The organism is Romboutsia sp. 1001713B170131_170501_G6 (assembly GCF_015668195.1).
In the GTDB taxonomy this organism is placed as follows: domain Bacteria; phylum Bacillota; class Clostridia; order Peptostreptococcales; family Peptostreptococcaceae; genus Romboutsia_C.
The window spans coordinates 166,974-267,689 of sequence record NZ_JADPFC010000002.1 but is presented as its reverse complement, the minus strand read 5'-3'; the positions used below and the strand labels follow the sequence as shown (position 1 = coordinate 267,689).

At 26.8% G+C, this 100,716-nt stretch carries 109 protein-coding genes and 2 pseudogenes (1 of these 111 cut by a window edge); 85 read left to right on the top strand and 26 right to left on the bottom strand.

Annotated elements, in window-relative coordinates; genetic code table 11:
- From I4U89_RS07050 to I4U89_RS07035, 4 genes and pseudogenes are all read left to right on the top strand, one after another.
- Window positions 1-184 (top strand): annotated as a pseudogene (locus tag I4U89_RS07050) (FAD-dependent oxidoreductase); the annotation flags it as partial.
- A gap of 154 nt (window positions 185-338) precedes the next feature.
- Window positions 339-512, top strand: coding sequence for a hypothetical protein (locus I4U89_RS07045; protein WP_195939687.1), 174 nt, complete (start codon window positions 339-341; stop codon window positions 510-512).
- Between the two features lie 33 nt (window positions 513-545).
- The gene (locus tag I4U89_RS07040) at window positions 546-761 is read left to right on the top strand and encodes a DUF4177 domain-containing protein (RefSeq protein WP_195939686.1); all 216 of its coding nucleotides are present in this window, start codon (window positions 546-548) and stop codon (window positions 759-761) included.
- Window positions 762-877: 116 nt separating this feature from the next.
- Complete coding sequence (locus I4U89_RS07035) at window positions 878-1,492, top strand: VanZ family protein (RefSeq protein WP_195939685.1); 615 nt, start codon at window positions 878-880, stop codon at window positions 1,490-1,492.
- Window positions 1,493-1,617: 125 nt separating this feature from the next.
- Here I4U89_RS07035 and I4U89_RS07030 read toward each other — a convergent pair whose 3' ends face one another.
- Entirely contained in the window at window positions 1,618-2,130 is a 513-nt protein-coding gene (locus I4U89_RS07030; protein ID WP_195939684.1) for an ImmA/IrrE family metallo-endopeptidase, read from the bottom strand.
- A gap of 110 nt (window positions 2,131-2,240) precedes the next feature.
- On the bottom strand, window positions 2,241-2,642 hold the full coding sequence (locus I4U89_RS07025; protein ID WP_195939683.1) for a helix-turn-helix domain-containing protein: 402 nt from the start codon (window positions 2,640-2,642) through the stop codon (window positions 2,241-2,243).
- Between the two features lie 263 nt (window positions 2,643-2,905).
- Here I4U89_RS07025 and I4U89_RS07020 point away from each other — a divergent pair, with 263 nt between their 5' ends.
- The 8 genes from I4U89_RS07020 to I4U89_RS06985 all read left to right on the top strand — a co-directional run bounded on the left by I4U89_RS07020 (window position 2,906) and on the right by I4U89_RS06985 (window position 10,292).
- The gene (locus tag I4U89_RS07020) at window positions 2,906-3,121 is read left to right on the top strand and encodes a helix-turn-helix transcriptional regulator (protein ID WP_195939682.1); all 216 of its coding nucleotides are present in this window, start codon (window positions 2,906-2,908) and stop codon (window positions 3,119-3,121) included.
- 177 nt (window positions 3,122-3,298) lie between these two features.
- Window positions 3,299-4,105 (top strand): phage antirepressor KilAC domain-containing protein, encoded by an 807-nt coding sequence (locus I4U89_RS07015; RefSeq protein ID WP_195939681.1) that lies wholly within the window; start codon window positions 3,299-3,301, stop codon window positions 4,103-4,105.
- Window positions 4,106-4,155: 50 nt separating this feature from the next.
- The gene (locus I4U89_RS07010; protein WP_195939680.1) at window positions 4,156-5,160 is read left to right on the top strand and encodes a YqaJ viral recombinase family nuclease; all 1,005 of its coding nucleotides are present in this window, start codon (window positions 4,156-4,158) and stop codon (window positions 5,158-5,160) included.
- Window positions 5,161-5,267: 107 nt separating this feature from the next.
- Window positions 5,268-5,954: a replication protein gene (locus I4U89_RS07005; protein ID WP_195939679.1), complete on the top strand. Its 687-nt coding sequence runs from the start codon at window positions 5,268-5,270 to the stop codon at window positions 5,952-5,954.
- Window positions 5,839-6,618, top strand: a complete 780-nt coding sequence (locus I4U89_RS07000) for an ATP-binding protein (protein WP_243279180.1) — start codon at window positions 5,839-5,841, stop codon at window positions 6,616-6,618. The genes I4U89_RS07005 and I4U89_RS07000 overlap by 116 nt, the downstream gene beginning before the upstream one ends.
- A gap of 195 nt (window positions 6,619-6,813) precedes the next feature.
- Window positions 6,814-7,242 carry a DUF4829 domain-containing protein gene (locus I4U89_RS06995; protein WP_195939678.1) on the top strand — a complete coding sequence of 143 codons (429 nt, stop codon included), beginning with the start codon at window positions 6,814-6,816 and terminating at the stop codon, window positions 7,240-7,242.
- 340 nt (window positions 7,243-7,582) lie between these two features.
- Window positions 7,583-8,641, top strand: coding sequence for a hypothetical protein (locus I4U89_RS06990; protein ID WP_195939677.1), 1,059 nt, complete (start codon window positions 7,583-7,585; stop codon window positions 8,639-8,641).
- A gap of 535 nt (window positions 8,642-9,176) precedes the next feature.
- Window positions 9,177-10,292 (top strand): hypothetical protein, encoded by a 1,116-nt coding sequence (locus I4U89_RS06985; protein WP_195939676.1) that lies wholly within the window; start codon window positions 9,177-9,179, stop codon window positions 10,290-10,292.
- Between the two features lie 73 nt (window positions 10,293-10,365).
- On the opposite strand, the gene I4U89_RS06980 is transcribed toward I4U89_RS06985, so the two are convergent.
- Genes I4U89_RS06980 through I4U89_RS06970 form a run of 3 tightly spaced genes read right to left on the bottom strand, consistent with a single transcriptional unit; the run spans window position 10,366 to window position 11,049 of the window.
- Window positions 10,366-10,512: a YvrJ family protein gene (locus I4U89_RS06980; RefSeq protein ID WP_092924691.1), complete on the bottom strand. Its 147-nt coding sequence runs from the start codon at window positions 10,510-10,512 to the stop codon at window positions 10,366-10,368.
- A 58-nt stretch (window positions 10,513-10,570) separates the two neighbouring features.
- Window positions 10,571-10,798: a DUF2922 domain-containing protein gene (locus I4U89_RS06975; protein WP_195939675.1), complete on the bottom strand. Its 228-nt coding sequence runs from the start codon at window positions 10,796-10,798 to the stop codon at window positions 10,571-10,573.
- Window positions 10,799-10,824: 26 nt separating this feature from the next.
- A complete protein-coding gene (locus I4U89_RS06970; RefSeq protein WP_195939674.1) occupies window positions 10,825-11,049 on the bottom strand; it encodes a DUF1659 domain-containing protein in 225 nt (74 codons plus the stop codon).
- A gap of 193 nt (window positions 11,050-11,242) precedes the next feature.
- On the opposite strand from I4U89_RS06970, the gene I4U89_RS06965 reads away from it, so the two are divergent.
- The 10 genes from I4U89_RS06965 (at window position 11,243) to I4U89_RS06925 (ending at window position 19,171) form a co-directional block, all read left to right on the top strand.
- Window positions 11,243-11,509 carry a Mor transcription activator family protein gene (locus I4U89_RS06965; protein ID WP_195939673.1) on the top strand — a complete coding sequence of 89 codons (267 nt, stop codon included), beginning with the start codon at window positions 11,243-11,245 and terminating at the stop codon, window positions 11,507-11,509.
- Window positions 11,510-11,963: 454 nt separating this feature from the next.
- Entirely contained in the window at window positions 11,964-12,686 is a 723-nt protein-coding gene (dltD, locus tag I4U89_RS15830; RefSeq protein WP_279311316.1) for a D-alanyl-lipoteichoic acid biosynthesis protein DltD, read from the top strand.
- Window positions 12,687-12,699: 13 nt separating this feature from the next.
- Window positions 12,700-13,155 (top strand): D-alanyl-lipoteichoic acid biosynthesis protein DltD, encoded by a 456-nt coding sequence (gene dltD, locus I4U89_RS15825; RefSeq protein WP_330615544.1) that lies wholly within the window; start codon window positions 12,700-12,702, stop codon window positions 13,153-13,155.
- Window positions 13,121-13,261, top strand: a complete 141-nt coding sequence (locus I4U89_RS06955; RefSeq protein ID WP_195939672.1) for a hypothetical protein — start codon at window positions 13,121-13,123, stop codon at window positions 13,259-13,261. The genes dltD (I4U89_RS15825) and I4U89_RS06955 overlap by 35 nt, the downstream gene beginning before the upstream one ends.
- Before the next feature lie 15 nt (window positions 13,262-13,276).
- Window positions 13,277-14,785: a D-alanine--poly(phosphoribitol) ligase subunit DltA gene (gene dltA / locus I4U89_RS06950; protein WP_195939671.1), complete on the top strand. Its 1,509-nt coding sequence runs from the start codon at window positions 13,277-13,279 to the stop codon at window positions 14,783-14,785.
- Complete coding sequence (gene dltB, locus I4U89_RS06945; RefSeq protein ID WP_195939670.1) at window positions 14,785-15,933, top strand: D-alanyl-lipoteichoic acid biosynthesis protein DltB; 1,149 nt, start codon at window positions 14,785-14,787, stop codon at window positions 15,931-15,933. Before dltA ends, dltB begins: the two co-directional genes overlap by 1 nt.
- Before the next feature lie 17 nt (window positions 15,934-15,950).
- On the top strand, window positions 15,951-16,181 hold the full coding sequence (gene dltC, locus I4U89_RS06940) for a D-alanine--poly(phosphoribitol) ligase subunit DltC (RefSeq protein WP_092924705.1): 231 nt from the start codon (window positions 15,951-15,953) through the stop codon (window positions 16,179-16,181).
- A gap of 293 nt (window positions 16,182-16,474) precedes the next feature.
- On the top strand, window positions 16,475-17,326 hold the full coding sequence (locus tag I4U89_RS06935) for a DUF3100 domain-containing protein (protein ID WP_195939669.1): 852 nt from the start codon (window positions 16,475-16,477) through the stop codon (window positions 17,324-17,326).
- 18 nt (window positions 17,327-17,344) lie between these two features.
- Window positions 17,345-17,815, top strand: coding sequence for a hypothetical protein (locus I4U89_RS06930; RefSeq protein ID WP_195939668.1), 471 nt, complete (start codon window positions 17,345-17,347; stop codon window positions 17,813-17,815).
- 42 nt (window positions 17,816-17,857) lie between these two features.
- Entirely contained in the window at window positions 17,858-19,171 is a 1,314-nt protein-coding gene (locus I4U89_RS06925) for a M20 family metallopeptidase (protein ID WP_195939667.1), read from the top strand.
- A gap of 49 nt (window positions 19,172-19,220) precedes the next feature.
- Here the strand turns inward: I4U89_RS06925 and I4U89_RS06920 are convergent, their stop codons facing one another.
- A complete protein-coding gene (locus tag I4U89_RS06920; RefSeq protein ID WP_195939666.1) occupies window positions 19,221-20,507 on the bottom strand; it encodes a transcriptional regulator in 1,287 nt (428 codons plus the stop codon).
- A 180-nt stretch (window positions 20,508-20,687) separates the two neighbouring features.
- Here I4U89_RS06920 and I4U89_RS06915 point away from each other — a divergent pair, with 180 nt between their 5' ends.
- The 4 genes from I4U89_RS06915 (at window position 20,688) to I4U89_RS06900 (ending at window position 25,022) form a co-directional block, all read left to right on the top strand.
- A complete protein-coding gene (locus I4U89_RS06915; protein WP_195939665.1) occupies window positions 20,688-21,158 on the top strand; it encodes a hypothetical protein in 471 nt (156 codons plus the stop codon).
- Between the two features lie 161 nt (window positions 21,159-21,319).
- Entirely contained in the window at window positions 21,320-23,524 is a 2,205-nt protein-coding gene (locus tag I4U89_RS06910) for an SH3 domain-containing protein (RefSeq protein WP_195939664.1), read from the top strand.
- 125 nt (window positions 23,525-23,649) lie between these two features.
- Window positions 23,650-24,162, top strand: coding sequence for an RNA polymerase sigma factor (locus I4U89_RS06905; RefSeq protein ID WP_195939663.1), 513 nt, complete (start codon window positions 23,650-23,652; stop codon window positions 24,160-24,162).
- 2 nt (window positions 24,163-24,164) lie between these two features.
- The gene (locus I4U89_RS06900; protein WP_195939662.1) at window positions 24,165-25,022 is read left to right on the top strand and encodes a DUF3298 and DUF4163 domain-containing protein; all 858 of its coding nucleotides are present in this window, start codon (window positions 24,165-24,167) and stop codon (window positions 25,020-25,022) included.
- 187 nt (window positions 25,023-25,209) lie between these two features.
- Here I4U89_RS06900 and I4U89_RS06895 read toward each other — a convergent pair whose 3' ends face one another.
- Window positions 25,210-25,881 (bottom strand): hypothetical protein, encoded by a 672-nt coding sequence (locus I4U89_RS06895; RefSeq protein ID WP_195939661.1) that lies wholly within the window; start codon window positions 25,879-25,881, stop codon window positions 25,210-25,212.
- Between the two features lie 161 nt (window positions 25,882-26,042).
- Here I4U89_RS06895 and I4U89_RS06890 point away from each other — a divergent pair, with 161 nt between their 5' ends.
- From I4U89_RS06890 to I4U89_RS06880, 3 genes are all read left to right on the top strand, one after another.
- Window positions 26,043-30,341 carry a PolC-type DNA polymerase III gene (locus I4U89_RS06890; RefSeq protein ID WP_195939660.1) on the top strand — a complete coding sequence of 1,433 codons (4,299 nt, stop codon included), beginning with the start codon at window positions 26,043-26,045 and terminating at the stop codon, window positions 30,339-30,341.
- 194 nt (window positions 30,342-30,535) lie between these two features.
- Complete coding sequence (locus I4U89_RS06885; RefSeq protein WP_195939659.1) at window positions 30,536-31,249, top strand: DUF975 family protein; 714 nt, start codon at window positions 30,536-30,538, stop codon at window positions 31,247-31,249.
- Window positions 31,250-31,565: 316 nt separating this feature from the next.
- Window positions 31,566-31,766: a cold-shock protein gene (locus I4U89_RS06880; protein ID WP_195939658.1), complete on the top strand. Its 201-nt coding sequence runs from the start codon at window positions 31,566-31,568 to the stop codon at window positions 31,764-31,766.
- A gap of 219 nt (window positions 31,767-31,985) precedes the next feature.
- Here the strand turns inward: I4U89_RS06880 and I4U89_RS06875 are convergent, their stop codons facing one another.
- Window positions 31,986-32,153 carry a hypothetical protein gene (locus I4U89_RS06875; RefSeq protein WP_195939657.1) on the bottom strand — a complete coding sequence of 56 codons (168 nt, stop codon included), beginning with the start codon at window positions 32,151-32,153 and terminating at the stop codon, window positions 31,986-31,988.
- Between the two features lie 200 nt (window positions 32,154-32,353).
- Between I4U89_RS06875 and I4U89_RS06870 the strand changes: the two genes are divergently transcribed.
- The 4 genes from I4U89_RS06870 to I4U89_RS06855 all read left to right on the top strand — a co-directional run bounded on the left by I4U89_RS06870 (window position 32,354) and on the right by I4U89_RS06855 (window position 35,760).
- Complete coding sequence (locus I4U89_RS06870) at window positions 32,354-32,857, top strand: VanZ family protein (RefSeq protein ID WP_195939656.1); 504 nt, start codon at window positions 32,354-32,356, stop codon at window positions 32,855-32,857.
- A 171-nt stretch (window positions 32,858-33,028) separates the two neighbouring features.
- Window positions 33,029-33,745: a DUF975 family protein gene (locus I4U89_RS06865; RefSeq protein ID WP_195939655.1), complete on the top strand. Its 717-nt coding sequence runs from the start codon at window positions 33,029-33,031 to the stop codon at window positions 33,743-33,745.
- Between the two features lie 289 nt (window positions 33,746-34,034).
- Window positions 34,035-34,571 (top strand): hypothetical protein, encoded by a 537-nt coding sequence (locus I4U89_RS06860; protein ID WP_195939654.1) that lies wholly within the window; start codon window positions 34,035-34,037, stop codon window positions 34,569-34,571.
- A 7-nt stretch (window positions 34,572-34,578) separates the two neighbouring features.
- Window positions 34,579-35,760: a WD40/YVTN/BNR-like repeat-containing protein gene (locus tag I4U89_RS06855; RefSeq protein ID WP_195939653.1), complete on the top strand. Its 1,182-nt coding sequence runs from the start codon at window positions 34,579-34,581 to the stop codon at window positions 35,758-35,760.
- 104 nt (window positions 35,761-35,864) lie between these two features.
- Here I4U89_RS06855 and I4U89_RS06850 read toward each other — a convergent pair whose 3' ends face one another.
- Window positions 35,865-36,437, bottom strand: a complete 573-nt coding sequence (locus tag I4U89_RS06850) for a hypothetical protein (RefSeq protein WP_195939652.1) — start codon at window positions 36,435-36,437, stop codon at window positions 35,865-35,867.
- Window positions 36,438-36,574: 137 nt separating this feature from the next.
- Window positions 36,575-36,801 (bottom strand): annotated as a pseudogene (locus I4U89_RS06845) (IS1595 family transposase); the annotation flags it as partial.
- A gap of 217 nt (window positions 36,802-37,018) precedes the next feature.
- Between I4U89_RS06845 and I4U89_RS06840 the strand changes: the two are divergent.
- The 14 genes from I4U89_RS06840 (at window position 37,019) to rpsO (ending at window position 48,012) form a co-directional block, all read left to right on the top strand.
- On the top strand, window positions 37,019-38,236 hold the full coding sequence (locus I4U89_RS06840) for a hypothetical protein (RefSeq protein ID WP_195939651.1): 1,218 nt from the start codon (window positions 37,019-37,021) through the stop codon (window positions 38,234-38,236).
- A gap of 53 nt (window positions 38,237-38,289) precedes the next feature.
- Window positions 38,290-38,844 (top strand): DUF3885 domain-containing protein, encoded by a 555-nt coding sequence (locus tag I4U89_RS06835; RefSeq protein WP_195939650.1) that lies wholly within the window; start codon window positions 38,290-38,292, stop codon window positions 38,842-38,844.
- Between the two features lie 268 nt (window positions 38,845-39,112).
- Window positions 39,113-39,319 carry a 4Fe-4S binding protein gene (locus tag I4U89_RS06830; protein ID WP_195939649.1) on the top strand — a complete coding sequence of 69 codons (207 nt, stop codon included), beginning with the start codon at window positions 39,113-39,115 and terminating at the stop codon, window positions 39,317-39,319.
- On the top strand, window positions 39,319-39,903 hold the full coding sequence (locus I4U89_RS06825) for a 4Fe-4S binding protein (protein ID WP_195939648.1): 585 nt from the start codon (window positions 39,319-39,321) through the stop codon (window positions 39,901-39,903). Before I4U89_RS06830 ends, I4U89_RS06825 begins: the two co-directional genes overlap by 1 nt.
- A 185-nt stretch (window positions 39,904-40,088) precedes the next feature.
- Window positions 40,089-40,550, top strand: coding sequence for a ribosome maturation factor RimP (rimP, locus tag I4U89_RS06820; RefSeq protein ID WP_166505777.1), 462 nt, complete (start codon window positions 40,089-40,091; stop codon window positions 40,548-40,550).
- 25 nt (window positions 40,551-40,575) lie between these two features.
- Window positions 40,576-41,649 carry a transcription termination factor NusA gene (gene nusA, locus I4U89_RS06815; RefSeq protein WP_166505776.1) on the top strand — a complete coding sequence of 358 codons (1,074 nt, stop codon included), beginning with the start codon at window positions 40,576-40,578 and terminating at the stop codon, window positions 41,647-41,649.
- A 17-nt stretch (window positions 41,650-41,666) separates the two neighbouring features.
- Window positions 41,667-41,942: an RNase P modulator RnpM gene (rnpM, locus tag I4U89_RS06810; protein ID WP_092924758.1), complete on the top strand. Its 276-nt coding sequence runs from the start codon at window positions 41,667-41,669 to the stop codon at window positions 41,940-41,942.
- Window positions 41,932-42,249 (top strand): L7Ae/L30e/S12e/Gadd45 family ribosomal protein, encoded by a 318-nt coding sequence (locus I4U89_RS06805; RefSeq protein ID WP_195928725.1) that lies wholly within the window; start codon window positions 41,932-41,934, stop codon window positions 42,247-42,249. The genes rnpM and I4U89_RS06805 overlap by 11 nt, the downstream gene beginning before the upstream one ends.
- Before the next feature lie 14 nt (window positions 42,250-42,263).
- A complete protein-coding gene (infB, locus tag I4U89_RS06800; protein WP_166505774.1) occupies window positions 42,264-44,204 on the top strand; it encodes a translation initiation factor IF-2 in 1,941 nt (646 codons plus the stop codon).
- Between the two features lie 217 nt (window positions 44,205-44,421).
- Window positions 44,422-44,808, top strand: coding sequence for a 30S ribosome-binding factor RbfA (gene rbfA, locus I4U89_RS06795; protein WP_092924764.1), 387 nt, complete (start codon window positions 44,422-44,424; stop codon window positions 44,806-44,808).
- Window positions 44,798-45,772 (top strand): DHH family phosphoesterase, encoded by a 975-nt coding sequence (locus I4U89_RS06790; protein WP_195939647.1) that lies wholly within the window; start codon window positions 44,798-44,800, stop codon window positions 45,770-45,772. Before rbfA ends, I4U89_RS06790 begins: the two co-directional genes overlap by 11 nt.
- A 12-nt stretch (window positions 45,773-45,784) precedes the next feature.
- Complete coding sequence (gene truB / locus I4U89_RS06785; protein ID WP_195939646.1) at window positions 45,785-46,693, top strand: tRNA pseudouridine(55) synthase TruB; 909 nt, start codon at window positions 45,785-45,787, stop codon at window positions 46,691-46,693.
- A 35-nt stretch (window positions 46,694-46,728) separates the two neighbouring features.
- Window positions 46,729-47,673 (top strand): bifunctional riboflavin kinase/FAD synthetase, encoded by a 945-nt coding sequence (locus I4U89_RS06780; RefSeq protein ID WP_195939645.1) that lies wholly within the window; start codon window positions 46,729-46,731, stop codon window positions 47,671-47,673.
- An 84-nt stretch (window positions 47,674-47,757) separates the two neighbouring features.
- On the top strand, window positions 47,758-48,012 hold the full coding sequence (gene rpsO / locus I4U89_RS06775; protein WP_195939644.1) for a 30S ribosomal protein S15: 255 nt from the start codon (window positions 47,758-47,760) through the stop codon (window positions 48,010-48,012).
- A 76-nt stretch (window positions 48,013-48,088) separates the two neighbouring features.
- On the opposite strand, the gene I4U89_RS06770 is transcribed toward rpsO, so the two are convergent.
- Both I4U89_RS06770 and I4U89_RS06765 read right to left on the bottom strand, forming a co-directional pair.
- Window positions 48,089-48,460: a NifB/NifX family molybdenum-iron cluster-binding protein gene (locus tag I4U89_RS06770; RefSeq protein WP_166505770.1), complete on the bottom strand. Its 372-nt coding sequence runs from the start codon at window positions 48,458-48,460 to the stop codon at window positions 48,089-48,091.
- Window positions 48,461-48,462: 2 nt separating this feature from the next.
- Window positions 48,463-48,828 carry an ArsR/SmtB family transcription factor gene (locus I4U89_RS06765; RefSeq protein WP_195939643.1) on the bottom strand — a complete coding sequence of 122 codons (366 nt, stop codon included), beginning with the start codon at window positions 48,826-48,828 and terminating at the stop codon, window positions 48,463-48,465.
- 187 nt (window positions 48,829-49,015) lie between these two features.
- Between I4U89_RS06765 and I4U89_RS06760 the strand changes: the two genes are divergently transcribed.
- Together I4U89_RS06760 and pnp are read left to right on the top strand one after the other, a co-directional pair.
- Window positions 49,016-49,756: a tyrosine-protein phosphatase gene (locus I4U89_RS06760; RefSeq protein WP_195939642.1), complete on the top strand. Its 741-nt coding sequence runs from the start codon at window positions 49,016-49,018 to the stop codon at window positions 49,754-49,756.
- Between the two features lie 252 nt (window positions 49,757-50,008).
- On the top strand, window positions 50,009-52,114 hold the full coding sequence (gene pnp / locus I4U89_RS06755; RefSeq protein WP_195939641.1) for a polyribonucleotide nucleotidyltransferase: 2,106 nt from the start codon (window positions 50,009-50,011) through the stop codon (window positions 52,112-52,114).
- Window positions 52,115-52,180: 66 nt separating this feature from the next.
- On the opposite strand, the gene I4U89_RS06750 is transcribed toward pnp, so the two are convergent.
- Window positions 52,181-52,798, bottom strand: coding sequence for a hypothetical protein (locus I4U89_RS06750; RefSeq protein WP_195939640.1), 618 nt, complete (start codon window positions 52,796-52,798; stop codon window positions 52,181-52,183).
- A 221-nt stretch (window positions 52,799-53,019) separates the two neighbouring features.
- On the opposite strand from I4U89_RS06750, the gene I4U89_RS06745 reads away from it, so the two are divergent.
- The 15 genes from I4U89_RS06745 to I4U89_RS06675 all read left to right on the top strand — a co-directional run bounded on the left by I4U89_RS06745 (window position 53,020) and on the right by I4U89_RS06675 (window position 70,729).
- The gene (locus I4U89_RS06745; RefSeq protein ID WP_207744141.1) at window positions 53,020-53,751 is read left to right on the top strand and encodes a polysaccharide deacetylase family protein; all 732 of its coding nucleotides are present in this window, start codon (window positions 53,020-53,022) and stop codon (window positions 53,749-53,751) included.
- Between the two features lie 194 nt (window positions 53,752-53,945).
- Entirely contained in the window at window positions 53,946-55,187 is a 1,242-nt protein-coding gene (locus I4U89_RS06740; protein ID WP_195939639.1) for a M16 family metallopeptidase, read from the top strand.
- 186 nt (window positions 55,188-55,373) lie between these two features.
- Window positions 55,374-55,619, top strand: coding sequence for a YlmC/YmxH family sporulation protein (locus I4U89_RS06735; protein WP_195939638.1), 246 nt, complete (start codon window positions 55,374-55,376; stop codon window positions 55,617-55,619).
- Window positions 55,620-55,628: 9 nt separating this feature from the next.
- Complete coding sequence (gene dapG, locus I4U89_RS06730) at window positions 55,629-56,843, top strand: aspartate kinase (protein WP_195939637.1); 1,215 nt, start codon at window positions 55,629-55,631, stop codon at window positions 56,841-56,843.
- A gap of 176 nt (window positions 56,844-57,019) precedes the next feature.
- Window positions 57,020-57,808, top strand: coding sequence for a ClpP family protease (locus tag I4U89_RS06725; RefSeq protein ID WP_195939636.1), 789 nt, complete (start codon window positions 57,020-57,022; stop codon window positions 57,806-57,808).
- 117 nt (window positions 57,809-57,925) lie between these two features.
- Window positions 57,926-60,319 (top strand): DNA translocase FtsK, encoded by a 2,394-nt coding sequence (locus I4U89_RS06720; RefSeq protein ID WP_195939635.1) that lies wholly within the window; start codon window positions 57,926-57,928, stop codon window positions 60,317-60,319.
- Window positions 60,320-60,321: 2 nt separating this feature from the next.
- Window positions 60,322-61,377 (top strand): tRNA 2-selenouridine(34) synthase MnmH, encoded by a 1,056-nt coding sequence (mnmH, locus tag I4U89_RS06715; protein ID WP_195939634.1) that lies wholly within the window; start codon window positions 60,322-60,324, stop codon window positions 61,375-61,377.
- 2 nt (window positions 61,378-61,379) lie between these two features.
- Window positions 61,380-62,702 carry a 30S ribosomal protein S12 methylthiotransferase RimO gene (gene rimO / locus I4U89_RS06710; protein ID WP_195939633.1) on the top strand — a complete coding sequence of 441 codons (1,323 nt, stop codon included), beginning with the start codon at window positions 61,380-61,382 and terminating at the stop codon, window positions 62,700-62,702.
- Entirely contained in the window at window positions 62,703-63,245 is a 543-nt protein-coding gene (gene pgsA / locus I4U89_RS06705; protein ID WP_092924794.1) for a CDP-diacylglycerol--glycerol-3-phosphate 3-phosphatidyltransferase, read from the top strand.
- Between the two features lie 307 nt (window positions 63,246-63,552).
- Entirely contained in the window at window positions 63,553-64,593 is a 1,041-nt protein-coding gene (gene recA, locus I4U89_RS06700; RefSeq protein WP_195939632.1) for a recombinase RecA, read from the top strand.
- A 249-nt stretch (window positions 64,594-64,842) separates the two neighbouring features.
- Window positions 64,843-66,384: a ribonuclease Y gene (rny, locus tag I4U89_RS06695; RefSeq protein WP_195939631.1), complete on the top strand. Its 1,542-nt coding sequence runs from the start codon at window positions 64,843-64,845 to the stop codon at window positions 66,382-66,384.
- 192 nt (window positions 66,385-66,576) lie between these two features.
- Entirely contained in the window at window positions 66,577-67,146 is a 570-nt protein-coding gene (locus I4U89_RS06690; protein WP_195939630.1) for a sigma-70 family RNA polymerase sigma factor, read from the top strand.
- Entirely contained in the window at window positions 67,139-68,188 is a 1,050-nt protein-coding gene (locus tag I4U89_RS06685) for a DUF4179 domain-containing protein (protein ID WP_195939629.1), read from the top strand. The genes I4U89_RS06690 and I4U89_RS06685 overlap by 8 nt, the downstream gene beginning before the upstream one ends.
- Window positions 68,189-68,495: 307 nt before the next feature.
- The gene (locus I4U89_RS06680) at window positions 68,496-68,777 is read left to right on the top strand and encodes a hypothetical protein (RefSeq protein WP_195939628.1); all 282 of its coding nucleotides are present in this window, start codon (window positions 68,496-68,498) and stop codon (window positions 68,775-68,777) included.
- A 170-nt stretch (window positions 68,778-68,947) separates the two neighbouring features.
- Window positions 68,948-70,729 (top strand): UvrD-helicase domain-containing protein, encoded by a 1,782-nt coding sequence (locus I4U89_RS06675; RefSeq protein WP_195939627.1) that lies wholly within the window; start codon window positions 68,948-68,950, stop codon window positions 70,727-70,729.
- Window positions 70,730-70,871: 142 nt separating this feature from the next.
- Here I4U89_RS06675 and I4U89_RS06670 read toward each other — a convergent pair whose 3' ends face one another.
- Window positions 70,872-71,693 (bottom strand): undecaprenyl-diphosphate phosphatase, encoded by an 822-nt coding sequence (locus I4U89_RS06670; protein WP_195939626.1) that lies wholly within the window; start codon window positions 71,691-71,693, stop codon window positions 70,872-70,874.
- A 116-nt stretch (window positions 71,694-71,809) separates the two neighbouring features.
- Here I4U89_RS06670 and I4U89_RS06665 point away from each other — a divergent pair, with 116 nt between their 5' ends.
- From I4U89_RS06665 to I4U89_RS06655, 3 genes are all read left to right on the top strand, one after another.
- The gene (locus tag I4U89_RS06665; protein ID WP_195939625.1) at window positions 71,810-72,718 is read left to right on the top strand and encodes a tyrosine-type recombinase/integrase; all 909 of its coding nucleotides are present in this window, start codon (window positions 71,810-71,812) and stop codon (window positions 72,716-72,718) included.
- Between the two features lie 87 nt (window positions 72,719-72,805).
- A complete protein-coding gene (purB, locus tag I4U89_RS06660; RefSeq protein ID WP_195939624.1) occupies window positions 72,806-74,248 on the top strand; it encodes an adenylosuccinate lyase in 1,443 nt (480 codons plus the stop codon).
- A 170-nt stretch (window positions 74,249-74,418) separates the two neighbouring features.
- The gene (locus I4U89_RS06655; protein WP_195939623.1) at window positions 74,419-74,871 is read left to right on the top strand and encodes a MarR family winged helix-turn-helix transcriptional regulator; all 453 of its coding nucleotides are present in this window, start codon (window positions 74,419-74,421) and stop codon (window positions 74,869-74,871) included.
- A gap of 85 nt (window positions 74,872-74,956) precedes the next feature.
- On the opposite strand, the gene I4U89_RS06650 is transcribed toward I4U89_RS06655, so the two are convergent.
- Window positions 74,957-76,180, bottom strand: coding sequence for a pyridoxal phosphate-dependent aminotransferase (locus I4U89_RS06650; RefSeq protein WP_195939622.1), 1,224 nt, complete (start codon window positions 76,178-76,180; stop codon window positions 74,957-74,959).
- A 293-nt stretch (window positions 76,181-76,473) separates the two neighbouring features.
- On the opposite strand from I4U89_RS06650, the gene I4U89_RS06645 reads away from it, so the two are divergent.
- The 3 genes from I4U89_RS06645 to I4U89_RS06635 all read left to right on the top strand — a co-directional run bounded on the left by I4U89_RS06645 (window position 76,474) and on the right by I4U89_RS06635 (window position 78,656).
- Entirely contained in the window at window positions 76,474-77,433 is a 960-nt protein-coding gene (locus I4U89_RS06645; protein ID WP_195939621.1) for a galactose-1-phosphate uridylyltransferase, read from the top strand.
- A gap of 54 nt (window positions 77,434-77,487) precedes the next feature.
- Window positions 77,488-78,240: an exodeoxyribonuclease III gene (locus tag I4U89_RS06640; RefSeq protein WP_195939620.1), complete on the top strand. Its 753-nt coding sequence runs from the start codon at window positions 77,488-77,490 to the stop codon at window positions 78,238-78,240.
- An 89-nt stretch (window positions 78,241-78,329) separates the two neighbouring features.
- Window positions 78,330-78,656: a hypothetical protein gene (locus I4U89_RS06635; RefSeq protein WP_195939618.1), complete on the top strand. Its 327-nt coding sequence runs from the start codon at window positions 78,330-78,332 to the stop codon at window positions 78,654-78,656.
- A 24-nt stretch (window positions 78,657-78,680) separates the two neighbouring features.
- On the opposite strand, the gene I4U89_RS06630 is transcribed toward I4U89_RS06635, so the two are convergent.
- Window positions 78,681-79,457 carry a 3'-5' exonuclease gene (locus tag I4U89_RS06630; RefSeq protein ID WP_195939617.1) on the bottom strand — a complete coding sequence of 259 codons (777 nt, stop codon included), beginning with the start codon at window positions 79,455-79,457 and terminating at the stop codon, window positions 78,681-78,683.
- A 332-nt stretch (window positions 79,458-79,789) separates the two neighbouring features.
- Between I4U89_RS06630 and I4U89_RS06625 the strand changes: the two genes are divergently transcribed.
- The 3 genes from I4U89_RS06625 (at window position 79,790) to I4U89_RS06615 (ending at window position 83,623) form a co-directional block, all read left to right on the top strand.
- On the top strand, window positions 79,790-81,688 hold the full coding sequence (locus tag I4U89_RS06625) for a glutamine synthetase (RefSeq protein ID WP_195939615.1): 1,899 nt from the start codon (window positions 79,790-79,792) through the stop codon (window positions 81,686-81,688).
- Window positions 81,689-82,038: 350 nt separating this feature from the next.
- Window positions 82,039-82,803, top strand: a complete 765-nt coding sequence (locus I4U89_RS06620; RefSeq protein WP_195939613.1) for a M23 family metallopeptidase — start codon at window positions 82,039-82,041, stop codon at window positions 82,801-82,803.
- A gap of 139 nt (window positions 82,804-82,942) precedes the next feature.
- Window positions 82,943-83,623, top strand: a complete 681-nt coding sequence (locus I4U89_RS06615) for a hypothetical protein (RefSeq protein ID WP_195939611.1) — start codon at window positions 82,943-82,945, stop codon at window positions 83,621-83,623.
- An 8-nt stretch (window positions 83,624-83,631) separates the two neighbouring features.
- On the opposite strand, the gene I4U89_RS06610 is transcribed toward I4U89_RS06615, so the two are convergent.
- Window positions 83,632-84,753 (bottom strand): MGDG synthase family glycosyltransferase, encoded by a 1,122-nt coding sequence (locus tag I4U89_RS06610; RefSeq protein ID WP_195939609.1) that lies wholly within the window; start codon window positions 84,751-84,753, stop codon window positions 83,632-83,634.
- Window positions 84,754-84,931: 178 nt separating this feature from the next.
- On the opposite strand from I4U89_RS06610, the gene I4U89_RS06605 reads away from it, so the two are divergent.
- The 5 genes from I4U89_RS06605 to I4U89_RS06585 all read left to right on the top strand — a co-directional run bounded on the left by I4U89_RS06605 (window position 84,932) and on the right by I4U89_RS06585 (window position 89,157).
- The gene (locus tag I4U89_RS06605; protein ID WP_195939607.1) at window positions 84,932-86,260 is read left to right on the top strand and encodes a hypothetical protein; all 1,329 of its coding nucleotides are present in this window, start codon (window positions 84,932-84,934) and stop codon (window positions 86,258-86,260) included.
- 190 nt (window positions 86,261-86,450) lie between these two features.
- A complete protein-coding gene (locus tag I4U89_RS06600) occupies window positions 86,451-86,756 on the top strand; it encodes a PadR family transcriptional regulator (RefSeq protein ID WP_195939605.1) in 306 nt (101 codons plus the stop codon).
- 14 nt (window positions 86,757-86,770) lie between these two features.
- Entirely contained in the window at window positions 86,771-87,490 is a 720-nt protein-coding gene (locus I4U89_RS06595; RefSeq protein ID WP_195939603.1) for a DUF1700 domain-containing protein, read from the top strand.
- Window positions 87,480-88,487 carry a hypothetical protein gene (locus I4U89_RS06590; protein WP_195939601.1) on the top strand — a complete coding sequence of 336 codons (1,008 nt, stop codon included), beginning with the start codon at window positions 87,480-87,482 and terminating at the stop codon, window positions 88,485-88,487. Before I4U89_RS06595 ends, I4U89_RS06590 begins: the two co-directional genes overlap by 11 nt.
- A gap of 118 nt (window positions 88,488-88,605) precedes the next feature.
- Window positions 88,606-89,157, top strand: coding sequence for a hypothetical protein (locus I4U89_RS06585; protein WP_195939599.1), 552 nt, complete (start codon window positions 88,606-88,608; stop codon window positions 89,155-89,157).
- Between the two features lie 127 nt (window positions 89,158-89,284).
- Here the strand turns inward: I4U89_RS06585 and I4U89_RS06580 are convergent, their stop codons facing one another.
- Entirely contained in the window at window positions 89,285-89,503 is a 219-nt protein-coding gene (locus I4U89_RS06580; protein ID WP_195939597.1) for a hypothetical protein, read from the bottom strand.
- Window positions 89,504-89,761: 258 nt separating this feature from the next.
- Between I4U89_RS06580 and I4U89_RS06575 the strand changes: the two genes are divergently transcribed.
- The gene (locus I4U89_RS06575; RefSeq protein ID WP_195939594.1) at window positions 89,762-90,841 is read left to right on the top strand and encodes a hypothetical protein; all 1,080 of its coding nucleotides are present in this window, start codon (window positions 89,762-89,764) and stop codon (window positions 90,839-90,841) included.
- 66 nt (window positions 90,842-90,907) lie between these two features.
- Here the strand turns inward: I4U89_RS06575 and I4U89_RS06570 are convergent, their stop codons facing one another.
- Both I4U89_RS06570 and I4U89_RS06565 read right to left on the bottom strand, forming a co-directional pair.
- Entirely contained in the window at window positions 90,908-91,228 is a 321-nt protein-coding gene (locus I4U89_RS06570; RefSeq protein ID WP_195939593.1) for a YlbF family regulator, read from the bottom strand.
- Window positions 91,229-91,318: 90 nt separating this feature from the next.
- Complete coding sequence (locus I4U89_RS06565; protein ID WP_207744139.1) at window positions 91,319-92,140, bottom strand: pyridoxamine kinase; 822 nt, start codon at window positions 92,138-92,140, stop codon at window positions 91,319-91,321.
- Between the two features lie 228 nt (window positions 92,141-92,368).
- On the opposite strand from I4U89_RS06565, the gene I4U89_RS06560 reads away from it, so the two are divergent.
- Window positions 92,369-93,514: an amidase domain-containing protein gene (locus I4U89_RS06560; RefSeq protein ID WP_243279171.1), complete on the top strand. Its 1,146-nt coding sequence runs from the start codon at window positions 92,369-92,371 to the stop codon at window positions 93,512-93,514.
- Between the two features lie 128 nt (window positions 93,515-93,642).
- Window positions 93,643-93,843, top strand: a complete 201-nt coding sequence (locus I4U89_RS06555; RefSeq protein WP_092924850.1) for a cold-shock protein — start codon at window positions 93,643-93,645, stop codon at window positions 93,841-93,843.
- A gap of 83 nt (window positions 93,844-93,926) precedes the next feature.
- Here I4U89_RS06555 and I4U89_RS06550 read toward each other — a convergent pair whose 3' ends face one another.
- Complete coding sequence (locus tag I4U89_RS06550; RefSeq protein WP_195939589.1) at window positions 93,927-94,694, bottom strand: hypothetical protein; 768 nt, start codon at window positions 94,692-94,694, stop codon at window positions 93,927-93,929.
- A 201-nt stretch (window positions 94,695-94,895) separates the two neighbouring features.
- On the opposite strand from I4U89_RS06550, the gene I4U89_RS06545 reads away from it, so the two are divergent.
- Window positions 94,896-95,300: a CBS domain-containing protein gene (locus I4U89_RS06545; protein WP_195939587.1), complete on the top strand. Its 405-nt coding sequence runs from the start codon at window positions 94,896-94,898 to the stop codon at window positions 95,298-95,300.
- 31 nt (window positions 95,301-95,331) lie between these two features.
- Here I4U89_RS06545 and I4U89_RS06540 read toward each other — a convergent pair whose 3' ends face one another.
- On the bottom strand, window positions 95,332-96,087 hold the full coding sequence (locus I4U89_RS06540; RefSeq protein ID WP_195939585.1) for a peptidylprolyl isomerase: 756 nt from the start codon (window positions 96,085-96,087) through the stop codon (window positions 95,332-95,334).
- A gap of 108 nt (window positions 96,088-96,195) precedes the next feature.
- Window positions 96,196-96,609 (bottom strand): hypothetical protein, encoded by a 414-nt coding sequence (locus I4U89_RS06535; protein ID WP_195939583.1) that lies wholly within the window; start codon window positions 96,607-96,609, stop codon window positions 96,196-96,198.
- Window positions 96,610-96,769: 160 nt separating this feature from the next.
- Between I4U89_RS06535 and I4U89_RS06530 the strand changes: the two genes are divergently transcribed.
- A complete protein-coding gene (locus I4U89_RS06530; protein ID WP_195939581.1) occupies window positions 96,770-97,027 on the top strand; it encodes a TIGR03905 family TSCPD domain-containing protein in 258 nt (85 codons plus the stop codon).
- Between the two features lie 27 nt (window positions 97,028-97,054).
- On the opposite strand, the gene I4U89_RS06525 is transcribed toward I4U89_RS06530, so the two are convergent.
- On the bottom strand, window positions 97,055-97,507 hold the full coding sequence (locus tag I4U89_RS06525) for a hypothetical protein (RefSeq protein ID WP_195939578.1): 453 nt from the start codon (window positions 97,505-97,507) through the stop codon (window positions 97,055-97,057).
- A 302-nt stretch (window positions 97,508-97,809) separates the two neighbouring features.
- Between I4U89_RS06525 and glpK the strand changes: the two genes are divergently transcribed.
- Complete coding sequence (gene glpK / locus I4U89_RS06520) at window positions 97,810-99,315, top strand: glycerol kinase GlpK (protein WP_195939576.1); 1,506 nt, start codon at window positions 97,810-97,812, stop codon at window positions 99,313-99,315.
- Window positions 99,316-99,353: 38 nt separating this feature from the next.
- On the opposite strand, the gene I4U89_RS06515 is transcribed toward glpK, so the two are convergent.
- Window positions 99,354-99,701: a RidA family protein gene (locus I4U89_RS06515; RefSeq protein WP_195939574.1), complete on the bottom strand. Its 348-nt coding sequence runs from the start codon at window positions 99,699-99,701 to the stop codon at window positions 99,354-99,356.
- A 266-nt stretch (window positions 99,702-99,967) separates the two neighbouring features.
- Between I4U89_RS06515 and I4U89_RS06510 the strand changes: the two genes are divergently transcribed.
- Window positions 99,968-100,543, top strand: coding sequence for a DUF3867 domain-containing protein (locus I4U89_RS06510; protein ID WP_195939572.1), 576 nt, complete (start codon window positions 99,968-99,970; stop codon window positions 100,541-100,543).
- A 44-nt stretch (window positions 100,544-100,587) separates the two neighbouring features.
- Here I4U89_RS06510 and I4U89_RS06505 read toward each other — a convergent pair whose 3' ends face one another.
- Window positions 100,588-100,716: the 3' portion of an isochorismatase family cysteine hydrolase gene (locus tag I4U89_RS06505; RefSeq protein ID WP_195939570.1), read on the bottom strand. It continues 507 nt past the right edge of the window; the window shows 129 of its 636 coding nt (coding positions 508-636); the start codon falls outside the window, past its right edge; the stop codon is at window positions 100,588-100,590.

Genomic DNA, 100,716 nt, shown 5'->3' with positions numbered 1-100,716 from the left:
TTTACTTCAACTTCCAACTAATTTATTAATAGGTGACTTTATAGCTTATTCTAATAATGAAATGCATAAAGAAGGTGGAAATAAGTTAAGATTTACATTTGCAGGAAGTGTTTATTTTAATAGGATGAAAGAGTTAGGTTTTTATACGATGGATAAAGATGTTATAAGGGATTATATTTACTGAAAATATACTTTATTGTTATATATTACCTGTAGCAATTGCTATAATTAAATAAAGGGGGGAAGTTATGGGATATATATATTAATTTAATAGTAGGTTTACTAGGGATAATTTTAGGATTTATTACTGTGAAATCAAATGAAAAGGGGAATGTTATATGATCTCAAACAAACTAAGATTAATATTAAGTGGGATAGCAATAATATTATTTTTTTATGTGTTTATATTAAATGGTAAAAATTCATTTAATTCTGTTAATATAGGATTGTTTATAATATTTATAGCATATTTTATTACTTCATTGGTTAGACAAATAAAGGATAAAAAATAAAAGAAAGTATTTATTTAATTGGGGGAAAGCCATATGTATGAGTATAAATTTATAAAAGTGTCATTAAAAAAAGGATGGAATGTTAAAACTGGTGATACTTTTGAGGAGTGTAAAAATATTATTCAAGAAGAAGCAAAAAATGGATGGAGATTAAAGCAAGTTATTGTTCCAGTAAATGAAAATACTGGCATAGCTCCATATGCAGCATCGTATTGTTATCAAATTATTTTTGAAAAAGAAATAAAATAATTATTTGAAACGATAAAAGTAAAGTGGATATTTTTTATGACTTAATTGATATAAATTTACAATCATGGTATATTAAGTATTGTAAATTTAGACAAGATTCAGAGGGGAAGTAAGGTATGTATTCATTAGAACTACATGGATTATTTATTTTTGGATTACCAATATGGATAATTGCAAGAATAATAATATTAATAAACAGAAGAAAAAAGGGTATTAAATTTAATATTGGAGATGAAATTTTAACTAATCTATTTGCAATATATTTATTTTTACTTATAGGAATAACTATTTTACCTATAAATATAGGCGAAACATTGCCATATTTACAAGAATTAAGCTTTATAGAAAGATGTAATATAAGTATAGTTCCATTTTTAGATTATTTTAAATATGGAGTTTATCTTAGAAATATAATGAGAAATGTAATTGGAAATTTAGTTTTATTAATGCCATTTATACTGTATATATGTGCAAAAAGTGAAAAATCAAGAGATTTAAAGTCTTCTACTAAGATAGCTTTTTTCATATCATTATCAATAGAGTTGACTCAGTTATTTATGAATATATTTGGACTTACGTATATAAGAGTTGTTCATGTTGAAGATTTAATATTAAATACATTAGGTGGAGTTATAGCGTGGGGCATATTTAAACTTATGTATAAAGGTAAAATAAAAAGCATGATAGACAATATACATCCACAGTTAATTGAAGAAAATCAAATTAATTAATTTTAATATACTAAAACTAAGAGAGCATTAGAAATATTGCTCTTTTTATATGTTAAAAAATATATATTTTTATAAATATTTAAAATTAGGCATAAAAAATTGGTAAAATTTATTACCAATATTATTTAATAGGAAATATAGTGAGGATTCATAGCAAAAAATTGCTCATAGTCTTTTCTAACGGACTTATCTAAATTATTTACCTTCATATTAACATATCTAACAGGTACTTTTTCATGACTTGCTATTTTATAATTACAACTAGTAAAATATTTCATAAAAACATCATCATCTAATAAAAACTCAGCTGCAAAAGTTTCAGCTTCTTTTTCAAGTTTTTCATAAAGAACAGGATCATATTTTTCAACTTCTAAAGTATTTATATCTGGATGAAGTAGAACATGTCCAAGTTCGTGAGCATAAACTCTTTTTCTATCTTCATCAGAAAGATTGGCATCTATAAATACAAATTTTATACCATCAATTTTAAAATAACACCCCTCAGGCAATTCAGATTCTAAGCTATCATCAAAAAAATAAGTAACAACTTTAAAATGATGAAGTAAATCTAATGCACTAGACCCTGGATAATTTTCTTTTAGAGTCTTCACTTTTTCTTTTATATATTTTAAATTCAAAATCAATCTCCCCTTCATAAAAATCGCTTTGCTCATTCGACAACACGTTGCTCAAAAATCACTTCGCTCATATCGCAAAGTAAAATTGCCAATAAAATTAAAAGTTATTACTATTTATTTTTCTCTTTATCTATAGCTAAAAGCATCCCCATTTTAATAGCTTGTAAAACTCCATCTATAGCTTCTTTAGAAGCTGGTTTACCACAAAACATTAACCCATCTTGTTTTAACATTTCTTCAGCATTTTCTAATATATTTTTAATATCTTTTTCACTTTTTTTAGTTATATCACATTCATCATAAGTTCTTTCATAAGTAAGACCTAGTAAGTAGTCAGTAGACACTTCTAGTGCATCGGCAAGTCTTGAAAGTACAGCAGACTTTGGCTCTCTTAATCCATTTTCATATCTAGATAAACTAGCTTCTGTTATATTTGCTCTTTTTGCTAATTCTTTTTGGTTTAAATTTAAATAACGTCTAGCTCTAGAAATTCTTTGTGCAATAGTCTCCAAATTATTCACTCTCCTTTGGTTAAAATTAACAAATACTACTCTATAAGTTAATAATATCACAGTGTTACAAAAAAGGAAATAAAAATGTACATATGGTAATAAAAATATACAAAAATTAAAAAACACTAAAAAAAATGATAATTTGTATAATAAAATTATCAAAAATTGATTGACACTTACAAAATATGGATGTACTATTTAGTTACAAAGGAGCAAGAAAATATTTATAATAAAAAATAAAATAGAGATAGGGGAGTAAAATAATGGGACTTAGAATACTTAAATCAAAAAGAGCATTACTTGGATTAACACAAGTTAAAGTAGCAAATATGATGGGGATGAATGCAAAATCTTATAATCAAAAAGAAAATGGAAAATTGGATTTTTCATTAGAAGAAATAATAAAAATAAGTAAGGTATTAAATCTTAATATTAAAGATGTAAATGATATATTTTTAAACTTAGATGTTGAGAATTAGTTATACAAAAATTTTTACTTATTATATTACCAAAAGGTAATAAATAGAGGAAAGTTATTAAAAAATGATAATAAAAATATACAAAATATGATATTAAGTATTATCACAACTTTTATATAGGGAAATAATTATATTGTTTGTGAAGATTTAATACATAAAAATAATAGGGGGCATAGTATGAGAGATTTAAAAGTATTTTCTAATAAAGAGTTTGGGGATATAAATGTGATAGTAGTAAATAACAAAGAATATATAGAAGCTATAGGACTTGCTAAGATACTAGGATATATAAATCCTAGAGATACAATAATAAGACATTGTAAAAAAGATGGGGTAATTTTTTCCGACGTGGGGGTAGTTACTGGTTTTAGAAATGATGGTAGTGAAGTAATACAATATGTAAGAAAGAAATTTATAGATGAAGGTAATGTGTATAGATTAATTTTAAGGTCAAAACTACCTAGTGCTAAAAAGTTTGAAAAGTGGATAATGGAAGAAGTAATACCTTCTATTAGAAAACATGGAGCTTATATGAATGAAGATGTTATAGAAAAGGCATTAGAAGATCCAGATTTTATAATACAAATGGTAAATAAATTAAAAGAAGAAAAAAATAAAAGAATGTTAATAGAGAAAAAAGCTAGAAAGCTTGAAGAAAATATAGAACTAAATAAACCACTTGTTAATTTTGCAAAAACTATAGCTACAAGTGAAGATGCAATAACAATAGGACAGTTTGCTAAAATACTAAACAACAATAACATAAAAATAGGAAGAAATAGACTATTTACTATGTTAAGAGATAATGGATATCTTATAAAAAATGGAAAAGAAAAGAATATGCCAAAACAAGTGTATATAGAAAGGGGGCTTTTTAAAGTATCTGAAAGTATTGTAAATACAAGTGAAGGTGAAATAATATCAACAACAACACTTATAACTGGAAAAGGTCAGAAATACTTTTTAGAAATGATTGATAAATAGATTATAAAAAAATAATAAAATTAACAAATAAATATAAAGGGGAGTAACTAATGAGAAAATTTTTAGAGGCTAATGTAATTTATGATACTAAAAAAATGAGTAAATATGAATGGCTAAAAGAAAGGGGAAAAGGCATTGGGGGAAGTGATGCAGCTAGTGTAGTGGGGCTTAATCCTTATAAAAGTTCTGTAAGTGTTTATTTAGAAAAGCTTAGATATATGAAAAATAATGTAAATAATATAGATGATAAAACTATAAATAGTATATTAAATAAAAATACACAACATATTGAAGATACTATTTATACAAATTATAAAATGGAACTAGGTAATAAGTTAAAAGATTTTGTTGCTAGAGAATTTGCCCTAAAAACTAATAAAAAAGTTAGAAATATAAATGGGATACTTAAAAATGATAAATATCCATTTGCATTAGCAAATATTGATAGAGCTATTGTTGGAGAAAAAGCATTTTTAGAGTGTAAGGTAAGTGGAAGCTACTTAAAAAGAGAGTGGAAAGAAGGAGTGCCAATATATATTAAAGTTCAATGCCATCATTATATGGCAGTAAGTGGAGCTACTCATTGTTATGTAGCAGCACTTATAGGTAATGAGGATTTAGTTATTCATAAAATAGATAGAGATGAAGAAATTATAGAAGAAATTATGAAGTTAGAGAAAATGTTTTGGGAAAAGTGTGTACTAGGAGAAAATATTCCTGTACCAGATGGAAGTGATGATTATTCAAAAATACTTAAAAATATTTATAAAGAAAGTAAGGAAGAAGAGATAATACTATTTGAAAAGGAAAACTACCTAAATAGATATGATGATGTAGTAGGGCTAATAAAGGAGCTTGATACTGAGAAAAAGGCTATAGAACAATATATACAAAGTCAAATGAAGGAATATGAAATAGCTTATATTGGAGATAGAAAGATTAGTTGGAAAAGTCAAAGTAAAAATATATTAGATTCTAAAAGATTAAAAAAAGAACACCCAGAACTAGCAGAAAAATACATGAAAACTACTACATCAAGGGTGTTTAGAATTTAAGAAAAGCATTGAGAGTGATATTAATGAAAGTATGGAATTAGTTAACTAAGTTTTTATAGTAGAAATAATGATTTTATAAAATAGTAAATTTAAATAGGGGGATAGATATGGCAGTTTATAGGCATATACACATAGATTATTGGCAAGATGGTTTTGTACTTGATTTAACACCAGAAGAGAAATATTTTTATATTTACCTTATGACAAATAGCAAGACTAGTCAATGTGGAATATATGAATTACCTAAAAGGATTATAGAAACAGAAACAGGATACAATAGAGAAACAGTAGAAAAGCTTCTTAAAAGATTTGAGGAATATGGAAAAATTATTTATAGTGAGGAAAGTAAAGAAATTTTTATTAAAAATTGGCTTAAGCACAATAAGGTGGTAAGTCCAAAGGTTAAAAAATGTGTTGAAAAGGAACTTTTAGATATTAAAAACATTGACCTTATAAATTTATTTTTAAAAGAATGTGATAGGTATGGATATTCTATAGACAGGGGAAATATAAATACCACTATGGATAGTGTATCTATACCCATAGCTAAAGTAGAAAACAACTTTGAGTATGGGTATGGGGAAAAAGAAAAACAAAAAGAAAAACAAAAAGAAAAAGAAAAAGAAAAATACGAAGCTGGTGAGAAAAATAGGGGTGGTAGTTATGGAAAGTATAAAAATGAGTCTAGAAAATTTAAATATGCCACAGAACATGAAAAAGAGGATGGAGTACTTTATCAAAAGCCAAGTGAAGAACAACTTAGAAAGTTTAGAGAAGAACTCAAAAGAATATAGATGTTATAAGTGTAGAGATATGACTTTTATTATAGATGATGATATAGCAGTTCCTTGTAGTTGTAAAAAGGTTAGAGAAGCTGAAGATATTTTAAAAAAGAGTGGAATTAGTAAAGAGTTTAGAAATAAGAGATTTGATAACTTTGACTACTCAGTAGATATTATGCTAATGGATACTTATAAAAAGGCTAATGACTATGTTAAGTTTTTTGATGAAATTGAAGAAGGTAGGGGAAACTCTATTATGTTTTTAGGACAGGTGGGCTCTGGCAAGACCCACCTAAGTCTTGCTATTGCTAATTATTTTATGGATAGTGGTGTAGGTGTAGTGTATATGGGTTATAGGGATGTTATAACGAAACTTAAGCAAAATATTATGGATGAGGTTTATTATAATAGGGTTATGAATAGGTATAAAAATGCTAGAGTGCTTTTAATTGATGATTTGTTTAAGGGTAGGATAAGTGATAGTGATGTTAATATTATTTTTGAGATTGTAAATCATAGATATTTTAATAATTTGCCTGTTATTGTAAGCTGTGAAAAGAGAGTTAGTGAGCTTATGGACATTGATGAGGCTATTTGTAGTAGGCTTATTGAGATGTGTGGTGATTATATTTGTGAGATTAGAGGAAAGAAGCTTAATTATAGGATGAGGGGATAGATATTATAAAAATTAAAAATATACTTATTCATAGTAAAATTTATTTTTTATACAAAAATTTAAGGATGTAAAATAGAGAAATTAAGTTTATATAATATAAAAATTGAGATATATTACCATATTATGTAAAATAATAGTAATAATAAATTATTGTAATATTTATTATTACCAAATTATAAAATAAAGGGGAGTTATATGAAAAAACTTATTATATGTTTTTGTTGTATATTATCAATATTTTCATTAGTTGGATGTAATAAAGGAAAAGTATCTAATGATATTAAAATTGAAGTTAGTGAATCTACTAAATTTTCTAAAGAGGAAATAGATAATGCAATTAAATGTGTTAAAGATAATTTTGGTTTTGAAGGATGTACTTTAACAAAGATATGGTATGATGAAGAGAAATCTAATCACTTAGTTGATGCTTATTTAGAATATGGACGTGGTTTGGAAAATGGAGCTAAGGCAGAAAATGTTATTGTTTTACTATCAAATTTTGATGTTGATAGATTTAGTAATAATCCTGTTTTAGAACCAAATACAACATATACAGACTATCAATGGGTATTGATAAGGGATAATGAAACAAGCAATTGGAAAATTGATGATGCGGGTTATTAGAAATTGAATTTTTTATAAATAGTAAAAATAAGGTTGTCTTGTTGGACAACCTTATTTTGTGAAAAAAATCAACCATTTAATCTTATAGAGCAAACAATAAAAATGAGTAAAATAAATTTTATAAAGCCAAGTTGTACTTATTAGTTATAGTTTCAACAATTTCTTTGAAATCTACATAGTACACATTTATATATTTTAGATTTTAATTAGATATAGTTTTTACTATGATAGTACTAAAACTTTAAAAATTTTAAATTTACTTTTAGCTATTTGTAAGACTATACTTTAAATATATTTATATTAAAATTATTAAATTATAAATATATTTAAGGGGGATTAAATGAAAAAGAAATTAATAGTATTGTTTTTATCACTATCACTATTAATATGTATAGGTTGTAGTAATAGTGAGATAAATATTAGTGACAATAATATTGAAGTTAAGGGGTTAACTTTAAAGATTTCTTTAATTACAGTTGCATATGATGTATACAGAACTAACATTGGAAACTCTACTACATTTAACAAAGAATTTTATAGTAGTACAGGTAATTATGGATTAGAGTATTATAAGTGGTTGAAAGATACTTACTCAAGTATGGACTCTAGTATGAAAAGAAAACTTATAAATATATTTAAAAATCATGGCAATTGGTCATATGTTTCAGAGACTATTTCACTAGATGACAATGCTAGTGTTGAAGAAATAGTAGAAAGACTTAATAGTCAATCTAATCTTGAACTAAGTGAAATGCAAAAAGATAATATAGATATATTTTTTAAATATTTTTATAAAGAACACCTAAAGGAACTAATAAAAGAAAACAATTATATGATTGAAAAAAATACTAAAGAGGTAAATTCATTTTTAGAAAATAAAAATATAGATATTTTTAAATTTATGGAAGAAAGTAGTGGAATAAAATTTAAAAAAGATTATAAGGCTGTATTTTATTATGATTTACCACCAATTGGAGCTATGGGATTTGAGGAAGGTAATTTAAAAATATCAACTATTCTACCAAATACAACTAAAAAAGATCTGTTAAGTACACCATTTCATGAGTATTCACATGAATTATTTAAAAGCTTTACAAAGGGAATTGATTTTAAAAAAATGGCAAATAAATTAATAAAAGATAAAGACTTATATGATACTTATGAAAATATAGGTAAAGATGCTTATGATTGGGTAGGATGGTGTGATGAAAATTTAGTTGAAGGTTTTGCAAAGTATTTAGAATATAAGTACTATAATAATAAAAGTGAAAAATCACTTTATGCCTATGATTTAAAATTTTGTAATTACTTAATAGAAAATAATTTTAATCAAGATAATAAAAGTTTAGAAGAGATAAGTATGGAGTTTTATGAAAAAGTATTAGATGGTAAATTATAAATATTTTAGAGTATATTTAGGTATTAAAAAAGACAGGTTTCCGTTACCTGTCTTCTTTAGTTGGTAAATTATATTAAGTATAAAAAGAATAATAATGGATTAATTTTAGTAGGATATTTAAAGTATGTCCTAAAATGGAATTAATATACAAAAAATCGTAAATAAATAATTAAAAAAATATATTAAGTGATTTAGACTTGATTATGAATCATAAAAAGTATGGATATATCTTATAACAGTAGTAAATGTTTTCATTTGCGATTCAGGTAAATATAAAATATGGTATAATATTACAGTTAAATATAAATATTTTTTATAAATTATAAAATAAGAGTTTATAGTAAGTAAAGATGATTGGGAAAATATTAAATCTGATATTTGGCATAATGAATATTATCAGGTTGCTAATAGACTTGCTTTTTTAATAAAGCTTAAAGAAAAAGGTAAAAAAATAAAATTAATATTTTTAAATATGTGGGTGATTAAAACTATATTAAATTTTGATGTAAATAAACTATAAAACATGGGGGATAAAATGAATATAGTAAACTTATTAGGAATAACGTACAAAGAAGATATAATAAGCAACTTAATAGTTGGATTAATAAATGAATCTAAAGTATTTAGAAACTCATTTATTAAAAATATTTTAAATATAGAAAATCCATCAGATTTTAACGTTAAGGCTTATACAAGAATAGCAACATCAGCTGGTATTCCAGATATAATTGTAACATTAGAAAATGAAAAAGATTCAAGATTATTAATAATAGAAAACAAGTTAAAGGCAGATGAAGGGTTTAATCAAACTTTAAGGTATTCAGATGAAAAATGTATAAAAGATTTAGTAGATAATAAGTTATTGGAATTAAAAAATAAAGATATAACAACAGAGTTTATATTTTTAACTTTAATTCCTGAGCAAATACCTACTGGGGATAAATTTAAAAACATAACATATAAAGATTTAATTGAAAATGTAGACGTAGATATTGAAGATGATGTATTAAAAAGAATATATTTTGATTTTGTATCAATACTAAAAGATTTCTATAAAGATCTAGATATTAATGAAGATGAAAAGCTTATAGATAGTTGTTTTAATGAAGAAGATAAAACTAGGGCATTTATAAAGTTTAAAAATATAGTAAAAAACATAAAAGGCAAAAGTGGACTAAGTGTTAGAGAAATTGGAAAAGCAGGTGGAAATGGAAGATTAAATTATTATGCAAAAATATCTAAAGATAGTTGGATAGGAAATGAAAAAGCACGATTTATAGATGACACTTATAAAATAACAAAAGATTGTTATGATATACATCTAGAAGCATCCTTTGATATTTTTAATAAAAAGATGACATTACCTCTACATTATGAACCTAGACCATATATACCTAGAAAAAGATTAATAGAAAAAACAAATGAAGATGATTATCAAAAATATATAACTAAAAGAGATTGTGTAAAAGGTTTAGTACATAATGAAATTCATGATCTTGGAGATAGTAATATAAAACCTTACAATGGGTCTAACACGATAGCATCTATTAATATACCAATAGATGAAAATATTACAATTAAAGAGTTTATAGAGTCAATTGAAAAGTATATGATTATAGTAGAAAACATAGTAGATAAGTGTTTAAAGTAGGCTATGAGTAAATAGAAGTTGATTTTATGATAACTTAATATAAACAACAAATGAGCTGTATTTTACAGCTCATTTATTTCATTCCTATTATATTTTTAGATAATTCATTAATACTATCAGATAGAACCTGAAGCTTTCCTTCAATCCTTACAAGCAAATACATACTAAGGGCTATAGGAAAGCCAACAGAAGCTATAAGATTTTGTAATTCAGAATTCATAAAAACACATCCTTTCAATAAATTAAAAGCTATGCTAAAAATAGCATAGCCTTATTAACTATAAAACCAAGTCGTACTCAGTCGTATTAGTCTCAATAACCTTAGCTTCTACTAAAGATGCAAAGTTTTCTCCACCTGGTTTAAATATATTTTTAGAAAGTATAGTAGTCATAGCTGTTTTTATCTCTGATTCAGTTAAATTTTCTCTAGGGTCATCTACTGATATAGAAACTTTTTTTCCTGATGTTGTCATAAAGCTCATTAATAATTTCTTTGTAATTTCCATAATACACCTCCATATAATTTAATAACCTATTCTGATAATGTAGTATTATCTATTACAGCTACTTCTAGTAACGTATTACTTTGAAGTGATGCTATAACAGATCCAACAGCATATACATCATCATCTGTTGCTTCTGGGTCAACATTAAAGTAAGTCCTACTTTTTACCTTTGTCTTTCCAGTTACATCATCCATACCACAGTCAAATCTTAACTTTAATCCTGATGGATTTTTAGTTGCAGTTACTGCCATAATCATTCCTCCTTTATTTTTTACTTCTTGATAATAAGTATAGGTATTTGTGGTTTTAATAGAAATTAAAGTTTTTTATAAAAAAATTTAAATATCCTATGTATGAAAAAACGACGTAGGGTATTATATTTTATAATTAAAAATAGAAGGAAGTATATTAAAAATATTGAAGTTAAAGGTGGAGGTGCTATTTATGCTAGATTATTTAACTAAAGATGATTTACCAGAGTCTATTAAGGATTTAGCTGACGTTATTGGAATAGATTCTTTTAAAAAGCTTGTTAAGTTTGCTGGAGGAAGTAGCGTATATATTCCTAATGAAAGTAGTATTACTAAGCCTGTTAGGAATAAGATTATAAAAAAAGATTTTAATGGTAATTATAAGGAATTATCTAGAAAATTTGGCATAAGTGAAGTTCAAGTTAGAAATATTATAAATGACAAAATTGATAGAATTTAAAAAATTTAAGTTACAAAATTTTTAAAAAATTAAACTATATATTATAATAAAATAATAAAATATGTTTATATACTTAGTGATAAGAAAAAGACTAATTATATAAATATAGTATTTTAATATTAGAAAAATGACTAAACTTAACTAATTAAGGGTATTGTTAATATAAAACTATTAAAAAATAAAATATTAATCCAAAAGAAAAAGTATAGAGATATATCTATACTTTTTTGTTATGTAAATTTTTACTTACTAAAAGAAAAATTATAAAAAACTTATATTTTTTATTTGAAATATATTAAAAATAAAATATTTAAGTATAAAATGATTTTAAAAATAATTTAAAAAAACCTTAAAAATACATTAAAAAAACATAAAGTTACAAAAGTGTTATTGAATATATGTCGATAAAGTAATAAAATAGTTAAGTATTACGATTAAATTAGAGGAGAGAAATATGAAAAAAATAACTTATTTCATTGTGCCGATATTAATAGGAGGAATATTCTTGTTTGGGCTAGACAAATTCCTAGACCATGAGATAAAAGACCTATTAAATAAAAAAGACTTAATTCCTGTAATGAATTATCCTCTAAGCGTGGAAAAGGATAAGGGAATTATATTAAATAATCATCTTTTAAAACAAAATGACATTATGATGATAGGTTCATCAGAACTAGGACATGCTACAAAGCAGCATCCTACTTACTATTTCAATACAAATAGAAGTAAAAATAAAGTATTTATAATAGGAAAGGCATATACTCAAAATTTACAAGATGCAACTATAATTGGGAGTACAGACCCTAATATAAAAGATAAAAAAGTTGTATTACTACTTTCTATGCAATGGTTTATGGATAAAGGCGGTGTTACAGCTCACCACTACCAAGGTAGATTTTCGCCTGTTCAATTTTATGCCTTTTTACAAAATCCTGAAATATCAAAGAAAAATAAAGAGGAGTTTGCAAAAAGAGCAAGTGAGCTATTAGCTGGATCTGGAGAGTTTAAGCCAGAAGCTGTATATGCAAATTTATATAATGATAATTCATTCACTTCAAAAGTAGAAAAAACTTTATTATACCCTTACTTTAAAGCAAGACAATTTGAAGTAGTGTTAAAAGACAAGGGAATGTTATTTAAAAAGTTATTAAGAGCTCCTATGAAAAAAAGAAGTTAAAAAAGGAGAGCCTATTAACTGGGAAAATGAAACAAAACAAGCAATTGAAGATGCTAAAAAAAGAGTTGGAAACAATGATTTAGTAATAGACAAGGTATATTATGAGAAAAACTTTGGTAAAAACCTAGATAAAATGAAAGGTAAATACGATTATGTTAATCTATTAGAATCAAGAGAATTTGATGATTATGAATTAACATTATCAGTATGTAAAGATTTAGGAATAAAGCCAGTAGTTGTTATGCTTCCATCTATGGACAAGTTCTATAACTTAACAGGAATATCAAAAGAAGAAAGACATGCTTTTTATGATAAAGCAGAAAACATGGCAAAACAAAAAGGTTTTGATGTTATAGATTTAAGAGACAAAGAAACTGAAAAATATTACTTAAGAGATGTTATGCACCTTGGTACGAAAGGATGGGTAGATGTTTGTGAAAAATTATTTAAAAAATTTAATCAACAATAAATACTTAATGATAAGTATTACATTAACAATAGTTATAATAGCAGCTATATTAGTGATGACATTTACATCATTTAAAGAATTACCATTTATATATAATGAATTTTAATAAGGAGGATTACTAATGAAAATCATTGAAGGTATAAAAAAATACGCAAATACAGACAGGATAGCATTAAAATGTAATGATGAAAGTCTTTCTTATAAAGATTTAGATAAGTACTCAGAAGCAATAGCTTTATATTTAAAAGATATACATGAAGATAACACACCAATAGTTATATATGGAAACAAGGAAAATATGATAATGGCATGTATGATAGGTGCCTTAAAATCAGGAAGAGCATATGTACCACTTGATATAAGTTTCCCACTAGATAGAGTATATGATGTAACTGGTGAAATTAAGCCAAAAGTTGTATTTAACTTTAGTGAAGTAAACTTAGAAGGCTTAAATGTAGTTAATGAAAATGAATTAAAAGAAATAATAAAAAAATATGAAAATAAAGAAATAGATAAATCTAACTGGGTAAAGGAAGATGAAAATGCATATATCTTATTTACATCAGGAAGTACAGGAAAGCCAAAGGGAGTTCAAATAAGTTCAAACAACTTAGATAGCTTTGTTGATTGGATTAGCCCATATTTAAATATAGATGGAAGTGAAAAAGTAATAATGAATCAAGCAGCATATTCATTTGACTTATCAGTTACATCTATATATCCAGGATTAGTTCATGGTGCTACTTTATTCTCTTTAACAAAGAAAGTATTAGCAGACTACAAGGAACTATTTAGACAATTTGGTGAATCTGATATGGCAGTGTGGGTTTCAACACCATCATTTGCAGGAGTTTGTGTAACAGAAAAGAGCTTTAACAGTGAAATGTTACCAAAGCTTGAATCTATGATATTTATAGGTGAAGCACTTCCAAAGAGTTTAACAAAAGAGCTTTTAGAAAGATTTGAAAATACTAGAGTTATAAATGGATACGGGCCAACTGAAGCTACTGTTGGAGTAAGTGTAAATGATATGACTATGGAATTAGTAGAAGATGAAAAAAGTTTACCAGTAGGATTCCCTATGGAAAACTGTAAGATAAAAATTATAGATGAAGATGGGAATGAATTAAGTGAAGGCGAAAAAGGTGAAATAGTAATAATAGGGCCTTCAGTTTCAAAAGGATACTTCAACAATGAAGAAAAAACTAATGAAGTATTTTACTTTGATGAAATAGATGGAGTAAAACACAGAGCTTATAAAACAGGAGATATAGGGTATCTTCTAGATGGAAGAATATACTACTACGGTAGAAAAGATTTCCAAATAAAATTAAACGGATTTAGAATAGAAATAGAAGATATAGAAAACAACTTAAGAAAAGTTGATAACATTAAAAATGCAATAGTTATACCAGTTTATAAGGATGAAAAAATAGCATACTTAACAGGTATAGTACAGCTAAAAGAAAAGAACTCCCTAAGTAATCTTAAAAACGGAATGATAATCAAAAAAGAATTAGGAAAATATATACCATCATATATGATTCCTAGAAATATAAAGGTTATAGATGAATTCCCGACAAACATAAACGGAAAAATAGATAGAAAGAAACTTATGGAGGAAATTTAATGACTTTTTCACAATATGGAGATTATTTTTATCTTTATATATTATTATTAACGTCAATACCAGCTATAATACTAGGACTTTGTGAAAAAAAGATAAAGTACTATGGAATGATAGCAACTGCATTTATGATACTTTTAATAGTTGGAGTAAATGTACACCTAAAGTTCTTAATAGCATTTATGGTAATTGAAGTTATAGTAGTTAAAGGATATGAATATGTAAGAAAGAAAACGGACAGTAAGCTTGTATATAGATTATTTTTATTAGCATCAATGTCTCCAATAATAATTAATAAATTATCACCATATACATCAATGGGGACTATTGGTTTTATAGGAATATCTTATTTAAACTTTAGAACAATACAAATGGTTATAGAAATTTATGATGGGGCAATAAAAGAAGTAAAGCTACTAGATATGATTTACTTTGTACTATTTTTCCCAACATTAAGTTCAGGACCAATAGATAGATCAAGAAGATTTGAAAGCGAATTAGAAAAAAATATATCAAGAAGCGAATATATAAATGAATATTTAGCTCCAGGTATTAAAAAAATATTTATGGGGATTGGATATAAGTTTGTAATAGCATTTTTAGTAAATACTTATTGGATGTCAAAAATACCTGGTGATATAACTTTTAAAAATGCACTAAGCTATATGTATGCTTATAGTTTATACTTATTCTTTGACTTTGGAGGATACAGTTTATTTGCTGTAGGGACAAGTTATATATTTGGTATAAAAGCACCAGATAACTTTAACAAACCATTTATAAGTAAAGACATGAAAGAATTCTGGACAAGATGGCATATAAGTCTTTCTAGATGGTTTGGAGATTATATATTCTCAAGATATTTAATATCTTCTATGAGAAAGAAAAGATTTAAAAATAGAGCTACAGCAGGTCGTGTTGCTCAAATGATAACAATGTTAGTTATGGGATTTTGGCATGGTTTAACATGGTTTTATATAGTATATGGTATATATCAAGGTCTAGCATTAGTTCTTACAGATATATATCAGAAAAAATCCAAATTCTACAAAAAGCATAAAAAAGAGAAGTGGTTTGAATATGTGCAAATATTTGTAACATTCCATATAGCATGTTTTGGACTACTAATATTCTCAGGATATTTTGCTTAATTTAAGGAGGACATAAAATGCAAGAAACAGTTATAGAAATATTTGAAGATGTTTTAGGTAGTGATGAAATAAGAGATGATTTAGATTTTGATTTATTTGAAGCAGAGCTTTTAGACTCATTAGCTATAATACAAGTATTACTTGAAATAGAATCTAGATTAGGAATAGTACTTCAACCAACAGATTTAGAAAGAAGTGACATGGCTACAGTTAATAACTTAGTTAAATTCTTAGAAAATAGAAAATAATATTTTAATAAATAAGGCTGTAAAATACTTAAGTTTAAGTATTTTACAGCCTTTTTAATTTATATTAAAAATTAAAAAAACTAATATATAAACTATAAAAATATTTGTTATGAAAACGTATTGACAAAAATCTTCAAATATTTTATTCTTTAATTACGGACAACTTAATGACATGTCAAAAATAAAACTTTAAATATTTTATGTAAAGTTTTTATTTTTGAAAATAGGCAAACGTATTCTTAAATAGGGGAACTTTGTCTTAGTTAAATACTTATATTTTTTAGGGAGGAAATATGGAAAATAACAAAAGTCTTATGAAAGTTATGATTGCAACTTTATTAATAGTTGTAGGGTGCGAATTTATTGGAGAGTATACAGTTAAGCTAGGTTCTGTAGCCTTAGTATTATTCCCAATGTTATACGCAGTAATTATAGGAATTATAATCACACCAGATTTATTAGGGAAGAAAATAAAAGTATTAAAAGAAATGGTTGGGGAAAAAGAAATAAATATAGCTGGGGATGTTGTTGGTATCGCACTTGTTTTACTTGGAATAAAGTATGGTTCAACAGTTGGTCCTAATCTTGCAAAAATAATACAAGCAGGTCCAGCATTTTTAGCTCAAGAATTTGGGCATATACTAGCACCTATAGTAGCACTTCCTTTAGCGTTACTATTTGGGTTTAAAAGAGAAGCTGTGGGGGCTTGTTCTAGTATAAGTCGTGAGACTTCTTTAGGAGTTATATCTGAAAAATACGGAATAAATTCACCAGAAGGTAGTGGTGTTTTAGGTACATATTTAATGGGAACAGTAATAGGAACTATATACTTCTCTATACTAGGTTCTGTTTCAATATATACAGGTCTTCATCCATATGCACTTGGCATGGCAACAGGAGTTGGTAGTGGTAGTATGATGACTGCAGCTTCAGCAGCACTTACAAAAGTACCAGAAATAGCAGCTGATCCTGCTATGGTTGATACTATACTTTCATATGGGGCTACAAGTAATATGATGTCTAGTTTAACTGGACTAATATTCTTAGTATTTATAACTTTACCATTTACAAATAAGTTATATAAAGTTTTAGAGCCTAAGTTAGGTAGAAAGTCTAAAGAAACATCAAAAAATAGTGTAGCTTAGTAAAGAGAGGGATAAAAAATGTTTGCTAATATAAATGTTAAAAGAAGTTTACATCAACTTATAGTAATGCTAATGGTTGGGGCTATGATTTTAATAGGACAGTATATAAGTAAGGGAGTATCAATAACTACAGCTCTTCCTGGAATGCTAATAATGATAGCAGCAGCTATGGCAGCAATGATATTAAAAGATTTATTTCCAAAATCAATATTTCCTGCATTTGGATTTGCAACAATAATAGGGTTAATACTTAGTATACCAGGAAACCCAGTATCAGATGTATTTAATGAGCAAGTTGCAAATATAAACTTTATGGCTATAACTACACCTTTACTAGCATTTGCTGGGATATCTGTAGGTAATAAAATAGAAGAATTAAAGAAAATGTCTTGGAAAATAGTAGTTATATCTTTAATAGTTTTCACAACAATATTCTTTGCTTGTGCAACTATAGGGCATATAGTACTAAAAATGCAAGGGGTTATATAGTTTAATATAATACAAATATTTATTTTTTGGGAGGAATTAATTATGAATAAAGCTAAATTAAAAGAACTAATTATAAAAACAATAGATGAAAATAGAGATAAAATAATAGAAGTAGGTCGTGGAATATATGAAAATCCAGAATACGGATATAAAGAATATAAAACTACTGAAGCTGTAGCAAACTTTTTAAGTGAAGAATTAGGACTAGAAGTAGAAAAAAATATAGCTGTTACAGGATGTATGGCTACTGCAAATAGTGATAAAAAAGGACCTCATGTATCTATATTAGGAGAATTAGACGGAATATCTTGTAAAGAGCACAAACATTCTAATGAAATAGGTGCATCTCATACTTGTGGACACAATATACAAATAGCTGGAATGTTAGGTGCTGCAGTTGGATTAGTTAAAAGTGGTGTATTAGATAATCTTGATGGAAAAGTATCTTTTATGGCTACTCCAGCAGAAGAATTTATAGAGTTAGAATATAGACAATCATTAAAAGATAAAGGTGAAATAACTTACTTTGGCGGAAAGCAAGAACTTGTTAAAAAAGGATATTTTGATGATATAGATATGTCTATGATGTTCCATTCATTAGATATGGGAGAAAATAAGGCATTAGTAGGTCCAGAAAGTAATGGATTTATAGGAAAGAAAGTTCAATTTATAGGAAAAGAATCACATGCAGGTTCAGCTCCACATGAAGGTATAAATGCTTTAAATGCAGCAATGCTTGCTATAAATAATGTAAATGCATTAAGAGAAACATTTAAAGAATCTGAAAGAGTTAGATTCCATCCAATTTTAACTAAAGCTGGAGATATAGTAAATGTTGTACCTGCTGATGTTCAAATGGAATCATATGTAAGAGCTAGAACTATAGATGGTATGATAGATGCTAGTGAGAGAATAAATAGAGCATTAATAGCAGGTGGTAATGCAGTTGGAGCAGAGGTAGTATTAACTGAAATACCAGGATATTTACCAATACTTCGTTATAGAGATATGGACAAATTATTTAGCGATAACTTAGTTAATTTAGGAATAGAATCAGAAAAAATAGTTGATGGTGGAGATTTCACAGGTTCATTTGACTTTGGTGATATATCTCATTTAATGCCGACACTTCACCCAATGATAGGTGGTATAAAGGGAGCACTTCACACTAGAGAGTATGAAATAGTAGATGAAGAATTAGCATATATAGTACCTGCAAAGTCTATGGCTATGACTGTTGTAGATTTATTATTTGATGGTGCAAAAGAAGCTAATGAAATATTAAATAACTTCACTCCTGTAATGACTAAAGAAGAGTACCTAAGCTTCTTAGAAAAGTATGATAGAACTATATAATTAAGTAATTAAAAATAAAAAGGGCTTTTAATAAGCCCTTTTTTATATACTAAAATAAAAGTTCTACAAGGTTTTTAGGTCTACCTCCGCCTTCACTAGTTTCTTTTGCACATACTCTTGCTAGTTCTTTTGAAACTAATTTATTTAAAATTCTTCTAGCACTTCTATCACTTATATTTAAGTATGTAGCTAGTTCTTTTGTATCATATATTTTACTTTGTCTAGTATTGCTTATTGCTATAATTTTTGATATTGATTCACAACTTAGTCCTGATTTTTTTGAAATATCTATTGTATATTCATCAGAGGCTATAAGTGAATAGTTAATTTCACTATCTAGTCCTAGTGGACCTTTTAAAAACTCATTTTCATCAATTAAGAATATATCAAAATCAGAAGAATCTAAAGAACGTTTTAATGCTTTATATCCATTTGTTTCAGCTTGATATGAAGTATTTCCAATACCAATACCTACAGCAAGAGAAAATCCAATAGATTTTATTTCATTTTTTAAACTAAATAATTTATTGTAGTTTATATCATTTTCAATAGCACCTTTATGAGCAAATATTATATACTCATCTCTACCAAAATTAAATACTGAACCTTGTATATCCCTAACATATTCAACTATAATTTTATCAAGGTCGCATCTTTTAATCATATTAGAGTAATACTTGTCCATACTTTCTTTATAATCTACTAAACTAAGAATCTCAACACCTATTTGAGAATGTTTAGCTTTATTTAATTCATACTTACTTTTTAGTTCATTATAACTTACTCTTATAAGAGGTCTAGTTGCTTCTAGTCTAAATACTGGATATCCTTTTGATTTTAAGTAATTATAAACATTTGCAAGTCCAGTTAGCATTACATCTGTTTTTTTACTTTCAAACAAATCAATATGCCACTTAGCATAATCCATTTCAGAAATATCATTAGAATAAGGCATAGAAAATACATTATTAATATCAAAGTCAATTTCATACAAAGAATCACTTAAAATCTCATTATTAACTACATCTATACTAAACTTATTTAAATCTATATTACTTTTTTTTACTTGCCATAAAGCTTTTACAATACTTGCGTTACCTCTTGATACAAAAACATTAGGTAAGTTTATTTTATGATTAGCTTTGACAGACTCATAAACACCACATCCTGTAAATATTATTCCATCGCATTCATTTTCGCAATCTATTATTACTTCTGGTGCATCTACCAATTTTTCTCTTATATATAGTTTTACATCTAAGTTATTATCTATTTCATTTAAATATTCTTTTATTTTTTGACTTGAATCTAAAGGCCCTACAACTCCTATCTTCATAAATATCCTCCAAAACCATTAAATTAATTACATATTATGAATTTACTATAACATAGTATATATCATGATAGAAGAAATTTATAAGATATAGAAACATAAACAATTTACTATTTAAAAAAGAGGTAAATAATAGAGTTTATCAAAATATTATAATAAATATATTTTTAGGGGTAGAGATATATGATAAGTGATAAAGATTATAAATTACTAGAAATATATGCAAAGGCATATAAGAAAAGTTCATTAAAGGTTGATTTAGTAAGAATAGAAAAATTAGAAAAGAATATGAAAAATTTAAATGAAGAAATAACAGAATATATAAAAGAATTATGTGAGTTAGACTTTGAATTTAAAAAAAATACAAGTCCTATTCCAGATCCTATAAAGTACTTTATAGAAAATGGAAAGGCAGTAGAACAATGGGATTATATAAATAATACATTATGGAATGGATATTGGAAAAGGTGTAGTGGAAGAGATTTAGAATATTTTATGTCTTATTTAGAATATCCAATAATTTATCCAAACCATAAAAACTATATTGAAAACAATAAAAATTTAATAGAAGTATTTAAAAAAGAAACTGGGCTTAAAAAAGTTCCATATGGTGTAAAATGTGCAGAGGTACTCAATAAAAAATATTTTAAATAAAAGCCTTCTAAAATTATAAATTTATCTATATTTCTAAAAAAGTTACAAAAAAACTACAAAATTTGAGTTTTATTTGTCGGATAAGATTTACTAAAAAAATATACTGTCGTATAATTATACTATTAACTAATGTAAAATTTATCCACAAGGAGAGAATATAGATGAAAAAAAAGATAGCATTGGCAACACTAGCAGCAGTGCCTATGACCGTAAGTAGTGTTTATGCTTCTGATTTAACAGGAATTGTTACAACAAGTTTTTTAAATGTAAGAAGTGGACCTTCAACTAGTCATGCAGTAATATTTAGTGTTAAGAAAAATGAAAAAGTATCAATTGAAGAACAAAGAGATGGATGGTACAAAATAAAAACTAATACAGGAAATACTGGATGGGCATCATCTACATACATATCATTATCTAATAATGAATCAAATGATAATCCTTCTTCAGATAACCAAAGAAGAGTTACAATAGAAGGACTTAACATGAGAAATGGTGCAGGTACTAGTTATAGAGTTATAACTAAATTAAAAAATGGAACAATATTAGAATTAATATCAGAAAATAATGGATGGTCTAAAGTTAAACATGATGGAAGAATAGGCTATGTATATAGTGAGTATTTAGAAGAAGTTTCAGATTCTAATATAAATAGTAGAGCTAATACTACAAAAGTAGTAAATTATGATTTCTTAAATGTAAGAAGTGGGCCATCAACATCTCATTCTATAGTTGGAAAGCTAAACAGAGGAGATAAGGTAGGGGTTATATCAGAAAGTAATGGATGGAGTAAAATAGATTACAAAGGAAAGGTTTCTTATGTATCTAGTAGATATTTAAGTAATCCATCAAATACAACTCCTGAAAAGCCAGATTCAAATAATGAAAGTATAAAAGAAACAAAAGTAGTAAATTATGAATTTTTAAATGTAAGAAGTGGTCCATCAACGTCTCATTCAAAAATAGGAACATTAAAAAAGGGAGACAAAGTAGGAGTAATATCTGAAAGTAATGGATGGAGTAAAATAAAATACGATGGAAAAGTAGCATATGTATCAAGTTCATACTTAAGTAAAGAAAATACAACACCAAATGTACCAAGTAACCCAGAAGAAAGTGTAAAAGAAACAAAAGTAGTAAATTATGAATTTTTAAATGTAAGAAGTGGACCATCAACGTCTCACTCAAAAATAGGAACACTAAAAAAGGGAGACAAAGTAGGAGTAATATCTGAAAGCAATGGATGGAGTAAAATAAAATATAATGGTAATGTAGCATATGTATCAAGTACGTATTTAAGTAGTGAAAGTACAACGCCAGATGTACCAAGTAATCCAGATAACCATACAATAAAAGTAGTAAACTATGACTTCTTAAATGTAAGAAGTGGCCCATCAACATCTCATTCTAAAATAGGTGTTTTAAGCAAGGGTGATGAAGTTAAAGTAAAAGAAGAAAGTAATGGATGGTCAAAAATAGATTACAGAGGAAATAATGCATATGTTTCTAGTATGTATTTAAGTAGCATAGGTTCTAATGGAGGAAGTGAAACTCCAGATAATGGTGGAGGAACTGCCAATATAAATGGAGCAACTGTAAATCATATACAACTAAGATATACATTAGAAGACCATGTAAGACTTCAATTAGAAAGAGCAAGTATGGGTGGAAATGTTATAGATTCATCTATAAAAAGAGGATTTGTTACTGCAAGTAGAGCAGATTTAGAATATTACCTAAATCCAAATAACTTTACAGGTAGTACAAAGGGAATGATGCAGTTTTTAAGAACAGATTCATATAAAGGTGGAGTTACTGCTAGTGAGCTAAACTCATATCTAAACTCTTTAAGACCAGCATCTTCAGGAACTAATGTATTTTATAATCAAGGACAAACTTTTATAAATGCAGCTAAAAGATATGATATAGATTTAGCTTATCTAGTATCTCATGCTATGTGGGAAACTGCTTATGGAAGATCAACTTTAGCACAAGGTCAAACTATAACATCATACAAAGGTAAACCACTACCATCACCAGTTAAGGTTTATAACTTCTTTGGTATAGGTGCAATAGACCATAGTGCAAACGTAAGTGGTGCTGAAGCTGCTTATTCAAATGGTTGGACAAGTGTAGAAGCAACAATTGATGGTTCAGCTAAATGGATAGCTCACAATTACATAAAAAATACAAAATATAAACAAAATAACATATATAAAATGAAATTTAACTATGATTACTCATGGCATCAATATGCAACAGATGTAAACTGGGCAAATGGTATATCAGGAGTAATGGTAAGAATAGTTCAAATGTATGATAAAGGAAGTAATTTAGTATTTGATATTCCAAAATATAGTAGATAATAAAAAATACCCTCATCTTTTAACTTAGATGAGGGTATTTTATATTTAAATAAAAAAATACAAAACTTTTTAATATACATAAATCGTCTATATATATGTACAGGAAAGGAAGGTTTAGATTATTAATGAAACTGCTAAGCTTAAGCAAAAATCTAAAAGAAAAAAGGTTAAAAGACTATATAGTTGAAAATAAAGAATCTTTTTATAAAATAGCATATAGCTACGTTAAAAATGAATATGATGCCTTAGACATAGTTCATGATGCTATATGTAAGGCTCTTTCTAAAATAGATACATTAAAAGATACTGATACAATAAAACCATGGTTTTATAAAATACTTATAAACACTACAACAGACTACATAAGAAAAAATAAAAAATATATTGTAGTAAGTGATGATATATTAAAAGACTCCAAGATAGAATATGATAAATATAGTGATATAGATTTACAAAGGGCAGTTGATAGTTTAGATGAAATCTATAAAACAGTCATAATACTTAGATACTTTGAAGATATGAAAATAGAAGATATAGCAAAAACATTAGATCAAAACGTAAGTACAATAAAAACTAGAATTTATAAGGCACTTAGTAAACTTAAAATAAAAATAGACATCAAGAGAGAGGATGATTAATAATGAAGGATAAGGATAGCTTGAAAAGGTTAAAGAAAGATTATGATAATATTAAAATACCAAAAGAATTAGATGATGTAGTAAATAATGCACTAAATCGTAATACTAAAAATAGAAAATATATTGAAAAAATGGTAATAGCAGCATCTCTTTTACTTGTAGTTTTAGGCATAAATATTAGTCCAGCATTTGCACAAACACTTTCTAAAATACCGATAATAGGAAACATAATAGAAATAATAACAATAAAAAATTACAGTATAGATAAAAATGGATATAAGGCATCGATAGATATTCCAAAAATAAGTGGATTAACAGATAAAAAATTAGAGTATAAATTAAATAATGACTTTGAAAAAGAAGGAAAAAAATTATATGAAGATTTCTTAGAAGAAATGAAGGAATTAAAAGCAGATAAAGTACAAGGGCATAGCTTAGTAGAATCTTGGTATGAAACACTAACAAATAACGACGATTTATTATCTATAGTTGTTTATACTCATTATACACAAGGGTCATCAAATACAATAAGAAAAATTTATAATATAGATAAAAGAAATGAAACAGTATTGTCTTTAGAGGGGATGTTTAAAAATGATGACTATATAGAAGTTATAAGTCAAAATATAAAAGAACAAATGAGAGAGAATATGAAAAAAGATAAGAATAAACACTATTGGTTAGATGATGAAATAGCAGAAATGAATTTTAAATCTATTGATAAAAATCAAGACTTTTATATAAATGAAAATGGGGAACTTGTTATATGCTTTGATAAATATGACGTAGCACCGGGGTATATGGGGTTAGTTGAGTTTACTATACCTAGTAATATAATAGAACCATTACTTAATAAATAGGGGGAAATAGGGAATATATGAATAAGAAAATTATTGACATAATGTTTTGTACTGGATTTATAGGGCTTATAATATCTATGTATATAATAATGTCAAGATAATTAATACACTTTAATATTTAGGTAAAATGTCTCAAAATAATTATTTTGAGACATTTTTAATTTAAAAAATATAAGAGTATGTAAAATTATGCAATTTTTTTTGTGTATCGCAAAATAGTATCTATATTATGTTCCTTTACTACATTTTTAAGATTGCCAAAATTGTAAGTAGCAAGTGCATACTCTTTTACTTTATTAAATATAAACTCTTCATGGCTATTTTTAAGGTTTACCATAAGTTTAGCGTTATTCCAAGCGATAACCTCTCTATCAATTAGATTTTTCTTTAAAGCAATAAGACTTTTTTCTAAATCATCAGGAATATTTTCTTTATGAATATTATTATTACTAACATCTATGTTGTATTCTATTAATTTATCTATTATTGAATATATTATTGCAGTATATTGTTCCTTAGATTTATATATATTTTTATCAACAATATGACCAACCTCATGAGATACAATAAATTTAGCAATTAGAGACAAAGAATCAGGATTAATTTCAACACAAACACCATTTGAGTTTACAAAGTTAAAAAAATTATAGCAAAATGATAAAAAGCTAGCTCTAGAAGCAAGTATTGATCTTAGTCTAGGTAGAGCACATATAGGTATATTTTTATATTTAAAATAAAATAAAAATATTCTTTTGTTTAAGCTTAGACTCTTTAAAGAAGATTTAAATAGCTTTTTTTCACCTAAGTTTTTGTAATAAAGTGCGATTTTTCTATAATTACTTTCGTTAAAGGTAGCCATATTAACACCGCCTAACTATATAGTCTTTTAATATAATATTAAAAGAAACTCAATTTGTAGCTAATCCAAATTAAAATAATATATATGGGTATAAATATAGATAACTCTAAAACTTAAAAACTGTGATATAATATATTACTAAGTTTTGAAGGGAGGATTCTATGGAAACTGTTAGTGAATACTTAGATAAACTAGAAATAAACAATAATATATTAAAAAAACAATTAAAAGATGTTTATATAAATAAAGTAACTTACTTTAAAGAAGACAAAATAGTATATTTTTATTTAACCTCAAAGTCTATAATATCCTATGAAGTACTTGATATGCTAAAGGAAGATTTGCATAATAAATTAGACTACTTTAAAGATATAAAAATAAAAATAAGATATACAGGTTTTGATAGAAAAGCTAATAAAGATATTATAAAAATGTATTGGATAAACATTATATATATATTAAAAAGACTTTGCCCATCTATAGCAGGATGGTATAGGCAAGTTGAGTATATGTGTATAGATGATTTATTAAAAATAAAAATTCCAAAAGGAATATTCTACGAAAGACTTATAAAGCAAAATGTAGTATATGTATTAAAAAGTGTATTAAGTGAAGAGTTAGGAATGGATATTAATATAGTCATGGAAAGGGCTATAGATGAAGATGTAAACATTGAAAGAATATTAAGAAAAAGCGATAAAATAATAGAAGATAAGATTAAAGATTTAGAAATACAAGCAACTAATGAACCTAAAGAAGATGAAGAAGAAGCTTATGTTATAAGACCTGAATTTGATGAACATCTAATATATGGTGAAAATGTACATGCTATGGTAGAAAAAATAGACTCCCTTAACCAAGAGTCAGGTACAGTAGCAGTAGTTGGTGATATATTTGATATAGAAATCAAAGAACTTAGAAATGGTAAAATATTATTTATAGCATCAATAACAGACTATACAAGTTCTGTAAGCTGTAAATTATTCTTAAATGATACTAACAAAGATAAAGTCATTGATAATGTTAAAAAAGGTTCCCATGTAAAAATAAAAGGTGATGTTATGTATGACACTTACCAAAGAGAACTTACAATGACTATAAGTGGTATAAGAAAAGAAGAAAAAGAAGAGAAAAAAGATTTATCAGAAAATAAAAGAGTAGAACTTCATGCACATACTCAAATGTCATCAATGGATGCACTTTGTTCCACTAAAAAGCTTATAGAAAGAGCAGCAAAATGGGGACACAAAGCAATAGCAATAACTGACCATGGAGTGGTTCAAGCTTTCCCAGAGGCTATGGGTGCAGCTAAGGCTAATAATATAAAAGTATTATATGGTGTTGAAGGATACTTAGTAGAAGATTCAAAAGATATAATAGAAGATGCTAATGACAAAGAACTATCACAAAGCTTTGTAGTATTTGATATAGAAACAACAGGATTTTCTAATACTAACGATAAAATAACTGAAATAGGTGCAGTTAAAATAGAAAACTTTGAAATAGTAGATAATTTTAGTGAACTTATAAACCCACAAAAAGATATATCATATAAAATTCAAGAACTAACAGGTATAACTAACGATATGGTAAAAGATAAACCAACAATAGAAGAAATACTACCTAAGTTTATGGAATTTATAGGAGATAGTGTATTAGTTGCTCACAATGCAGAATTTGATATTGGATTTATAAGGGAAAAATGTAGACAACAAAATATAGAATTTAATAATAAAAGTATAGATACACTTACACTAGCTAGAATATTACTTCCAGATTTAAAAAGACATAGATTAAATGTAGTGGCAAAAGCACTAGGTGTTCCACTTTTAAATCACCATAGAGCTGTAGATGATGCAAGAGCTACTGCTATGATTTTTCAAAAGTTTTTAGATATGCTAGTAAAAAAAGGTGCAAATACATTAAAAGAAGTAAATGAAGTTTTAGGTAAAGTTGATTATACAAAACTAGGAACGAATCATATAACTTTACTTGCAAAAGACTGCACAGGGCTTAAAAATCTATACAAAATAGTATCAGATGCCCATGTTAATCATTTTTACAGAGCTCCAAGAATACTAAAGAGTTTCCTACAAGAACACAGAGAAGGAATTATAGTAGGTTCTGCTTGTGAAAATGGACAAGTGTATCAAGCAGTAAAGAAAAATGTTGATGATGAAGAAATGGCAAAAATCATAGAACTATATGACTATATAGAAATAATGCCAATAGATAATAATAAATTTATGATTCACAAAGGTGAAGTAGAAGATGAAGAAGAACTAAGAGATTTAAATAGAAAAATGGTAGAGGTAGCACATAAATTTGGAAAAATACCAGTGGCTACAGGAGATGTTCACTTTTTAGATGAACACGAAGCTGTTCTTAGAACAATACTTAAATACTCTCAAGGATTTAAAGTAGATGAAGAAGAAACATACCTTCACTTTAGAACAACAGATGAAATGCTAAGAGAGTTTAGTTATTTAGGAGAAGAGTTAGCTTATGAAGTTGTAGTTACTAATACTAATAAAATAGCTGATATGGTAGAAAATATACTACCAATACCAGATGGAACATATCCTCCAGAAATAGAGGGGTCAGATGTAGAGCTTAGAGAAATGTGCTACAACAAAGCAAAAAGAATATATGGAGATCCTCTTCCAGAAGTTGTTCAAAATAGACTTGATAGAGAGCTAAACTCTATAATAAAAAATGGATATGCCGTAATGTATATTATCGCCCAAAAGCTAGTTACAAAGTCATTAAGGGATGGATACTTAGTTGGTTCAAGAGGTTCAGTTGGTTCATCAGTAGCAGCGACAATGAGTGATATAACAGAGGTTAATCCACTTCCAGCTCACTATATATGTGAAAATGAAGATTGTAAATACTCATATTTTTATGAAATCGGTGAATGGGGTTCTGGAGTAGATTTACCAGATAAGGATTGTCCAAAGTGTGGAAGAAAGCTTAAAAAAGATGGACATGATATACCATTTGAAGTTTTCCTTGGATTTGAAGGAGATAAAGAACCAGATATAGACCTTAACTTCTCTGGTGAATATCAGCCAGTAATACACAAATACACAGAAGAACTATTCGGTGAAGGATATGTTTATAGAGCAGGTACAATAGGTACAGTAGCTGAAAAAACAGCCTTTGGATATGCTAGAAAATATGTAGAAGAAAACAATATACAAGTACCAACAGCAGAGGTAGTAAGATTATCAAATGGATGTACAGGAGTAAAAAGAACATCAGGACAGCATCCAGGTGGAGTTATGGTTGTACCTCACTATAAAGATGTATATGATTTTACTCCAATACAATACCCTGCTAATGATACAAGTTGTGGAGTAATAACTACTCACTTTGACTACCACTCTATAAGTGGTAGAATACTAAAGCTAGATATACTTGGGCACGACGTTCCGACCATAATAAGAATGTTAGAAGATATAACAGGAATAGATGCAACAGAAATACCTCTAGATGATAAAGAAACAATGTCACTATTTACTTCAACAGATGCACTAGGAGTAACACCAGAGGAAATTAATTGTCCAATAGGTTCACTTGCAATACCTGAGTTTGGTACAAAGTTTGTTAGACAAATGTTACTTGATACAAAACCAACAACATTTGCAGAACTAGTACGTATATCAGGACTTTCTCATGGTACTGACGTTTGGCTAAATAATGCACAAGAACTTGTTCAAAAGGAAATAGTTGGACTTAAAGATGTTATATCAACACGTGACGATATAATGAACTACCTTATATTTAAAGGACTTCCGCCAAAAATGGCATTCACAATAATGGAAAATGTTAGAAAAGGTAGAGGACTAAAGCCTGAACATGTTGAGTTAATGGAAGCTAATAACGTACCAGAGTGGTATATATGGTCATGTAAACAAATAAAGTACATGTTCCCTAAGGCACATGCTGTAGCATATGTTATGATGTCATTTAGACTAGCATATTGTAAGGTTCATTATCCAGAAGCTTTCTATGCAACTTACTTTACAACAAAAGCAGAAGACTTTGATGCTGATTTAATAGTTAAGGGACTACCTGCAATTAAAGCTAGAATAAATGAAATAGAAAGTTTAGGAAATGACGCAACAACTAAAGAAAAAAATATGCTTACAGTACTTGAAGTTGCACTTGAAATGTATGCAAGAGGTATAAAAATACTTCCAGTTGATATATATAAATCAGATGCAAGTAAATTCCAAGTTGCAGGAGAAAAGATGCTACTTCCTCCAATGATAGCCCTACAGGGGGTCGGAGAAAATGCAGCTATAAATATACAAAAAGAAAGAGACAATGGAGAATTTATTTCTAAAGAAGACTTAAGAAAGAGAACTAAGATTTCAAAAACTGTTATAGAAACATTAAGTAATCATGGTTCACTTAATAATATGAGTGACGAAAACCAATTATCATTATTTTAGATAAAATATTAAAAAATATATTAAAGCTTAGGTATAACCTAAGCTTTTTTGCTTAAAAACTTATTTATAATTTATAATTAAAAAGGTATTATCAATCCAAATAATCTGTTTTTTAACAATATATGTTTTATATGGAAAATTATAGGGTATATTAAACTCATAGACATTAAGTAATAATCATTGGAGGAATTTTTATGAACAGAAAAGAGTTAAAAGAACTCTCTAAAAGTCAATTAAAGGGTAACTGGAAAGTACCAGTATTAGCTATGTTAGCTTATTCAATAGTAATGTTTTTAGTATCATATCTAAATAATAGTGAGTCTTCATTAGTATCATTAATTGGAATAATATTTGCTTTAGTTATAGAATCATGGTTTTTTGTAGCGTACCCAAGATTATTTTTAAATCTTAGAGAAAATGAAAGTGTTGATTTTAGCGATTTATCAGTATCAAAGAAAACTTTCTTTAAATCTTTAGGATTTTCTGTATTAGTAGGAATAATATTAATAATAGTATATATGATATTAATGGTTACTTTTGTAGGTGGTCTTACAATAAGTATATTAAATGCAAATGATTTATTTGAAGCTATAGCGCCAATGGTAATTGCAGGCATTATATTATGGTTAATATCAATAGTAATTCAATTAGCAATTTCTATGGTACCATTTATACTTGCAGATAAAGAAGAAGTAGGAGTATTTAAATCAATATCTCTTAGTATAAAAATGATGAAAGGTCATAAATGGAGATTATTTATTATATGGCTAAGCTTTATAGGATGGGCAATATTAAGTATATTAACTTTAGGAATAGGATTTTTATGGTTATCACCATACTTTACTTTAACTATGGCTAACTTCTATAAAGAAATAGAAAAAGAATATAATGCTAAACATATAGATTAAAAATAAAAGGAGCTTAATTTAAGCTCCTTTTTATTTTTTTATTATAAGGAAATTATAACACTTTAAAATCTGTTAATAACCTGTAAATCAAAGCAATATCAATATATTCATAAAATATATAAGTTTTGAATTACATTGACTAATAGCATATTGAGACAATGTCAATTTAAGTGAAATATAAAGTATTTAAAAGAAATTAAAATAAAAGCTATCTATTATTAATAACCTGTGCTATACTAATATTAGTAGCGATACAAAATCGATACACAAATAAATTAAGAGAGGCCTAGAAATAGGTTCACAGGAGTATTTTTTAATGATAAATGGAATAGTAAAATGGTTTAACAATGAAAAAGGATTTGGTTTCATATCAGTAGAAGGTGGAGATGATGTATTCGTACATTTTACAGCTATCCAAACTGATGGGTTTAAATCATTAGAAGAAGGTCAACAAGTAAACTTTAATATAGTTAAAGGTGCTAGAGGTCCTCAAGCGGAGAATGTAACTATATTATAATATATATATATGTTCGGAAAAAGACACATTGTGTGTCTTTTTTTATTTTAATTAATTATAATAAAAATATATAAAGTAATAAAAACATCTTAGAAATGAGATGCTTTTATTATTTAATTAGGCTATGCTTTAATATAATGTTGATTTTATGAACTATTTTAGCAACAAAAAATAAGGGCATATCGATATGTTCCTATTTTTGTTCGCATTATATTAAAATTAATCAATAAAATCATCATACTTTTCAATGTAAAATTCTACACTTCCACAATTGGGACATACACAAGCTTTTACATTATCTTTAGAATTATTAAACATTCCTTTACGCTTTTTTATTATTGTAACTTCTGCGCCCATATATGATGTAACAGTAGAATCATTTATCATCTCCCTTTTGCATTTGTTGCATAACATTTTTATTGTATCTTTTTTAACATCAATTTAAAACAAAGCCTTTAATTAAAACTAACTTCTACAATATTTAGTCTTTATAATATGCTCAAAAAATATCTGTTTTAGTAGAAACTTATTAAACCTTGAATTATACTATAATCAAATGATTTAATAAATTGAAGGGGGAAAGTCATATGGGAGATAAAAAGCAACGTTACTTAACTATGATTTTGTTTACAATATATTTTTTAATATTAATATGGATCATTTTATTTAAGATGAGTTTTTCATTTGATGAACTTTATAGTAATAGAAGTATTAATCTAATTCCTTTCTCTGGTTCTGTTATTGTTAATGGAAAAATATATATTAATGAAATTGTTAATAACATACTTATATTTGTGCCTGTTGGTATTTACACATGTATGTTAAATCAAAAATGGTCCCTTATTAAAAAAATTGCAGTATCTTTTTTCATTAGTTTAACAATCGAAGTTTTACAGTTTGTATTTGCTATGGGTGCAACTGATATAACAGACCTTATAGGTAATACATTAGGGGGAATCATAGGTATTGGAATATTCTATCTATTCATTAAAATATTTAAAAATAAAACTATTAATATACTTAATGTCCTTGCTTTTATTGCTACAGTTGGGTTAGTAAGTCTTTTATTAATTTTAATATTAGCGAATTAAAACTACATAAAATATATCTTTTCATGTATAGATATAATTAAGTTTAGAATGACCTATTTATAGGTCATTTTTTTATTATATTAATTAAAACTTAGACTAGTAAATCTTAGAACTATTGGCAATATATTTGAATATATATATTATAAGTTAAAAATTAAAGGAGGCGAGGTTTTGACTAGAGTAGAATTGAAAAAACTTTCTAAGAGTCAATTGAAAGGAAATTGGAAAACTCCAGTATTAGTCATGTTAGTATATACCATAGCAGTGATGGCTCTTTCTTTTGTATCTGAATTTTCAGATTCAATGGGTATAAATTTGATTAGTACAATATTTGTACTTGGGTTAGAAATATGGTTTATTGTAGGATTTGCTAATTTCTTTTTAAGATTTAGTGAAAATGATGGAAAAGCTAAGTTTGATGACTTATTAGTATCTAAAAAAGCAGTATTAAAATCATTAGGATTATTTACTTTAATGTTTGTTATAGGAATTGTATTAGGTATTATAATTATTTTTGCTACATCATCTATGATAGCATATTCAATTTTAAGTGAAAGTGTATCTACTGGTATGATAGTAGGTGTATTAATATTTGCAATAGTATTATCTATACCTATTGTTATACTTGAACTAGCTTTAGCTATGACACCATATATCTTTGTTGATAAAGAAGAACTTGGTTTAATTGATTCAATAAAACTTAGTATAAAAATGATGAAAGGTAATAAATGGAATTTATTTGTTATTAACCTAAGTTTTATAGGATGGGCACTTTTATGTATTCTTACTTTAGGTATAGGATATTTATGGTTAGGGCCATATATACAATTAACTATTACTAATTTTTATATAGACTTAGATAATAATTTTAAAGAAATATCAATTTAAATAGAAAACTATAAACCCTTGTAAATTACAAGGGCTTTTTTATTTTAAATAAACAAACCAAATTTAAAAAGTGGGGGTAATAAAAAACGACGTAGGGTATAACTCCTTCATATAAATTAAATCGTGTTTTGTAATCAGATTTTAACCACATATAATTAAAATTAATATATTATAAATATAATAACAAATTTAAAGATATTAAAATAAAATAATTATTTAGGGATATAAAAAGGGATATATTTAACAACTATAATTCTTTATAATAATTAATAAAAATAGGGGGAATATGGTGGAAATAAAATATACAAATAATCGTGAAGATTATATTAAGGGGTATGAAAAAAGTAGAAAGTATGCTTTAAGAAAAGATGTATTCACACTTGCATCAACTATGCTAATACTAATAGGAATTACTTTTTACTTTATCAATGAAATGTCTAGCTTTTACAATATAGAAATCACATTATACGTAGCTGTAATATTAATTCTAGCAGCAACAACTATAATAACAACAATATTTCTGAACATAATGTCTAAGAAAAACATACAAAAGTCAATTGATAAGCTAATAGAAATAAGAAATAGTGCAATAGGTCCTAAATTGATAGAAGTAAAGAATGATATTTTTATACACAAAGGTGAAAAATCATATTGTGAATACAATATAAAAGCTATTGACAATATTTATGAAGAGGATAATGTATTAGTTATTTGTATACAAAAGATAAATCCTATAATAATACTACCTTTAAATTCCTTTGAAAGTGAAGAAATAAAAAATCAATTTATAAATCTAATAAAACAAAAAAGTGAATATTTAAGGTAGGTGGAATATGAAAAAGAGTATAAAACTTATAATAATTATAATATCAATAATCATTATAGCGTGTTTATTTAGGGTAGGATATACAATATATAAAAAGCAAGAAATGGATAGCTTAATAGATGTTACAAATAATTTTTTTAATGAATATATAAAAAAAGGTGAAGCCTCATACGAAGAAAAAGGGATGAAAGCAGTTTACACAAACAAAGAAACAGTAATAGTAGCAGGAGATAAAAACGAGTTTATGGCAATGGTTTACTTTGATGTAGAGGTAGATGTAAATGATGAAAAAGATTTTACATCATCACATCATAAAATGAGAATCAAAAAAGATAATAATGGAAATTACACCTTGATTGATGAAGGCAATATGGTAGATAGCAATAGTTTAAAAGTTGTTAATTACTCAAATAAACAAAAACAAAAAGAGGAATTAAGTGAAATAAAAGAAGAAATAGATACAAATGAAACTAAAAAAATATTAGGAATATATTATCAAATGACTTCAAATGGTCTGCAATTAAGTTATGATAAAAAGAAAAATTGGGTGAGTGTACCAATACCTAATGAGTATTTGATGTCGATTTTTGATTTTGATAATAATAAATTAAAAGAAAATATTTACTATATAAGCCATAAAAAAACAGCCTTTATATCTAATTTTAACTCGGATATATTAATTATTGTTACAGATGATAAGGGGAAAACTTGGAATGAAGTTAAGTTAGAGGGTGCTTACCAAGAAGGAGATTTATTTATAGGATTTAGTAGTCAAGACATAGGATATTGTGTCATAACTACTGATGTTGCTATGGGTAAGCAATATAGTTACATATACATAACGAATGATGGTGGTAAAACTTATAAGGAAATTGGAAATACAAATGAAGTTTATCCAAGAATAATTACAGGAGTAGGATTTTTAGATGAGAATATAGGTTTTGTTGGATTTAGGTATGAAAGTGATAACAACCCAACTGTATATAGAACTGAGGATTCAGGTAGTACTTGGGAAAAACTTGATATAAAACTTCCTGATGAGTATATAGGTGACTATGCAACTCCTCTTAATCTTAAATTTGAAAATGATATTATAATGCTTCCTGTAAAACTTAGAGATAGTGATAAAGTAATCAATTTTATATCTACAGATAAAGGTTTGACTTTCAAATATAGTGAAAATATGTAAAGATAGTATTTAATAAATTTAGGCCCTATTAGACAATTGTGTTATAAAATAAGCATGAAAATAGCTGGATATTTAGTAGTATAAATATATCCAGCTATTTTTTATTAGCTAGTTTTATGTAATTTTATATATACTACTAAATCTTTTAGATTATTATTGCTTATCTCAAATTCTTCATCAATACTTAAACTACTAGTGTTCCTATTTTTTCCGCCGATACTATATAAAGCTATGGCAACTTCGTTGTCTAAATCAAAAGATTTGTTTTTATTTAAGATAGATAGAGCTATTCCTGTATTATAACCTTCTTTTAAAAAATCCAAATTATAGCCTGTAGATTCAGTATCGTTAATTATTGATTTAAGATAATAAGAACCTATTTCATTCCCATCTATGACTCCTATTTTTAAGATATTATTTTTGCCATTATGTTCTATAGATGATTCATATAATTTATGTTCTTTTTTTAGAATACCATATTCATATTCCTTAGCAGTAAACTCAACTTCATAATTTCCCTTTTTCAAATTGTTTACAAAGTATTTTTTCCCCATTCCATTCATATTGTCAGGACAATTACTTAGATATAAGCCGCTTGGATTTTTTGAGCTGGAGCAACCAGTAACAAGTATTATTGACATCATTATTAATAATAGTATTGTTGCTATTTTTTTCATGCATACCCCTCCCTAAATAACTTAATGTTATAGTTCACATTATATAGAAATTGTGAACTTTGATTATATTGTACATAATATTGAATTATTTTCCAATTGTAAAATAGTTTCATTAATTTGAAGTAAAATTCCTTATTTTAAGTTAGTTCAATAAATCTATTTTTAATTGTATTTCTAGTAATATATGTTTCTTTTGTAGCTATATTTATTAACATATATTTGATTCTATCGCTCTTTTTATTTTTCTTGATTAATTGTAAAAATTTAAATCAAGCTAAATAATTAGAGACGAATTTGCTAGATACTCAATTAAAAGGCATAGCCATCTTTTAAATCCTATTTGAAGAGCATTCACATGTTGAATAAACATAAAATGCTTGTTTATTTGCGCACTTTTAATATATTTGGGTTGTAAAGTTATTGAAAATAAACAAACCAAAGCTAAAAAGGTGGGGGTAAGAAAAAACGACGCGGGGTATAACTTATGTAAATAAATTAGAAATTATTTTGTAATCAAATCTTTACCATATATAATTAAAATTAATATATCATATATATGACAAAGATTATGGAGGGGTTATGTGGAGTATATATACAAGTTTATAGAGTTTGCAGAAGAAAGTGGTATGATAAACTTAATATTTGGGGGAGCTATAGTAGCATATTTAATACATATATACTATAAAAAAGAAGAAAATGAAAAATATCTAGCTTTAAAATTAGTAGGATTTTTTATACTTGGAGCATTTAGATTAGAATTTGCATTTAACTGGTATCCAATAATAATACCAGCAGGATTTTTATTATATTGGTTTTTATTAAAAAATAAAGAAAGACCAAATAGCATAATAAAGAAAAAAGCAACAATCCTGGGAGTTTCAATACTATATTTAACCATATTAAGCAATATCATATATGATGTAGCAGATTATAGAGATATGAAATTTGATATAAAAAATATATCTATGGATACATTAAAAGAAGATTATGAAACAATAAAAAATGAATTAGGATTATCATGGGAAACGAAAATAATAAACTTTGAAGTAAAATATGATAATAACAAAAAAATAAAATTACTAGATATGTATATAGAAGATATAGAAAAAAATAAATTTGTAAGTATAGGCATATATAATGGTGATTATTCTGTAAAACAAAGCAAAATAAACAACAAAGATCAGATTTTAGAGCATGAATTTAACACAACAACTGAAGAATTATTAGAAATCATAGATAATATAGAGTTAAAAAAATATGATAAGGCAGATATTTACACTATAAAATATGAAAATGATTTAAGTTATATAGAAAATAAAAAAGCATATATAGTTAATTTACCTAATTATTCAACTGATAAACTATATCCTAATAGTGAGATAATTAATGCTAGTGGTATTATGTACATTCCTATGGAAAAAGTAAGTGAAGGTTCATGGAGTTACATAGACTACGAATATTACCTAACAAATTATGAAATATCTTCTAGTGAAGAAAATTATAAAGATTTAGAAATAACTATAGAAAATATAAATAATAATAAAAGTGTATTAATAGATGATATATATGAAAAACACAAATTAATGGAAGAACTTAATTCTATACATATAGCTAGATGGAATGGAGAAAATGATATAGATTTAGAGTCAGACTTATTTATAAAAGACAATGAAGGAAATAGACTAGGTTTATGTAGCAAAGATAAAGGCTTGGCCAGAAGAGATATAGGAGAGACTAGTGTATGGTACATAGTGCCTAGTGATTTATACGACAAAATAAATCTATATACAATGAAATAATAATTATGATAATTCTATATGAATATGAATTTTGATAAAAAGGAGGAGATTTAGTGGATTTATATGTAAATAACCTAATTAATAAACAACTTAATCAAACTAAAATTTGTATTTCGTTTGATTTGGCAGTAAATGAATCACCATATTACAAGATGGATTACAGTGAAAATAAAGAATTAAATTTTAGACCAGAATATGTGGATTTATGTGCTAAATCAGCACAAAATATATGGGATAAGTGTAACTTTTCAAATGATTTGACTGTTTTATTTGAAGATAAATATAATACTTATCATAAAGGAGAAAAGGAGTTTATAGAAAATTGCTTAAATTCACCAACTTGTTTTGTTTATTCTTTTGAATGGAACGATGAAGGTGAAAAAATTAATGGAACACGATATATCTGGGTTACTAACAAAATAGATAGTAAATCACTCTTTAGGAAAATAATTCTTTCTGATATAGGCGAAGATACAGTTTTAGATGGCGCAGTATATATTATAGACAACAAAACTAAAAATGTATTCTTTTTATATGATGATAGAGGCGTTGATATTTATTCTAATGATGAAAAATTTATATATAAAATGAAGAATTATTATTTATAATATAATATTGATTAGTATCGAATTAATAACTATATCTTAGTATATTTAGTATATATTGAAATAACTATTGATAGAGTTATTTTTATTTGATATTTATCACAAAGTTGATAACATAGCTAAAACAATCTTTTATAGTACACTTTCTTTAATGACCTATTATAGGTCATTTTTTATTTTATAAATAAATTATTTTAATGTGATAAAGTCACAGAACTAAAAAGTAAAAAATAATATAATACTTCTATAAGAAATATAGGAGGGAATAATTATGAAAATAAGAAAAAAAGCAATTATAGATACAAATTACTGTGTAGCTTGTGGAACTTGTATAAAAGAATGTCCACTAAACCTTATAAACATGGAACAAGGTGTATTTGCAAAAATTAACCTAGAAAAATGTGTAGGATGTGGAAAATGTGCTAAAGCATGTCCTGCATCTGTCATAGAAATAAAAAGCATGGAGGAATGTAGATAATGAAAAAACAAAAGAAAACTTGGAAAGAGTATATGTGGATACTAAGTGCCCTATATTTATTCCTAGGATTATTTAATATATTATTTGCATGGCTTGGATTATTATGCTTTACAATACCATTAGTTATGGCAATATTAGGAAAAGGCAAATCATACTGCAATACTTACTGTGGAAGAGGTCAACTATTAAATTTAATGGGAAATAAAATGAAATTATCAAAATACAATAATATTCCTAAGTTTTTAAAAAGTAAGTGGTTTAGATATGGATTTTTAATATTCTTTATGACAATGTTTATAAATATGCTATTTATGACATACTTAGTATTTAACCAAACTAATAGTCTAAAAGAAGTTATAACAATACTTTGGACATTTAAAGTGCCATGGAAAGTGGCTAATGAAAGTATGATAAGTCCTTGGATTTTACAGTTTGCATTTGGATTTTATAGTATGATGATTACATCTACATTATTAGGTGTAATTACAATGCTTTTATATAAGCCTCGTTCTTGGTGTGTTTATTGTCCAATGGGAACTATGACTCATATAATATCAAAAGCTAAGTATAAAGAAAATATATAAAATTAGGATTTAAATTATTAATAAAAATGGCTTAGAAACATAGTAATTTCAAAAAATTTGCAATTAAACCTTATATATGTTATTATAGTATATAAAATAATACATTTTGCAAACACTAAGAGTGAGACCAGAAGTTCTCACTCTTTTGTTTTAAATAAACTGACAACTGAATAGGAGGGAAAAATATGAAAAAGAGTATAGAAGCTACTATAGAAGAATTAGTATCAGAAATAACTGAACCACTTAATTTTGAAATAGTAGATGTTGAATATGTAAAAGAAGCTGGAGAGTATTACTTAAGAGTATTCTTAGATAAAGAAGGCGGAATATCATTAAATGATTGTGAAGCTGTAAGTAGACAATTAAGCGAAGTTTTAGATGTTAAAGATCCTATAAAAGATAACTACTTCTTAGAAGTATCTTCACCAGGACTTGATAGACCACTTAAAAAAGATAAAGACTTCGTTAGATATGCAGGAAGAGACGTTGAAATAAAATTATACAAACCACTAAATGGCTCAAAGCAATTTGAAGGTACATTAGTTGGATTAACAGATGAAAATACTATAAAAGTTATAATAAATGATGAAGAAGTTGAATTTAATAGAAAGGAAGTAGCTCTTGTAAGACTTGCAATAAAGTTTTAATAAGATAGCTTAGGGTAAAAATAAAATGAACCACGAATTTATAGAAGCATTAGATGAGTTAGAAAAAGACAGAGGAATAGATAAAGAAATACTTATAGACACTATAGAACAAGCTCTTTTAACAGCATACAAGAAAAACTTTGGTTCTGCTCAAAACGTAAGAGTTGAGTTTGATAGAGAAAGAGGAGACGTTAAAGTATTCTCTCAAAGAGTAGTAGTTGATGAATCAGATTTATACGATACATTCTTAGAAATAGAATTAGCAGACGCTAGAGAAATAAGTCCAAACTACGAATTAGGAGATATAATAGAAAATGAAGTAACTCCTATGGACTTTGGAAGAATAGCAGCTCAAACTGCTAAGCAAGTAGTTGTTCAAAGAATAAGAGAAGCAGAAAGAGAAATAGTATACAATGAATTTATGGATAAAGAAAATGAAATAGTTACAGGAGAAGTAGCTAGAGTAAACAAAAACATAGTTCATGTTAATCTTGGAAGAATAGAAGCAATAATGACTCCACAAGATCAAATACCTGGTGAAACATACAGAGCTGGTCAAAAAATAAAGGTATACATATTAGAGGTAAAGAAAACTAATAAAGGACCTCAAATAGTAGTATCAAGAAGTCATCCAGGATTAGTTAAGAGATTATTCGAGTTTGAAGTTCCAGAAATATTTGAAGGTATAGTTCAAGTTAAATCTATATCAAGAGAAGCTGGTTCTAGAACTAAGATGGCAGTTAAGTCAATAGATGAAAAGATAGATCCAATCGGAGCTTGTGTAGGACCAAAAGGTTCAAGAGTTAAAAACATAGTTGATGAATTAGGTGACGAAAAGATAGATATAATAAAATACAGTGATGATCCAGCTGAATTTATATGTGCAGCACTTAGCCCATCAAAGGTTGTTAAGGTTGATATAAATGAAGAAGAAAAATCTGCTTTAGTAGTAGTACCTGATTACCAATTATCACTTGCAATAGGTAAAGAAGGACAAAATGCTAGACTTGCAGCTAAGCTTACTAACTGGAAAATAGATATAAAAAGTGAATCTCAAGCAGGGTTAGAGCCTCAAGAAACTAACACAGACGCTGAGTAATAAAGGAGGGGTACTCTTTGCAAAAACAAAAAAAGGTTCCTCAAAGAAAATGTATAGCATGTCAAGAAAGAGATGCAAAAAAAGGGCTAATAAGAATAGTTAAGACTAAGGAAGGTCAAATATTTTTAGACCCAACAGGAAAGGCAAACGGTAGAGGTGCATATATATGTAAGGATGTAGAATGTCTAAAAAAAGCTATAAAAAGTAAAGCTTTAAATAGAGCATTCAAAATGGAAGTTCCATCTGATGTATATGACAATCTACTTAAGGAGCTAGAAAGTTATGAAGACTAGTGAAGCAAAAATATATTCATTTTTAGGCCTTGCCACAAGAGCAGGGAAGATAGTGTCTGGAGAATCTACTTTAGCTGACCTTAAAAAAGGGAAGGTAAATCTAGTTATAGTAGCAGATGACGCATCTGATAACACTAAAAAGTTATATAAAGATAAATCATCATATAGAAGTATACCGTATGTATACTTTTCAACAAAGCTACAACTAGGGCTAGCTATAGGAAAAGCACCTAGAGCAGTCATAGGTATAAAGGACAAAAACTTTGCTGACAAAATCAGTGAGTTGATGGAAACACAAAAAATATAATAGGGGGTGGTCTTGTGTCAACAAGAGTATACCAAATCGCAGAAGAATTGAAAGTATCAAATGAAGAAATGATACAAAAGTTAAAAGAATTAGATATAGATGTAGAAAACGAAAATTCTGAAATAGCAGAAGATGAATTAGAGTTAGTTATAGACATATTAAAAGAAGAAATAGCAGCGGCTAAAGGAAATATATTAAAAATAGAAGGAAAATTAACTGTTCAAGAGTTAGCTAATGCCCTTGATAAGTCAGCTTCAGAAATAATAATGAAGCTTATGAAAATGGGAACTATGGCTACAATAAACCAAGAATTAAACTTTGAAATAGCTTCACTTGTTGCTAAGGACTACGGATTTGAATTAGTAGTTGGAGGAGCAGATGAAGAAGAAGTTGAAGCAATAGATGCTTTAATGGAAATAGAAGAAGATAAAGAAGAAGACTTAAAACCTAGACCTCCAGTTGTTACAGTTATGGGACACGTTGACCACGGTAAAACATCTTTACTTGATGCAATAAGATCAACAAACGTAACTTCAAGAGAAGCGGGTGGAATAACTCAACATATAGGTGCTTCTGAAGTAATGGTAAATGGACAAAAGATAGTATTCTTAGATACTCCAGGACATGAAGCCTTCACAGCAATGAGAGCTAGAGGAGCACAAGTAACTGATATAGCAATATTAGTTGTTGCAGCAGATGACGGTATAATGCCTCAAACTGTTGAAGCTATAAACCATGCTAAAGCTGCTGAAGTACCATTAATAGTAGCTATAAACAAAATAGATAAACCAGCAGCTAACCCAGATAGAGTTAAGCAAGAATTAGCTGACCAAGGATTATTAGTTGAAGACTGGGGTGGAGATGTTATAGCAGTTCCAGTTTCAGCACTTAAAGGTGAAGGAATAGACACTTTACTTGAAATGATATTATTAGTTGCAGAAGTTGAAGAGTTCAAAGCTAACCCTGATAAAAGAGCTGTTGGTACTGTTGTAGAAGCAGAACTTGATAAGGGAAGAGGACCAGTTGCTACTGTACTTGTTCAAGGTGGAACACTTAAAGTTGGAGATCCAATAGTATGTGGTACTGCAAGTGGTAAAGTAAGAGCAATGATAAACTCTAAAGGAAAAAGAGTTAAAACTGCTGGACCATCTACTGCTGTAGAAATATTAGGTTTATCAGAAGTTCCACAAGGTGGAGATCAATTTGTTGCTGTAGCTACTGAAAAGATAGCAAGAAGTGTAGCTGAAAAGAGAGCTCAAATGGCTAGAGAAGAAATGTTAAAATCTAACCAAAGAATGTCTCTTGATGATTTCTTCAGTCACATGAATGATGCTGATGTAAAAGAATTAAACATAGTTGTTAAAGCTGACGTTCAAGGTTCAGTTCAAGCTGTTAAGCAATCACTTGAAAAATTATCTACTGAAGAAGTAGCAGTTAGAGTTATACATGGTGGTGTTGGTGCTGTAACTGAGTCAGATGTTATGCTTGCTGCTGCATCTAATGCTATAATAATAGGATTTAACGTAAGACCTGGAGCTACTGCTGAAACTATAGCTAAGAAAGAATCTGTTGATATAAGATGTTACACAATAATATACAAAGCTATAGAAGATGTTCAAGCTGCAATGCTTGGAATGCTTGATCCAGAACTTAAAGATGAAGATACTGGTAAGGCTGAAGTTAGAGAAACATTCAAATTATCAGGTGTTGGAACAATAGCAGGATGTTATGTAACAAGTGGTAAGATATTTAGAGGTTCTAAGGTAAGAATAGTAAGAGATGGTATAGTAATCCATGATGGACAATTAGCAGCTCTTAAGAGATTCAAAGATGACGTTAAAGAAGTTAACCACGGATACGAATGTGGATTAAGCTTTGTTAACTACAACGATGTAAAAATCGGAGATATAGTAGAAGCTTATATAACTAAAGAAGTAGAAAGAAAAAGTTTATAATAAGTTTTATACAAATAGACAATAATAACAAAAAGATATATTAAGCCATATAATACATTACAAAAGCTTTTAAGTTTTTAAACTATGCAATGTGTTGTAAATAATTATGGCTAATAAATTAATAGATAAAATCAAAGCACATTAAAGAAATTATATTTACTGCAAATATAATTTCTAATGTGCTATTCTAAAATAGAAGTAAAAGAGGTCGATATTTATGGCATCATATAGCAGAACAAAAAGAATAGCAGAAGAAATAAAAAAAGTTATAAGTACAATGCTTATAAGTGGAATAAAAGATCCTAGAATAAACTCTATGGTAAGTGTAACTGACGTTGAAGTTACAAGTGACTTAAGTTATGCATACGTATACATAAGTATACTAGGAGGAGATGAAGAATCTACATTAACAGGGCTAAGAAGTGCAGTAAACTACATTAGAAGAGAAGTAAGTAGAAATGTTAAATTAAGACATACTCCTCAAATAATATTTAAAGTTGACGATTCTATAAAAAATGGAATGTATATGGATACATTAATAAAGAAAGTTAACGAAGGAAAAACTGCAAATGAAATAGATGAGGAAATGTTTGATGAAGAATAATCTAGACAATATAATAGATTATATAAATGGAAGTGACAATTTTGTTGTCACTTCTCACATTAGTCCTGATGGTGATAATATAGGTTCAACTCTAGGAATGTATTATAGCTTAAAAAAGCTAGGTAAAAGCGTTTACTATGTTTTAGATGATAATGCACCTAGAAACCTAGAATTTTTAGTTGAACACATAAACATACTTAAATCTAATGAATTTAATGAAAGTAACTATTCATTAATAGCACTTGATTGCGGAGATAAAAAAAGAATATGTTTAGAAGAAGAAATAATAAATAATGCTAATAAAGTTGTATGTATAGATCATCATGCAAGTAATGATAATTATGGAGATTTTAATTACATAGATATAAATGCATCATCTACTTGTGAGTTAGTATACAATTTATTAGTAAGATATAAAGAAACTCAAAACATAGACTTAATAGACGAAAAAATAGCAACAGCCTTATATACAGGCCTTACAACAGATACTGGAAACTTCTCATATTCAAACACTCATCCAAGTAGTTTTGAAATGGCTAAGAACCTACTTATAAAAGGTGCTAAAAGGGATATGATAATCCAAAAAGTATTCCAAAGTAATCCATACAACTATTACAAGTTATTAGGAGAAGCTTTAAATACTTTAGATATAGTAAGTGGAAAAGTTGCTAGTATATGTATAACAAAAGAAATGTTAAAAAATAATACAATAAGCTTTAATGATGTAGATGGAATAACATCCTACACTAGAGATATAGAAGGAGTAGAAGTTGGAATACTTCTTAAAGAGAAAAAAGAAAATGAAGTAAAAGTAAGCTTAAGATCTAAAAATTACGTAGATGTAAGCCTTATAGCTCAAAGCTTTAATGGTGGAGGACACGTAAGAGCAGCAGGATGCACTATATATGATAGTGTTGAAAATGCAAAAAAACAGGTACTAGAAGCTGTATTAAAAACAATCTAAGGTGATAAAAACATGAACAAAATAGTAAACATAATAAAACCTACAGGAATGACATCTCATGATGTTGTTAGTGTAGTAAGAAAAACCTTAAATATAAAGAAAGTTGGACATACAGGTACCCTTGACCCAGATGCGTCAGGGGTATTACCTATATGTATAGGAAAAGCAACTAAAGTAAGTGAACTTATACTAAATAAAGATAAGAGCTACATTTGTGAATTAACTCTTGGTATAACAACAGACACTTATGATTCTTCAGGAGAGATAATAGATAGAGTTGATGATTTTAGCTACACTAAAGAAGAAATAGAAAAAGCTTTTGAAACTCAAAGAGGACATATAGATCAGTTACCTCCAATGTATTCTGCACTTAAGGTAAATGGAAAAAGAATGTGTGATTTAGTTAGAAGTGGAAGAGCAGACGAAATAAAGCTAAAGACTAGACCAGTGCATATTAAGAAATTAGAAATACTTAGCATAAATGACAATAAAATAATGTTTTATGTAATGTGTTCAAAGGGAACTTATGTTAGAAGTATATGTTATGATATAGGGCAAGTTCTAGGTTGTGGAGGTCATATGTCTTTCTTACTTAGAACATCTTCAGGTAAATTTAATTTAGAAAATGCTATAACTTTAGAACAATTACAAGAATACAAGGAAAATAACACTTTAGAAGAACATTTATATGACATAGACTACGTATTATCAAACTTTAACAGCCTATCTATACACCCTAATGCAAGAAAGTATTATGTAAATGGTGGAATAATAGATGCAAGAAGATTTACACAAAAAGATTTCAATGAAAATGATGAAATTGTAAGAGTTTACTGTGAAGGTGAATTTTTAGGCAGTGGTAAATTAATTAAAAAAGGTAGCGAAATAAGTGTAAAGAGTGATAAACTATTTATAGTATAAAACTAAAAAATACTATAATTTAGTGGGGACTCATTATGGATATTATAAAATCTATAGATAAAATACAAAATATAAATAAAAGTGTAGTTACAATTGGTAACTTTGATGGTCTTCATAAAGGTCATCAAGCCTTAGTTAAAAAGGCAGTAGAATATGGATTTAAAAACAATATAAAAAGTGTAGTATTTACCTTTGACAACCATCCAGCAAATTATTTTATAAAAAATTCAATAAAAAATATTATAAGCAATAAAGAAAAAGAACAAAGAATAAAAGATATGGGTATAGATTTAATAATAAGTATACCTTTTGATGAATATATGACTAAAATATCTCCAAGAGAGTTTGTAAAAGACATCTTAATAGATAGGTTAGGCGTTGAGAAAATAATAGTTGGACATGATTTTACATTTGCAAAAAATAAAGAAGGAAATGTAAATTTATTAAAGGAACTATGTAGTGAGTATAACTTTGAACTAGAGATAGTAAATCCTATAAAAATAGATGATATAAGAGTTAGTAGCACTTATATAAGAAATTTAATAAAAAATGGACAAGTATCTAAAGTAAAAAAATATTTAGGGCATAATTACCAAATAAAAGGAGAAGTCATACACGCAAAAAAGCTTGGAAGAACTATAGGTTTTCCAACAGCTAATATAGAAGTAGATAAAAATATGATAGTACCTAAAAATGGTATATATGCAACCAAAGTATATATTAATGGCAAAACCTATTATGGCGCAACAAATATAGGTTTTAATCCTACAGTAAATGGAAATAAGCTATCAATAGAAACTAATATATTAGATTTTAATGAAGATATATATGGTAAGGTTATAAAAGTTGAATTTTTAGAAAGAATTAGAGATGAGCGTAAGTTTTCATCTTTAGAAGAACTAAAAAATCAACTTAAAAAAGATACCAATTATGTAAGAGAAAACTATGTTTGCAATATTAGTGAATGTATGATAAAATAATTGAAGTAAACCGTTACTCGGCATAGAATTACTCCAATTCGTGCTTAGTAATAGGCGATTTTTAAATATTATGGAGGTATTCAAATGAACAAATTAGAAATAATAAAAGAATTCGGAAGAACTGAAGGAGATACTGGTTCTCCAGAAGTACAAATAGCTTTATTAACAGCTAGAATAAACGAATTAAACGACCACTTAAAAACTCACAAGAAAGATCACCACTCAAGAAGAGGTCTTTTAAAGATGGTTGGTAGAAGAAGAAACTTATTAGCTTACTTAAAAGACAGAGACTTAGAAGGATACAGAGCGTTAATAGCTAAGTTAGGATTAAGAAAATAATAATTTTTCTATATATAAAAAAGTTATCTCATATGAGATAACTTTTTTATGTTGATAATTATACAAAACTTATATTCTAATGATGGTTGCATCCATCATGAGAGCATGTGTGATTACTTGGGAATTCATTTAATTTGTTTTCATTGAATAAATCTATATTTTCTTTTAAAGTAGCTCCTAAAGCCTTATACACTTTTATTCCCATAGAATTTAATTTAACTATAGCACCTTGACCTATACCACCAACTATAACTGCATCTACAACATTTCCTGATAAAGCTTTTATAGGTTGGCATTTTCCATGTTCATGTCCTAAATCCCCATTATCTAAAGCAGATACTTCCTTAGTTTCTGAGTCGTAAACTAAAAACATTGGAGCTGAACCAAAGTGTCCAAATGGCTTACTTAAAAGACCTTCATTTACTTCTACTGGCATACAAATTTTCATAATTAAACATCCCTTCTTCTACAACATTTTTTTATAGATTTGCAGTTAGTACTGCAGTCTGTACTTATAAGATTAATGTTTGATAAATCTAATAAGTTTTCATTAATATTTCCTAGAGAATTAAAAAATGATATACATTCATTAAAAACATTTTCATTAATATGATAAAAAACGTAGTATCCTTCTTTATATCCTCTTATTATCTCAGCTTCTTTTAAAACCTTTATGTGCTGAGATACTGATGAATCAGTTATACCTAAGTACCTAGAGATTCCTTTTTGGCAAATATCTCTTTTTGAAACTAACAAAAGAACTTTAAGTCTTGTTTCATCACTTAGTGCCTTAAATACTTTAGCTAAATTATTCATGTTCACTCCTTTTAATTAAGTGATTACTTAATTAGATTATAGTACTCTTAATTAAATATTTCAAGTATACTTAAAAATTTATATAAAATATATTTCTAAAATGCGATTTTTATAGAAAATTATACCTATGTTTTATTATAATTATTTAGGGTATGTATAAAATGTAAATTATAAGGAGGGATAAGTTTTGATAAACTTTAGAGACATTGGAGGATGTAAGTCGTCAGATGGAAGAACTGTAAAAAAAGGATTATTTTTCAGATCTGGAAATTTAGCTAATTTAAGTAGTGATGATATACAAACATTAAAAGATTTAAACATAAAGTTAGTGTTTGATTATAGAAGCGAAGAGGAAAGCAAAGAAAATCCAACAGAAGAAATAGAAAATATAGAGTACATAAGAGTATCTGCTATGAATATGGATGATATGAGCGCTGCTAAGTTTGGATCTGTTAAAGAAATGTTATCAAGTATGTTTGAAAATGAAAATGCTTTTAATATGTTAAAAGAAAGATATTATGATTTACCAGTAAATAATAAATCATATAAAAGATTGGTTGAACTTATTAGAGATGAAAATAACCTACCAATTTTAACTCATTGTACAGCAGGAAAAGATAGAACAGGAGTAGGATGTGCTATAATTTTAATGATACTAGGTGTATGTAGAGAAGATATAATAAAAGATTATTTAAAAAGTAATCAATCAGCACAAGATGCCATAGAAGAAATAATTAAAGTACAACCTGAGTTAAAAAATGTTCCTGAGGAAAAATTAAAATATTTATTTGGTGTAAATGAGGAATATATAAACGAAGCATTTAGAAGAATAGATGAAGAGTATAAAACTACTGAAGAATATTTATATAATGAGTTTGGATTAACAGTAGAAGATTTAAAAGAATTAAGAGATAGATATTTATATTAATATAAAGAGTCTGTATTTGACTTAAAGTATTTTAAGTTAAACACAGACTCTTTATTTAAAAAGAATATATTAACTGATTTAAATATATGATTAAATTTATATTAATAAGTAAATAATAAATTAATAATAGGTTACTTAAACAAAGCTATCCCAAATATAGTAAAATACTTTTATGTTGTTAATTTATACTATTTTTGATAATATAATACATAGGATGATAAACGTGTTTTTTAAAGAGGAGGCAAGCAATTAATGTTTGAACATAAAATATTTAAAATGGATTTAGCAGGGAGAGAACTTTCTGTTGAAATAGGAAAAATAGCAGAACTTGCTAGTGGTAGTGCTATTCTTAGATACGGAGATACTATGGTAATGGTTAACGTATCTAAATCTTCTGCACCAAGAGATGGAATAGATTTCTTCCCACTAAGTGTAGACTATGAAGAAAAGTTATACTCAGTAGGTAAAATACCAGGAGGATTCTTAAAAAGAGAAGGAAAGCCGTCGGAAAAAGCTATACTTACATCAAGACTTATAGATAGACCTATAAGACCTTTATTCCCTAAAGGATTTAGAAATGATGTACAAGTAGTTGCAACAGTTTTATCAGTAGACCAAGACTGTACTCCTGACATAGTAGCAATGATAGGTTCTTCAGTAGCATTATCTATATCTGATATACCATTTAATGGACCAACTGGTTCTGTTTTAATAGGACTTGTTGACGGGGCATTTGTTGTTAACCCAACAGCAGAGGAAAGAGAAAAGAGTTCTATGCACCTTGTAGTATCAGGAACTAAAGATGCTATAATGATGGTTGAAGCAGGGGCTGAAGAAATACCAGATGAAATAATGCTTGAAGCTATATTATTTGCTCATGAAGAAATCAAAAAGATAGTTGAATTTATAGAAAAAATAGCAGCTGAAGTTGGAAAAGAAAAAATGGAAGTTGTGCTCCATCAAGTAGATGAAGATGTAGAAAAAGCTGTTCGTGAATTTGCAAGCGAAAAAATGGCAGAAGCTATAAAAACATTTGAAAAACTAGAAAGAATGGAAAAGATGGATGCTGTTAAGGCTGAAACTTTTGAACATTTTGCAGAAATAGCTGAAGAATTTGAACAAGATATAGAAGAAACTCTTCACGCTATAATAAAAGAAGAAGTTAGAAAATTAATAGTGCATGAAAATGTAAGACCAGACAACAGAAAGTTAGATGAAATAAGACCTATATGGTGTGACAATGGATTTATACCAAGAACTCATGGTTCTGGATTATTCACAAGAGGTCAAACTCAAGTAATGTCTATAGCTACACTTGGAGCTTTAGGAGATGTTCAAATACTTGATGGACTTGATGAAGAAGAAAGTAAAAGATATATGCATCACTACAACTTCCCAGCATACAGTGTTGGTGAAGCTAGACCATCAAGAGGTCCAGGAAGAAGAGAAATAGGTCATGGAGCTTTAGCTGAAAGAGCTTTACTTCCAGTATTACCATCTAAAGAAGAATTCCCATATGCAATAAGAGTTGTATCTGAGGTACTTAGCTCAAATGGTTCAACTTCTCAAGGTAGTGTTTGTGGTTCAACATTATCACTACTTGACGCTGGTGTTCCTTTAAAAGATATGGTAGCAGGAATTGCAATGGGTCTTATAAAGCATGACAATAAAGTAGCAGTACTTTCAGATATACAAGGTATGGAAGACCACTTAGGAGATATGGACTTTAAGGTTGCAGGTACTGAAAATGGTATAACGGCTATACAAATGGATATAAAAATAGCTGGTATAGATGAACAAGTACTAAGAGATGCATTAACTCAAGCTAAAGCAGGTAGAATACACATACTTAATGAAATGAGAAAGACAATAAGTGAGCCAAAACCTGAATTATCTAAGTATGCACCTAAGATAGTAACAATGAACATAAACCCTGATAAGATAAGAGACGTTATAGGACCAGGTGGAAAAGTTATAACTAAGATAATAGATGAAACTGGAGTTAAAATAGATATAGAACAAACAGGAGAAGTATTCATAGCAGGAACAGATGCTGATATGATAAAACTTGCTCAAAAGCTTATAAATGATATAGTTGCTGAAGCTGAAGTTGGAAAAACTTATACTGGTAAAGTAACTAGAATAATGAACTTTGGAGCATTCGTTGAAATACTTCCAGGAAAAGAAGGATTACTTCATATATCTCACATAGCACACGAAAGAGTAGCGAAAGTTGAAGATGTACTAAACATAGGAGATGAAGTAGAAGTTAAAGTAACTGAAATAGATGAAAAAGGAAGAGTAAATTTATCTAGAAAAGTACTTTTACCAAAGCCTGAGAAAAAAGAAGAAAAATAATATTTTGATATAAAAAGACTGTAGAAGTTAGTTCTACAGTCTTTTTGTTTAATCAAAATTAATATTTTAATTTATACTAAATATTGCGCATAGAGGTATAGCAGCATATTTATCACTTGCAATTTTATTTCTAAGCTCAACCCATAATATACCATTACATAATCCATAAACCTTGCCAACTTTAACAGAGCTATTATTATTATTTATAATTTCAATATCTATATTTTTAGATATTGGAAAATTAGTGCTATTTAATTTTTGTTTAATTATCTTTGATAAATCTCCGTTGCAACAACATTCAGGAATATTACAATTATAAGGAGTTAAGTTACCTGTAGGTTCAGTATTAAAAGTTATGAGGTTTATACTGCATAAAGAATAAAAATTACCATCGCTTAACTTAACTACACTTTGATCTGTAGAGAAGCTACTATCTATCTTTCCAGTTCCAAATGAATTAAAAGATCGTAGTGTTACATCAATTGAAGGAGTAATACTTTTAAGTCGCATTAAAGCATATCTAATGGCATCTGCGCAGCAACAATTAGCATCACCAGGAGGTCCTTGCTCACCTTTATCGCCTTTGTCGCCCTTGTCACCTTTAGGGCCTGGAGGGCATTCACACTCATCAAAGCAGAAAGGTATATTATCTGGATTTATATTACAATCCATATCTTTTTTCATAAACATATCACCTACATATATTTTTATAGTATTACAGTATAAATATATGATTAAAATTCATATTATGACACAATATTTAGAAATAATTATTATTTTGATTGAATATACTATATAAATACAAAAAATAATATTAAAGAAATAGAGTCATAAATATTAATACAACCTAATAAAATATATAAGAAGTTGTACATAATTAAGACTTGATTAGGGGGAAAACTATTATGATGATAGTAATCAATAAGAAAAGATTAAAAAAAGTCATTATAGGAGTAATAGCAGTTATACTAATTGTAATTTCTGGGTTATACCTTATGAAAAGGGAGACAAAACCAACCTTAAACTTAGATGTAGCAAATCAGCCATACTGTCAGGGAACAAAAGTAAAAAGTGGATACGTTGCATTAACTTGCAACGTAGACCTAGGATGGGAAAGTGAATATGTAGAAGGAATACTAGAAGTACTAAAAAAAGAAGATGTAAAAATAACCTTTAATGTAACTGGTAGATGGGCAGAAAACAATGAAGAATTACTTCTAAAAATTAAAGAAGAAGGACATGAAATAGGAAATCATGGACATAAGCATTTAGACTATGCAAACTTATCTTATGAAGAAAACTTAGAACAAATAAAAACATCTAAAAAAATAATAGAAGATATAATAAAGGAAGAAACTAAATTTTTTCAAGCTCCATCAGGTTCGTTTGGGGACAACACTGTAAAAGCAGCTAAAGAAATGGGATATACTTCTATAAAATGGGATGTAGATACAATAGACTGGAAAAATAGAGAAGAACCAGATGTTATAATTGAAAGAGTTAAGAAAAAAGACATAGTAGATAATAGCATAGTTTTAATGCACCCAACAAATGCAACAGTCCAATGTGTAGATGATATTATAAATATAATTAGGGACAAAGGGTTAAAACCAGGTAAGCTAAGCGATGTATTTTAGGTTAGTAACAGTTGAATAAATAAAAATAGTAACTTATAATTTAATACATGTAGTTTAATATAAATTACTAATATTTAGATTTATTATATTAGAGTATAGATATTTACTATATAGCTCATGTAAAGTACTAAGTAAAAAATAAAAACTTTATAAATATATTAAATTATAAAAATGACATTTAAATGGAGGGAAGTATGTACAAAACACACGTATTAGATAATGGACTAACAATAATAGGTGAAGAAATACCTTATTTAAAGTCTATTGCACTAGGGGTATGGATAAACGCAGGTTCAAGAATAGAGGATGAGAAAATAAGTGGTATATCTCATTTTATAGAACATATGCTATTTAAAGGCACTAAAAATAGAAGTTCAAAGGATATTGCAAACGAGATAGATAATTTAGGGGGACAAATAAATGCTTTTACAAGCAAAGAATGTACATGTTATTACGTTAAATTATTAGATTCTCATATAAATAAAGGAATAGACATATTAAGTGATATGATGTTAAATCCGCTATTTAATCAAACTGATATAGATAAAGAAAGATTAGTAATACTTGAAGAATTAAAAATGTATGAAGATTCTCCAGAAGATTTAGCTTATGACTTGTTAAGTGAAGGAATATATAAAGGAGATTCTTTAGGATATAACATAATAGGAACAGAAAAATCTCTTTTTGATATAAATAAAAAAGAAATAGAAGAGTATTTTAATAGTTATTATGTACCTAATAACTCAGTAATATCAATATGTGGAAACTTTAATTTTGAAGAAATAGTAAAAGAAATTGAAGACAAGTTTAAATCATGGAATAAAAAAGAAGTAGATATAAACTTTACTAAAGCAGATTTTAAAAATACTTATATAACAAAAAATAAAGATACTGAACAAGTTAATCTAGCCATTGGTTTAGAAGCTATAGCATCTGAGGAAACGGAAGAGACATATGCATTAGCTATAATAAACACTATATTTGGAGGAAGTATTAGTTCTAGACTATTCCAAAAGATAAGAGAAGAAGAAGGATTAGTTTATTCAATATATTCATCTCAAAGTTTATATAGAAAATGTGGAGAGCTAGGAATATTTGCTAGTATGAGTAACGAAAATTTAGAAGAAGTATATAATTTAGTTATAGAGGAAATAAAAGATCTTAAAAATAATTACTTAAGTGATGAGGAGATAAGGTTAACTAAAGAACAATTAAAAGGAAGTTATATGTTAGGTTTAGAAAGTACAAGTAGCAGAATGATGGCTATAGGTAAAGCAATGTTATTAAATAAAAAGGTAAGAAATAGTGATGAAATATTAAAATCTATAGATAATATAGATAGAGAAACTATAAAAAAGGTAATAGATAAAGTATTTAATTTAGATAAACTAGGAGTATGTATAGTTGGTAGAGATGTAGAAAACATAAAGCTATAGCAAATTAAACAATAAAATATACGAATGAAGAATATCTCAAAGTTGATGAATATTAATATAAAAATTAAGATAAATATAAACTCATATATGAAACAACCATATAAAAGTGAACTAATATTTAACTTATTCTATATTATAAAAGGCTTTGAGATATTTTACTATAAAAGAAAAAATGGGGGGATAAACATGAATTTATCTGAAATAGCAGGTAAAGAAATAGTAAATCTAGTTACAGGAGAAAGATTAGGTGTAATTGGAGAGTGTGATATGATAATAGATGAAACTACAGGAGAGATACTAGCATTATTAATACCAAGGGATAGAGGTTTCTTTGGTATTAGAAAGGATAAGTCTGTACTTGAGGTACCTTGGAGAAATGTTAGAAAAATAGGAAATGATATGATAATAATTGAATATGACGGAATATACTAGGGGGTCATTATGGAAATTTTAGTTCAAAAATTTGGTGGAACATCAGTTGGATCTTACGAAAAAATGAATGAGGTATGTAAGATAATAAAAGCATATAAAGAAACTTATAAGGATTTAAAATTAGTTGTAGTAGTATCAGCTATGGGAAGAAAGGGCTCGCCATATGCAACAGATACACTGATTTCTTTACTAAGTGAAATAAACGATCAACCAAACAAAAGAGAACTAGATATGATAATGAGCTGTGGCGAAATAATATCAGGAACTGTACTTACAAATATGTTACAGGTTAGAAATATAAAGGCTACTTTCTTGACAGGATATCAAGCTGGAATAATAACAACTAATAATTTTTCAGATGCGAAAATACTAGATATAAACACAGAAAGAATATTAAAAGAACTAAATGATAATAATGTAGTAGTAATAGCTGGATTCCAAGGTAAAACAGAAGACGGAGAAATAACAACACTAGGAAGAGGAGGTAGTGATACGTCGGCTGTTGCAATAGGAAAAGCCTTAAACTGTTCTAGAGTTGAAATATATACAGATGTAGATGGAATAATGACAGCAGACCCAAGAATAGAACCAGAAGCTAAGGTATTAGATTGTATAGATTATGAAGAAGTATTTCAAATGGCAGAAAAAGGAGCTAAAGTTATACACCCAAGAGCAGTATCTCTTGCAAGGAGTGCAAATATAACACTTTCAATAAAAAATACATTAAATCCAGAGTTTGCAGGAACTAGAATATGTACAGAGTGTCAAAGAGAATATATGGAGTATGAAGTAAAAAATAGCTTAATGACAGCTGTAGCTCATAAGGATAAAGTAGCTCAAGTTAAAATAAAAGCAAGTGAAGATGACTTTACAAATATATTAAATGATATAGAAAAAGAAAACATAAGTATAGATATGATAAATTTCTTTATAGAAGAAAAAGCATTTGTAGTAGAAGAAGGGTATATAGAACAGCTTGAAAATATACTTAAAAAATCAAATATAGAATATTCCATAAGAAAAAATTGTGCAAAAGTAACTTTAATAGGTGCTAAGATAAATGGCATACCAGGAGTTATGTCAAGACTTGTAAAAGCTTTATCAAAAGAAAATATACCATTACTTCAAACATCTGATTCTAGTATGACAATATCTTGTTTAGTAGATAGTAATGATATATCAAAATCAGTACATGCAATTCATAATGAATTTCACTTAAATTAATTAAATAAAGTATGCAATAAATCAAAAATTATATCAAAATAATTAAAACATATAATATAAAATAGAGCTACGTTTAAATATAAATGTAATACTTTAAAACTTAGCATTCAAAGAATTTTTTGTATATATTTGGACAAAATAACATGAAAGCAGAGTTTGAGAGGAGTATTACATACATGAGATATTATGAAGATAACATTAACTACAATAATCATATAGAATTTAGCCGTGATAGAGGTAGAGAAAAAAGTACATTACAAATAAAAAATGAAAATGAAGAAAATCCAGTAAATGAAACTAAAGATATACAAAATATAAAACAAATGGGTGTTCCTGATATGCCACCACAGCCTAAAAAAGATATACAATGTATAACTATAATAGGAGAGATAGAAGGCCACTACGTAGGAAATCCTCAAAAAAAATCAACTAAATATGAACATATAATCCCAATGCTTTATTCAGTAGAAGAAAATACAGAAACTAAAGGAATACTTGTCATACTAAATACAGTAGGAGGAGATGTAGAAGCAGGTCTTGCTATAGCAGAGCTTTTAAATAGCATCTCTAAAAAAGTAGTAACATTAGTACTTGGAGGAAGTCATAGTATAGGTGTTCCTCTTGCAACAGCAGGAGATTATTCATTTATAGCGCCAACTGCTACTATGATAGTTCATCCTATAAGAACTAACGGACTCGTAATAGGAGTAAACGAAACTTTTGAATACTTTAAAAAAATGCAAGAGAGAATAAGTAATTTCATAACTAGAACTTCTAATATAGATAGAGATGAATTAGATAAAATAATGCACTCAAAAGATGAACTTGTTAACGACGTTGGAAGTGTATTAATAGGAAAAGAAGCTGTAGATGTTGGGCTTATAAATGAAGTTGGAGGATTAAAAGAAGCATTAAGTAAGTTAAAAGAACTTATAAAAGAAGATGAAAATAATCAAGATAAATAAAAATTGTTATAAATATATGTTGTATGATATAATTAAATGATAAAATAAAAGTGTTAGTGTTAAGGCATTAACACTTTTTGCTATGATATACTTAAAGTAAGATAAGAGGTGAGATGAGTGGCTAAAAAGAAAAAAAGCAAGAAAAAAGAAAAGAAATTAAGCTTTAATCAGGAATATCATAATTTGGTAACTATATTTATAGGAATATTTTTATTATATAGTTTAAATTCAAGTTCAATGGGATTTATAGGATCTATGATGCAGTCTTTATTTAAAGGATTATTTGGTTCTCTTTCTGTAATAATACCATTTATAGTAATTATTATAGGAATACTTGGATTCTTTGAAGGCAACGAATATATATATAGATTAAAAAATACTAAAATATATTATGTAGTAATATTATTTATGTTTATATTCTATGGATTATTAAATGCAAAAAGTTTACCTGTAGATTCTCCTTTAAGCTCTGACATGATTAAAGGTGTTATGGATATGGGGGTAAGTGGAGAAGGAAGTGGACTTGTATCTACTACTATAACTTACTATATCGTTAAGATGTTTGGATTAACTGGTGGATGGATGATAAGTATATTTGCACTTGTAATGACTGTATTATTTATATTTAACATATCAGTTAAAGACTTAATATTAAACATAAAGGCAAAATCATCAAGTGCCAAAAATGGAAATCTAAACTTAAAAGAAAAAGTGTCTAATATGAAAAAATCAGCAATAGATATGATGACAGAAGAAGTAGACGAAGAAACTATGGTTGATAAAAAAGGTCTATTTAAAGGCTTTATGTCTAAAAACTCTAAAGAAGAGGAAGAATATGTAATAGACCAAGATGAAGATGATATAGGAGATAAAACTATAAAAATAGTTGGATTTAATAAGGCAGAAGATGAATACCTAGAAATACTAGAAGGTACTCAAAATATGCCAGAATTAGATACAATAAAGGAATTACAAAGCTTTAAAACTGGAGTTGTAGAAGATGTAAAGGAACAGCCTATAAAAACATCTAAAACATTTAATTCTGATATTGAGAAAACTCAAGATATAAATTTAGCTTCAAATATGAGTTATGAAAACTATAAAATGCCAAGTTTTAACCTTTTAAACAAAATAGATAAAAAAAGTGATGACGGAGGAAGAAAAAAAGTACTTAAAAATGCATCTCTTTTAGAAAAGACTTTATCTGATTTTGGAGTTGAAGCAAAGGTTAATCAAGTTACAGTAGGGCCTACTATAACAAGATATGAAATACAGCCAAGCCCAGGAGTTAAGGTTAGTAAAATAGTAAATCTAACAGATGATATAGCACTAAGCTTAGCTGCTAAAAGTATAAGAATGGAAGCTCCAATACCAGGTAAAAGTGCAATAGGTATAGAAGTACCAAATGAAAATGCACAAATGGTAGGAGTACGTGAAGTATTAGAAAGTGAAGAGTTTAGAAACTTTGAATCTCCACTTGCTATGGCACTAGGTAAAGATATAGCAGGAAAAACTGTAATAGCAGATATAGGAAAAATGCCTCATATGTTAATAGCAGGGTCAACAGGTTCAGGAAAAAGTGTATGTGTAAATACATTAATAAGTAGTATACTTTATAAAGCAAAACCTGATGAAGTAAAGTTATTACTTATAGACCCTAAAGTAGTTGAACTTGCAAACTATAATGGAATACCACATCTACTTATACCAGTAGTTACAGATCCTAAAAAAGCTGCTAATGCACTTAACTGGGCAGTAACAGAAATGAACAGAAGATACAAGTTATTTGCAGGAGCACAAGTAAAAGATATAACAAGTTATAATCAAAAGGCAGAAGAAAAACTTCCTAAGATAGTAATAATAATCGACGAGCTTGCAGACTTAATGATGGTAAGTTCAAATGATGTGGAAGATTATATATGTAGATTAGCACAGATGGCAAGAGCAGCTGGAATGCACTTAATAGTAGCAACACAAAGACCATCTGTTGACGTTATAACAGGTGTTATAAAAGCTAATATACCATCTAGAATAGCATTTGCTGTTTCATCACAAACAGACTCAAGAACAATACTTGACATGGGTGGAGCTGAAAAACTATTAGGTAAAGGTGATATGTTATTCTACCCATTAGGAGCAGCAAAACCTGTTAGACTTCAAGGTGCGTTTATATCAGAAAGTGAATCTGAAAGAGTTATAGACTTTGTAAAATCACAAGTTAGTGGTAATGAAATAAAGTATGAAGAAGATATAATGGAGACTATATCAAAAGCTAATATAGCAAAATCAAGTGATGAAGATGAGTTATTAAGTGAAGCTATAGAATTTATAGTTGAAAGTGGACAAGGTTCATCATCTATGTTACAAAGAAAGTTTAAAATAGGATTTAATAGAGCGGCAAGACTTATAGATTCTATGGAAGAAAGAGGTATAGTTGGACCAAGCGAAGGAAGTAAACCAAGAAAAGTATTAATAAGCAAACAAGACTTACAAAATTTAGAAGGTGAGTAAAATTGAAGACAATAAAAATAGAAGACGCACTTAAGTTAGAAAATGTAGTTTTTATAGATGTAAGAACTGAATCGGAGCATAATGAAGATAATATATTAGATGCATTTAGCATGCCATTATTTAAAGATAATGAACATAATGAAGTAGGTACTATATATAAAATGCAAGGAAAGCATGAAGCTATAAAAATAGGATTTGATTATGTTGGATACAAGTTAAAAGATATATATCTTCATGTATTAGAAGCAGCAAAGAACCATGATAATGTAGTAGTATATTGTGCTAGAGGAGGAATGAGAAGTGGATCGGTAGTAAACTTGGTTTCTTCTCTAGGCATAAATGTATACCAATTAGAAGGTGGATATAAAGCTTATAGAAATTATGTATTAGATTATCTAAGAAACATAATGAATACAAAAGAGTTTATAGTAGTTCATGGACTTACCGGAGTCGGAAAAACCGACCTACTTAAAATGTTAGAAGAAAATAATATAGATAATATAGATCTAGAAGGAATAGCTAAAAATAGTGGTTCTACATTTGGATTTATAACATTTGACGAAAAACCACCAAGTCAGAAGAAATTCGAAACTAAAATATTTGAAGAATTATTTTATTCAAACTCAGACTATATATTTATAGAAAGTGAAAGTAAAAGAGTAGGTCATGTATGCGTACCTAATGAAATATATGATGCTATTATAAGAGATGGCCATCATATATTATTAGAATGTAGTACTGAAAATAGAGTGAAAAGATTATGCAGAGATTATATATATAATCATAAAAATAAAGAAGAAAACATACAAACTTTAAAAGATTGTATAAATAAATTTAGAAAAAGATTAGGTCATAAGAGAGTAGATGAATATATTAATCTGCTAGATGAAGGAAAATATGAGGAATTAGTAGAAAGATATTTAGTAGAATATTATGACCCTTTATATATGCATTCGGTTGATAAGTATAAATATAATCAAATTATAAACTTTGATGATATGACTAAAGGACTAAATGAAAGCATAAAATATCACGAGAAGGCAAAAAAGGAGCAATAAAAATGTTAAAAATAGCACTAGAATCACTAGGATGTTCGAAAAACTTAGTAGATGCAGAAATAATGATGGGAATACTAAATAGAAAAGGATACAAGTTAGTAGGAGATTTTTCTGAGGCTGATATAATACTTGTAAATACATGTGGATTTATAGAATCAGCAAAGCAAGAATCAATAGATACTATTCTTGACTTAGCACAATACAAAGTAGATGGAAATCTAAAAATACTTGTAGTAACAGGATGTTTAGCACAAAGATACTCTGAAGAATTAAAAGCAGAAATACCTGAAATAGATGCAATAGTAGGTACAGGAAGCTACCAACAAATAGACGAAATAATAAAAGATTTAGAAAAAGAAAAGCAAGTTGTTAGTTTAAATGACATAGAATTTGCTTTTAATGAAGAATTACCAAGATATGTTACAACTCCAAGTCATATGGCATATTTAAAAATAGGTGAAGGTTGTGACAACCATTGTACTTACTGTATAATACCAAAATTAAGAGGTAAATATAGAAGTAGAAAAATGGAAGATATAGTTAAAGAAGCTAAGGATTTAGCAGCTAGAGGTGTTAAAGAATTAGTAGTTATAGCACAAGATACAACTAAGTATGGATTTGATTTATACAATAAAGAAATGTTACCAACTTTATTAGAAGAGTTAGCTAAAATAGAAGGTATAAAGTGGATAAGAGTAATGTATTCTTACCCTGAATCAATAAGTGAAGGGTTAGTTATGGTAATGAAAAAGTATGACAACATATGTAACTACTTTGATATGCCTATACAACATGCAAGTAACAGAATACTAAAGTTAATGAATAGAAAAACAACTAAAGAAGATATATTATCTAAAATAGAAATGATAAGAAAGCATATACCAGATGCTACAATAAGAACAACTATAATAGTAGGATTCCCAGGTGAAACTGAAGAAGACTTTAATGAAGTTGTAGAATTTGCAAAAAAAGTTAAGTTTGATAGATTAGGGGCATTTGCATACTCAAGAGAAGAAGACACTGCAGCAGACAAATTACCTAATCACATAGAACAAGAGATAAAAGAACAAAGAAGAGATAAATTAATGTTAGAACAACAAAAAATATCTCAAGAATTAAATGAAGCTAAAGTAGGAAATACTTACGAAGTTTTAATAGAAGAACAAATAGAAGATAAAGTATATATAGGTAGAACTCAAGGCGATGCAGAAGAAATAGATAGTATAGTTTACGCAAAATCAAAAGATCAACTTAATGTAGGGGATTTTGTAAAAGTAAAAATAGATAAAGCTTTAGAATATGATTTAATGGGAGATGTATTATAAATGAATTTACCAAATAAATTAACTTTATTTAGGATATTCTTAATACCAGTATTTATAATAGTAATGTTACTTAACATACCTAACAAATATTTAATAGCTTGTATAATATTTGTAGTAGCATCAATAACAGATGCTATGGACGGACACATAGCGAGAAAGCATAATCTAGTTACAGACTTTGGGAAATTTATGGATCCACTTGCAGATAAGTTATTAGTTTTATCAGCATTAATTTGTATGATAGAAAGTGGCTTAGTGGCAAGCTGGATGGTAATAATAATAGTAGCAAGAGAACTAACAGTAAGTATATTAAGAGCAATAGCAGCAGCTGATGGTAAAGTAATAGCAGCTAGTGGTGGAGGAAAGTTAAAGACTATAAGCCAAATGGTAGCTATAATAGTATTATTATTAGGAGCTAACTTTAACAATTCGCTATTAATTATGATAGGAGATATATCTATATTAATAGCAACACTTCTAACACTTTACTCAGGGTGGGAATACTTATATAAAAACAAAGAATTATTTATGAATAGTAAATAATAAAAAGTGGGCATAAACTGCCCACTTTTTAATTTACATTATTAATAAAGTGAAGTTTAAATATAAGGTAGAGGGTAAATATCAATTTGCACAGATAAAAGTTATACTAAAACATAAGTTTTATATAAAATGTATAAAAATGTAAATAAAGGTTTATAAATAAAATTAGTATGGTAAAATTTAAATATAGTAAAATAATATAAATTTAAAAACAAATTTTTACTAATTGACTGTAATTAAAAATTAGTATATAATTTATATTACAGAACAAATGTTTGTGAAAAGCGAAAGAAAGGGATGGATATAAATGAGTATAGAACAAGATAAATTAAAAGCACTTAACCAAGCGTTAGGTCAGATAGAAAAAGACTTTGGGAAAGGGTCAGTAATGAAATTAGGAGAAGCTACATCTATGAATATAGATGTTATACCAACAGGTTCAATAGGACTAGATATTGCAGTTGGTATAGGTGGATTACCAAAGGGAAGAATAATAGAAGTATATGGACCGGAATCTTCAGGTAAAACAACAGTTGCACTTCACACAGTAGCAGAAGCTCAAAAACAAGGTGGAATAGCAGCGTTTATAGATGCAGAACATGCACTTGACCCAGTATATGCAAAAGCATTAGGAGTTGATATTGATAACTTAATAATATCTCAACCAGATACAGGAGAACAAGCACTAGAAATAGCAGAAGCACTTATAAGAAGTGGTGCTATAGATATAATAGTAGTCGATTCAGTTGCAGCACTTGTTCCAAGAGCTGAAATAGAAGGGGATATGGGAGACTCTCATGTTGGTCTTCAAGCTAGACTTATGTCTCAAGCTCTTAGAAAATTAACAGGTTCAATAAAAAAATCAAATTGTGTTGCAATATTTATAAACCAATTAAGAGAAAAAGTTGGTATAATGTTTGGAAATCCAGAAACAACAACAGGTGGACGTGCGCTTAAATTCTACTCATCTGTAAGACTTGATGTTAGAAGAGTAGATAGTATAAAACAAGGTGATAAAGTAATCGGAAGTAGAACAAGAGTAAAAGTAGTTAAAAATAAAGTTGCACCACCATTTAAGCAAACAGAGTTTGACATAATGTATGGTGAAGGTATATCTAAGGTAGGAGATTTACTAGATATAGCAGCAGATATAGATGTAGTTAAAAAATCAGGAGCTTGGTATAGCTACAATGATATAAAATTAGGACAAGGTAGAGAAAATGTTAAGAAATTCTTATCAGATAATCCTGATTTAATAAAAGAAATAGATGATAAGGTAAGAGCACACTACAAATTAGATGAAAATAAAGAAAATGCACCATTAGAAGATGAAATAGATAAGCAATAATAACTTAAACATACACCTCCTATTAACTTGACATGAGTTAGAAAAAATTATAAAATTAAAGAGAAATAAAATATCTAAATTTAGTTCTATATATAAATATTCTTAGATAAATATAAATAAAGGTATTTTGTTGTTATTACAACATAGATTATGAAGGTACTTATAATTTATAAATGCATATCATAGTTGTGATTGTACTTTAACGATTAAAATCTTAGAAGTGACATTTTGGGATATTAACTAAAGGAGGTGGATGTCATAGAGACTGTAGTAATGCTTTTGATAGGGGCAGCAATAGGTATTATAGCTGGATATTTTGTAAGAAAAAATATATCTGAGACTAAAATTGGACAAGCAGAAAGCTTAGCCAAAGAAATTATAGATAAAGCAAATAGAGACTCAGAAACTATTAAAAAAGAAAAGCAACTAGAAGCTAAAGAAGAAATCCACAAGTGGAGAACTGAAGCTGAAAGAGAAAACAAAGAAAGAAGAAATGACTTACAAAAATACGAAAGAAGAATAATACAAAAAGAAGAAGTTCTAGATAAGAAATTATACAATCTAGAATCAAAAGAAAATAGCTTAAGTGATAAACTTAAAAATGTAGCAAGAAAAGAAGAAGAAGTAGAAGAAATAAAAGTTAAGCAACTTGAAAAATTAGAAAGCATATCAGGGATAACTTCTGACAAAGCAAAAGAAATAATATTAACTAATGCCGAAAGAGAAGTAAGACGTGAAATGTCTATAATGATAAAAGAGATAGAATCTCAAGCTAAGGAAGAGGCTGAAAAGAAATCAAGAGAAATAATAGGTTATGCTATACAAAAATGTGCAGCAGACCATGTTGCAGAAACAACTGTTACAGTAGTTAATTTACCAAATGATGAAATGAAAGGTAGAATAATAGGTAGAGAAGGAAGAAATATCAGAACTCTAGAAACTTTAACAGGAATTGATTTAATAATAGACGATACTCCAGAAGCTGTAATTTTATCAGGATTTGATCCTATAAGAAGAGAAGTTGCAAGAATAGCTTTAGAAAAGCTAATAGCAGATGGAAGAATACATCCAGCTAGAATAGAAGAAATGGTAGAAAAAGCTAGAAAAGAAGTAGATAATATAATTAAGGAATATGGGGAACAAGCAGCATTTGAAACAGGAGTGCACGGGCTTCATCCAGAGTTAATTAGACTATTAGGTAGACTTAACTACAGAACTAGTTACGGACAAAATGTACTTAAACATTCTATTGAGGTTGCACATATAGCAGGTATAATGGCAGCTGAAATAGGAGCAGATATAAAATTAGCTAAAAGAGCTGGTTTACTTCATGATATAGGAAAATCTGTAGACCACGAAATGGAAGGTACACATGTAGAAATAGGTATGGACTTATTAAGAAGATATAAAGAATCTAAAGAAGTTATACATGCTATGAGTACTCACCATGGAGATTATGAACCTCAAACAATAGAAGCTGTTTTAGTAACTGCAGCGGATGCTATATCAGCAGCAAGACCAGGTGCTAGAAGAGAAACATTAGAGGCATATATAAAGAGACTTGAAAAGCTAGAAGAGATAGCTAATTCTTATGATGGTGTAGAAAAATCGTTTGCTATACAAGCAGGTAGAGAAGTTAGAATAATGGTTAAACCTGAAAATGTAAGCGATGAAGATATCCATTTATTAGCTCGTGATATGACTAAGAAAATCGAAGATGAATTAGAATATCCAGGTCAAATAAAAGTTAGTATAATAAGAGAAACAAGAGCAATTGAATACGCTAAATAAAAGAGAGAGTAATTTACTCTCTCTTTTTTATTTGCCTAAAAGTTAGTATTACAGACCCTTATTAATATTTAAATATTCTAAGCATATATAAATTTATAAAAAATATAAAAATTTGCAACTTTTTAGTATTTATGTCAGTCTAATTGTTGTATACATTTTGTGTCATGGCACATTGAAATAAAGGAGGAATATATGGGAAATGTATTAACATTACCTTGGCAAGGAAGAAAAAAAGGAGGAACAGATATAAAGCTAGTTAAAAAAGCTATAAAAGGGGATTCAAAAGCATTTACAGAATTGATGAAGATTCATAAATCATCTCTTTACAAGATTGCATATAGTTATGTAAAAGATGAGCAAAAAGCTTTAGATATATTGCAAGAAACTACTTACAAGGGATTACTAAATATAAATAAATTGAGTGAACCGCAATTTTTTAAAACTTGGATAACAAAAGTGTTAATAAATGTAGCTATAGATTATTCAAAAAAGGAAGACAAGATAGTTTATATAGAAGAAGAAGCAAATATAGTTGAAAAAACAAAGGAAATTTCAATAGAAGAAAAGTTAGATTTATATGATGCAATAGATAGTTTAAGAGAGCAATACAAAATGGTTATTATTTTAAAGTACTTTAATGACATGACCATTGAAGAAGTTTCCGATAATATGGATATACCAATAAATACAGTTAAAAGCCATATGAGAAGAGCAAAGAAACAATTAAAAGAAATATTAATGGAGGGCGAAATAAATGAGTAATAAAAGATATGATGATATAAATATACCTTTAGAAATAGATAAAGCTATAGAAAATGGAGTATCAAAGGCATTAAAAGAGAAAAATAAAAATCATAAAAGAAATAAGTTACCTAAAATAGCTGCTGCAAGCTTAGTTGGAATACTTACATTAGGTGTTTTAAACCCAGCACTAGCATCTAAAATACCTTTTGTAGGTAATGTTTTTGAAGCAATAGAAAAGAATATTTACTTCCCAGGAAATTATTCTCAATATGCTACAGCTATTAATGAAACCGCATATTCAAATGGAATAGGAGTCACGCTTTCAGAAGTTATATGTGATGGACAATCTTTATATATAACTTATGTAGTTGAAAATGAAAAGCCATTTAAACATACTTCGTGGGGAAATGGGAAAAAATTAGATATGGATCAATTAATAATAGAAGAAGCTTATAATAAAGTTAGTTTTAGTGATGATGAGCTTGACTCAACAGGATTTGCAGGATTAGAAGGAAAATTTATTGATGAATATACATTTGTTGGAGTACAAAAATATAAAATGAATGAAATAAAAGAAGAGATACCAGATGAATTTACATTTAAGACTAAATTAAAAGTTATAGATAATTATGCTATAAATGAAGGTGATAAAGATGATGTAACTTGGGGAACATGGGCTTTTAACATTCCAGTAAAAGTAAATAAAGAATTAAGAAATATTATAAATTTAGAAAATGTAGAAAATGATTTTGTAAAAGTTAATTCAGTTTCTATAACACCTTTTGATATGATAATTAAAAATTCTTACAAAAAAGGGACATGGAATGAATATAGAATGAGGGTATTTGATGATAAAGGAAAAGAGCTAGATCAATCAGAGTCTATAGCAGATAATGATGACAAAGGTGATAAAACTTATTTACAATCACCAAAAGGTAGCAAGAGCATTAGAATAGTGATAGAAAAACCTAAATATAAAGAATTAAAATCACAACCAGGAACATACGAAGAAATAGGCAGTGATGTAGTACTTGATAAAGTAATAAACTTAAAAAAATAATATAGATGTTAAAAGAGTGCATACTTAAAATTTTATAAGTATGCATTTTTTACTTAATAAAGGATTATATTTACTGAAAATCTGTAGATAAGTTATAGACTAAACTTATACCAATAGACTCGTTAAAATAAAAAATGATATTTTAAGCAACGGACGAAGTTGTTGGCGACATGAGCAAAGCGAATTTTTGCATAAAGAAACAAAAATATAATATAGTACAACACTTATATATAAAGGTTAAATATAAGCAAGAAATTTGGAAATACTAAGTATGTGTAAGTTTATTATAAATAAAAGGAGTGCTAGTATGCTAAAACAATTATCAAAAAATCAATATGTAAAAATGACTAAAGTTAATGATAAAGAAAAAGATATTGAATATGGTGTAGTTCTTAATAAAAATGAAGATAAATATGAAATAATGACAATAGGATTTGAAAATAAAAATGGTAACTTTTTAGAATATCCTATAGAATCATATAATCTAGTAGATACTTATAGTATAAATGATGCTGATTTTGATGAAGTAAAAGAAAATGAAGTAAGAAGAAAAATGAATATTTGGATGGAAGAACATTACAGACATTAAAAATTTTAAGGGGAGTTATAAACTTCCCTATTTTTGTAAAAACTATAATATAATGATACAATTTATATAATTAAATCAATATGAATTAAGAAGTTTATAGAATACATAGTAAATATAGTAAATTATAAGTTTAAATGCTATAATTATTAGTAAGCGAGGGGGAATATCAGGTGAAAAATTACATAAATATTGACTCTGAACTAGATGCTTTAAAAATAAAAGAAGTAGAAAAAGTATTCTATGAAAATGTAGAAAAAGATGTAAAAATAATACCTAAAGTAACACCATTTAAAGGGATCAATACAGATATGTTATATATAAAAGATAATAAAGCACTATTTATAAAATTTATGGATACAACAGAAGACATATTCTATATCCTAGAAGAAGATTTATTAGAGGTTATGAGTGAAGAAAATGACCTATTAAACTTAAAAATGAAGCAGTCTCATAGTGATATAAAATATAATTATGTTTTTGTTATGCCATATGTGGATATAGAAGAAGATTATGGATTTAGTGAATTTATATATAAGCATATAATAGACAAAAGTAAACTTGAAGAAATAATGAATGATAAAAAACTACTAGATAATTACCTAGAAGAATCAAATAACGAAGTAAAATTAAATTTATTTATGATGGATGTATGTCCTGAGTATTATTTACTTAATAGTAAATATCACTTAAATAAAAATTTTAAAAAGATATCTTTTTATAGCGATGATTATGAGTATAGTGCTACTATGCTAAATCAAAGTCAACTTATTAAAAGTATATCTATAAAATATGGTGATATACTCTTAAAAGGGGCGCCAGGTACTGGTAAAACAGCAATAATGTTATCTAGAGCTATAAAATTAGCCAGAATATATCCACATCATAAGTTTTTAATAATAACACCATCAAAACAAGGATGTAATGAGCTTAGAGAAAAGGTTAAACTATTATATAAAAATAATAACAACTTAGAAATACATACCTATAGCTCTTTTATATTTAAATTAGCTAAAAAATATAATTTAATAATAAACTATAGTTTACTAAAAAAAGACTATGAAAAAGCTTTTGAAAATCTTATAAAGCAAGCTAAAAATATAATAAAAAATAAGAAGATGTTTAAAGGAATATTTGTAGATAAAGGAGAACAGTATTCAAGTGAGGAAATATATTTCTTAAAAGAATTCTTATATAAAACTAAACACATATTCAATGTGTATTCATGTGAGAGTTCAAATATAAGTAATGATTTAAATATATTTAAACCAAATGTAAATAATCTAGAGTTTGATGAAATAATAGAATTAAAAGATAATTACAAGCAAACTAAAAAACTAGTGGAATTTGTGAATAATTTCTCTGAAAATGCAAATAATTATATACATTCTTTAAGAGAAAATAAAACTTACAATGAGTTTTATAAAAGTATATCTAAAAGAGAAGAGGGAAAATCTGTAGATATAATAAAAGTTAGTGATTTAGATGAACAAATAAGCTCTGTAATATGGGAGATAGAGCATTTAGTAGAAGATAAAGGATTAAATTATAGTGATATAGGAATAGTATATCCATACAACAAAAAGAAATTAAAAAGTGGAAAAATGATATACTTTCAATATATGTTAAAAAAAGCATTAGAAGAAGCAGAAATACCTTATATATGTGCAGATGAAGACTTAACTAATATGAGTGAAAAATTTGGAATAACCATTTCAAATATTTACAATATGAGCAACTTAGAATATAAGGCTTTAGTATTATGTGAGTTAGAAATGTTATACAATCATAAAATAATAGATAGGAGTCAGGATTATCAAATAAACGATTTTGTAGGCGATTTAAATAAAGTATACTCAGCTATAAATAGAGCTTGTGATGATTTGACTATAATAACTGCATTTAATGAAGAATCTAGTGATATAATAAGGCTTCTTATAGAATCAAACATATAAGAAAGTATAAGAACAATGTAAGTACTTTCTTATAGTACATAAATCATTATAAGAGTATTATCAGATTTAATATGCATTATAAAAGTCTTCATTTAGATAATCAAATGAAGACTTTTATATTTATATAAAATTTATAAAGATACTATTTTATAAGGTAAAAATAAGCTAAAACTATTATACCTAGTACTATTCTATAGTATCCAAACACTTTAAAGTCGTGCTTTTTGATATAATCCATTAAAAACTTTATAACAAATACTGAAACTACAAAAGCCACTATAGAACCAGTTAGAAGTACAATCCACTCAAGTCCACTAAATGCAAGACCAGCTTTAGCAAGTTTTAATGCACTAGCACCAAGCATAGTAGGTATAGCTAAGAAAAATGAAAATTCTGCAGCTACATATCTAGATGTACCAAGAAGTATTGCACCTATTATAGTAGATCCAGATCTAGATGTTCCAGGTATTAAAGCTAAACACTGGAATAAACCTATACCAATAGCTAACTTATAAGTTACTTGAGAAAAATCATTATACTTAGGTTTTTTATTTCTATTCTCAAGTAGTATCATGATTATACCGTATACTATAAGTGCAATAGCAACTGTCGTAGCATTAAAGAAAGCTGCCTCTATCTTGTCATCATACAAAAATCCTAATATTGCAGATGGAAAAACAGCTACTATAACTTTAAGCCATAAGCTTATTGTTTCATTCTTTTGAACAGAAGTTTTTGAACTATCAAAAGGATTTAGTTTTTTAAAGAATATGATAATGACTGCTAGTATTGCACCAAGTTGTATTACAACTAAAAATGTATTTACAAAAGTAGCTGAAAAATTAAGGTGCATAAATTCATCTACTAGTATCATATGGCCAGTACTACTTACAGGTAACCACTCAGTTATACCTTCAACGATACCAAGTATTACGGCTTTGAAAATTTCTATTAAATTTGCCATTAAAAAGTTCCTCCAACATAAAATTTTACATACTAAATTAACGTCAACTTAGAGTATACCAATAATAATTATAAGGTGTCAACTAAATATAATATATGAAATGAAAGGATAAATATATGAATAAAACTATAGGATTAGATGATTATGAATATGAAATTTTTAAAAATTTTTCAAAAAAACTTAACCCAGCTACTAGACATGACTACTTATCAAAAATAATAGCATTTAAAGAATTTATAGATGATAAAGAACTTTTGTATGTAGATAAAGAAGATTGTCAAAAATTTATCGATAATGTAAAAGAAAACTATGCAAAGTCAACATCAGAAAAGATATATAGTTATTTACATAGTTTTTATAATTTTTTAATGAAAGAGGAATATATAGAAGTAAATCCATTTAGATATGTAGAAAAGCCTGAAGTAACTAGAATAAAAACTAAAGATGACGTGTTAAGTATTCAAGAAATAAATCAACTAGTAGATTCTATATATAAGTTAACTATAAGAGATAGAGCTATAATAGTATTTTTAGTGACAACAGGATGTTTATTAAATGAAGTAGTTAGTTTAAAATGGAAAGATCTTATGGTAGATGAAAAAGATAATCACTATGTAAGACTTGGCAAAAAAAGAAAGGAAAGGATAGTAAAATTACATCCATATTGTTTTAAGTTATTAGAGGATTATAGAAATTATTCTGGATTATCAGAAGTTATAATGCCTACAGAGGATTTTGTATTTACAACTCAAAAAAGTAATTCTATAACCGATAGAAATGTCAGATTAATAGTTAGAAAAGCATTAGATAATGCTGGGCTTTGTAAATATTCTGCAAAAGATTTTAGACACTCTTATGCTGCTATAGCACTAAGATTAGGTGCTAATGAATCTGATATAAAAAAGCAATTAGGCTGGAGTGATAAATATTATGCTATAAGATATAAATATGTATTAAATTTTGTAGACAGTGAAAGTATAGATTATATGATGAAAAAAGAAAATCTTACGTTAAATAACAAATAAAATGAACATAAATAAAAAAAAACTTGTTATGGTTCGTAATATTTTATATAATTATTATATAATGACTTAAGGAAGGTGCGAAAAATTATGATAGATAAAAAATATAGTACATACCAAAACCCTTTAATAGATAGATATTGTAGCAAGGATATGAGCTATATATTCTCTCCACAATTTAAATTCTCAACTTGGAGAAAGTTATGGGTGGCACTTGCAGAAGGTGAAAAGGAATTAGGAATAAATATAACTGATGAACAAATAGAAGAATTAAAAGCTAACATATATAATATAAACTTTGATGAAGCTAGAAAGATAGAAAAAGAAGTAAGACATGATGTAATGAGTCATGTAAAGGCATATGGACTTCAATGTGATAGTGCTAAAGGTATTATACATTTAGGTGCTACTTCAGCTTATGTTGGAGATAATACAGATGTTATACAAATGGATGAAGCTTTAAAACTTATAAGAATAAAGCTTGTAAACTTAATAAATAACTTAAGAGAGTTTGCTTTAAAATATAAAGACATCCCAACACTTGGATTTACACATTTCCAAGCAGCACAGCTTACAACAGTAGGTAAAAGAGCTACATTATGGGCTCAAGATTTAATAATAGATTTAGAAGATATAAATTACAGAATAGATAATATGAAGCTAAGAGGGGTTAAAGGTACAACTGGAACTCAAGCAAGTTTCTTAAGTTTATTTGAAGGAGACCATGAAAAAGTAAAAGAACTTAATAAGTTAGTTTGTGAAAAGATGGGATATAAATCTTCTTATGCAGTAAGTGGACAAACATACACTAGAAAACTAGATTATCAAGTATTAAGTGTATTATCTGGTATAGCACAAAGTATGCATAAGATGACTAATGACATAAGATTACTACAAAGTTTAAAAGAAATAGAAGAGCCATTTGAAAAAAATCAAATAGGATCATCTGCTATGGCATATAAGAGAAACCCAATGAGAAGTGAAAGAATAGCATCACTTTCTAAATATATAATAGCAGAATCATTAAGTCCTGCATTAGTAGAAGCTACTCAATGGTTAGAAAGAAGCTTAGATGATTCAGCAAACAAAAGATTATCTATACCACAAGCATTTATGGCAGCAGATGCTATAATAGAAATAGGTATAAATGTAACTAATGGATTAGTAGTTTACGAAAATATGATAAATAAGCATATAAATGAAGAACTTCCATTTATGGCTACAGAAAATATACTTATGGAAGCTGTAAAAAGAGGTGGAGATAGACAAGAACTTCACGAAATAATAAGAGAGTACTCTATGCAAGCAGCTTATAGAGTAAAGCAAGAAGGTAAAGATAACAACTTAATAGAGCTTATAATAAATGATGATTCTTTCAAAATGTCTAAGGAAGAAATATTATCTATAATGGATCCTAAAAACTTCGTAGGTAGAGCTCCAGAACAAGTTGTAGAATTTGTTAAGGAGTATTTAGATCCTGCAATAGAAGAGTTTAAAGAACAAATAGGAATGACAATAGACTTAAATGTATAAGTTTTTAAAAGTACCATATTATATGGTACTTTTTTAATATAAAATAATAAAAAATAAAAATATATAATAAAATTATTTTAAAATAAAACAAAAAGTATTGTATTAATAAGATTTATAGTGTAAACTAATTGTTAGAAAAAGAAATATATATAAACATCTAAGGAGGCAAAATGAACCACGTAGTATCAGATACAATCGCGTTTTTATCAAGAACATTTCCAAAAATATATTCAAGTTTATACTTAGAACATTTAAAAGAATATGCTTCTATAAAAAATGTTAATAAAACGCAATTAAGAGCTTTGATGTTTATCAAAAACTATGGGGATATAAGTATGACCGATCTATGTTCAAAGTTAAACATAGAAAAGGGGAGTTTAACTAGCATGGTTGATGATTTAACAGAAAAAGGATATGTAATAAGAAATAGAGATTTATCAGACAGAAGAAAATATTTAATAAGTATAACAGATAGGGGAATGGACCTTGCATCAGATTTTATGGAAAAGTTAAGCAAAAAGCTAGAAGATAAATTAAGTCAATTAAATGATGAAGATATAAAAAGATATAAAGATGCTATAAATACTTTAGAAGATATACTAAATCAAGAAAATTTTAGATAAATGTATAATAAAAATTTTATATTTTATTAAAAAAGAAATAAAAGAGGTAGAAATATACCTCTTTTTTATATGCAAGGAAATTATATTAAGCATCAGCAGATGATAATTGAGCTTTTTTATTAAGTTTTACGTATTTTTCAAGTCCTTCTTTTAATATAGAAGCAGCTTTTAATAAGTCATCTTCATTTAATATATATGCAAGCCTAATTTCATCACGACCTAAACCTTCTGTTGAGTAGAATCCTTCAGCAGGACAAACCATAACTGTTTCATTATCCTTATTAAAGTCTTTTAGCATCCATATAACGAAATCTTCAGCATTTTCAACAGGTAGCTTAGCAACTATATAAAATGCGCCAGTAGGTTTTTTACAAACTACACCATTAACTTTCATTAATTCATTATATAAAACATCTCTTCTTCTTCTATATTCTTCATTAACCTCTTTAAAATATGAAGTTGGAGTTTTATATAGTTCAACTGATCCTACTTGTTCTAATGTAGGGACACAAAGTCTTCCTTGACAAAGTTTTAATATTTGTGCAATAAGCCCCTTATTTTTAGATGCTATAGAACCAATTCTTGCTCCACAAGCACTGTATCTTTTAGATACACTGTCTATTATAACAACTCTATCTTCTATTTCTTTTACATTACCAAAACTTGTATATGAAAGACCATCGTATACAAATTCTCTATAAACTTCATCTGCTATTATCCACAAGTTATTTTCTATAGCTATTTTACCTATCATATCTATTTCTTCTTTTGTGTAAACTGTTCCGGTTGGATTACCTGGGTTGGAAAGTAAGATACCTTTAGTTTTAGAATTGATTTTCGATATAATTTCTTCTTTAGGTGGTAAGTGAAAGCCTTCTTCAGCCTTAGTTGTTATAGGATTTACCTTTACATTTATACATTGGCTAAAGCCATTGTAGTTAGTATAAAAAGGTTCTGGTACTATTACATTATCTCCTGGATCACATATTGCCATAAGAGTGAAAAGTAGTGCTTCACTACCTCCATTAGTAATTAGTATCTCATCATTATCAAAATGTATATCATATGTAGTATAATAATCTTGAAGTGATTTTATTAATTCTGGAATACCATTTGATACAGCGTATTCTAATACATTACTATCAAAGTTTTTTACTGCTTCAAAAAATCCCTTTGGAGTCTTTATATCTGGTTGGCCTATATTTAAATGATAAACTTTAATTCCCCTAGATTTTGCATCAAGTGCATAAGGAACTAACTTTCTTATTGGAGAAGACTGCATAGCAGATACTCTCTGTGAATACTTCATTTAAACTACCTCCTATATAATTAAAGTAACCAGACAATTTTATAGCCCATAGGAAAGAATATTATGACGATAAAGCTTTATAGTAGATTTTCCATAGATAGCTTTAAAAAGTCAATTTATAATTTCAAGATTATAGTAGCATATATGATGTGAAAAATCTTGTATACATACATATAAGAATATACACAAATAGGTAAAAATATTAAAAAAGTAGCAAAAAAATGGATATATAATGTAAAATCAATAGTATAAGGCTTTTATAATAAAGAATGTATTTCTAAGAGGTGTTATAAATGAGTAGCTTAATAATAGATAGCATGAATAATGATAAAATAATAGTAGCAAAAGATAGGTCAAAAAGACCTATGGATAAAACTAAAAATTATGAAGAAATAGAAATATACAATGAGTATGAAAAAACATGTCCATTTTGTAGAGGGAATGAAGAATTTATAGAAGATGAAAAATATAATGTATGTGATAAAAATGGATGGCTTGTAAAATCTGTAAATAATAAATTTCCTATAATAAATGATGAGAAAGAAGAGATATATGGTATACATGAAGTAATGATAGATACTTATAGACATAATGGTAATTTTTATAATATGACTAAAGAAGAGTTTACTCATATGTTTGAGATGTATAAAAATAGATATAAGTATTTCGTAAAGGATAAAGGAATAGAGTATGTTAGTATTTTTAAAAACTTTTTAAGAAAATCAGGTGCATCATTAGACCATCCTCATACTCAAATTATATCTCTATCAATTGTACCACCAGAAATAGAGAATGAAATAAACATAGCAAAGGATTATTATAATAAAAATAAATCATCTTTATACGAAGATATAATAAATAAAGAAATTAAAGAATTTGAAAGAATTATATACAATGGTAAATACTTTTTAGCTTTAGTTCCTTATGCCACTAGATATAGTGGTGAAATAAGGATTATATCAAAAAATAAAATTAGATTTGAAAATATGGAAAAGCAATATATAGATGAATTATCTAAAATATTTGAAAGATTATTTAAAAAACTATATAAGGTAAGAGGATACAGTCCTTTTAATCTATATATACATACACATCCAACTAAAATAAAATGTGATGAGTATTATAATTTTCATATGCATATAATACCTAGAAAATATAGTTTTGGCGGATTTGAATTAAGTACAGGACTATATGTATCATCAATTAATCCTTCAGAATTTGCAAATAAATTAAGGTTTGATAATATAGATTGATAAGAATTAAAACTGGGTAATATAAAAATACAACAATAAACTTAGGAGGAATAAATGAAATTAATATCTTGGAATGTAAATGGAATAAGAGCGTGTGTAACAAAAGGATTTTTAGACTACTTTAATGAAGTAGATGCAGATATATTTTGTTTACAAGAAACAAAGCTTCAAGAAGGTCAAATAGACCTTGATTTAAAAGGATATCACCAATATTGGAATTATGCAGAAAAAAAGGGATATTCGGGAACGGCTATATTTTCTAAAAAAGAACCTTTAAGTGTATCTTATGGGTTAAATATAGAAGAACATGACAAAGAAGGAAGAGTCATAACTTTAGAATTTGAGGATTTTTACTTTATAACAGTATATACACCAAACTCTCAAAGTGAATTAAAAAGATTAGAATACAGAATGAAATGGGAAGATGATTTTAGAAATTATTTATTAGAATTAAATGCTAAAAAGCCTGTTGTAATATGTGGGGATTTAAATGTTGCTCATAAAGAGATTGATTTAAAAAATCCTAAAACTAATAGAAAAAATGCCGGATTTACAGATGAGGAAAGGAATAAATTTACAGAATTTTTAGATTCTGGATTTATAGATACATATAGATATTTTAATGAAGATAAAGAAGGCGTATATTCTTGGTGGTCATATAGATTTAACGCAAGAAAAAATAATTCTGGATGGAGAATTGATTACTTTGTAGTAAGTGATGATATGAAAGATAGATTAGTTAGTGCTGATATACATACACAAGTATTAGGATCTGATCATTGTCCTATAGAGTTAGTCATAAAATAATTGTTAATAAATTTTATATAACCTTAATATAATGATAGTAGTATGATTACATTAAATCATAAGAAAAAATTTATATTAAGGGGGACAAAATGAAATTATTAGAACTTAAGCATAAATTAGAAAAAGGAGAATCTTTAGGCGGAGAGGTTATATATATAAAAGAAGATAATATATTATATGGAATAGAGTGCTTATATGAAGATAGAGAGAACGAATATATAACCCTATTAAAGTCAAAAGAAGAATCTGTTAAGGTATGTGATTTTTTAAATATATTAAATGAACTATATGCAAATATAGGAGATAAAGATGTATTTATAGGAGAAAAAGAGCTAAATAGAAGTCAAAGTAAAGAAATAAAAAGTGTAGAATTTGCTCAGTACGAGCTTATGAAGATGCTATTTATAAATATTTAAATAAAAAAAGATAGAGTATATACTCTATCTTTTTTTATATTTAGGTTCACCACTTAAAAATTGGCCAGTTTTCCCCATCTTATAAGCTAAATCAATAATTTTTTTATCTTCACGATTTAATGGTCTTTCAAGAAGTTTTTCAAATTCTTTGAATAGTTTATCATAATCTAATTGATTTTTTTGACTTCTTTTAGAAGTGCAAGGTGCTTTAACTGTAGTATACATATATACATCAGGAACTATACTTGGATTATATATTTTAATAAACACTTGAGAAGTATAATATGCATCATTTAAAGCATTATGATATGATTTGTCTTGATTTAATCCTAATATATTAATAGCATTTTGAAGACCAATACTCTTTCCAGCTGGGTTATTAAAGTAATTTGAAGCGTGATGTTGTATATTTATATATGATTTAGGCAAAGTTTTAGAAGGTAGACTATAGTAATTTATATTTCTATATAGCTCTTTTAAATCACCAGTTCCCCATACACAAAGCACAGGATTTTTAGTAGAAATAAATTTTTTAAAATCCTTATAAACTTGTGGAAAAGTAGGTGCATCTAAGACGTCATCTATAGTGATATTAGTCATTTTACCAACAAAAGGATGAATTTTTTTGTATAATTGAGGTTTTACATAGCTATTAAAGGTATCTATTAGATTAAAATTGCTATCTAATTTAATTGCACCTATTTGAATTATCTCAAAAGGGCATTTTTCATTAGATACTGTCTTATTAATTTTTTTGTCAAAGCCTTGATTAAATTCTAAGTCAAAAACTATATATTCCATAATACTTCTCTCCTAATAATCTTATCTTGTGATAAAATGTATAATTAAATTATAATATTACTTTCATTAATATATAAAAATACATCTTACTTTAGTATACCCTATATTGATAAAAATGTTAAATAAATGTATAAAAAACAGTAATATGTAACATCGTGAATATGTTTGAAATATAAATTAATAAAAATATTGCGAACTTTAAAAGGTTAATATATAATAAGTATAAATTAAAACACGAACAAAATAATTTATAAAAATAAAAATATAAAAGTTTTAAGTGTCGTGTATATTTTTCAGTATAAAATACATATCTTATAGGGGAGTGTGCTTAAATGCAAAAACTATTATATACAATAGAAAGAGATAACCATAATGAAAAAAATCTTAGAGATATATTAAGTAAAAATAAGCATATAAAGTTTGTATCATTAATGGGAGTTGACTTAGGTGGAAATGCAACTGATGAAAAAATACCTATGGAATTGTTTTTAGATGACATAGACAATTTCTTAGAATCAGCAGTTCAAACTGATGGTTCAAGTGTTGAGCTTTATAATATAGCTACATTAAACAATGCTAAGGTAGATTTAATGCCAGATACAGAGTGTACATGGTTTATAGATTATAATTTTGAGCATATAGATGAAGAAACTAATTTGCCTGTAGGTACGCTTAGAATACCTGCATTTTTAATACATGAAAATAAAAAAGTTTGTTCAAGAGGAATACTTAAAAAATCAGAAAAATATTTTAAAAAATCTATAATAGAATTAGTTAGAGAATATCCACATCTTATAAATAATATAGGAATAGAAAAAGTAGATGATATAGATGATATAATACTAACAGCTGCAACTGAATTAGAGTTTTGGGTAAATACTCCAGAAGATAAGGCTGACTTAGAGAAATTATCAGTATCTCAAAGTTTAAAGGAACAGTACTGGAAAAGAACACACGGGATAATAAGAACGTGCCTAGAAAAGTCAATAATAATACTTCAAAAAATGGGAATAAATCCAGAAATGGCACATAAAGAAGTAGGGGGAATCAATAGTTCTATAAGTATAGATGGTAAAACTAATCATGCTATGGAGCAATTAGAAATATCATGGAAATTTTCTAGCCCTATACAAACAGCAGACAATGAGTTATTAGTAAGGGAAATAATAGAAGATGTATTTACATCTCATGGGCTTGAAGTAACATTTAAAGCAAAACCTATACATGGAGTTGCAGGTAGTGGAGAACATACTCATGTAGGGGTTAGTGCAAAATTAAAAGATGGAAGCATAAAAAATCTATTTGCACCAAGAGATATGAATGAAGACTATGTAAGTGAAATGGGTTATGGAGCGCTTATGGGGATACTTAAAAATTATGAAGTATTAAATCCTATAGTAACATCAACTAATGATGGATTTAATAGACTTGTACCAGGATTTGAAGCACCTGTTTGTATAGTTACATCTTTAGGTCATAGCTATAAACTACCATCAAGAAATAGATCTGTATTAGTAGGGTTAGTAAGAGATATTAAAAATCCTAAAACAGTAAGATTTGAATTAAGATCTCCAAATCCACTTTCAAATACATACTTAGTTATAGCTGGATGCTACCAAACTATGTTAGATGGAATAAAAGCAGTAGCTAAAAGTAAATTAACAACTAAAGAACTTGAAAGAGAAATATCTAAAGAGATAGGAGAAGAAAGTTTCTATTTAGAAAAAAATAGATCATACAGAGATGAAAATGATGTATTTGAGTATTATACAATTGAAGAGAGAAATGAAAGATTTTCATCACCACCAGCAACTGTTTATGAAAATATGAGAAACCTAGAAATAAATAAATCTAAGGTAGATGTGTTAAAAAAAGGAGGAGTATTTACAGAAGCTATAATAGATTCATTTAAGACAGGTGCTATAGACAAGTGGACAAAGGAATTAAATAATAGAATAATACAAAATAATAGAGAAATAATAAGAAATTGTGTAAAATTACATAATAACGAAAATATGGACGCCTTAGATGAAGTTACATGGAATAAAATATGTGATATAAAGTTTAAAGTTATGAAAGATACATTAACTAAAAAATCACTATTTACAGAAATAAAAGAAGCTATAGAATCTAATGATTTTGAAAAAGTATCAAATTTACAATTAGAATTAAATGGATATATAGAAAATATTCAAGTGCTATATGCAGATTACAAAAAAAATATCTACTAAAGCAAAGGAGCTATCTCAAATAGAGAATAGCTCTTTTTTATGATTAAGGAAATTATGATACTTCAAAAAATTTGAGTAATTATTGCAGTTAAGTAATACCAATCAGCTTGGAGAGCGTAAAAAAGACACTTTGAAGTGCTTCGCCGACACGTCGCTCAAGCAACTGATAAAGTCGTTGGAGACATGAGCGAAACAAATTTTTTATTATAAAAAATTAGGAAAGTTTACTTTACTATCTAACAATAATTACTAAATTGAACAAAAAATAAATTTTATCGAAATTATAAAAGATGTAATAAAAATGGAGAAAATAGTTAATACTAATAAATAGTTTTAAAAGGAGTGAAAAAATGAGAAAAAATATATTTATTTATATGTTAATTTTATTAGTATGCATTTTGCCATACAATAATGTACATGCATCAACAGAATCACAAATTGATAGGCTAATAGAAAACCAACAAAAGCAAAATGAAATATCTAAAAAAATAAATGAACTAGATTTAGAATTAAAAAAAGAAGAAAGTGAATCTATAGAAGTTATAAGTATAAGCTTTTTAGAAGAAGATATGGATTTAGTAGAAGAAAAAGAATATTCATTACAAGAAAATAAAAAAGAACTAGAAAAAGAATTAGAAAATCTAATTACAAATAGCGTACAAATACAAAAGAGCATAGAAAAAGAGAAGAAAGAATATTTAGATAAAAATAACTTAAGTTTTATACCTGGTATGTGGCCATTAAAATCATATCATGAAATAAGCTCTACATATGGACAAAGAATACATCCAATAACCAAAAAAGCAAATTTCCATAGAGGAATAGATATACCTGCTCCTAAATCTACTGAAATATTAGCTAGTGATGATGGAATAGTAGATTTTTCTGGTAGTCAAAATGGATACGGTAATGTTGTAAAGATAAAGCATTTTGATGGAAAAACAACAGTATATGCACATAACTCATATAATAGAGTTAATAAAGGTGATATAGTAAAAAAAGGACAAGCTATAGCAGAAGTTGGAAGTACAGGGAATTCAACTGGTAATCATGTACACTTTGAGATTTTATTAAATGGAGAAACTACAAATCCTCTTGATGGAGTAATAAAATAATTGAAATATATTAAAAAGGAGGGGAATATACCCTTCTTTTTAGCATAAAATAAATTATAATAAGATAATCAAAAAACATAAGCATAATTTATAAGTTAAAAAGTTAGAAAATTTAGAAAATTTAAAAAGGGATGATGCCATGAAAAAAGATTTTCTATTAGATATGTTTTTTTATATACTTTTACCTTTGGGATTTTGTTATATAAGTGAAGGGAAAAACCTAGAGTATATATCTATATTATTAATAGTACCAGGGATACTTTATTCACTTTATACATTTAAAAACCAACATAGATTAAACATCACAGCAATAATATTTTCTTTCATATATATAATAATACATTTAGTAAAAAAAGATATGGATTCAGGTTTTGAAAAATATGCATATGATATATATATCCTAATAGGAATACTAGTAGCTATAATTATTAGTAATTTATTAAAAAAAGATATAGCAAGTACTTTATACACAGATATACTAAGGGCTAATGGTCATAGTAAGTATATTATAAAAAATAATATAAGAAAGTATAACCTCTATAATGAATTTAATAGGATTTCAAATATAATAAATATTCATATTTTAGTTATAATATTTATAAAGTCTTACACTATAATAAATTATAGTAATGAAAGCTATAAAACAACAGTAACATTAGAGATGCTAGTAAATATATTATTTCTTATAGGAGAAATATATATAATATATAATATATTTAATTATGCTAGTAAAAAGTTAAGTAACAAAAATATTAAGATATTAGAAAGCAAAAAAGACAACATAATATATTTAGATAAATTTAAAAAAGCTAATAAATAACAAGTGTATTACTTGTTATTTATTAGCTTTAAAATACTGTCTCCAATACTTTCATTTTCTATAGTGTTTTTAAAAGATTTCATATTGCACTTCATAAAATTAAATATAGAATCAAATTTATTTGAAGCTATACTATTAAAAATATCTTTTAAATCTTCATCATTTGTATATACTAATCCAATTCCTTTATCTATTATGAATCTGGCATTTTCTATTTCTTGTCCTACCTTAGGAAGTTTAACGACAACTGGTGTTTGAGAAAGAATCCCCTCAAATAATGTTGCCCCTCCAGGTTTAGTTATCATTAAATCATACTCTTTTAGTAGATTGTGCATATCAGTAACAAATCCTAAAACCTTAATATTATTTAGAGGCTTTTTTTCTTTTAATATATTATAAAGCTTCTTATTTTTACCAGTAACAATAGCTATCTCTATGTTATTACAGTTATTTTCTATAAATTCATCAATCCAATACATGAAATCTTCATCTATATCAAATAAACCTCTACCACCACCAAGTAATAAAATTTTATACTTATTAGATTCTTTTGTCTTATTTTCAATACAAAACTTTTTATTTATGGGTACACCAGTTACTTTTATAGATTCTGGATTAATACCTTTTTGAACATATCTATTTTTTATTTCTAATGATGGTACAAAATACATGCTTGTATCTGGATATATCCATTCAAGGCTATCAACTACATCTGTTACAACTGTTAGTGTGGGAATATTAATACTAGGGTATTTAATCTTAAAATTATACACACAAGCTGCAGCAAGAGGAAATGTTGATATAATAACATCAGGATTTACATCTAATATAAATTCGATAAGCTTAGGAGTATATAATTTATGAGCTATATCATGTTTTGAATCAAAGGATTTTTTTAAATAATAATAGTAGTTATATAATCCAGGAACATATTTAGTATTATTTTCATAAAGCTTTACCATTGGTTTGTTCATCCTAGGTATACTAGCAGTTATAAAATTTTCTATTATTACATTAACAGAAGAATCCTTTTCTAAAATATAGTCTTTTATGGCATTTGCTGCACTTATATGTCCTGCGCCAAATTGAGCAGTAAGAATTAGTACAGTCTTTTTATTATCTATATCCATTAAATATTCACCTCTAAAAAATTACCTTAATAAGTATAATTTATTATAACCATATAAGGAAAAATAAGCAATAATAGAAGTTGATGTTATATTCTAAATGTCTATAAATAATTTATAATTTAAAACTTTATAGAGGAAATAGCAAATAAGAATTGAAAATAATAAAAGAGGTGGTGATATGGAAAATATTAATAAAATTAATGTAAAAGATGATTATAATAAAGAATATTTTATAAAATTATCAAAATCTATAATATACACAGTAATTGGAATAATTATATTTTTTATACCTATTAAATTAAATGGACAAGTGTTGACTTTAATATATCATATATCATATAAGCTTCAAAGCAATATGAAGCATTTTATAGAAGTGTGTATTGTATTTTATTTAATTATAGGAATGTTTAAAGAAATATTAAAAGGTAACCTGAAAAATAAAAGTATTCTTATGATTAGTAAAATTGTAGCATTAATTTTCTTAGTAAATATATTTTTTGGAAGTAAAAATGGATTTTTAGGAAATGATAATGTGTATCTTCTTATAGAAGAAGTAGTTTTAGATACAATAACTGTATTTACTATAGGTGTTTTATTTATGCCTTTTTTAGAATATGGATTGTTAGAATTAACAAGTGTTTATCTAAATAAATATACAAAAGTGCTATTTAGAATAAATGGTATAAGTTTTTTAAATATATTGGTATACATTTTTACAAACCCATTTTGTGGAATGTTTATGACTAACAAATTATATAGAGAAGGTAAATTAAAAGAATACGAAGCTTGTAATATAATATTAAATTTTTCAATACTTTCATACCCAATAGTTATTTATATATGTGAATATCTAAATATAAATCTAATTTATGCTATTACAGTATCGACTACTGTATTAATATTAATGAATATGGTATTAAGTAGAATATATCCAATATCTAAGAGAAAAAAATCATATTATTTAAAAAGTAATAAAAAAAACAGTTACCCTAAAAAAGATAAATTAAAAAAAACAATAAAATATTATTTATCTAATAGTGAAAATAAAAATATATTTAAAGAAATTATAGATAATTTAGAGGAAACCATAAGTATATCTATAAATCTTATACCAAATATAGTTATATTTCTATATATAGGACAGATAATATTAAATAGTGAGATAATAATAGAAATAATAAAAATTTTGATTAATCCAGTATTAAATGCTTTGCAAGTTAAAAATATAAATGAGTTATTAGGATTTATAATAGATGTATTTTATAACACAATAATAGGAATAAATAATATAGACAAAAGCATAAGTATACAAACTAAAATTTTAATCTGTATAATAGGAATTTTAAGTTGTACATCTATCAGCACAAATATTTTATATATAGTAAATAGCAAAATGACATTAAAAATAAATATAAAAGAGTTTACAATATCTTATCTACTTAGAATTAATTTAATTATAATAATATATATATTTATAGCGTACTTGTATAGTGGATATTTAATATAAGGGATGGAGCTATTTAAGATTTTGATAGCTCCTTTTTTAAAATTATCAACTTCAAGAATGATTTTAATATTAACTTATTATAAATTACTATTGTGTAAAGCAAAGTACTATGCTATTATATAATAACTACTATAATAAAACAATGTAGTGTGTTATACACAGTAGGTTGTTTAAAGAGAGGAGGGGTTTTGTGAATACTCAGTTTAGAAAAGGAGTACTTGAAATATGTGTACTAGCTCTTATTTCTAAAAAAGACATGTACGGATATGAAATAGTACAAAATATATCTAAAGTTATAGAAGTTAATGAAGGAACTATATACCCTATTCTTAGAAGACTTACAAAAGAGGGATATTTTGACACATATATATTAGAATCGAGTGAGGGACCTGCTAGGAAGTATTATAAATTAACAGATTTAGGAAAAGAAAACTTAAATAAGTTAATTATAGAATGGAAAGATTTCGTCAAAGCTGTAAATATTTTGATAGAGTAAAAGGAGTGATAATATTGAATAGAGTTGAATTTTTAGATATATTAAGAGATTACCTTAAAGGTAGTTTTTCAGAAGAAGAAATAGGAGATATACTAAGAGACTATGAAGAATATTTTTTAGATGGAACAATAGAGGGAAAAAATGATATAGAAATAATAAAATCTCTTGGTTCGCCTAAAACTATAGCTAGTGAACTTATAGCAGAGACTAAAAATAAAGAAGAAAATAATAATATGAGACTAAAAATAAATATAATAAAGTCAAATTTTAAAAGGCAATATATAAACTTAAAAGATAGAGTTAGTGAAAAATTAACTTTAGATATTGAAAACAATAATCAAAATAAAAGAAAAATAATACAATTAGGCCTTAGTATACTATCTTTAATGGTACTCATTCCAAGATTTTTAATAGTATTATTTTTATCTGTAGTTGGTATTATACTAGTTTCATTAATTGGTTTATATATAGCTACAATGCCTATAATAATGAATTTTATATCTCAAACACATGAGGTAATGGGACTTTATGTATTTATGTCTATTGCATTTGTAGGTGGTCAAATACTAGCCTGGCAAATATATATATTTATAATATCTATATATAAAACAAGTGTAAATAGATATAAAAATTGGATGAAAACAAGAAAACTATATATAAATGCTAGCAAGAAAAAAGAAGCTAATAATAAAGAGGAGAATAGTTTTAAGGAAGGAGAGAGAGATGATGAATAAAAAGGTAACCATATTTTCAATAATATTAATAGTAGTTGGTATAGTTGGTACTATATACTTTTCTATATCATCTGTTCCTTATTTTACGCAAACTATATCTAATATAGAAAAAAATTTAGATAAAGAACAAGTAATTTATAATAAAAATATAAGTATAGAAAACTTAGATGTAAAGACTAAAGGAAGTAATATAATAATAGAAAAATATGAAGGAAATGAAGTTAAAGTAGTGAAAAAAGGTATAAGTAACTACAATATTAAAGAAGATAGCAATAAATTGAGTATAGTTGAAAATGAAAAGAAATATAACTATAAAAAAAGCAACAATTTAGAAGAACTTATAGAAAATGTTATTAATGCATTTTACTATAATCATAGTCAAAGTTTAATTATATATGTTCCAAATAATATAAATATAAATGCATCTACTGATTATGCAAGATTAAGCATAGAAAACAACCTATTACTAGATAGTGTCTATTATAAGACCATAAATGGGTATATATCGCTGCCTAAAGGGATGAAAACACTTAAAAATCTAGATATAAAGTCTAATGGACATATATACTTATCTACAGAGGAATTAATAGGAATAGACAACGTTAATATAGAAAGTGATGGAACTGAAATATATTCAGCTCAAGATGAAGTATTTATAGATGATATTGAAAAATTTATACCAAAAACTATAAATATAACTCAAAATAGTAATAGTAGTTTAAATATTAATATAGATACAAATATACCAATAGCTAAAGAATTAAATATAAATGCATACAATTCAAGCGTCTATATAAATATACCAAATAAAAACTATAATTTTAGTGTAGATATGAAATCTATATCTGGTATAAATGCAAGTAATATGCTCATTGATGAAAATTATAGAAATGATGAAGATTTAAAAGAATTAAAGGGAACTTTAAATAAAGAAAGTGTAAATAAGGAAGAGAAATATATTATAAATGTAAAAGCAGATAATATAAATTTACATTAAATAAATGAAATTATAGCCAAAAAATATAGAATAATCAATTAACTCCAATAAAAAATGCTAAAAATATAAAGTATACTATGTTATAATATTTATAAATATAAAAAGAAGAGGTATACTTATGAATAAATTAGCATTAAGTTTAATGACAGCTTTTACTTCACTTTTAGTTATAGGGTGTAGTGATAAAAGCGTACATGATGATAATAAAGTAGAAGTTAAACCATCTTCTGCAGTAGAAAGTGAAATATCTCAAAGTGAAGCAACACTAAAAGAATCGGATAAAATAAAGCAAAATTCAGATATCATTAACATACCTATACATATACTTAAAGATGACCCAAAAGAAGTTAAGTATATAGAAGTTAAAAAAGATAGTACACTTCAAGAAAAGATAGAAAGTATTATAAATGTATTATCTAAGGAGTGCTTTAATAGTTTACCAATGAAAGTCACTGTTTTTATTAAGAATAATACTGCAAGGATTGACTTGATAGAACCAAAAACTGATTCAGAAAGTAGAGTATCTTGGGGGAAAGATTATCTAAATGAAACAACAAAAGAGTACACGATAAATACAATTGTAAAAAATATAATTCAAGAAGATTATAAAGGCGATTGGATAAAAAATGTACAACTATATTATAATGATAAGTTAATATCATTAGATTAAAAGTCAGTATTAGAAGTATTTCTAATACTGACTTTTTTATGTTTTTATGATTATGTTGTTTTTTAAGTTACTTATAATTTCTATATGTTTTCAAAGAAATATAAAGTAGAAACAATTATCATATAAATTATATATCATCTATTGTATATATATCATCATCAAGATTTGATATATAGTTAGCTATAGATAATATACCTATACCTGCAAGAAGTTTCATTTGTTGCTTGCAAGTTGCTTTAACTGTTGATGTTGTTACTTTTCTAACTGAAGGACTAATTACACTTAAAGCAGCTAATGTAGTAGATCCTATTAAAATGCCTTTTAATAATTGATTATCTTTATCCATGGTGTCACTCCCATCAAGATATAATATATAATATTAAAAATTAATTAAATTTTAATATATAAATAGGATGTGTAAATGATCAAAAAATATAATCTAAAACTAATATATTAAAAATATTTATAATTTTAGTATTAATTACTTTAATAATATTATTAAAAGAACTAGTAACCAGATTTTAAGATTTTCATATAATTATATTAGACAGCATAAGTTTATTATGTGAGTTGAATATTACAGCAAAAGGGGTTTTGACGTATTATGAAGAAAAAGAAAAGTCAAGGGTGTGGATGTCAATCTAAGTGTGACAATTTTAATGTATGCAATGAAAAAGTAAAATCATGTAAACCATGTAACTCATACAAATCTAATATTTCTTGCAAAAAGCCTTCAAAAAAATATATAGACTGTGATCACGAGAGTAAATGTGATTTTATGGATGATTGCAAATTTGATGATCATTTTGAGATTACATGTGTAGATAAGTGCTTAGAATTAGCACAAAAAGCAGAAGATTTATTTGATGAAGCATCACGCTGTGAATGTAAAGCTAATGAGTTAATGGAAAAGGCTAGAGAATGTGAAAAATCATCAAATGTATTATCAGCAAAAGCTAATGATTTAAGAGAAAAAGCACAATGTAGCGAAAAAGAATCTAGAGCCGCAGAATGTAAAGCTAAAGAATTAATGGAAAAAGCTAGAGAACTTTGTGAAAAGGCTAAATGCTTGCATAAAGAAGCTGAAGAAATAGAAAACGAAGCAACATGTAAGTGCGAAAAAGCAAAAGATTTAAGAGACAGGGCACAAGAATTAAGTGAAAAAGCTAAATGTTTATATGCTAAAGCTTTAAAATTTGATGAAAAAGCATTAGAATGCTATAAATCTGCAGAAGATAAAATAAAAGAATATGGACATAAGTCTAAAAAATGTGAAGAAATGATAAAAAAATGTAGTAGTAAGTTAGACAAATGTGAAATGGATATGAAAAAATATATAAATTGTGATCATAAAAAATATTGTACATGCGATACTAAAGAAACTAAGCCACATTACAAAAAAAGTAAAAAAGAATATTGTGATATAGGGCTAAAGCCAGAATATTGTAAGCCACATTGCAAAGAAGATATGTATATGGAGTGTGATTGTGCAACTTATGTAAGCCCTATGTATGATATGTGTAATATGCATTATATCGGAGATATGGCAGATGAATATCCAATGGTTGGTATGCCTTATATGGATCCATATTCTAATTATTGCCAAGATGCAAATGATATGTGGATGCACTATTATATGAATATGAAAAATATGATGAAACATATGGGGTGTCCAAAATATTAAAATATTAAGATATAAATAAAGAATGTCTACGGGCATTCTTTATTTATATCTTATGGAAAAATTTTCCTATTTTAATAATTCTTTTTCTATAGACTTATATACTTTCTCCATAAGGTTATTAAAATCTCTAGTGGATTTCATATAGCTAGAAACTAGAGGCAAGTTAAAAAATTCTTCATATTCCTTGTTAAGTTCTGCTAATTTATTTGATGCATCTTCTAGTCTATTATTAGAGTAGAGTTTATTTTTTTTATCTATATAATTATCAAATTGTCTTTTTAGATTTTTATTTTTATCAAGTTGAGCTTTAGATTTCTTCATAAGTTTAAATTCATCACTAGATTTAATAGAATTAGCAAGTTCAAGTGCTTTTTTATTTATATTCATATATACCTCCCTTTATAAAAAATACTATATTACAGTTTATAATTTAAGAAGGTAATATATACTACATATTTAAAAGTAATATAACCTACATTATAAGCAAGTTAATTCATTTAAAAAGTATTCAAACATAATACCATCGTTTCTATCAGTGTCAAATTTAGATGTATAGTTTACTACTTTATGAACAAAATAACTAGATTTGTTAATAGCAAATTCTAAATCATGACCATTTGCTAATAACCCACACACAATAGATGTGAATATATCACCAGTACCACTATAAGATAAATTGTTATATTCAAATGAAGTGATAAAATAATTATCACTGATTTTATCATATCCTATATTTAGTATATAACCATCTTGAACCACTCCAGTTATAATCACCTTTTCAGGGCCTAATTGAGAAATTTCTTTAGCTATATCAATAACATCTTTTTTAGTTAAACTACCAATATCAGAAATACTTCTATTAGTTAGTAGACATGCCTCAGTTATATTTGGCGTTGTAAGGTTAGATATCTTTACTAAATTTTTAATTTTTTTACACATATCGTTATCAAATATAGAATACATATTTCCATTGTCACCCATTACAGGATCTACTATTACAAAAGAATTATTATTTTTATTTATAAAGTCAATTACTATATCTACTTGGTCTTTAGAGCCTAAAAAACCACTGTAGATATAATCAAAATTAATATTAAGCTCAGACCAAACATTAGAGTATTCTCTCATGTGATCAGTAAAATCTAAAAAACTATATTTAGGATAGCCTGTTTGACTAGATAAAATTGCTGTAGGAAAAGGACAACATTGAGTTTTTAATGCAGATAATATAGGTATTGCAGCAGTTAAAGAACATCTACCTATACCTGATAAATCATGAATAGCAGCTATTTTCTTCAAAATAGCACCTCCCTATAAAAATATTTATATAAATATATTACTACTAAAAAATTCAAAAACAAATATATAATTACAAAAAATAAAATGTATGGTTACAATTTATTTAAATATATATTACAAAGATTTGAGAGAGTAAAAGCTTTAAATAAATTAAAATTATTTTTAATATGTTTGGATATAATAATATAAATCAAGAGAATACATAAATTGCTTTTAGGAGGTGTGACATTGATAAAACTTAATATTAAAAATAAGTATGCTAAAATTATAATTATATCATTATCATTAACGATAGCTATTGGATTATATTCATATATAAAAGAAGGTGAATTAATAATAAAATCAAACTCTACCGAAGTAAGTAAAATAGAAGATGGCGAAAATAATAAATACAAGCTTCTTCTTGAAGAACTATTTGATCATAGAAATAAAGCAATACTTGATAAAAATGAAGAAGGGCTAAAAGAATTATATGAGGTAGATAAAAAGTTTGGTTTATGGGCATGGGAACATGAAGTAAAAAAGATGAAATACCTAGAAAATTGGTCTAGTAAACAAGGAGTTAAGTTTAATGATATAAAAGCAAAAGTGAAAATCAAAAAAGTAAAAGAAAAGGAAGAAGGTTTATACGGCATTATATGTACAGTTTCAACAGAGTATAAGTATTCATATGATAAAGAACCAGATATTATAAATATGTGTAGAATAGGAACTTATCATTATATAAATGTCAAAATAATAGATGATCAATATATAATAACTAAAGAATGGTATACAGATCCATTTGCTGATTCTTTAAACTTAGATAATATAAAATCTGAAGACATAAAAAATTATATAAGTATGCAAAAGCCTACAATATTAGATTTAAAGCAAGAGCAAATAAAAGCCATAGAATATGCACATAAGTATTGTGGAGCAGCTGCTGATGAAGAAAATGGTTTAAAATTTAACTCAAATTACAGAGATTATAATCCAGAAGGTGGAGACTGTGCAAACTTTGCATCTCAAATAATGTTTGAAAGTGGAAGGTTCAAAAAAAATGATACGTGGAACTATGCAGATGGTGCAGGAACTAAAGCATGGGTAAATGCACAGGCTTTTAAAAATTATATATTATATAGTGGTAGAGGAAGTTTAATATCAAAAGGAAGTTATGAAGATGTTTATAAACAAGCTTATAATTTAAGACCGGGAGATTTTGTAGCATATGAAAAAGGGGGCAGAATAACTCACGTATCAACTGTAACAGGACTTGACTCAAAAGGATATCCTTTAGTAACTTGTCACAATACAGATAGATTACTAGTACCATGGGATTTAGGGTGGAGTGACAAAGATATAAGATTTCATTTAATTAAGGTACACTACTAGAATCTATAAGTTGATACGTATAAACTTAATAACATTTGACAATGATATGTATATATGTTAAAGTAATAATAAAGTTGCAAACATTTGTAGCTAAATAATTTTTGTGTGTTTTTAGGAGGATCTATTAAATGAAAACTGGTGTAGTTAAATGGTTTAATAATGAAAAAGGATTTGGATTCATATCTGTAGAAGGTGAAGGAGATGTTTTCGTACATTTCTCAGCTATAGCTGCTGATGGATACAAGTCTTTAGAAGAAGGACAAAACGTTCAATTCGAAATAGTTGAAGGTGCTAAAGGTCCTCAAGCTGCTAACGTAGTTAAATTATAATTAATTTCATATATATATTAGTAAGTCTAGTAGTATGTGAAACACCCGCCGCAATTAAGCGGCGTTTTTAATTTCACTATTAATTATTCTTTTACAAGTCCAACCCCATCTATAAATTTAAATCCTTTTTCATTAATTAAAGCATCAAATAAATCTAAAGAATTGTATTTACAAAAATTATCTAAACAATAAAGAGTATCATCTTCTAATTTATCAAATTCATTGTACATATGAAAAGGAGTGCTAAACTTAATCATTTCATCTCTTAATTTGTCCATATCAGTTAAAAATTCAGCATAAGATAAATCAAGGCCTCCATTTAATATTAGAGATTTCACTATATCTAATATTTCGCTTTTATCTTCAAATTTTATAACTATCTTTTCTTTATCTCTACGAGATTTAATATATTCATTTATTTTACAAATAAGACTTAATAAATTATTATCTATAAAATCTATAAAATCAGCTTGATTAAATTTACCTTCAATATCTTCTATAAGTAAGTCATTCATATGAGATTCCCAAAGCTGTACACCATATCTATTGTAATTAGTATTTTTTAGAGGCTCTCCCTTATAGTCATAAAGTCTAGGAAAAGAGTAGTTGTGATAGTTGGCTATTTCACATCTAAAGTAGTATCCATCTTTACCTTTAGGAATTAAATTTATTATAAATTCATGCATATCGCTTCCTAAATATATTTTTGTATTTTTTAATAAATCAAATTTATCTTTTAAAACTTTAGCATCTATATTGTACAAATTATTTTCATATGCTATTTCATATACCTTATGTTCATATATTTTATTTAAAAAACTATTAATTTCTATATTATAATCAAATTTCATTGTTATCCCTCCAAATTTAAAACATAAATAATTTCATTTAATATATACCCATAAAAAATAACTTAAATAAAAAAAATTATTTTAACATATTTTAAATTAAAATATATATAAAAATATGTTAAAATTATAGTTGAGAGAAAGAAGAATATAATACTTTTGTATATAAATTAATTAATGTTTACTTATTGGAGGTGCAGTATAGTGAATATATTATTTTTTCTAACACCTAAGAGTGAAGTTGCATATATATATGAAAACTACACTATGAGGCAAACTCTAGAGAAGATGGAATATCATAGATATTCATCTATTCCCATAATCAATGATGAGGGGAAGTATGTTGGGACTATAACAGAAGGAGATTTATTGTGGACATTAAAAAATGAATTTTCGCTAGATTTAAAGGGAGTAGAGGATATTCCTATAAAAGAAGTAAAAAGAAGAAAGGATAATTCTCCTGTTGACGTTAACGCTAATATAGAAGATTTAATCTCAAAGTCTATGAATCAGAACTTTGTTCCTGTTATAGATGACCAAGAAATTTTTATTGGGATAATAAAAAGAAAAGATATAATAGAGTATTGTTACAATAAATTAAAGGAATAAGATAAGACCTAGTATATACTAGGTCTTATTTTTAGTCATTTAACTTAATCATATTTCCATATTTAGATCTAAGATCATTTAATTTTTTAGAGTAAACTTCTGTTTGTTTTTGATACATTAAAGTTCTTTCTATTTCATTTTTAACTTCTTCGTATTCAGATTCTCCACCTTTATTTAAATCTTCTAATTTTATTAAGTGGTATCCAAATTGAGTTTTAACAGGCCCTACTACGTCACCTTTTTCCATATTGAATACTGCTTCTTCAAATTCTGGAACCATTTGTCCTCTAGGGAATGATCCTAAGTTTCCGCCAGCTTCTTTAGAAGGGCAAGTAGAATGTTCTGCTGCTGCATCTTCAAAAGATACTTCATTAGCTTTTATTTTATTTAATAAATCATTAGCTTGTTCTTCAGTTTCAACTAATATATGTTTAGCAGTAGCTGTTTCTGGCTTATTGAATTTATCTTTATTAGCATCAAAGAAAGCTTTCTTTTCTTCTTCAGTTAAAGATATACTAGTTAATACTTTGTTTATAGCATATTGCTTTAACATATTTTCTTGAACTCTTTGTAATTCATTTTTGAACTCTTCATCATTATGTAATTCATTTTCTTTAGCTTCCATATAGAATAATTCTTGGTTAACTAAATCATCTAATAATTGCTTTTTACCTTGTTCACTATTAAAGTGCATAGCTTGATATGGTTCTAAGCTTTGTAGAGCACTTTCAACATCGTAGTTAGTGATTTCTTTTTCTCCAATTGTTGCTAAAACTTTTCTTTCCATAATTGTTACTCCTTTATGTAAGTTTATAATTAATATTACTTTCAATTTAAATGATATCAGAAAAAAACTTATATGTCTAACATTTCCAAATTTTATATTAAATATGTATTAATATGAAAAAGTAATGGTTATAAGCAAAAGTGATGATAGCATTCCAACAACACCTTCATTTTCATTGTATTTGAAATTTTTTATACAAGAAACATAAAAGTATATAAATAGGGAGATTAGTTTTAAAATAAGCAGTATTATGTTTTTAGAGAATAATAAATAGCTACATAAAAATAATATAAATGCTAAAATTGTAGTTATTCTATATAATACATCTATATCTTTTACTTTATTAATAGATTTTAGAATCATTATTATATAAACTATAGATGCTATTAAAAATAATGAAAACATAAATATCTCAATTCTCATAGTAGGAATAGAAACATAGTTGTACCAAACTATAGGCCAAAAAAATAAGAATAAAAATTTAAAGTATTTATCAAGAAATTCTTTTGAAATAATAAACACACCCCTTCAAATTTAATCTATAAATAAATTAAAGCATACAAATTAATCAAATACTACCATTATTATATCTATATAAAAAATATATGAAATATTTAGTGTTTAATTAGTATATACATTAATTAAGAAATTAATTTATAAAATATATTAAGGTGGGATAGATATGTATAGGTATTATACTAAAGGTGTATGTTCAAAGTCTATATTAATGGATATAGAAGAAAATATATTAAAAGATGTAGTTTTTGAGGGTGGATGTAGTGGAAATGCTATAGGAATAAAGCATCTAGTTGAAGGTAAAGATATTGATGATATAATAAAAAATCTTGAAGATATACCATGTAAAAATAGAGGAACATCTTGCCCTGATCAATTGGCTAAAGCACTTAAAATATATAAAAAATATGTTTATAATAAATAAAAAAGTCTTCTAATGAAGACTTTTTTATTATCTAGTTACAACTATAGCTATTTTAGCATCAGGATTGTAACTAACTTGAACTAATTGATTTTTCTTAAGGCCTTCAAGGTCTTCTCCACCATAGTTTATTTCTAATTTTATTGGCATTTTACCTTGTTTTATTATAGCTACGTACTCATTTTTACCTTTTTTCTCTAGACTGATTAAGTTACCAACATAAGGCTTGAAGTTTTGATATTTTTCCCCAGCTTTTTTTATGTAGAAGTAAGTCCCAAGAGCAACTAATAAGTTAACTGCAAGTATAGCCCAACCATTTATCTTAGCAACCATACCAACTATCATAATGATAACCATTAAAACAATAGGAATTATAGCTTTTTTCATAAGTAGTTTACCCATTATTTCATTAGCTCTTTTTTCAGGGCCAGTCATTGTTTTTGATCTAGCAAATGATTCTGCGAATTTGTCTTTTAAGCCCATATTAATCCTCCTAATTTAATTAATATTAGATATAATAACGATGTCATGCTTGAAACTTAAAGGTCATTACATTTATATTATGTACAAGTTTGTTATTAAAATTTATATTCAAGCAAAGCAAAATATATTAATTATTTTATCATATAATTAAAAAAAAGGAAATAAATGAGTTATAAAAACTTAATAAATATAAGGAACAGTATAAATTAACATATTCTTATTATTTAATAATATAATTTAGCTATTTTATTTATTGTGGTAATATATATGTATATATTTATTAATAAAGTAAGGAGATTAATATGGAAAAGAAATATATAATATCTCTAGATCAAGGCACAACAAGTTCAAGAGCTATATTGTTTGATGAAAATGGAGAAATAGTAAGTAAATCGCAAAAAGAATTTACTCAAATATATAAACAATCTGGATGGGTAGAGCATGATCCTATGGAAATATGGGGAACACAAAGTGGAGTAATGAGAGAAGTAATAGAAACTAAGGGAATAAGACCGGAAGAAATTGCTGCAATAGGAATAACTAATCAAAGAGAAACTACTATAGTATGGGATAAAAGTACTGGAAAACCTATATATAATGCAATAGTTTGGCAGTGTAGAAGAACATCAGATATATGCAAAGAATTAAAAGACAAAGGATTAGAAGAAATAATAAAAGATAAAACAGGTCTTTTAATAGATGCTTATTTTTCAGCTACTAAGGTAAAATGGATATTAGATAATGTAGAAGGAGCAAGAGAGAAAGCCAATAATGGTGAATTATTATTTGGTACTGTTGACACTTGGCTTATATGGAATCTAACTAGAGGAAAAGTTCATGCTACAGACTACTCTAATGCATCAAGAACTATGATGTATAATATAAAAGAGTTAAAGTGGGACGAAGATATATTAAAAGAGCTTAATATACCAAAATCAATGCTTCCAAATGTATATCCATCTAGTTATGTATATGGACATACTGATTCTATGATGATGGCAGGTGCAGAAATTCCAATATCAGGGTGTGCAGGAGATCAACAAGCTGCGTTATTTGGACAAACATGCTTTGAAAAGGGAAGTGCAAAAAACACCTATGGGACAGGTTGCTTTTTACTTATGAATACAGGTGAAGAAATAGTTAAATCTAGAAATGGTTTAATAACAACTATAGCTTGGGGAATAGACAATAAAATTACATATGCATTAGAGGGTAGCATATTTATGGGAGGTGCATCTATTCAGTGGCTTAGAGATGAATTAAGAATGATAAAAGAAGCTAAGGACAGTGAAAGTTATGCATTAAAGGTTGATGATACCAATGGAGTATATGTTGTTCCGGCATTTACAGGTCTTGGAGCACCTTACTGGGATATGTATGCTAGAGGAACTATTGTAGGTTTAAGTAGAGGTGCTAAAAAAGAACATATAATAAGAGCTACTTTAGAATCTATAGCATATCAAACTAAAGATGTATTAAATGCTATGGAGCAAGATTCAAATATAAACCTTAAGTTTTTAAAGGTAGATGGAGGAGCAAGTAGCAATAATTTTTTAATGCAATTTCAATCAGATATATTAGATGTAAATATAGATAGACCAAAGGTTATAGAAACAACAGCACTAGGAGCTGCTTATCTGGCAGGACTTTCAGTAGGGTTTTATAAAAGTAAGAATGATATAAAGTTTAAGTGGGGAGTTGATAAAGAGTTTACTCCTAAAATGGATAAATGTAAAAAGGAGAAGCTATATAAAACATGGAAAAAAGCTGTAAAAAGAGCTATGGAGTGGGAAGAAGAAGAAGATTAAAAAAGATGGTATAAAACCATCTTTTTATTTATATTCTATTATTCCTTTATAGCAGCTACAACACTCATTTCAACAAGAAGACATTCTCTAGCCATCTTAGCTTCAACACATGCTCTAGCTGGAGCAAATCCTTTTTCAATCCAAGCATCCCAAACAGAGTTCATATCAGCAAAATCTTTCATATCTTTTATATATATAGTAACTGATAACATATGATTTTTATCTGAACCATACTTGTTTAATAAATCCTCTATTTTCTCTAAAACTTTAGCAGTTTGTTCTTTTATATCACCTTCAGCATGAACTTGACCACATAAGTAAAGAGTATTATTGTGAACAACAGCCTTACTCATTCTTTCAGTTGTTTCAAATCTTTTTATTTCCATAATTTTACCTCCAAGTTAAAAATATTCCAATAAATCATATTACATATAAAAATATATCATATAAAGTAAAATTATTAAATAATTAAGTTAAATAAATTCCAATTATAATATAGATAAACACAAGACTTATATGAAAATAGATTAAATAATAAATGGAAGATTTTTATTTATTGAAATTGGACAAATATATTATATAAATAATAATTTAAAGCTATGTAAATATGTTATAATCATATACAAGTAAAGATTTTTAAAGGAGGATAAATATGTCTGACGATAGAATAATAGATTTTAATCATTTAAAAAATAAGGCTAAAGATTCTGATGTAGATAAGTTTGAACAGTATATATATAATTTATATTTTTCAGTAATGGATGGAAGTATGACAATGGCTGAATTTTCTAAGAAGATATTTGATTATATGAAGGATAATAATATATCTTATGAGAAATTTATGAATATACAAAAAAAGTTTATGGAAAGATATGGGATGAATCCTCAAGAAGTAGAAGATCAACTTAAAAGCTTTGGAATAGATCCAGCAAATTTAGACATGTCTAATATTAGTGAAGAGAGTATAAATTCTATAAAAAATACAACATCATTTTATGAAAAATATGCTAATAAGATACAAACTAAAGGTTGTGTAACTACTTATATAAAAAATGATACAAATGACATAGAAGTTATAATAGATAAAGAAAAAGTCATATTATGTAGTAGTAAAAAAATAAACTTAGTAGATGCTGAATTAAATGAATTTTTATTAGGATATAAAAATGTATTTAACAATAAAATAAAAATAGTACTTTGTGAAAATTGTACAAATTACGACTATTAATAAAAAAGTGTATGATTAAGTAAAATTAATCATACACTTTTTTATTAATAATTTATAGTTTTTACAACTTCTATTCCATTTTGTAGCATACTATTTAAAAATACCATGTTTAGAAGATTTGCAGGATGAACTTCGCTATCATATGTATCTACTAAATCAATAGGAACTATAAC

What these genes read in the sequence shown, in the direction of transcription:
- I4U89_RS06640 (WP_195939620.1), top strand. Translation starts at nt 77,488, where the DNA reads ATGAAATTAATATCTTGGAATGTAAATGGAATAAGAGCGTGTGTAACA.
- I4U89_RS06550 (WP_195939589.1), bottom strand. Translation starts at nt 94,694, where the DNA reads ATGAAATTTGATTATAATATAGAAATTAATAGTTTTTTAAATAAAATA.
- I4U89_RS06905 (WP_195939663.1), top strand. Translation starts at nt 23,650, where the DNA reads ATGAAACTGCTAAGCTTAAGCAAAAATCTAAAAGAAAAAAGGTTAAAA.
- I4U89_RS06630 (WP_195939617.1), bottom strand. Translation starts at nt 79,457, where the DNA reads ATGGAATATATAGTTTTTGACTTAGAATTTAATCAAGGCTTTGACAAA.
- I4U89_RS06975 (WP_195939675.1), bottom strand. Translation starts at nt 10,798, where the DNA reads ATGGAAATTACAAAGAAATTATTAATGAGCTTTATGACAACATCAGGA.
- I4U89_RS06770 (WP_166505770.1), bottom strand. Translation starts at nt 48,460, where the DNA reads ATGAAAATTTGTATGCCAGTAGAAGTAAATGAAGGTCTTTTAAGTAAG.
- I4U89_RS06925 (WP_195939667.1), top strand. Translation starts at nt 17,858, where the DNA reads ATGAATAAAGCTAAATTAAAAGAACTAATTATAAAAACAATAGATGAA.
- dapG (WP_195939637.1), top strand. Translation starts at nt 55,629, where the DNA reads ATGGAAATTTTAGTTCAAAAATTTGGTGGAACATCAGTTGGATCTTAC.
- dltC (WP_092924705.1), top strand. Translation starts at nt 15,951, where the DNA reads ATGCAAGAAACAGTTATAGAAATATTTGAAGATGTTTTAGGTAGTGAT.
- I4U89_RS06780 (WP_195939645.1), top strand. Translation starts at nt 46,729, where the DNA reads ATGGATATTATAAAATCTATAGATAAAATACAAAATATAAATAAAAGT.
- I4U89_RS06990 (WP_195939677.1), top strand. Translation starts at nt 7,583, where the DNA reads ATGAAAAAGAAATTAATAGTATTGTTTTTATCACTATCACTATTAATA.
- rimO (WP_195939633.1), top strand. Translation starts at nt 61,380, where the DNA reads ATGTTAAAAATAGCACTAGAATCACTAGGATGTTCGAAAAACTTAGTA.
- I4U89_RS06510 (WP_195939572.1), top strand. Translation starts at nt 99,968, where the DNA reads ATGTCTGACGATAGAATAATAGATTTTAATCATTTAAAAAATAAGGCT.
- pnp (WP_195939641.1), top strand. Translation starts at nt 50,009, where the DNA reads ATGTTTGAACATAAAATATTTAAAATGGATTTAGCAGGGAGAGAACTT.
- I4U89_RS06970 (WP_195939674.1), bottom strand. Translation starts at nt 11,049, where the DNA reads ATGGCAGTAACTGCAACTAAAAATCCATCAGGATTAAAGTTAAGATTT.
- I4U89_RS06615 (WP_195939611.1), top strand. Translation starts at nt 82,943, where the DNA reads ATGAAAAAAGATTTTCTATTAGATATGTTTTTTTATATACTTTTACCT.
- I4U89_RS07020 (WP_195939682.1), top strand. Translation starts at nt 2,906, where the DNA reads ATGGGACTTAGAATACTTAAATCAAAAAGAGCATTACTTGGATTAACA.
- I4U89_RS06625 (WP_195939615.1), top strand. Translation starts at nt 79,790, where the DNA reads ATGCAAAAACTATTATATACAATAGAAAGAGATAACCATAATGAAAAA.
- I4U89_RS06655 (WP_195939623.1), top strand. Translation starts at nt 74,419, where the DNA reads ATGAACCACGTAGTATCAGATACAATCGCGTTTTTATCAAGAACATTT.
- I4U89_RS06585 (WP_195939599.1), top strand. Translation starts at nt 88,606, where the DNA reads ATGAATAAATTAGCATTAAGTTTAATGACAGCTTTTACTTCACTTTTA.
- I4U89_RS06530 (WP_195939581.1), top strand. Translation starts at nt 96,770, where the DNA reads ATGTATAGGTATTATACTAAAGGTGTATGTTCAAAGTCTATATTAATG.
- I4U89_RS06850 (WP_195939652.1), bottom strand. Translation starts at nt 36,437, where the DNA reads ATGAAAAAAATAGCAACAATACTATTATTAATAATGATGTCAATAATA.
- I4U89_RS06980 (WP_092924691.1), bottom strand. Translation starts at nt 10,512, where the DNA reads ATGAATTCTGAATTACAAAATCTTATAGCTTCTGTTGGCTTTCCTATA.
- I4U89_RS07035 (WP_195939685.1), top strand. Translation starts at nt 878, where the DNA reads ATGTATTCATTAGAACTACATGGATTATTTATTTTTGGATTACCAATA.
- I4U89_RS06915 (WP_195939665.1), top strand. Translation starts at nt 20,688, where the DNA reads ATGATAAGTGATAAAGATTATAAATTACTAGAAATATATGCAAAGGCA.
- I4U89_RS06910 (WP_195939664.1), top strand. Translation starts at nt 21,320, where the DNA reads ATGAAAAAAAAGATAGCATTGGCAACACTAGCAGCAGTGCCTATGACC.
- I4U89_RS06645 (WP_195939621.1), top strand. Translation starts at nt 76,474, where the DNA reads ATGAGTAGCTTAATAATAGATAGCATGAATAATGATAAAATAATAGTA.
- I4U89_RS06575 (WP_195939594.1), top strand. Translation starts at nt 89,762, where the DNA reads ATGAAGAAAAAGAAAAGTCAAGGGTGTGGATGTCAATCTAAGTGTGAC.
- I4U89_RS06590 (WP_195939601.1), top strand. Translation starts at nt 87,480, where the DNA reads ATGATGAATAAAAAGGTAACCATATTTTCAATAATATTAATAGTAGTT.
- I4U89_RS06605 (WP_195939607.1), top strand. Translation starts at nt 84,932, where the DNA reads ATGGAAAATATTAATAAAATTAATGTAAAAGATGATTATAATAAAGAA.
- dltD (WP_279311316.1), top strand. Translation starts at nt 11,964, where the DNA reads ATGAAAAAAATAACTTATTTCATTGTGCCGATATTAATAGGAGGAATA.
- I4U89_RS06900 (WP_195939662.1), top strand. Translation starts at nt 24,165, where the DNA reads ATGAAGGATAAGGATAGCTTGAAAAGGTTAAAGAAAGATTATGATAAT.
- I4U89_RS06750 (WP_195939640.1), bottom strand. Translation starts at nt 52,798, where the DNA reads ATGAAAAAAGATATGGATTGTAATATAAATCCAGATAATATACCTTTC.
- I4U89_RS06725 (WP_195939636.1), top strand. Translation starts at nt 57,020, where the DNA reads ATGAGATATTATGAAGATAACATTAACTACAATAATCATATAGAATTT.
- I4U89_RS06805 (WP_195928725.1), top strand. Translation starts at nt 41,932, where the DNA reads ATGAAGACTAGTGAAGCAAAAATATATTCATTTTTAGGCCTTGCCACA.
- I4U89_RS06650 (WP_195939622.1), bottom strand. Translation starts at nt 76,180, where the DNA reads ATGAAGTATTCACAGAGAGTATCTGCTATGCAGTCTTCTCCAATAAGA.
- I4U89_RS06890 (WP_195939660.1), top strand. Translation starts at nt 26,043, where the DNA reads ATGGAAACTGTTAGTGAATACTTAGATAAACTAGAAATAAACAATAAT.
- I4U89_RS06515 (WP_195939574.1), bottom strand. Translation starts at nt 99,701, where the DNA reads ATGGAAATAAAAAGATTTGAAACAACTGAAAGAATGAGTAAGGCTGTT.
- I4U89_RS06635 (WP_195939618.1), top strand. Translation starts at nt 78,330, where the DNA reads ATGAAATTATTAGAACTTAAGCATAAATTAGAAAAAGGAGAATCTTTA.
- I4U89_RS06620 (WP_195939613.1), top strand. Translation starts at nt 82,039, where the DNA reads ATGAGAAAAAATATATTTATTTATATGTTAATTTTATTAGTATGCATT.
- I4U89_RS06765 (WP_195939643.1), bottom strand. Translation starts at nt 48,828, where the DNA reads ATGAATAATTTAGCTAAAGTATTTAAGGCACTAAGTGATGAAACAAGA.
- I4U89_RS06930 (WP_195939668.1), top strand. Translation starts at nt 17,345, where the DNA reads ATGTTTGCTAATATAAATGTTAAAAGAAGTTTACATCAACTTATAGTA.
- I4U89_RS06985 (WP_195939676.1), top strand. Translation starts at nt 9,177, where the DNA reads ATGAATATAGTAAACTTATTAGGAATAACGTACAAAGAAGATATAATA.
- glpK (WP_195939576.1), top strand. Translation starts at nt 97,810, where the DNA reads ATGGAAAAGAAATATATAATATCTCTAGATCAAGGCACAACAAGTTCA.
- I4U89_RS06690 (WP_195939630.1), top strand. Translation starts at nt 66,577, where the DNA reads ATGGGAAATGTATTAACATTACCTTGGCAAGGAAGAAAAAAAGGAGGA.
- I4U89_RS07040 (WP_195939686.1), top strand. Translation starts at nt 546, where the DNA reads ATGTATGAGTATAAATTTATAAAAGTGTCATTAAAAAAAGGATGGAAT.
- I4U89_RS06745 (WP_207744141.1), top strand. Translation starts at nt 53,020, where the DNA reads ATGATGATAGTAATCAATAAGAAAAGATTAAAAAAAGTCATTATAGGA.
- I4U89_RS06665 (WP_195939625.1), top strand. Translation starts at nt 71,810, where the DNA reads ATGAATAAAACTATAGGATTAGATGATTATGAATATGAAATTTTTAAA.
- I4U89_RS07005 (WP_195939679.1), top strand. Translation starts at nt 5,268, where the DNA reads ATGGCAGTTTATAGGCATATACACATAGATTATTGGCAAGATGGTTTT.
- I4U89_RS07045 (WP_195939687.1), top strand. Translation starts at nt 339, where the DNA reads ATGATCTCAAACAAACTAAGATTAATATTAAGTGGGATAGCAATAATA.
- I4U89_RS06875 (WP_195939657.1), bottom strand. Translation starts at nt 32,153, where the DNA reads ATGATAAATGATTCTACTGTTACATCATATATGGGCGCAGAAGTTACA.
- I4U89_RS06935 (WP_195939669.1), top strand. Translation starts at nt 16,475, where the DNA reads ATGGAAAATAACAAAAGTCTTATGAAAGTTATGATTGCAACTTTATTA.
- I4U89_RS06555 (WP_092924850.1), top strand. Translation starts at nt 93,643, where the DNA reads ATGAAAACTGGTGTAGTTAAATGGTTTAATAATGAAAAAGGATTTGGA.
- I4U89_RS06670 (WP_195939626.1), bottom strand. Translation starts at nt 71,693, where the DNA reads ATGGCAAATTTAATAGAAATTTTCAAAGCCGTAATACTTGGTATCGTT.
- I4U89_RS06895 (WP_195939661.1), bottom strand. Translation starts at nt 25,881, where the DNA reads ATGGCTACCTTTAACGAAAGTAATTATAGAAAAATCGCACTTTATTAC.
- rpsO (WP_195939644.1), top strand. Translation starts at nt 47,758, where the DNA reads ATGAACAAATTAGAAATAATAAAAGAATTCGGAAGAACTGAAGGAGAT.
- I4U89_RS06540 (WP_195939585.1), bottom strand. Translation starts at nt 96,087, where the DNA reads ATGGAAAGAAAAGTTTTAGCAACAATTGGAGAAAAAGAAATCACTAAC.
- I4U89_RS06570 (WP_195939593.1), bottom strand. Translation starts at nt 91,228, where the DNA reads ATGAATATAAATAAAAAAGCACTTGAACTTGCTAATTCTATTAAATCT.
- truB (WP_195939646.1), top strand. Translation starts at nt 45,785, where the DNA reads ATGAACAAAATAGTAAACATAATAAAACCTACAGGAATGACATCTCAT.
- I4U89_RS06525 (WP_195939578.1), bottom strand. Translation starts at nt 97,507, where the DNA reads ATGGGCTTAAAAGACAAATTCGCAGAATCATTTGCTAGATCAAAAACA.
- I4U89_RS06995 (WP_195939678.1), top strand. Translation starts at nt 6,814, where the DNA reads ATGAAAAAACTTATTATATGTTTTTGTTGTATATTATCAATATTTTCA.
- rimP (WP_166505777.1), top strand. Translation starts at nt 40,089, where the DNA reads ATGAAAAAGAGTATAGAAGCTACTATAGAAGAATTAGTATCAGAAATA.
- I4U89_RS06610 (WP_195939609.1), bottom strand. Translation starts at nt 84,753, where the DNA reads ATGGATATAGATAATAAAAAGACTGTACTAATTCTTACTGCTCAATTT.
- I4U89_RS06880 (WP_195939658.1), top strand. Translation starts at nt 31,566, where the DNA reads ATGATAAATGGAATAGTAAAATGGTTTAACAATGAAAAAGGATTTGGT.
- I4U89_RS06740 (WP_195939639.1), top strand. Translation starts at nt 53,946, where the DNA reads ATGTACAAAACACACGTATTAGATAATGGACTAACAATAATAGGTGAA.
- I4U89_RS06920 (WP_195939666.1), bottom strand. Translation starts at nt 20,507, where the DNA reads ATGAAGATAGGAGTTGTAGGGCCTTTAGATTCAAGTCAAAAAATAAAA.
- I4U89_RS06790 (WP_195939647.1), top strand. Translation starts at nt 44,798, where the DNA reads ATGAAGAATAATCTAGACAATATAATAGATTATATAAATGGAAGTGAC.
- I4U89_RS07000 (WP_243279180.1), top strand. Translation starts at nt 5,839, where the DNA reads ATGAGTCTAGAAAATTTAAATATGCCACAGAACATGAAAAAGAGGATG.
- purB (WP_195939624.1), top strand. Translation starts at nt 72,806, where the DNA reads ATGATAGATAAAAAATATAGTACATACCAAAACCCTTTAATAGATAGA.
- I4U89_RS06885 (WP_195939659.1), top strand. Translation starts at nt 30,536, where the DNA reads ATGAACAGAAAAGAGTTAAAAGAACTCTCTAAAAGTCAATTAAAGGGT.
- dltB (WP_195939670.1), top strand. Translation starts at nt 14,785, where the DNA reads ATGACTTTTTCACAATATGGAGATTATTTTTATCTTTATATATTATTA.
- I4U89_RS06580 (WP_195939597.1), bottom strand. Translation starts at nt 89,503, where the DNA reads ATGGATAAAGATAATCAATTATTAAAAGGCATTTTAATAGGATCTACT.
- nusA (WP_166505776.1), top strand. Translation starts at nt 40,576, where the DNA reads ATGAACCACGAATTTATAGAAGCATTAGATGAGTTAGAAAAAGACAGA.
- I4U89_RS06680 (WP_195939628.1), top strand. Translation starts at nt 68,496, where the DNA reads ATGCTAAAACAATTATCAAAAAATCAATATGTAAAAATGACTAAAGTT.
- dltA (WP_195939671.1), top strand. Translation starts at nt 13,277, where the DNA reads ATGAAAATCATTGAAGGTATAAAAAAATACGCAAATACAGACAGGATA.
- I4U89_RS06685 (WP_195939629.1), top strand. Translation starts at nt 67,139, where the DNA reads ATGAGTAATAAAAGATATGATGATATAAATATACCTTTAGAAATAGAT.
- I4U89_RS06830 (WP_195939649.1), top strand. Translation starts at nt 39,113, where the DNA reads ATGAAAATAAGAAAAAAAGCAATTATAGATACAAATTACTGTGTAGCT.
- I4U89_RS07010 (WP_195939680.1), top strand. Translation starts at nt 4,156, where the DNA reads ATGAGAAAATTTTTAGAGGCTAATGTAATTTATGATACTAAAAAAATG.
- rbfA (WP_092924764.1), top strand. Translation starts at nt 44,422, where the DNA reads ATGGCATCATATAGCAGAACAAAAAGAATAGCAGAAGAAATAAAAAAA.
- I4U89_RS06965 (WP_195939673.1), top strand. Translation starts at nt 11,243, where the DNA reads ATGCTAGATTATTTAACTAAAGATGATTTACCAGAGTCTATTAAGGAT.
- I4U89_RS06870 (WP_195939656.1), top strand. Translation starts at nt 32,354, where the DNA reads ATGGGAGATAAAAAGCAACGTTACTTAACTATGATTTTGTTTACAATA.
- I4U89_RS07015 (WP_195939681.1), top strand. Translation starts at nt 3,299, where the DNA reads ATGAGAGATTTAAAAGTATTTTCTAATAAAGAGTTTGGGGATATAAAT.
- I4U89_RS06855 (WP_195939653.1), top strand. Translation starts at nt 34,579, where the DNA reads ATGAAAAAGAGTATAAAACTTATAATAATTATAATATCAATAATCATT.
- I4U89_RS06825 (WP_195939648.1), top strand. Translation starts at nt 39,319, where the DNA reads ATGAAAAAACAAAAGAAAACTTGGAAAGAGTATATGTGGATACTAAGT.
- I4U89_RS06735 (WP_195939638.1), top strand. Translation starts at nt 55,374, where the DNA reads ATGAATTTATCTGAAATAGCAGGTAAAGAAATAGTAAATCTAGTTACA.
- pgsA (WP_092924794.1), top strand. Translation starts at nt 62,703, where the DNA reads ATGAATTTACCAAATAAATTAACTTTATTTAGGATATTCTTAATACCA.
- recA (WP_195939632.1), top strand. Translation starts at nt 63,553, where the DNA reads ATGAGTATAGAACAAGATAAATTAAAAGCACTTAACCAAGCGTTAGGT.